This is a genomic window from Pseudomonas sp. B21-019 (assembly GCF_024749225.1).
In the GTDB taxonomy this organism is placed as follows: domain Bacteria; phylum Pseudomonadota; class Gammaproteobacteria; order Pseudomonadales; family Pseudomonadaceae; genus Aquipseudomonas.
The window spans coordinates 2,919,138-3,033,641 of the sequence record NZ_CP087193.1 but is presented as its reverse complement, the minus strand read 5'-3'; the positions used below and the strand labels follow the sequence as shown (position 1 = coordinate 3,033,641).

103 protein-coding genes, 2 tRNA genes and 4 pseudogenes (1 of these 109 cut by a window edge) are annotated in these 114,504 nt (G+C 59.3%); 61 read left to right on the top strand and 48 right to left on the bottom strand.

Going from position 1 to position 114,504, the window contains the following annotated elements; translation table 11 throughout:
• The first annotated feature begins 231 nt into the window (after positions 1–231).
• Both LOY36_RS13620 and LOY36_RS13615 read left to right on the top strand, forming a co-directional pair.
• Positions 232–1,338: an enoyl-CoA hydratase/isomerase family protein gene (locus LOY36_RS13620; RefSeq protein WP_258674021.1), complete on the top strand. Its 1,107-nt coding sequence runs from the start codon at positions 232–234 to the stop codon at positions 1,336–1,338.
• Positions 1,339–1,341: 3 nt separating this feature from the next.
• A complete protein-coding gene (locus tag LOY36_RS13615) occupies positions 1,342–2,493 on the top strand; it encodes an acyl-CoA dehydrogenase family protein (RefSeq protein WP_258674020.1) in 1,152 nt (383 codons plus the stop codon).
• A gap of 106 nt (positions 2,494–2,599) precedes the next feature.
• On the opposite strand, the gene LOY36_RS13610 is transcribed toward LOY36_RS13615, so the two are convergent.
• From LOY36_RS13610 to LOY36_RS13585, 6 genes are all read right to left on the bottom strand, one after another.
• Positions 2,600–3,373: an enoyl-CoA hydratase gene (locus tag LOY36_RS13610; protein ID WP_258674019.1), complete on the bottom strand. Its 774-nt coding sequence runs from the start codon at positions 3,371–3,373 to the stop codon at positions 2,600–2,602.
• Between the two features lie 14 nt (positions 3,374–3,387).
• The gene (locus LOY36_RS13605; protein ID WP_019649660.1) at positions 3,388–4,515 is read right to left on the bottom strand and encodes an acyl-CoA dehydrogenase; all 1,128 of its coding nucleotides are present in this window, start codon (positions 4,513–4,515) and stop codon (positions 3,388–3,390) included.
• A gap of 157 nt (positions 4,516–4,672) precedes the next feature.
• Positions 4,673–5,866, bottom strand: coding sequence for an acetyl-CoA C-acyltransferase (locus tag LOY36_RS13600; protein ID WP_258674018.1), 1,194 nt, complete (start codon positions 5,864–5,866; stop codon positions 4,673–4,675).
• A 12-nt stretch (positions 5,867–5,878) separates the two neighbouring features.
• On the bottom strand, positions 5,879–6,640 hold the full coding sequence (locus LOY36_RS13595) for an SDR family NAD(P)-dependent oxidoreductase (RefSeq protein WP_018929129.1): 762 nt from the start codon (positions 6,638–6,640) through the stop codon (positions 5,879–5,881).
• 16 nt (positions 6,641–6,656) lie between these two features.
• Positions 6,657–8,321 carry an AMP-binding protein gene (locus LOY36_RS13590; protein WP_258674017.1) on the bottom strand — a complete coding sequence of 555 codons (1,665 nt, stop codon included), beginning with the start codon at positions 8,319–8,321 and terminating at the stop codon, positions 6,657–6,659.
• A 176-nt stretch (positions 8,322–8,497) separates the two neighbouring features.
• Positions 8,498–9,514: an AraC family transcriptional regulator gene (locus tag LOY36_RS13585; protein WP_258674016.1), complete on the bottom strand. Its 1,017-nt coding sequence runs from the start codon at positions 9,512–9,514 to the stop codon at positions 8,498–8,500.
• 274 nt (positions 9,515–9,788) lie between these two features.
• On the opposite strand from LOY36_RS13585, the gene efeU reads away from it, so the two are divergent.
• Genes efeU through efeO (LOY36_RS13565) form a run of 4 tightly spaced genes read left to right on the top strand, consistent with a single transcriptional unit; the run spans position 9,789 to position 14,004 of the window.
• Positions 9,789–10,628: an iron uptake transporter permease EfeU gene (gene efeU, locus LOY36_RS13580; protein WP_258674015.1), complete on the top strand. Its 840-nt coding sequence runs from the start codon at positions 9,789–9,791 to the stop codon at positions 10,626–10,628.
• Between the two features lie 8 nt (positions 10,629–10,636).
• Positions 10,637–11,836 (top strand): iron uptake system protein EfeO, encoded by a 1,200-nt coding sequence (gene efeO, locus LOY36_RS13575; protein ID WP_258674014.1) that lies wholly within the window; start codon positions 10,637–10,639, stop codon positions 11,834–11,836.
• A gap of 18 nt (positions 11,837–11,854) precedes the next feature.
• The gene (efeB, locus tag LOY36_RS13570) at positions 11,855–13,153 is read left to right on the top strand and encodes an iron uptake transporter deferrochelatase/peroxidase subunit (RefSeq protein ID WP_258674011.1); all 1,299 of its coding nucleotides are present in this window, start codon (positions 11,855–11,857) and stop codon (positions 13,151–13,153) included.
• A gap of 26 nt (positions 13,154–13,179) precedes the next feature.
• Complete coding sequence (gene efeO / locus LOY36_RS13565) at positions 13,180–14,004, top strand: iron uptake system protein EfeO (protein WP_258674009.1); 825 nt, start codon at positions 13,180–13,182, stop codon at positions 14,002–14,004.
• Positions 14,005–14,147: 143 nt separating this feature from the next.
• On the opposite strand, the gene pssA is transcribed toward efeO (LOY36_RS13565), so the two are convergent.
• Entirely contained in the window at positions 14,148–15,491 is a 1,344-nt protein-coding gene (pssA, locus tag LOY36_RS13560) for a CDP-diacylglycerol--serine O-phosphatidyltransferase (protein ID WP_258674008.1), read from the bottom strand.
• Positions 15,492–15,719: 228 nt separating this feature from the next.
• On the opposite strand from pssA, the gene LOY36_RS13555 reads away from it, so the two are divergent.
• From LOY36_RS13555 to LOY36_RS13545, 3 genes are all read left to right on the top strand, one after another.
• Positions 15,720–16,283 carry a TetR/AcrR family transcriptional regulator gene (locus LOY36_RS13555; protein ID WP_258674007.1) on the top strand — a complete coding sequence of 188 codons (564 nt, stop codon included), beginning with the start codon at positions 15,720–15,722 and terminating at the stop codon, positions 16,281–16,283.
• A 56-nt stretch (positions 16,284–16,339) separates the two neighbouring features.
• A complete protein-coding gene (locus LOY36_RS13550) occupies positions 16,340–16,816 on the top strand; it encodes a nuclear transport factor 2 family protein (protein WP_105346099.1) in 477 nt (158 codons plus the stop codon).
• Positions 16,817–17,023: 207 nt separating this feature from the next.
• Complete coding sequence (locus LOY36_RS13545; protein ID WP_019649649.1) at positions 17,024–17,803, top strand: TSUP family transporter; 780 nt, start codon at positions 17,024–17,026, stop codon at positions 17,801–17,803.
• On the opposite strand, the gene nudC is transcribed toward LOY36_RS13545, so the two are convergent.
• Together nudC and LOY36_RS13535 are read right to left on the bottom strand one after the other, a co-directional pair.
• Complete coding sequence (gene nudC / locus LOY36_RS13540; RefSeq protein WP_019649648.1) at positions 17,771–18,601, bottom strand: NAD(+) diphosphatase; 831 nt, start codon at positions 18,599–18,601, stop codon at positions 17,771–17,773. The genes LOY36_RS13545 and nudC overlap by 33 nt on opposite strands.
• Before the next feature lie 6 nt (positions 18,602–18,607).
• Positions 18,608–19,420: a crotonase/enoyl-CoA hydratase family protein gene (locus LOY36_RS13535; RefSeq protein WP_018929117.1), complete on the bottom strand. Its 813-nt coding sequence runs from the start codon at positions 19,418–19,420 to the stop codon at positions 18,608–18,610.
• Between the two features lie 229 nt (positions 19,421–19,649).
• On the opposite strand from LOY36_RS13535, the gene pncA reads away from it, so the two are divergent.
• Positions 19,650–20,279, top strand: coding sequence for a bifunctional nicotinamidase/pyrazinamidase (gene pncA, locus LOY36_RS13530; protein ID WP_258674006.1), 630 nt, complete (start codon positions 19,650–19,652; stop codon positions 20,277–20,279).
• Positions 20,280–20,461: 182 nt separating this feature from the next.
• On the opposite strand, the gene LOY36_RS13525 is transcribed toward pncA, so the two are convergent.
• Positions 20,462–21,763, bottom strand: a complete 1,302-nt coding sequence (locus tag LOY36_RS13525; protein ID WP_258674004.1) for an ATP-binding protein — start codon at positions 21,761–21,763, stop codon at positions 20,462–20,464.
• A gap of 4 nt (positions 21,764–21,767) precedes the next feature.
• Entirely contained in the window at positions 21,768–22,469 is a 702-nt protein-coding gene (locus LOY36_RS13520; protein WP_007939075.1) for a response regulator transcription factor, read from the bottom strand.
• A 222-nt stretch (positions 22,470–22,691) separates the two neighbouring features.
• Here LOY36_RS13520 and LOY36_RS13515 point away from each other — a divergent pair, with 222 nt between their 5' ends.
• From LOY36_RS13515 to LOY36_RS13495, 5 genes are all read left to right on the top strand, one after another.
• Positions 22,692–23,849 carry an efflux RND transporter periplasmic adaptor subunit gene (locus tag LOY36_RS13515; protein WP_258674003.1) on the top strand — a complete coding sequence of 386 codons (1,158 nt, stop codon included), beginning with the start codon at positions 22,692–22,694 and terminating at the stop codon, positions 23,847–23,849.
• Positions 23,850–23,863: 14 nt separating this feature from the next.
• Positions 23,864–26,959: an efflux RND transporter permease subunit gene (locus LOY36_RS13510; RefSeq protein ID WP_258674002.1), complete on the top strand. Its 3,096-nt coding sequence runs from the start codon at positions 23,864–23,866 to the stop codon at positions 26,957–26,959.
• A 185-nt stretch (positions 26,960–27,144) separates the two neighbouring features.
• Complete coding sequence (locus tag LOY36_RS13505; RefSeq protein ID WP_258674000.1) at positions 27,145–28,023, top strand: hypothetical protein; 879 nt, start codon at positions 27,145–27,147, stop codon at positions 28,021–28,023.
• Positions 28,024–28,120: 97 nt separating this feature from the next.
• Positions 28,121–28,762 carry a DUF1345 domain-containing protein gene (locus LOY36_RS13500; protein WP_258673998.1) on the top strand — a complete coding sequence of 214 codons (642 nt, stop codon included), beginning with the start codon at positions 28,121–28,123 and terminating at the stop codon, positions 28,760–28,762.
• Positions 28,763–28,960: 198 nt separating this feature from the next.
• Positions 28,961–29,413: a hypothetical protein gene (locus tag LOY36_RS13495; RefSeq protein WP_258673996.1), complete on the top strand. Its 453-nt coding sequence runs from the start codon at positions 28,961–28,963 to the stop codon at positions 29,411–29,413.
• Positions 29,414–29,490: 77 nt separating this feature from the next.
• Here LOY36_RS13495 and LOY36_RS13490 read toward each other — a convergent pair whose 3' ends face one another.
• Both LOY36_RS13490 and LOY36_RS13485 read right to left on the bottom strand, forming a co-directional pair.
• Positions 29,491–31,851 (bottom strand): autotransporter outer membrane beta-barrel domain-containing protein, encoded by a 2,361-nt coding sequence (locus tag LOY36_RS13490; protein ID WP_258673995.1) that lies wholly within the window; start codon positions 31,849–31,851, stop codon positions 29,491–29,493.
• Between the two features lie 339 nt (positions 31,852–32,190).
• Entirely contained in the window at positions 32,191–35,277 is a 3,087-nt protein-coding gene (locus LOY36_RS13485; RefSeq protein WP_258673994.1) for a hypothetical protein, read from the bottom strand.
• Positions 35,278–35,516: 239 nt separating this feature from the next.
• Between LOY36_RS13485 and LOY36_RS13480 the strand changes: the two genes are divergently transcribed.
• From LOY36_RS13480 to LOY36_RS13460, 5 genes are all read left to right on the top strand, one after another.
• The gene (locus tag LOY36_RS13480) at positions 35,517–36,542 is read left to right on the top strand and encodes a LacI family DNA-binding transcriptional regulator (RefSeq protein ID WP_309475241.1); all 1,026 of its coding nucleotides are present in this window, start codon (positions 35,517–35,519) and stop codon (positions 36,540–36,542) included.
• A gap of 83 nt (positions 36,543–36,625) precedes the next feature.
• Complete coding sequence (locus LOY36_RS13475; protein ID WP_258673993.1) at positions 36,626–37,408, top strand: sugar phosphate isomerase/epimerase; 783 nt, start codon at positions 36,626–36,628, stop codon at positions 37,406–37,408.
• The gene (locus tag LOY36_RS13470; RefSeq protein WP_258673992.1) at positions 37,401–38,396 is read left to right on the top strand and encodes a sugar kinase; all 996 of its coding nucleotides are present in this window, start codon (positions 37,401–37,403) and stop codon (positions 38,394–38,396) included. The genes LOY36_RS13475 and LOY36_RS13470 overlap by 8 nt, the downstream gene beginning before the upstream one ends.
• Positions 38,397–38,441: 45 nt before the next feature.
• Positions 38,442–39,740 (top strand): MFS transporter, encoded by a 1,299-nt coding sequence (locus tag LOY36_RS13465; protein WP_019578820.1) that lies wholly within the window; start codon positions 38,442–38,444, stop codon positions 39,738–39,740.
• A 12-nt stretch (positions 39,741–39,752) separates the two neighbouring features.
• A complete protein-coding gene (locus LOY36_RS13460) occupies positions 39,753–40,730 on the top strand; it encodes a D-glycerate dehydrogenase (protein WP_019649634.1) in 978 nt (325 codons plus the stop codon).
• Positions 40,731–40,780: 50 nt separating this feature from the next.
• On the opposite strand, the gene LOY36_RS13455 is transcribed toward LOY36_RS13460, so the two are convergent.
• The 4 genes from LOY36_RS13455 to LOY36_RS13440 form a co-directional block, all read right to left on the bottom strand.
• A complete protein-coding gene (locus LOY36_RS13455) occupies positions 40,781–41,968 on the bottom strand; it encodes a pyridoxal phosphate-dependent aminotransferase (RefSeq protein ID WP_258673991.1) in 1,188 nt (395 codons plus the stop codon).
• Positions 41,969–42,008: 40 nt separating this feature from the next.
• Positions 42,009–43,634 carry a methyl-accepting chemotaxis protein gene (locus LOY36_RS13450; RefSeq protein WP_258673990.1) on the bottom strand — a complete coding sequence of 542 codons (1,626 nt, stop codon included), beginning with the start codon at positions 43,632–43,634 and terminating at the stop codon, positions 42,009–42,011.
• Positions 43,635–43,967: 333 nt separating this feature from the next.
• A complete protein-coding gene (locus LOY36_RS13445) occupies positions 43,968–45,116 on the bottom strand; it encodes a glycerate kinase (RefSeq protein WP_258673989.1) in 1,149 nt (382 codons plus the stop codon).
• Positions 45,117–45,382: 266 nt separating this feature from the next.
• The gene (locus LOY36_RS13440; RefSeq protein ID WP_258673988.1) at positions 45,383–46,513 is read right to left on the bottom strand and encodes a sugar diacid recognition domain-containing protein; all 1,131 of its coding nucleotides are present in this window, start codon (positions 46,511–46,513) and stop codon (positions 45,383–45,385) included.
• Between the two features lie 169 nt (positions 46,514–46,682).
• Here LOY36_RS13440 and LOY36_RS13435 point away from each other — a divergent pair, with 169 nt between their 5' ends.
• Complete coding sequence (locus LOY36_RS13435; protein ID WP_258673984.1) at positions 46,683–47,993, top strand: MFS transporter; 1,311 nt, start codon at positions 46,683–46,685, stop codon at positions 47,991–47,993.
• A 225-nt stretch (positions 47,994–48,218) separates the two neighbouring features.
• Here the strand turns inward: LOY36_RS13435 and LOY36_RS13430 are convergent, their stop codons facing one another.
• Together LOY36_RS13430 and LOY36_RS13425 are read right to left on the bottom strand one after the other, a co-directional pair.
• The gene (locus LOY36_RS13430) at positions 48,219–48,578 is read right to left on the bottom strand and encodes a DUF6124 family protein (protein ID WP_258673983.1); all 360 of its coding nucleotides are present in this window, start codon (positions 48,576–48,578) and stop codon (positions 48,219–48,221) included.
• A 343-nt stretch (positions 48,579–48,921) separates the two neighbouring features.
• Complete coding sequence (locus LOY36_RS13425) at positions 48,922–49,296, bottom strand: hypothetical protein (protein WP_258673982.1); 375 nt, start codon at positions 49,294–49,296, stop codon at positions 48,922–48,924.
• 113 nt (positions 49,297–49,409) lie between these two features.
• Here LOY36_RS13425 and LOY36_RS13420 point away from each other — a divergent pair, with 113 nt between their 5' ends.
• The 3 genes from LOY36_RS13420 (at position 49,410) to rarD (ending at position 52,495) form a co-directional block, all read left to right on the top strand.
• Entirely contained in the window at positions 49,410–50,309 is a 900-nt protein-coding gene (locus tag LOY36_RS13420; RefSeq protein WP_258673981.1) for a LysR family transcriptional regulator, read from the top strand.
• A 69-nt stretch (positions 50,310–50,378) separates the two neighbouring features.
• Complete coding sequence (locus LOY36_RS13415; protein WP_258673980.1) at positions 50,379–51,392, top strand: aldo/keto reductase; 1,014 nt, start codon at positions 50,379–50,381, stop codon at positions 51,390–51,392.
• A 221-nt stretch (positions 51,393–51,613) separates the two neighbouring features.
• On the top strand, positions 51,614–52,495 hold the full coding sequence (gene rarD / locus LOY36_RS13410) for an EamA family transporter RarD (protein WP_026345864.1): 882 nt from the start codon (positions 51,614–51,616) through the stop codon (positions 52,493–52,495).
• Between the two features lie 155 nt (positions 52,496–52,650).
• Here the strand turns inward: rarD and hppD are convergent, their stop codons facing one another.
• Together hppD and LOY36_RS13400 are read right to left on the bottom strand one after the other, a co-directional pair.
• Entirely contained in the window at positions 52,651–53,727 is a 1,077-nt protein-coding gene (gene hppD, locus LOY36_RS13405) for a 4-hydroxyphenylpyruvate dioxygenase (protein WP_007935668.1), read from the bottom strand.
• 246 nt (positions 53,728–53,973) lie between these two features.
• Positions 53,974–54,921 (bottom strand): DMT family transporter, encoded by a 948-nt coding sequence (locus tag LOY36_RS13400; protein ID WP_258673979.1) that lies wholly within the window; start codon positions 54,919–54,921, stop codon positions 53,974–53,976.
• Positions 54,922–54,999: 78 nt separating this feature from the next.
• Here LOY36_RS13400 and LOY36_RS13395 point away from each other — a divergent pair, with 78 nt between their 5' ends.
• The 3 genes from LOY36_RS13395 to LOY36_RS13385 all read left to right on the top strand — a co-directional run bounded on the left by LOY36_RS13395 (position 55,000) and on the right by LOY36_RS13385 (position 58,110).
• Positions 55,000–55,872 carry a LysR family transcriptional regulator gene (locus LOY36_RS13395; RefSeq protein WP_019649620.1) on the top strand — a complete coding sequence of 291 codons (873 nt, stop codon included), beginning with the start codon at positions 55,000–55,002 and terminating at the stop codon, positions 55,870–55,872.
• Positions 55,873–55,975: 103 nt separating this feature from the next.
• Complete coding sequence (locus tag LOY36_RS13390) at positions 55,976–57,511, top strand: EAL domain-containing protein (protein ID WP_258673978.1); 1,536 nt, start codon at positions 55,976–55,978, stop codon at positions 57,509–57,511.
• Between the two features lie 233 nt (positions 57,512–57,744).
• A complete protein-coding gene (locus tag LOY36_RS13385) occupies positions 57,745–58,110 on the top strand; it encodes a histone-like nucleoid-structuring protein, MvaT/MvaU family (RefSeq protein WP_007935661.1) in 366 nt (121 codons plus the stop codon).
• Between the two features lie 175 nt (positions 58,111–58,285).
• Here LOY36_RS13385 and LOY36_RS13380 read toward each other — a convergent pair whose 3' ends face one another.
• Complete coding sequence (locus LOY36_RS13380) at positions 58,286–58,810, bottom strand: DUF4946 domain-containing protein (RefSeq protein WP_258673977.1); 525 nt, start codon at positions 58,808–58,810, stop codon at positions 58,286–58,288.
• 134 nt (positions 58,811–58,944) lie between these two features.
• Between LOY36_RS13380 and gloA the strand changes: the two genes are divergently transcribed.
• Positions 58,945–59,466, top strand: a complete 522-nt coding sequence (gene gloA / locus LOY36_RS13375; protein WP_007935657.1) for a lactoylglutathione lyase — start codon at positions 58,945–58,947, stop codon at positions 59,464–59,466.
• Between the two features lie 155 nt (positions 59,467–59,621).
• Here gloA and ahpF read toward each other — a convergent pair whose 3' ends face one another.
• From ahpF to LOY36_RS13360, 3 genes are all read right to left on the bottom strand, one after another.
• Positions 59,622–61,184 carry an alkyl hydroperoxide reductase subunit F gene (gene ahpF, locus LOY36_RS13370; protein WP_258673974.1) on the bottom strand — a complete coding sequence of 521 codons (1,563 nt, stop codon included), beginning with the start codon at positions 61,182–61,184 and terminating at the stop codon, positions 59,622–59,624.
• 136 nt (positions 61,185–61,320) lie between these two features.
• Positions 61,321–61,884: an alkyl hydroperoxide reductase subunit C gene (gene ahpC / locus LOY36_RS13365; RefSeq protein ID WP_007935654.1), complete on the bottom strand. Its 564-nt coding sequence runs from the start codon at positions 61,882–61,884 to the stop codon at positions 61,321–61,323.
• Between the two features lie 138 nt (positions 61,885–62,022).
• Positions 62,023–62,961 carry a site-specific integrase gene (locus LOY36_RS13360; RefSeq protein ID WP_258673971.1) on the bottom strand — a complete coding sequence of 313 codons (939 nt, stop codon included), beginning with the start codon at positions 62,959–62,961 and terminating at the stop codon, positions 62,023–62,025.
• Positions 62,962–63,139: 178 nt separating this feature from the next.
• Between LOY36_RS13360 and LOY36_RS13355 the strand changes: the two genes are divergently transcribed.
• Positions 63,140–64,159 (top strand): DNA-binding protein, encoded by a 1,020-nt coding sequence (locus LOY36_RS13355; RefSeq protein ID WP_258673969.1) that lies wholly within the window; start codon positions 63,140–63,142, stop codon positions 64,157–64,159.
• Here the strand turns inward: LOY36_RS13355 and gorA are convergent.
• Together gorA and galU are read right to left on the bottom strand one after the other, a co-directional pair.
• Complete coding sequence (gene gorA, locus LOY36_RS13350; RefSeq protein WP_019651594.1) at positions 64,156–65,514, bottom strand: glutathione-disulfide reductase; 1,359 nt, start codon at positions 65,512–65,514, stop codon at positions 64,156–64,158. The two genes, LOY36_RS13355 and gorA, sit on opposite strands and share 4 nt — an antisense overlap.
• Positions 65,515–65,643: 129 nt before the next feature.
• Complete coding sequence (gene galU, locus LOY36_RS13345; RefSeq protein ID WP_003182953.1) at positions 65,644–66,483, bottom strand: UTP--glucose-1-phosphate uridylyltransferase GalU; 840 nt, start codon at positions 66,481–66,483, stop codon at positions 65,644–65,646.
• Between the two features lie 280 nt (positions 66,484–66,763).
• Here galU and LOY36_RS13340 point away from each other — a divergent pair, with 280 nt between their 5' ends.
• Both LOY36_RS13340 and LOY36_RS13335 read left to right on the top strand, forming a co-directional pair.
• A complete protein-coding gene (locus LOY36_RS13340) occupies positions 66,764–66,952 on the top strand; it encodes a hypothetical protein (RefSeq protein ID WP_007935646.1) in 189 nt (62 codons plus the stop codon).
• A 140-nt stretch (positions 66,953–67,092) separates the two neighbouring features.
• Positions 67,093–67,374 (top strand): hypothetical protein, encoded by a 282-nt coding sequence (locus LOY36_RS13335; protein WP_019578791.1) that lies wholly within the window; start codon positions 67,093–67,095, stop codon positions 67,372–67,374.
• Positions 67,375–67,387: 13 nt separating this feature from the next.
• Here LOY36_RS13335 and LOY36_RS13330 read toward each other — a convergent pair whose 3' ends face one another.
• Together LOY36_RS13330 and LOY36_RS13325 are read right to left on the bottom strand one after the other, a co-directional pair.
• Positions 67,388–67,618, bottom strand: coding sequence for a hypothetical protein (locus LOY36_RS13330; protein ID WP_007935641.1), 231 nt, complete (start codon positions 67,616–67,618; stop codon positions 67,388–67,390).
• A gap of 72 nt (positions 67,619–67,690) precedes the next feature.
• Positions 67,691–68,047, bottom strand: coding sequence for a hypothetical protein (locus tag LOY36_RS13325; protein ID WP_019651595.1), 357 nt, complete (start codon positions 68,045–68,047; stop codon positions 67,691–67,693).
• A gap of 212 nt (positions 68,048–68,259) precedes the next feature.
• Here LOY36_RS13325 and LOY36_RS13320 point away from each other — a divergent pair, with 212 nt between their 5' ends.
• The 5 genes from LOY36_RS13320 to ada all read left to right on the top strand — a co-directional run bounded on the left by LOY36_RS13320 (position 68,260) and on the right by ada (position 71,430).
• Entirely contained in the window at positions 68,260–68,562 is a 303-nt protein-coding gene (locus LOY36_RS13320) for a DUF1883 domain-containing protein (protein WP_007900033.1), read from the top strand.
• A 28-nt stretch (positions 68,563–68,590) separates the two neighbouring features.
• Positions 68,591–68,761: a hypothetical protein gene (locus LOY36_RS13315; RefSeq protein ID WP_086945763.1), complete on the top strand. Its 171-nt coding sequence runs from the start codon at positions 68,591–68,593 to the stop codon at positions 68,759–68,761.
• Positions 68,762–68,888: 127 nt separating this feature from the next.
• The gene (locus LOY36_RS13310; RefSeq protein WP_258673967.1) at positions 68,889–69,599 is read left to right on the top strand and encodes a 2OG-Fe(II) oxygenase; all 711 of its coding nucleotides are present in this window, start codon (positions 68,889–68,891) and stop codon (positions 69,597–69,599) included.
• Positions 69,589–70,269 carry a DNA oxidative demethylase AlkB gene (gene alkB, locus LOY36_RS13305; RefSeq protein WP_258673966.1) on the top strand — a complete coding sequence of 227 codons (681 nt, stop codon included), beginning with the start codon at positions 69,589–69,591 and terminating at the stop codon, positions 70,267–70,269. Before LOY36_RS13310 ends, alkB begins: the two co-directional genes overlap by 11 nt.
• Before the next feature lie 87 nt (positions 70,270–70,356).
• On the top strand, positions 70,357–71,430 hold the full coding sequence (gene ada, locus LOY36_RS13300; protein WP_026346071.1) for a bifunctional DNA-binding transcriptional regulator/O6-methylguanine-DNA methyltransferase Ada: 1,074 nt from the start codon (positions 70,357–70,359) through the stop codon (positions 71,428–71,430).
• On the opposite strand, the gene LOY36_RS13295 is transcribed toward ada, so the two are convergent.
• Positions 71,394–71,882 carry a GyrI-like domain-containing protein gene (locus LOY36_RS13295; RefSeq protein WP_258673965.1) on the bottom strand — a complete coding sequence of 163 codons (489 nt, stop codon included), beginning with the start codon at positions 71,880–71,882 and terminating at the stop codon, positions 71,394–71,396. The two genes, ada and LOY36_RS13295, sit on opposite strands and share 37 nt — an antisense overlap.
• A 54-nt stretch (positions 71,883–71,936) precedes the next feature.
• A complete protein-coding gene (locus LOY36_RS13290; protein WP_258673964.1) occupies positions 71,937–72,920 on the bottom strand; it encodes an MDR family oxidoreductase in 984 nt (327 codons plus the stop codon).
• 214 nt (positions 72,921–73,134) lie between these two features.
• Between LOY36_RS13290 and LOY36_RS13285 the strand changes: the two genes are divergently transcribed.
• The 7 genes from LOY36_RS13285 to LOY36_RS13255 all read left to right on the top strand — a co-directional run bounded on the left by LOY36_RS13285 (position 73,135) and on the right by LOY36_RS13255 (position 78,326).
• Positions 73,135–74,199, top strand: a complete 1,065-nt coding sequence (locus LOY36_RS13285; protein WP_258673962.1) for a nitronate monooxygenase family protein — start codon at positions 73,135–73,137, stop codon at positions 74,197–74,199.
• A gap of 304 nt (positions 74,200–74,503) precedes the next feature.
• Positions 74,504–75,256, top strand: a complete 753-nt coding sequence (modA, locus tag LOY36_RS13280) for a molybdate ABC transporter substrate-binding protein (RefSeq protein WP_408981124.1) — start codon at positions 74,504–74,506, stop codon at positions 75,254–75,256.
• Positions 75,257–75,937, top strand: coding sequence for a molybdate ABC transporter permease subunit (modB, locus tag LOY36_RS13275; RefSeq protein ID WP_258673960.1), 681 nt, complete (start codon positions 75,257–75,259; stop codon positions 75,935–75,937).
• A gap of 3 nt (positions 75,938–75,940) precedes the next feature.
• Positions 75,941–77,020 carry a molybdenum ABC transporter ATP-binding protein gene (gene modC, locus LOY36_RS13270; protein WP_019651603.1) on the top strand — a complete coding sequence of 360 codons (1,080 nt, stop codon included), beginning with the start codon at positions 75,941–75,943 and terminating at the stop codon, positions 77,018–77,020.
• Positions 77,021–77,101: 81 nt separating this feature from the next.
• On the top strand, positions 77,102–77,362 hold the full coding sequence (locus tag LOY36_RS13265; RefSeq protein WP_258673959.1) for a hypothetical protein: 261 nt from the start codon (positions 77,102–77,104) through the stop codon (positions 77,360–77,362).
• A 132-nt stretch (positions 77,363–77,494) separates the two neighbouring features.
• Positions 77,495–77,743 (top strand): hypothetical protein, encoded by a 249-nt coding sequence (locus LOY36_RS13260; RefSeq protein ID WP_018929055.1) that lies wholly within the window; start codon positions 77,495–77,497, stop codon positions 77,741–77,743.
• Positions 77,744–78,041: 298 nt separating this feature from the next.
• Positions 78,042–78,326, top strand: coding sequence for a hypothetical protein (locus LOY36_RS13255; protein ID WP_019578779.1), 285 nt, complete (start codon positions 78,042–78,044; stop codon positions 78,324–78,326).
• Here LOY36_RS13255 and LOY36_RS13250 read toward each other — a convergent pair.
• Both LOY36_RS13250 and LOY36_RS13245 read right to left on the bottom strand, forming a co-directional pair.
• Positions 78,304–79,233, bottom strand: a complete 930-nt coding sequence (locus LOY36_RS13250) for a LysR family transcriptional regulator (protein WP_018929053.1) — start codon at positions 79,231–79,233, stop codon at positions 78,304–78,306. The genes LOY36_RS13255 and LOY36_RS13250 overlap by 23 nt on opposite strands.
• 100 nt (positions 79,234–79,333) lie before the next feature.
• Entirely contained in the window at positions 79,334–80,533 is a 1,200-nt protein-coding gene (locus LOY36_RS13245) for an MFS transporter (RefSeq protein ID WP_019578778.1), read from the bottom strand.
• Between the two features lie 377 nt (positions 80,534–80,910).
• Here LOY36_RS13245 and LOY36_RS13240 point away from each other — a divergent pair, with 377 nt between their 5' ends.
• From LOY36_RS13240 to LOY36_RS13225, 4 genes are all read left to right on the top strand, one after another.
• Positions 80,911–82,110 carry a cytochrome c gene (locus LOY36_RS13240; RefSeq protein WP_258673958.1) on the top strand — a complete coding sequence of 400 codons (1,200 nt, stop codon included), beginning with the start codon at positions 80,911–80,913 and terminating at the stop codon, positions 82,108–82,110.
• Positions 82,107–82,580, top strand: a complete 474-nt coding sequence (locus tag LOY36_RS13235) for a (2Fe-2S)-binding protein (protein ID WP_258673957.1) — start codon at positions 82,107–82,109, stop codon at positions 82,578–82,580. The genes LOY36_RS13240 and LOY36_RS13235 overlap by 4 nt, the downstream gene beginning before the upstream one ends.
• Positions 82,577–84,814, top strand: coding sequence for a molybdopterin cofactor-binding domain-containing protein (locus LOY36_RS13230; protein ID WP_258673956.1), 2,238 nt, complete (start codon positions 82,577–82,579; stop codon positions 84,812–84,814). The genes LOY36_RS13235 and LOY36_RS13230 overlap by 4 nt, the downstream gene beginning before the upstream one ends.
• 150 nt (positions 84,815–84,964) lie before the next feature.
• The gene (locus tag LOY36_RS13225) at positions 84,965–86,077 is read left to right on the top strand and encodes an alkene reductase (RefSeq protein WP_258673955.1); all 1,113 of its coding nucleotides are present in this window, start codon (positions 84,965–84,967) and stop codon (positions 86,075–86,077) included.
• 114 nt (positions 86,078–86,191) lie between these two features.
• Here LOY36_RS13225 and LOY36_RS13220 read toward each other — a convergent pair whose 3' ends face one another.
• The gene (locus LOY36_RS13220) at positions 86,192–89,221 is read right to left on the bottom strand and encodes an FAD-binding and (Fe-S)-binding domain-containing protein (RefSeq protein ID WP_258673953.1); all 3,030 of its coding nucleotides are present in this window, start codon (positions 89,219–89,221) and stop codon (positions 86,192–86,194) included.
• Between the two features lie 160 nt (positions 89,222–89,381).
• Here LOY36_RS13220 and LOY36_RS13215 point away from each other — a divergent pair, with 160 nt between their 5' ends.
• Together LOY36_RS13215 and LOY36_RS13210 are read left to right on the top strand one after the other, a co-directional pair.
• Entirely contained in the window at positions 89,382–90,266 is an 885-nt protein-coding gene (locus LOY36_RS13215) for a LysR substrate-binding domain-containing protein (protein WP_096480274.1), read from the top strand.
• Positions 90,267–90,374: 108 nt separating this feature from the next.
• Entirely contained in the window at positions 90,375–91,061 is a 687-nt protein-coding gene (locus LOY36_RS13210; protein WP_258673951.1) for a phytanoyl-CoA dioxygenase family protein, read from the top strand.
• Between the two features lie 31 nt (positions 91,062–91,092).
• Here the strand turns inward: LOY36_RS13210 and LOY36_RS13205 are convergent, their stop codons facing one another.
• Together LOY36_RS13205 and LOY36_RS13200 are read right to left on the bottom strand one after the other, a co-directional pair.
• Positions 91,093–91,668, bottom strand: a complete 576-nt coding sequence (locus LOY36_RS13205; protein WP_258673949.1) for an AraC family transcriptional regulator — start codon at positions 91,666–91,668, stop codon at positions 91,093–91,095.
• Between the two features lie 99 nt (positions 91,669–91,767).
• Positions 91,768–92,604 (bottom strand): AraC family transcriptional regulator, encoded by an 837-nt coding sequence (locus tag LOY36_RS13200; protein WP_258673947.1) that lies wholly within the window; start codon positions 92,602–92,604, stop codon positions 91,768–91,770.
• A gap of 262 nt (positions 92,605–92,866) precedes the next feature.
• On the opposite strand from LOY36_RS13200, the gene LOY36_RS13195 reads away from it, so the two are divergent.
• Complete coding sequence (locus LOY36_RS13195; RefSeq protein WP_258673945.1) at positions 92,867–93,949, top strand: FAD-binding oxidoreductase; 1,083 nt, start codon at positions 92,867–92,869, stop codon at positions 93,947–93,949.
• A gap of 117 nt (positions 93,950–94,066) precedes the next feature.
• On the opposite strand, the pseudogene LOY36_RS13190 reads toward LOY36_RS13195, so the two are convergent.
• Positions 94,067–94,240 (bottom strand): annotated as a pseudogene (locus LOY36_RS13190) (glycoside hydrolase family 19 protein); the annotation flags it as partial.
• Between the two features lie 98 nt (positions 94,241–94,338).
• On the opposite strand from LOY36_RS13190, the gene LOY36_RS13185 reads away from it, so the two are divergent.
• Positions 94,339–96,285, top strand: coding sequence for an acyltransferase family protein (locus tag LOY36_RS13185; protein WP_258673942.1), 1,947 nt, complete (start codon positions 94,339–94,341; stop codon positions 96,283–96,285).
• 12 nt (positions 96,286–96,297) lie between these two features.
• Here the strand turns inward: LOY36_RS13185 and LOY36_RS13180 are convergent.
• Positions 96,298–96,649 (bottom strand): annotated as a pseudogene (locus tag LOY36_RS13180) (phage tail protein).
• A 154-nt stretch (positions 96,650–96,803) separates the two neighbouring features.
• Here LOY36_RS13180 and LOY36_RS13175 point away from each other — a divergent pair.
• Both LOY36_RS13175 and LOY36_RS13170 read left to right on the top strand, forming a co-directional pair.
• Positions 96,804–97,043 (top strand): annotated as a pseudogene (locus LOY36_RS13175) (siphovirus Gp157 family protein); the annotation flags it as partial.
• A gap of 110 nt (positions 97,044–97,153) precedes the next feature.
• Positions 97,154–97,339: a DUF4224 domain-containing protein gene (locus tag LOY36_RS13170; RefSeq protein WP_258673940.1), complete on the top strand. Its 186-nt coding sequence runs from the start codon at positions 97,154–97,156 to the stop codon at positions 97,337–97,339.
• Between the two features lie 289 nt (positions 97,340–97,628).
• Here LOY36_RS13170 and LOY36_RS13165 read toward each other — a convergent pair.
• Both LOY36_RS13165 and LOY36_RS13160 read right to left on the bottom strand, forming a co-directional pair.
• A tRNA-Leu gene (locus LOY36_RS13165) sits at positions 97,629–97,715 on the bottom strand.
• A gap of 687 nt (positions 97,716–98,402) precedes the next feature.
• Positions 98,403–98,702 carry a hypothetical protein gene (locus tag LOY36_RS13160; protein ID WP_258673939.1) on the bottom strand — a complete coding sequence of 100 codons (300 nt, stop codon included), beginning with the start codon at positions 98,700–98,702 and terminating at the stop codon, positions 98,403–98,405.
• A gap of 3 nt (positions 98,703–98,705) precedes the next feature.
• Here LOY36_RS13160 and LOY36_RS13155 point away from each other — a divergent pair, with 3 nt between their 5' ends.
• Complete coding sequence (locus LOY36_RS13155; RefSeq protein WP_258673938.1) at positions 98,706–99,716, top strand: acyltransferase; 1,011 nt, start codon at positions 98,706–98,708, stop codon at positions 99,714–99,716.
• 387 nt (positions 99,717–100,103) lie between these two features.
• Here the strand turns inward: LOY36_RS13155 and LOY36_RS13150 are convergent.
• A tRNA-Cys gene (locus tag LOY36_RS13150) sits at positions 100,104–100,177 on the bottom strand.
• 241 nt (positions 100,178–100,418) lie between these two features.
• Complete coding sequence (locus LOY36_RS13145; RefSeq protein WP_258673937.1) at positions 100,419–101,321, bottom strand: AraC family transcriptional regulator; 903 nt, start codon at positions 101,319–101,321, stop codon at positions 100,419–100,421.
• Positions 101,322–101,622: 301 nt separating this feature from the next.
• Here LOY36_RS13145 and LOY36_RS13140 point away from each other — a divergent pair, with 301 nt between their 5' ends.
• Together LOY36_RS13140 and LOY36_RS13135 are read left to right on the top strand one after the other, a co-directional pair.
• Positions 101,623–102,933, top strand: a complete 1,311-nt coding sequence (locus tag LOY36_RS13140; protein ID WP_258673936.1) for a sugar ABC transporter substrate-binding protein — start codon at positions 101,623–101,625, stop codon at positions 102,931–102,933.
• Positions 102,934–103,195: 262 nt separating this feature from the next.
• Complete coding sequence (locus tag LOY36_RS13135; protein WP_258673935.1) at positions 103,196–103,969, top strand: L-iditol 2-dehydrogenase; 774 nt, start codon at positions 103,196–103,198, stop codon at positions 103,967–103,969.
• Between the two features lie 30 nt (positions 103,970–103,999).
• On the opposite strand, the gene LOY36_RS29150 is transcribed toward LOY36_RS13135, so the two are convergent.
• The 5 genes and pseudogenes from LOY36_RS29150 to nirB all read right to left on the bottom strand — a co-directional run bounded on the left by LOY36_RS29150 (position 104,000) and on the right by nirB (position 109,163).
• Positions 104,000–104,725 carry a methyl-accepting chemotaxis protein gene (locus LOY36_RS29150; RefSeq protein WP_371924247.1) on the bottom strand — a complete coding sequence of 242 codons (726 nt, stop codon included), beginning with the start codon at positions 104,723–104,725 and terminating at the stop codon, positions 104,000–104,002.
• 132 nt (positions 104,726–104,857) lie between these two features.
• Positions 104,858–105,613, bottom strand: a pseudogene (locus tag LOY36_RS29145) (MCP four helix bundle domain-containing protein); the annotation flags it as partial.
• Between the two features lie 130 nt (positions 105,614–105,743).
• Positions 105,744–106,184, bottom strand: a complete 441-nt coding sequence (locus LOY36_RS13125; protein WP_007935595.1) for a CBS domain-containing protein — start codon at positions 106,182–106,184, stop codon at positions 105,744–105,746.
• Positions 106,185–106,215: 31 nt separating this feature from the next.
• Entirely contained in the window at positions 106,216–106,602 is a 387-nt protein-coding gene (nirD, locus tag LOY36_RS13120) for a nitrite reductase small subunit NirD (protein WP_258673933.1), read from the bottom strand.
• On the bottom strand, positions 106,602–109,163 hold the full coding sequence (gene nirB / locus LOY36_RS13115) for a nitrite reductase large subunit NirB (RefSeq protein ID WP_258673932.1): 2,562 nt from the start codon (positions 109,161–109,163) through the stop codon (positions 106,602–106,604). Before nirB ends, nirD begins: the two co-directional genes overlap by 1 nt.
• 875 nt (positions 109,164–110,038) lie before the next feature.
• Here nirB and LOY36_RS13110 point away from each other — a divergent pair.
• From LOY36_RS13110 to LOY36_RS13100, 3 genes are all read left to right on the top strand, one after another.
• Positions 110,039–110,644, top strand: a complete 606-nt coding sequence (locus LOY36_RS13110) for an SCO family protein (RefSeq protein ID WP_258673931.1) — start codon at positions 110,039–110,041, stop codon at positions 110,642–110,644.
• Positions 110,644–111,132: a copper chaperone PCu(A)C gene (locus LOY36_RS13105; RefSeq protein ID WP_258673930.1), complete on the top strand. Its 489-nt coding sequence runs from the start codon at positions 110,644–110,646 to the stop codon at positions 111,130–111,132. The genes LOY36_RS13110 and LOY36_RS13105 overlap by 1 nt, the downstream gene beginning before the upstream one ends.
• Positions 111,133–111,301: 169 nt before the next feature.
• Positions 111,302–112,228, top strand: a complete 927-nt coding sequence (locus tag LOY36_RS13100; protein ID WP_258673929.1) for a bifunctional 5,10-methylenetetrahydrofolate dehydrogenase/5,10-methenyltetrahydrofolate cyclohydrolase — start codon at positions 111,302–111,304, stop codon at positions 112,226–112,228.
• Positions 112,229–112,444: 216 nt separating this feature from the next.
• Here the strand turns inward: LOY36_RS13100 and LOY36_RS13095 are convergent, their stop codons facing one another.
• Positions 112,445–112,963 (bottom strand): SgcJ/EcaC family oxidoreductase, encoded by a 519-nt coding sequence (locus tag LOY36_RS13095; RefSeq protein WP_258673928.1) that lies wholly within the window; start codon positions 112,961–112,963, stop codon positions 112,445–112,447.
• Positions 112,964–113,133: 170 nt separating this feature from the next.
• On the opposite strand from LOY36_RS13095, the gene LOY36_RS13090 reads away from it, so the two are divergent.
• Both LOY36_RS13090 and LOY36_RS13085 read left to right on the top strand, forming a co-directional pair.
• On the top strand, positions 113,134–114,318 hold the full coding sequence (locus tag LOY36_RS13090; protein WP_258673927.1) for a sensor histidine kinase: 1,185 nt from the start codon (positions 113,134–113,136) through the stop codon (positions 114,316–114,318).
• A protein-coding gene (locus LOY36_RS13085; RefSeq protein ID WP_258673926.1) for a response regulator transcription factor crosses the window boundary here: on the top strand, positions 114,315–114,504 show its start. 461 nt of this gene lie beyond the right edge of the window; the window shows 190 of its 651 coding nt (coding positions 1–190); the start codon lies at positions 114,315–114,317; its stop codon lies beyond the right edge, outside the window. The genes LOY36_RS13090 and LOY36_RS13085 overlap by 4 nt, the downstream gene beginning before the upstream one ends.

Genomic DNA, 114,504 nt, shown 5'->3' with positions numbered 1-114,504 from the left:
CGCAGCCTTCGGCAGCTCCTACGTTGACCGCGTCCACCGCGATTTTTCGGTATGAACACCGATTGCGTAGGAGCTGCCGCAGGCTGCGATCTTTTGATCTTCCCCTAAGGTAAAAATGCAAACGAGACCTGCACGTATCTAGGTTGTACAGGGCAAATTTGCACTGTTACGATCCTGCATCGCTCGCGCGCGAGCTTCTCTATAAAGAACAATAAAAGCAGGGAGTTAGTGATGACTGCTCAGGTTTCATCCCCGGGGACACCGTCCATGGATGCCACGCAAAACGAAGTGTTGGCCGAGGTTCGCAATCACATCGGTCACCTGACCCTCAACCGCCCCGCCGGCCTCAACGCCATTACCCTGGACATGGTCCGCAGCCTGCAACAGCAACTCGATGCCTGGGCACAGGATCCGCAGGTGCATGCGGTGGTGTTGCGCGGCGCTGGCGAGAAAGCCTTCTGTGCCGGCGGCGATATCCGCTCGCTGTACGACAGCTTCAAAAGCGGCGACACGCTGCACGAAGATTTCTTCGTCGAGGAATACGCCCTCGACCTCACGATCCATCACTACCGCAAACCGGTCCTGGCCTTGATGGACGGCTTTGTCCTGGGCGGCGGCATGGGGCTGGTGCAAGGCGCCGATTTGCGGGTGGTCACCGAGCGTAGCCGTCTGGCGATGCCGGAAGTGGCCATCGGTTATTTCCCGGACGTCGGCGGCAGCTACTTCCTGCCGCGCATTCCCGGTGAGCTGGGCATCTATCTCGGCGTCAGCGGCGTGCAGATCCGCGCTGCCGATGCGCTCTATTGCGGCCTGGCCGATTGGTATCTGGAGAGCGCCAGCCTGGACGAGCTGGACGAACGACTCGACCATCTGGAATGGCACGACACGCCGCTCAAAGACCTGCAAGGCGCGCTGGCGAAACTCGCCGTGCAACAACTGCCGGTCGCCCCGCTCGCGGCACTGCGGCCGGCCATCGACCACTTCTTCGCCTTGCCCGATGTGCCGAGTATGGTGGAACAACTGCGTGCAGTGACCGTCGCCGACAGCCATGAGTGGGCCATGGCCACCGCCGACTTGCTGGAAAGCCGTTCACCGCTGGCCATGGGCGTGACCCTGGAAATGCTGCGGCGCGGTCGGCACCTGAGCCTGGAACAGTGCTTCGCCCTCGAACTGCACCTGGATCGCCAGTGGTTCGAACGTGGCGACCTGATCGAAGGCGTGCGCGCCTTGTTGATCGACAAAGACAAGAACCCGCGCTGGAACCCGCCGACCTTGCAGGCGCTGGACGCCGAGCACGTCGCGAGTTTTTTCACCGGGTTTGACCAGAGCGGGAGCTGAGCCATGCACGATATCGAATTGAGCGAAGAACAAGTGATGATCCGCGACATGGCCCGGGATTTTGCCCGCGGCGAAATCGCGCCCCACGCACAAGCCTGGGAAAAGGCCGGCTGGATCGATGACGGTCTGGTGGCGAAGATGGGGGAACTGGGTCTGCTGGGCATGGTGGTGCCCGAGGAATGGGGCGGCACCTATGTCGACTACGTGGCCTACGCGCTGGCGGTGGAAGAGATTTCCGCCGGTGACGGCGCCACCGGCGCGCTGATGAGCATCCACAACTCCGTGGGCTGCGGGCCGGTGCTGAACTACGGCACCGAAGAACAGAAACAGCAATGGTTGCCGGACCTCGCCAGCGGCCAGGCCATCGGTTGCTTCTGCCTGACCGAACCGCAAGCCGGTTCCGAAGCCCATAACCTGCGTACCCGCGCCGAACTGCGCGACGGCCAGTGGGTGATCAACGGCGCCAAGCAATTCGTCAGCAACGGCAAACGGGCGAAGCTGGCAATCGTTTTCGCCGTGACTGATCCGGAGTTGGGCAAGCGTGGCATCTCGGCATTCCTGGTGCCGACCGAAACAGCGGGGTTCATCGTCGACCGCAGTGAACACAAGATGGGCATCCGCGCTTCCGATACCTGCGCCGTCACCCTGAACAACTGCACCGTCCCTGAAGCCAATTTGCTGGGCGAACGCGGCAAAGGCCTGGCCATCGCCCTCTCCAACCTCGAAGGCGGCCGCATCGGCATCGCTGCGCAAGCCCTGGGCATCGCCCGTGCGGCGTTCGAAGCGGCGCTGGCTTACGCGCGCGATAGGGTGCAGTTCGACAAGCCGATCATCGAACACCAGAGCATCGCCAATATGCTGGCCGACATGCAGACCCGACTGAACGCCGCGCGCCTGTTGATCCTGCACGCCGCGCGCTTGCGCAGTGCCGGCAAGCCGTGCCTGTCGGAGGCTTCACAGGCCAAGCTGTTTGCTTCGGAGATCGCGGAAAAGGTCTGCTCGTCGGCGATCCAGATTCATGGCGGGTATGGGTATCTGGAGGATTACCCGGTGGAGCGTTACTACCGGGATGCGCGGATCACGCAAATTTATGAAGGGTCGAGCGAAATACAGCGAATGGTGATTGCCCGGGAACTGAAGAACTACCTGGTCTAAAAGCAAAAGATCGCAGCCTTCGGCAGCTCCTACAGGGTTTTGTGTACGCCTGTAGGAGCTGCCGAAGGCTCGGGCCGCGTTCGGACGATCTTTTTAGGTCAATGGATTACTTACCCTGGAATTCGGCCTCACGCTTGGCAATAAACGCCGCCATCCCTTCTTTCTGATCCTGCGTGGCAAACGCCGCATGGAATACCCGGCGTTCAAAACGCACGCCTTCCGACAGGCTGACTTCAAAGGCGCGGTTGACGCTTTCCTTGATCATCATCGCAATCGGCAGTGATTTCTTCGCAATCAGCGCCGCGACTTTCAGCGCTTCGTCCACCAGATCATCCGCCGGCACGATGCGCGCCACGATCCCGCAACGCTCGGCTTCCACCGCATCGATCAAGCGCCCGCTCAAGCACATTTCCATGGCCTTGGCCTTGCCCACGGCGCGGGTCAAGCGCTGGGTGCCGCCCATGCCCGGCAATACGCCGAGGTTGATTTCCGGTTGGCCGAATTTTGCATTGTCGCCGGCCAGGATGAAGTCGCACATCAGCGCCAGTTCACAGCCACCGCCCAAGGCGAAACCGTTGACCGCGGCAATGATCGGCTTGCGGCGGTTAGCCACGCGATCGCTGTCGCTGAACAGGTCGTCGAGGTAGATCTGCGGGTAGGTCAGCTCGGCCATTTCCTTGATGTCGGCACCGGCCGCGAAGGCTTTTTTCGAGCCGGTCAGCACGATGCAACCGATGTTCGAATCAGCTTCCAGGCCATCGAGGGCGTGGTTCACTTCGCTGACGAGTTGGGCATTCAACGCGTTCAAGGCTTGCGGACGGTTGAGGGTGATCAGGCCGACACGGCCGTGGGTTTCCAGCAAAATCGTTTCGTAGTTCATAGGGGGATTCCTTCTCAAAGATTGCGCGAAATGACCATGCGCTGAATGTCGCTGGTGCCTTCGTAGATCTGGCACACCCGCACGTCGCGGTAGATCCGCTCCAGCGGGAAATCGTTCAGGTAACCGTAACCGCCAAGGGTTTGCAACGCAGAGGAACAAACCTTTTCGGCCATTTCCGAGGCGAACAGCTTGGCCATCGACGCTTCGACCAGCGCCGGTTTGCCGCTGTCGCGCAACGCCGCCGCGTAATGCACCATCTGCCGGGCCACGGCGATCTGGGTCGCCATGTCGGCCAGGCGGAACGCTACCGCCTGGTGCTCGATGATCGGCTTGCCGAAGCTCTCGCGTTCACGGGCGTAGTCGCGGGCCGCTTCGAACGCAGCGCGGGCCATGCCCACCGATTGCGAGGCGATACCGACACGGCCGCCTTCGAGGTTGGCCAAGGCGATCTTGTAGCCTTCGCCCTCCTCACCCAGTCGATTGGCCACCGGCACTTTCACATCCTCGAAGAGGATCTGGCAGGTATCAGAGGCGTGCTGGCCGAGCTTGTCTTCGACCCGCGCGACTTTATAGCCCGGCGAATCGGTGGGCACGATCAGCGCGGTGATCCCGCGTTTGCCGGCACTCGGGTCAGTCACCGCAAACACAATCACCACCCCGGCGTTTTGCCCGGAAGTGATGAACTGCTTGCAGCCGTTGAGCACGTAGTGATCGCCTTCCAGCCGGGCACGGGTTTTCAGGCTGCTGGCATCGGAACCGGCTTGCGGTTCGGTCAGCGCAAACGCACCGAGCATCGCGCCGCCAGCCAGCGGTTTGAGGAAACGTTCTTTCTGATCGTCGTTGCCGAACTTGAGGATCGGCACGCAACCCACCGAGTTGTGCACGCTCATGATGGTCGAGCAGGCGCCATCGCCGGCAGCGATTTCTTCCAGGGCCATGGCGTAAGCCAGGTATCCGGTGTCACAACCGCCCCACTGCTCCGGCACCAGCATGCCGAAGAAGCCCAGGTCAGCCATCTCGCTGATGGCTTCCTTGGGGAAGCGATGTTCGCGGTCCCATTCGGCGGCGAACGGTTTCAGCCGTTCCTGGGCAAACTGCCGGGCCGCGTCGCTGATCTGCAGTTGTTCGTCGTTGGGGATCATGCCAATTCCTTAAAAATACAGTTGCCCTTGTAGGAGCTGTCGAGTGCAACGAGGCTGCGATCTTCTGATCTTGATCTTTAAAAAAGCAAAGTCAAAAGATCGCAGCCTCGTTTCACTCGACAGCTCCTACATTGCTCCTACAGAAACAATGCGGGCCTTAATAGAGGCATTCAACGGCCATGGCCGTCGCTTCGCCGCCGCCGATGCAGATCGCTGCAACGCCGCGTTTCAGGCCTTTCTGGCGCAGGGCCGAGAGCAAGGTGACGAGGATCCGCGCGCCAGACGCACCAATCGGGTGGCCCAAGGCACAGGCCCCGCCGTGGACGTTGACCTTCTCGTGGGAGATTTCCAGCTTGGTCATGGTCACCAGGCTCACCACGGCGAAAGCTTCGTTGACTTCGAACAACTCGACTTCATCCAGCGACCAGCCGGTTTTCTTCATCAGTTTCTTGATCGCGCCCACCGGTGCCACCGGGAACAACCCCGGGGTGTCGGCGAACGCCGCGTGGCCATGAATCACTGCCAGCGGTTTCAGGCCTTGTTTCTCGGCTTCGGAACGGCGCATCAAAACCAGCGCCGCCGCGCCGTCGGAAATCGAACTGGAGTTGGCCGCCGTCACGGTGCCGCCCTCGCGGAACGCCGGCTTCAGCGAAGCGATCTTGTCCAGTTTGGCTTTCGGCGGTTGTTCGTCGTGGCTGATCAGCACTTGCTGTTTGCCGACCGTCACGGTGAGCGGCACGATCTCGGCTTTAAAACTACCTTCCTCGATCGCCTGTTGGGCGCGGGTGGTCGACGCGATGGCAAACGCGTCCTGATCTTCACGGCTGAAGCCGTTGGTTTCGGCGCAATCCTCGGCGAAGGTGCCCATCAGGCGGCCCTTGTCGTAGGCGTCTTCGAGGCCGTCGAGGAACATGTGATCGAGCACTTGGCCATGGCCCATGCGGTAACCGCTGCGGGCGCGATCCAGCAGGTACGGCGCGTTGGACATGCTTTCCATGCCGCCAGCGACCACCACGTCGGCGCTGCCGGCGATCAGCATGTCGTGGGCCAGGATCGTCGCTTCCATGCCAGAGCCGCACATTTTGTTCAGTGTCGTGCAACGGGTCGATTTATCCAGCCCGGCGCCCAGTGCCGCTTGCCGCGCCGGGGCCTGGCCGAGGCCGGCGGAGAGCACGCAGCCGAACAGCACTTCTTCGACGGATTCAGGGGCGATACCGGCGCGTTCGACCGCGGCACGAATCGCAGCAGCGCCCAGCTGTGGCGCGGTCAGGCTTTTCAGTTCGCCCTGGAAACCGCCCATCGGGGTGCGGACGGCGCTGACAATAACAATCGGATCGTTGGACAATGTCATGACAAATACTCCTTATTTGGCGGCCATGCGCAAGGCACCGTCGAGACGGATCACCTCGCCGTTGAGCATGCTGTTTTCTATGATATGCCGGGCCAGCGCGGCGTACTCGCTCGGCTTGCCCAGGCGTGGCGGAAACGGCACCCCAGCGGCCAGTGAATCACGTACTTCCGGGGTCATGCCGGCCATCATCGGCGTTTCGAAAATGCCCGGTGCGATGGTCATCACGCGGATGCCGAAGCGCGCCAGCTCACGGGCGGCAGGCAAGGTCAGGCTGGCAATCGCGCCTTTGGATGCCGAATACGCGGCCTGGCCAATCTGACCATCGAAGGCCGCCACCGATGCGGTGTTGATGATCACCCCGCGCTCGCCGTCTGCATCGGCTTCGGTCTCGGCAATCGCCGCAGCAGCCAGGCGCAGCATATTGAAACTGCCGATCAGGTTGACGTTGATCACCTGGCTGAAACTGGCCAAGGCATGGGGGCCGGTCTTGCCGAGGATCTTCTCGCCACGCACGATGCCGGCGCAATTGACCAGGCCATTGAGGCCGCCAAACGCTTTGACCGTCGCCTGCACCGCTGCTTCTGCCGCCGCTTCATTGCTGATGTCGGCTACCACGCTTTGCGCGCCGAGACGTGCAGCCTGCGCCGCGACGGCTTCGGCGTTCATGTCCACCAGCATCACCTTGGCGCCGGCGGCCACCAGCATTTCAGCAGTGGCGGCACCGAGGCCGGAAGCACCGCCGGTGACGAGAAAAACCTTGTTTTCGATCTGCATCATTGTTTCCTTGGATTCAAGCTGAAACGTTCTTCGCGGCGGCCTCTTGAGCCTTGGCGATTTCCTGGTTGCGCAAGATAAAGCGCTGCAATTTGCCGCTTGGGGTTTTCGGCAATTCACTGACAAATTCGATTTCACGGGGGTACGAGTGCGCCGCCAGACGCTTGCGCACGTGTTGCCGCAGTTCTTCGGCCAACGCAGGTTCGGCACGATATTGCGGGCTGAGCACGACGAAGGCTTTCACCAGTTCGGTGCGCTCCGGGTCGGGTTTGCCGATCACCGCCGCCTCGACCACCGCCGGGTGTTCGATCAGCGCGCTTTCCACGTCGAACGGGCCGACGCGGTAGCCCGAGGTGGTAATCACGTCGTCGCTGCGGCCGACGAAGCTGATGCTGCCGTCCGGGTTCCACTCGACGGTGTCGCCGCTCAGGTAATAATTGCCGACGAACGCTTTGGTCGGTACGCCTTCGTAACCGCCGAACCAACACATCGGCGACTGGGTGCGGTCGATGGCCAAGATGCCTGGCTGGCCGACGCCGAGTTCTTTGTATTCCTCATCCAGCACCACGATACGGTGGCCCGGCGAGGCAAAACCGGCGGCGCCCATGTGGATCGGATGTTCCAGGCCGTGGTGATTGCACAGGACCATGCCCAGTTCGGTCTGGCCGTAATGGTCGTGAATCACCACGCCGAGGTTGTCGGCGAACCAGCGGATCACTTCCGGATTCAGCGGCTCGCCGGCGCTGCTGACGATGCGCAGCTTGCCCTTGATCGAACGGGCGAATTCATCGCCACCGGCAATCAGCAAGCGATAGGCGGTCGGTGAGCCAGTGAGGTTGGTAATCCCGTATTTGTTGATCACCCGGCAGGTGCTTTCGAGGGTGAACGGGCCATCGTAAAAGGTGATCGGATGCCCCATCGCCATCGGCCCGGTGACACCGAAATAAATGCCGTAGGCCCAACCCGGATCGGCGACGTTCCAGAAGGCGTCCTCGGGGCGCAGGTCCACCGCGTCGCGGGTATAACTCTGGAACGCAACGATGGCCTTGAGCGGCACCGATAGCGCTTTCGACGGGCCGGTGGTGCCCGAGGTGAACATCAGCAGGAACGGGTCTTCGCCGGTCAGCAATACCGGTTCGCAGATGCTGGAGTAGTTGGCCAGTTCCGCCCAGAAACTGAAATCACCCCGAACAATACCTTGGCCTTTCGGACCGCCGACGGTGACGATGGTCGGGCAGTCGGCCACTTCAGCCAGTTTCGGGCGATTGACCGCATCGGTGACCACCACTTTGGCGCCGGAACTGTTCAGACGGTGTTCGATGGCTTTGGGGCCGAAGGCGGTGAACAGCGGCTGATAAACCGCACCGATGCGCCAGGCGGCGAACACGGTGATCAGCAATTCGAAGTTGCGGGGCAGCAGGCCTGCGACCTTGTCGCCCTTCTTCACGCCCTGGGCCACCAGGAAATTGGCGAAACGCGCGGCCTTGTCCTGCAAGTCGCTGAAGGTGTAGGTCGCGCTGCTACCGTCGCGACCTTCCCAGAACAGCGCAATGCGCCCCGGCAAGGCATGCCGGTCGCAACACTCGACGCAGGCATTGAGCGCGGTCAACGACCCTGTGAGCGCAGCATCGACGGTGTGCTGATAATTGAACTGTGACGTAGCAGACAAGTAATCGCGCATTGCCAGAATCCCTCTGTATTTTTATTAGGTTGGGGGAACCGTAATCAACAGGGAAATACTCGCTCTGCGCGAGGAGCGGGACAATGGTCAAAGCTATCAAGTTGTGTGACTGGTTTGGCCAAGGACGCTACCTACCTCATTCCCACGCAGAGCGTGGGAACGATCGATCATCCGGATCAGTCAGCCTCGTTAAGAATCAAACTCCGATAATGCCCAGGATTGGACCCCGACCACTTGCGAAACGCCTTGTAGAACGAGCTGGCATCGGCAAACCCCAAACGGGTGGCGATTTCGGCGAAGCTGATGGTCGGCTCGGCCAGCCAGACGATGGCCAGCTCCTTGCGCACGCTGTCCTTGAGCCCCTGATACGTCTGCCCTTCTTCGGCCAGGCGTCGACGTAAAGTTGAAGCCGACATGCACAGTTGCTGCGCCAGCGCTTCGGTTTCCGGCCAGCGCTCGGCGGGCAGTTGCCGCAGATCGTGCTTGATCCGGCTGGCCAGGCTCTCGGGGTCGCGGTACTTGACCAGAATGTTCGCCGGCGCATGAGCCAGAAAGCGCTTGAGCTCTTCGGCGCTGCGCTTGATCGGCAAATCCAGGCAGTCGGCGGAGAAAATCATCCGTGTGCGCGGCCGGTCGAATCGCAGGTTCTCGGAAAACATCACCCGATAGTCATCGCAAAAATCCGGCTCCGGACAACGCAGTTCGATGGCCAGGATCGGAATCCGCCGGCCCGCCAGCCAGCAGGCAACGCCATGCACGATCATCCAGTAAGTGAAATAGGTGAAGGCGCGGCGCGGCTCCTCGTCGTCTTCCAGCAGGACGATCTCCGCCAGGCTTTGCTGGCGAACCAATTGTGCGGGCAGACGTTCAAGCATCAACGACAGAAAGCTCAGGCCCGAGGTCAGCCCGGCGGCCAGGCTTGGCTGAACCATGGAACAGCGACAAAGAAACTCCAGACTGCCGGACTTGAGCTTGCGTGGGTCCATGCCAAAAAACTCATCGTCCCCACGCCGGGCCAGCAAACGCCACAGGCGCGCATAGGCGGCGGCCGGGACACGCGCGTCGGTGCTGTCCAACAGCGCTGGATCGATGCCGACCTTGTTCAACACCTCTGCGGTGGCAGCGCCAGGGGCGCAACTTTGCAACAGTGCTTCACGCACCAGTTGAATGGCGATGGTGTCTTTTTCCGACATTGACCGGGGTGAGCCTTGTTCGTGTTTGAGTGGTGGGCATATTAGCGCACACCAAACCGATTCCGTAGGAGCGAGGCTTGCCCGCGAAGAACGATGACGCGGTTTCACCGACAGACCGAGTTGCCTGATTCGCGGGCAAGCCTCGCTCCTACGGGATGGTGGGATCTTCAGGGTTGTTCAGCTTAGGTTCAGGCAATTAGCAATAACTACCATATGAGAATGAGTTTCATCATGTTACAAATTAGCACCCTATCTAATTACTCCCCGGTGCTGAATGCTCGTTCCTTTTCTGATCATGCTGCGCGAAGGCATCGAAGCCGCGTTGATCGTTGGCATTATCGCCAGTTACCTCAAGCAGACCGGTCGTGGCCAATGGATGCCGGCAGTGTGGATCGGGGTATTCCTCGCCGCTGCATTGGCCCTGCTGGTCGGCGGTGGCCTGGAACTGGTCAGTGCCGAGTTCCCGCAAAAGCAGCAAGAGCTGTTTGAAGGCGTGGTCGGTTTGCTGGCCGTCGGCATCCTCAGTTCCATGGTGTTCTGGATGCGCAAGGTGGCGCGTTCGATCAAGCATTCGCTGCACGTTTCCCTCGATCAGGCGCTGACCGGTTCCAGGCATCAGGTGACCGCGCTGATCGCCATGGTGTTTTTCGCCGTCGCCCGGGAAGGCCTGGAAACGGTGTTCTTCCTGCTCGCCGTATTCCAGCAGAGCGAAGGCCCGGCGGCACCGATCGGCGCCCTGCTCGGCCTGATCCTGGCGATCATCGTCGGCTTCCTGATTTACACCGGCAGCATGCGCCTGAATCTCTCGGCGTTCTTGCGCTGGACCGGTCTGTTCATTCTGGTGGTGGCCGCCGGGATTCTCGCCAACTCGGTGCAAGCCCTGCATGAAGCCGGCGTGTGGAATCACCTGCAAACCGTGCTCTTCGACTTCAGCGCCACGCTGCCGATGGACGGCCCGTTGGGCTCGGTGCTGGCCGGAATGTTCGGCTACCAGGATGCGCCGACCGTCAGCACCCTCGGGGCGTATCTGCTTTATCTGTTGGTGGCGCTGGTGATGTTTTTTCTCCCGGCGGCCACGCTCGCGCAAACACCCTCTTCCGTTTCCAGCCAATAAGGGCCTTCATGTCAACGCCAGTTCCTCCAGTGGCTTCACCTCCGCGCGCCTTGCGCTGGGCGGTAGCCGGATCGGTGATCGTGATGATCGCCGCCGGCGGCCTGTTCTACTACGCCTCGAAAATGGCCGCCGCCAAGCGCCAGAGCAACCACGACCAAGTGCTGGTCACCATTCACCCGCACAGCTGCGAACCGAATGCGCTGACGGTTCCGGCCGGGCGTGCCAGTTTTCGCATCGTCAACGGCTCGAACCGTGCCGTCGAATGGGAAATTCTTGACGGCGTGCTGGTGGTCGAAGAACGCGAGAACATCGCCCCCGGCCTGAGCCAGGTGATCAACGCCAACCTGTTGCCCGGCGACTACGCCATCACTTGCGGCTTACTGAGCAACCCACGCGGCACCTTGCACGTCACCTCGACCGCCGCTTCCGATGCGGCAGCCAAGGCACGTCCGTCGATGGTGGCGTTCATTGGTCCGCTGTCGGAATTTCGCGTGTACCTGAGCAGCCAGAGCACCGCGCTGATCAAAGCCGTTGCCGCCCTTGAGCAAGCGATCGAAGCCGGCGACCTGAGCCAGGCGCAAGCCTTGTATGTGCCGGCGCGCGCGGCCTATCAACGATTGGCTCCAGCGGCCCAGCGCCTGGCGGAACTGGACAACGCGATCAACGCCCGCGCCGATTACTTCGATAAGCGCGAGCAGGATCCGGGCTTCGTCGGCTTCCACCGTCTCGAATACGCGCTGTTCCAACAACGCAACCTCGACGGTCTGACGCCCGTTGCCCAGCGCCTGAGCATCGATGTCGTCAATCTCAAACAGCAACTGCTGGCCCAGTCGCTGCCACCGGAGCAACTGGTGAGCATGCTGGTGCGCAACCTCAACAGCCTCGCCGAGGTACGCGCCAGCAGCGGCGAAGAAGAACGCTACAGCCACTCCGACCTGAACGGTTTCGCCGCCAACCTCGACGCGACCCGCAAAGTCGTCGAGCTATTGCGGCCATTGCTAAGCAAATCCGCCGCTGAACTGCTGGCGAAAATCGACAGCGCAGTCACGGCTTTCGACGCCGAGCTCAACGGTTTCAAGGTCAAGGATGGCTACGCCAGCTACGACACTGTCAGCGCCGAACAGCGCAAACGTATCGCCGACAAGGCCAAGGTTCTGGCCGATGCACTCGATGGAATCGATCCCGCCCTTGGCCTTTCCGGCCTGTAAGCAGAAGACCTCAGACAGATGAACGACTCAGAACAGTTTTCAGCACAACGCCGTCGTGTATTGATGGGTATGGGAGCCGCCGGTGTGACGATAGCCGGTTCGGCCCTGAGTTGCCCGGTCATGGCCGCGACCCCGGCGCAAGTCACCGAAGCACCGAGCAGCGACAAGACCGAAGACCGCCACGCCTTCCACGGCCAGCACCAGACCGGCATCGTCACCCCTCGCCCGACGTCGGGCATGCTGGTGTCGTTCGACGTATTGGCCAGCGACCGCGCAGACCTGGAGCGACTGTTTCGCACGCTCAACGAGCGCATCGGGTTCCTGATGCAGGGCGGTCCGGTGGCGCAGGTAGACCCCAAACTGCCGCCGCTGGACTCGGGGATTCTTGGCCCGGTGGTCACACCGGACAACCTGACCATCACCGTATCGGTGGGCGAGTCGCTGTTCGACGAGCGCTTCGGTCTGGCCGGCGCCAAGCCCAAGCGGCTGATCCGCATGGTCGGTTTCCCCAACGACGCACTGGAAGCCGACTGCTGCCACGGCGACCTGAGCTTGCAGTTCTGCTCCAACACCGCCGACACCAACATCCACGCCCTGCGCGACATCGTGAAAAACCTGCCGGACCTGTTACTGGTGCGCTGGAAACAGGAAGGCAGCGTGCCGCCGCAAGCACCGGCGAAACCCGGTGTGCCGGCGCAGAGCGCACGCAATTTCCTGGGTTTTCGCGACGGCTCGGCCAACCCCGACTCCAACGACGCCAAGGCCATGGACAGCATCGTCTGGGTCCAGCCCGGCAGCGACGAACCGGCCTGGGCGGTCAACGGCAGCTATCAGGCGGTGCGGATCATCCGCAACTTCGTCGAACGCTGGGACCGCACGCCGCTGCAAGAACAGCAAAGCATTATCGGCCGGGTCAAGAGTACCGGCGCCCCGATGGATGGCGAGCACGAAACCCAAGTCCCGGACTACGCCAAAGACCCGCAAGGCAAGCTGACCAAACTCGATGCTCACATCCGCCTGGCCAACCCGCGTACCGCCGAGACCCAGGCGAACCTGATCCTGCGCCGACCGTTCAACTACTCCAACGGCGTGAACAAGAACGGTCAGCTGGACATGGGTTTGCTGTTCATCTGTTACCAGGCGGATTTGCAAAAAGGCTTCATCACCGTGCAGACCCGACTCAATGGCGAGCCGTTGGAGGAATACCTGAAGCCGGTTGGCGGCGGGTACTTCTTCACCCTGCCGGGTGTGACCGGCGACAAGGACTTCATCGGCCGCGAGCTGCTCAACGCCACACAACCCAAAGCCTCAGTCTGACCCTTACCACCCCACGGAACCGTCCCATGAAAAAGTCGCCCCTCGCGTTACTGCTGACCCTTGGTTTGCTCAACACCCCGTTTTCGGCTTTCGCGGCGACGGCGCCGCTGGAGTTGGTGGGGCCGATCTCTGACTACAAGATCTACGTCACCGAACAACTGGATGAACTCGCCAGCCACACTCAGCAATTCACCGATGCCGTGAAAAAAGGCGACCTGGCCACCGCGAAAAAGCTCTACGCACCGACCCGTGTCTATTACGAGTCGATCGAACCGATTGCCGAGCTGTTCAGTGACCTCGATGCGTCCATCGACTCGCGGGTAGACGACCACGAAAAAGGCGTGAAGGCCGAAGACTTCACCGGTTTCCATCGCATCGAATATTCATTGTTCTCGCAGAACAGCACCCAGGGTCTGGGCAAGCTGGCTGACGGCTTGAACAAAGATGTGAAAGACCTGCAAACCCGCGTCGCCGGCCTGACCTTCCCACCGGAAAAAGTCGTTGGCGGTGCTGCGGCGCTGCTCGAAGAAGTGGCCGCCACCAAGATATCCGGCGAGGAAGATCGCTACAGCCACACCGATCTCTATGACTTCCAGGGCAACATCGACGGCGCGAAGAAAATCGTCGACCTGTTCCGTCCGCAGATCGAAAAGCAAGACGCGGCGTTCATGGCCAAAGTCGACAAGAACTTCGCCACGGTGAACAAGACGCTGGCCAAGTACAAAACCACGGAAGGTGGTTTTGAAACGTATGACAAGGTGAAGGACAGCGACCGCAAAGCGCTGGTCGGGCCGGTGAATACACTGGCTGAGGATTTGTCGATGTTGCGGGGGAAGTTGGGGTTGAACTGAGATTTATAGCGTTTGAGCGGGCCTCTTCGCGGGCAAGCCTCGCTCCTACGACGGAGTGGTGATCGACACTAAACCCTGTAGGAGCGAGGCTTGCCCGCGAAGGCGTCCTTACTGGCGCCACCCCCGCCCCGCTGTGTTACCCCTTACAAAATCCGATACAACAACCGCTCGATCCTGACGCGGCTCACCCGTTTGAGAAACTTGGCCACCCCCGCCGGGTAATCCGGCAGCGTTTGTAGATCCAGGTAACGCTCAATACGGCGGGTGTGCTGGAAAATCTCCGCCAGTTCCTTGCCACGCGATTCCAGCAATTCCCCTTTCGGATCATCGATCAGCAACGCGTTTTCCAGGTCGAGACGGAACGCCCGTGGATTGAGGTTGTTGCCGGTCAGCAAGGTGTAGCGCTGATCGATCCACATGCCCTTGAGGTGATAGGTGTTGTCACCATCCTTCCACAGATGCAGGTTCAGCTTGCCGCTGTCGATGTTGCGCTGATGACGCTTGGCGAAACGTCGCAGGCTGATTTCGTAGAGGTATGGCAACGCCGCGATCACCTTGAACGGCTCGCTTGGCGGGATGTAGAAGTCGTTGGCGGTCTTGTCGCCGACGATGATGTCGATCTTCACGCCGCGAGCCAGGGCCCGGTTGATTTCCCGGGTCACCGCCAGCGGCAGGTTGAAGTACGGCGTGCAGATGGTCAGCTGATGCTGCGCACTGGCGATCAGCTCGCAGATCACCCGACTCAACGGGTTGTTCTTGCCCACACCGAGCAACGGGCTGACCGATAAACCACCCTTTTCCGTGCTACCCGCCGTGGTGTCGTACGCCGCGTGCTTGAGACGGCTGCGCAGGTCACCGATGTCGTGGCGTAGGCTGCGGGTGGTCGGCAAGTTCGGCAGGTCGAGGCGATGCACCGCTTTGGAGGTGATCAGACCGTGCTGAATCAGGTGATGCATCGAATCGGCCAGCGCCTGGTTCTGCAGCAAGTGATAACGGTCGAAGCGGTACTTGTCGAATTTGTGCAGGTAAACGTTGTTCAGGCTCGCGCCGCTGTAGATCACGCAATCGTCGATCACGAAGCCCTTCAAATGCAGCACGCCGAACAGCTCGCGGGTTTGCACCGGCACGCCGTACACCGGCACTTCGCTTTCGTGGGTGCGGGTGGTTTCCTGATACCAGGCCGAGTTGCCCGGTTGCTTGCCGGCACCGATCAAGCCGCGCTGGGCGCGCAGCCAATCCACGATCACCACCACGTCCAGTTCCGGACGTGCCAGTTTGGCCGCGTGCAGGGCATCGAGGATTTCCTGGCCGGCCTCATCCTGTTGCAGGTACAGCGCAACGATGTAGATACGCCGGGTCGCCTGAGCGATTTTTTCCAGCAGGCAACGACGGAACTCGGCAGCGCCAGAGAGGATGGTGACGGCATCGGCGGTCAGCGGAAAACTGCGCAGTTTAGGCAGTAGAGAGCGTTTGAAAAGCAACGGCATAGGGCTCGCAAAGGGTCGAATCCGAAGAGCCTGAGAGCTTACACCATGGATGGGTTTGGGTCTTGTTACTGTCTGTAAAGGCCTCTTCGCGGGCAAGCCTCGCTCCTACAGGGTTTGTATTCCAAACGACGAAAAACCGTAGGAGCGAGGCTTGCCCGCGAAGGCAATTTCACAGGCGCCAAAAATAACCACTTGACCATGAAGAACGATCATTCTACTGTTAACCGCATGAACGAAATCACTAGCAACGACACACGCGACATCATTCTGGATGTCACCGAAAAGTTGATCTACAAAAGTGGCATCGCTGCCACCGGCATGGATCTTCTGGTGAAAACCGCCGGCGTCTCCAGAAAAAGTATTTACCGCTACTTCGCCAACAAGGAGGAGCTTGTCGTCGCGGCCCTGCAACGCCGCGATGTGCGCTGGATGCACTGGTATCGAAGCGAAGTCGGCAAGGCCCAAACCCCGGCCGAGCGGCTGCTCAACCTGTTTACCGTGCTCAAGGCCTGGTTCGCCTCCGAAGGCTTCCGTGGCTGTGCATTCATCAACACCAGCGGCGAAACCGGCGACCCGCAAGACCCGGTTCGCCTGGTCGCCAAAGACCACAAACAGAAGCTGCTCGACTACGTGCGCGAGCTCTGTACCGAATATGGCGCAACAGACCCGGAAACGCTGGCCAGACAGCTGCTGATCCTGATCGACGGTGCCATTACCGTAGCGCTTGTGATGGGTGATCACAGTGCCGCCGATAATGCGCAATGCATGGCGCGAAAGTTATTGGACCTGTAACACTTTAAATAAGCCCGACAACTTGTTTGAACGTTAATTTGATAGGGAGACTTTATATGTCTACTGCCGAAGTTCGTCCGCCATTGCCGCCGTTTACCCGTGAATCGGCCATCGAAAAAGTTCGCCTGGCCGAAGACGGCTGGAACTCCCGTGACCCGGAACGGGTGTCTCTTGCCTACACCCTGGACACCCAGTGGCGTAACCGCGCCGAGTTCGCCCACAACCGCGAAGAAGCCAAAGCTTTCCTGACCCGCAAATGGGCCAAGGAACTGGACTACCGGCTGATCAAGGAACTCTGGGCCCATGGCGACAACCGCATCGCCGTGCGTTACGCCTACGAATGGCACGACGATTCGGGCAACTGGTTCCGTTCCTACGGCAACGAGAACTGGGAGTTCGACGAGAACGGCCTGATGTTCAACCGTTACGCCTGCATCAACGACATGCCGATCAAGGAAAGCGAGCGCAAGTTCCATTGGCCGCTGGGTCGCCGGCCGGATGATCACCCCGGGTTGTCTGACCTGGGTCTGTAACATCACCTCACCGATCGTTCCCACGCTCTGCGTGGTAATGCCGCCACGGACGCTCTGCGTCCGCCGTGACGCAGAGCGTCACAAGATGCATTCCCACGCGGAAGCGTGGGAACGATCGGCTCAGGTCGCCGCAGAAGTTGGATATGGGTAAGATACCGGCCTTTTCCCGCAGCCCTCTTCTGCGCCCTGCCGAATAAGCCCCATTCCATGCCTTTCGAACTCAGCGTTGACCTCACTACCCTGGCCGTTCTGGCTCTCGTCGCTTTCATTGCCGGTTTCATTGACGCCATCGCTGGCGGCGGCGGTCTGTTGACCACCCCGGCACTGCTGACCGCCGGCCTGCCGCCGCATCTGGTACTGGGCACCAACAAACTCAGTTCCACCTTCGGCTCGGCCACCGCCAGTTTCACCTTCTACCGGCGCAAGCTGTTTCATCCACGGCAATGGATGCACGCCATCGTCGGCACGTTGGTTGGTGCGCTCAGCGGCGCCATCGTCGCTCATTATTTGCCGGCGGAATGGCTGAACAAGATGCTGCCGGTAATTGTGTTCGCCTGCGGCCTATACCTGTTGTTCGGCGGCACACCGAAAGCGCCGCTGGACAGCGATGCACCGATCAAGAAAAAGTGGCAATCGAGTCAAGGCTTCAGCCTCGGTTTCTATGACGGCGTGGCCGGCCCGGGAACGGGGGCGTTCTGGACCGTCAGCAGCCTGCTGCTCTACCCCATCGACCTGGTCAAGGCCAGCGGCGTGGCACGCAGCATGAACTTCGTCAGCAACATTGCGGCGCTGTCGGTGTTCATTTTTTCCGGGCAAGTGGACTGGGTCATCGGCCTGAGCATGGGCCTGTCGGTGATGGTCGGCGCCTTCTTCGGCGCACGCACCGCCATCAGCGGCGGTGCGAAATTCATTCGCCCGGTGTTCATCACGGTGGTGCTCGGCCTGACCGTGCGCCTAGCCTGGCAGCACTGGTTCAGCGTGGCCTAAGCGCCGCGCCACGTAGACGTCGATCAGGTAGCGGGCAATCGAGCGTGACGCCGGCAGCGGCGGCAGCTCGTGCACGTTGAACCACTGGGCGTCTTCGATCTCGTCTTCCTGACAGACAATCTCGCCACCGGCGTACTCGGCATGAAAACCGAGCATCATCGAATGCGGGAACGGCCAGCACTGACTGCCCATGTACTGGATGTTCTTGACCTCGATCTGAACCTCTTCGCGAACCTCGCGAATCAGGCAATCTTCGGCCGACTCACCAGGCTCGGCAAACCCCGCCAACGTGCTGTAGACCCCAGTGACAAAACGCGGTGAACGAGCCAGCAGAACCTCGTCGCCACGGGTCACCAGCACAATCATGCTCGGCGAAATACGCGGGTAGCTGCGTAAATCGCACGGTTCGCAATACATCGCCCGCTCACGCGGTATCTGGATCATCGCCTGTCCGCAGTTGCCGCAAAAGCGGTGCTCACGGGCCCAGGTACCGATTTGCGCGGCATAGCCCAGAACCTTGTAGACGGTGTGATCGCCCTCGAGCATGAACGCCCGCAGGCCTTTCCAGTTACAGCCCGGCACGTCGCTGTGACTGCGCAACTCCAGCAAGTAGACCGGTTCGCCATCCAGGTGACCGATGCCGTGCTCGGCGAGAATCGACAAGTCCTGACGCTTGAGCCATTCCCGTGGAAACAGCGCGCCATTGTCATCGAACAAAAAGCCTTCGGGGCTGCGCGCCACGGCCCAGCCGCCGGGTTGATCGGTGTCCAGTACTGCGGTGGTCCAGCGTGAAGTCATGGTTAATCAATCCAGAAATTCGGGTTTCTGTTTGCTCATATGGGCGGCCATGGCCACGCGCAGATCGGTGGACTGCAGCATGGCGGCGTTCCACGTGGCGACGTATTCGAGGCCGTCGTCGATGCGATGGTCGCGCATGTAGCTGATCATCTCTTTGGTGCCGGTGATGGCAATCGGCGACTTGCCGGCGATTTCGCGGGCAATCCCCATCACGCCTTCAAGCAGGCTGGCGGTGTCGCTGTAGACGCGATTGACCAGGCCAATGTTACGCGCTTCTTCGGCGCCAAAGGTGCGACCAGTGTAAGCCAGTTCACGCAGCATGCCGTCACCGATGATCCGCGGCAAGCGTTGCAAAGTGCCAACATCGGCCGCCATGCCGATATCGATTTCCTTGATGGAAAATTGCGCGTCCTCGGCCGCGTAACGCATGTCGCAGGCGGAAATCAGGTCGATGGCGCCGCCCAGGCAATAACCCTGCACCGCCGCCAGCACCGGTTTGCGGCAGTTGTCGACGGCGTTGAACGACGCTTGCAGCGCGAGGATCTTGCGGCGCAGCAGGCGCGCATTGCGGCCGACGTCCTTGCCCAATTCATTGGCCACACCGGCGAGCATCATCAGGTCGATGCCGGAAGAAAAATGCTTGCCGGCGCCACTGAGCACTACCACCCGGACTTCATCCGTATCGTCGATCCACTGGAAAATCTCGATGATCTCGCTCCAGAACGCGGCGTTCATCGAGTTGATCTTGTCCGGACGGTTGATCTGCACATGGGCGATGTTATCGGCCAGTTCGACGCTGAAGGCGGTGTATTGAGACATGGCAGTGATCCTTTACCGGACAGAAAATGAAGCCCGAACTATAACAAGGCATCTGTGTCGGCAGTAAGGCAGCGGTTCGGCCAAATGCGGGACTGGCTTCTGGATTTTCAGCGTCTGGACGGGCCTGCTCGCGATTGGCCGCACCACCGAAATTGTTAGAAACCGTCTTGGCGCGTGAACACAGTTGTCACTATGCTTACGCCTGACTTTCCAAGGAGGAACCCTACCCATGCCGATTTCTTCACGCGCGGCCTTACTGGTCATCGACGTACAAAACGACTTCATTCCCGGTGGTCAATTGCCGGTGCCCGAGGGTGACCTGATTGTGCCCCTGATTAATCGTCTGAGTCGCCAGTTCAAACAGGTCGTCATTGCCCAGGACTGGCACCCGCCCGGCCACGCCTCGTTCGCTTCCAGCCACCCTGGGCGCAAGCCTTACGACGTGATTCAGTTGCCTTACGGTGAACAGACGCTGTGGCCGGAGCATTGTGTACGCGCCACGCCCGGCGCCGAGTTCCACCCGGAGCTGGACCTGCCCCACGCCCAATTGATCATCCGCAAGGGCTGCAACCCGGACATCGACAGTTATTCGGCATTTCTGGAGGCGGATCGAACCACAACCACCGGTTTGGCCGGATACCTGAAAGAACGCGGCATCGACACGGTTTACATGGTCGGGCTGGCACTGGATTTCTGCGTGATGTTCTCCGCGTTGGATGCGCGGGCGGCAGGGTTCAATGCGTTTGTGGTGATGGACGCTTGCCGCGCGATTGATCTGGAAGGGTCGCTGGCGGCGGCGATTGAGCGGATGCAGGTGGCGGGGGTCGGGTTGATTGAGTCAGCCGAACTGCTCGACTGAACTGCAGATCGTTCCCTCACCTGGCTCGTAGCAGCTGCCGAGCCCGCGAGGCTGCGTCCGAGGACGCAGTCCTCGCAAGTCCTGCGAATGCGGTTTTCCTGGAAGAACCGGTTGCCTGGTTTTACGAGTGCTGCGCACTCGAACGCAGCCTCGCAGGCTCGGCAGCTGCTACAACGAATGCGTCAGGCCGAGGTGGGCAGCCACAAACGGAACCGTGCGCCGCCCAATGGTGATGCCTGCGCGGTCAGCGTGCCGCCCTGCGCTTCCAGTGCTCGGCGGCTGATTGCCAGCCCCAGGCCAAACCCGCCTGTGGCGCGATCCCGACTGCGATCCAGCCGATAGAACGGCTCAAAGATCCGCTCCCGCTCTTCCTCGGGAATGCCGATGCCATCGTCGTCGACCCAGATCTCACAGCCCTTGGGGCATACCTGCACACCGATCTGAATCCGCTTTTCGCAATAGCGCATGGCGTTGCGCAGCAGGTTCTGGATCGCCCGGGCGGTCAATCGCGGGTCCAGCGAGAAGCGTTCGAGCTGACCGTGCAGCAGCACATCGATAACGATTTCCGGTGACTCAAGCTCTTCATCGACGCTGCCCAAAATACTGTCGATGAATTCATCCAGCGACACCTCGACCTGTTCCGGCAGCCGAGCCGGGTTTTGCAATCGGCTGTAGGACAGCAGCTCCAGCACCAGCTCATCCAGTTCGCGAATGTGCGCGACCAGGCCTTGCAGGCGTTCCCGGCTGGTGACCGGCAAGTCGTCGGACAGCGCCAGGGCCAGGCCGAAATCCAGCCGCGTCAACGGCGTGCGCAATTCGTGGGACACGGCGTTGAGCAAGTCGCGCTGCTGGTTGAGCAGGTTTTCGATGTCGCCGGCCATGGTGTCGAACACGGTGGCCAGGCTGCCGATGTTGGAGCTGGGGGAAATCTGCGTGCGCTCGCTCAGGTGGCCCTTGCCGAAGCGTTCGGCGGTGCTTTTGAGACGTTCCAGGTCGCGCCAGTGCGGGCGCAGCCACAACAACAGGCAGGCCAGCATCGTCGCACCGATCAGCACGTTGATGCTCCAGTACAACCAACTGACATCCGTGGGGTCCGGTGGCACGACCATCTCCACCACCATCTGCTCGTTCAACGGTGTCACCGCCAGGGTACGCCAACCCCAGTCGCCGATGCGTACCACGTTCTCCCCACGCTGCAAGCGTTCGCGCTCATCCAGGGTAAATTCGGCATCGTCGTTGCGGGCCAAGATGATGTGCAGCGGCTGGAACTCCTTGTCCATCTCCGCCGCCAGCGCCGGCCACTGCTCGACAGGCACCGTACGAAACTGTTTGACGATCAGCGTTTGCAAACCTCGGGAGTAATCGAGGTTGTAGGTCACAAAACGCTCATGAAAAGCCTTGATCACCAGATCCGGCACCAGGTAGATCGCCGCGCTGAATGAAACGATGGTCACCAGATACAGGCGAAACAGGATTCTGAACATGGTTTCAGCATTCCCACTCGGAGCGGCTGAAGAGGTAGCCCTTGCCCCACACGGTCTTGATCTTGCGCGCCTCTCCGGCGTGGTCGTCGAACTTGCGCCGCAGTTTGGAGATGGCCACGTCCACCGAGCGGTCGGTGCCGTTGAATTCGATACCGCGCAGGCGTTGCAGAATCTGGTCGCGGCTCAGCACTTCGCCGGCATGCCGGGCCAGCACTACCAGCAGGTTGTATTCGCCGCTGGACAACTCGACCAGTTGCTCGCGCCAGGTCACGGTGCGCTCAGACAGGTCGATGCACAGGTTGCCCATGAGAATGCGGTCGTTGGCGGTCTGCGGTTCGCTGAGGCTGCTGCGACGCAACAGCGTGCGTACGCGGGCCAGCAACACACGGGGCTCGCAGGGTTTGGTGACGTAGTCGTCGGCGCCCATTTCCAGGCCCAGCACCTGATCGTGGCTGTCGTCACGGGCGGTGAGCATCAGGATCGGCAATGTCGCCGAATCGGCCCGCAGCAAGCGGCAGACCTGCAAGCCATCGAGCCCCGGCAACATCAGATCGAGAATCACCAGGTCCGGCGGACTGACCCGCGCGCGTTCGCGTACATGATCGCCGCGGCTGATCACACTGACGGAATAACCGTTGCGTTCCAGGTAGCTGGCAATCAGTTCCGAGAGCGCGGTGTCGTCTTCGACCAGGAGGATGTTGGGCATGGGTGTTTCCAGAAAGTGCTGTGGCGACTGGCGGGGCCTCATCGCGGGCTTGTCCGCGAAGGCGACCTAACCGTCGCAAAAAGTTTCAAGCTGCGAAGGATATACGCCCTCACGCATACGCGAGCAAAACCCTTACACAATTTCACACAGCACCAACAAAGCTTCACCGCTACCCTCGTCGACTCCCCGTAGGATGCGGGTAGTCATTATTGGGGTATTTCCATGTCAAAGAACCTGCTTGCCACGCTCAGCCTGATTGCCCTGGCGTTGACGCTGAGCGCTTGTGACCAGTCTTCGACCGCCGAAGAATCGGCGCCGCTGGCTACAGTGCGCATCGAAACCGTCGAAGCTCGTCCTCTGTCAATCAGCAGCGACTTGAGCGGGCGGATTGCCGCGCCACGGATTGCCGAAGTGCGTGCCCGGGTCGCCGGCGTGGTGTTGCAGCGGGTCTTCCGCGAAGGCAGCGACGTGAATAAAGGCGACGTTCTGTTCCGTATCGACCCGGCCCCCTTCAAGGCCGACCTGGACAGCGCCGAAGCCGCGCTGCGCAAGGCCGAAGCCAACGCGTTCCAGGCCAGATTGCAGGAGCAGCGTTACGCCCAGTTGATCGAAGGCAATGCCATCAGCGCTCAGGACTACGACAATGCCCGCGCCAACGCCCGGCAGACCGCCGCCGATGTCGCCGCCAACAAAGCCGCGGTGGAGCGGGCGAAACTGAACCTCGGTTATGCCACCGTCACCGCGCCGATTTCCGGGCGCATCGGCCGCGCGCTGGTGACTGAAGGCGCGTTGGTGGGGCAGAACGAAACCACGCCGCTGGCGCTGATCCAACAGTTGAACCCGATCCACGCCGACCTGACCCAATCGACCCGTGAACTCAACGACCTGCGCCGGGCCTTCCGTTCCGGCCAACTGAAGGAAGTGGGCCAAGGCCAGGCCAAAGCCACGCTGATCCAGGACGACGGCAGCCTTTATCCATTGCCCGGCAAGTTGTTGTTCACCGACATCACCGTCGACCCGGGCACCGGTCAGATCATTCTGCGCAGCGAGTTCCCCAACCCCGACCTCGACCTACTGCCGGGCAGCTTCGTGCGCGTGCGTCTGGAGCAAGCGTTCAATCAGCAAGGCATCAGCGTGCCGCAACGGGCCATTCAGCGTGACAGCGCCGGTGTCGCCCAAGTGCTATTGCTCGACGCCGAGCAGCGAGTCGGCCAGCAACCGGTAGAGCTGGGCGCGGTGCAGAACGATCGCTGGATCGTCACCCGCGGCCTCAAGCCCGGCGACCGCATCGTCACTGAAGGCCTGCAACACGCGCGCCCCGGCGAAAAAGTCCAGATCGACAACACCCCTCTTCCACTTGCCCAGGTCTCTGGTCAATAAGCAGGACGCTTTTTATGCCGCAGTTCTTTATCGACCGCCCGGTATTCGCCTGGGTAGTTGCCTTGTTCATCCTGCTGGCCGGTGCGTTGGCCATTGGGCAGTTACCGGTGGCGCAGTACCCGAACGTTGCGCCACCGAAAGTCGAAATCTACGCCACCTACCCCGGCGCTTCGGCGCAGACCGTGGACCAAAGCGTGGTCAGCCTGATCGAGGGAGAACTCAACGGCGCTGACCATCTGCTGTACTTCGAATCCCAGAGCAGCCTCGGCAGCGCCACCATCACCGCGACGTTCCAGCCGGGCACCAATCCGGAAATGGCCCAGGTCGATGTGCAAAACCGCCTCAAAGCGGTTGAGTCGCGCCTGCCTCAGGCAGTCACCCAGCAAGGTTTGCAGGTGGAGAAAGTCTCCGCCGGTTTCCTGTTGCTGATCACCCTCACCTCCAGCGACGGCAAGCTCGATGACGTGGCGCTCAGCGATTACCTGGCGCGCAACGTGATGAACGAGATCAAGCGTCTGGACGGCGTCGGCAAGGCCCAGTTGTACGGCGCCGAGCGGGCGATGCGGATCTGGATCGACCCGCAGAAGCTGATCGGCTTCAACCTGACTCCGGCTGACGTCAACGCCGCTATCGTCGCGCAGAACGCTCAGGTTTCCGCGGGCAGCATCGGCGACTTGCCGACCCGTACCACTCAGGAAATCACCGCGACCGTTCTGGTCAAAGGCCAGTTGTCGACACCTGAAGAATTCGCCGACATCGTGCTCAAGGCCAATCCTGACGGCTCCAACGTGCGCATCCGTGATGTAGCGCGGGTCGAGATCGGCAGCCAGGAATATCAGTTCTCCACACGCCTGAACGGCAAACCGTCCACCGCCGTCAGTGTGCAACTGTCACCGGGGGCCAATGCCCTGAGCACCGCAACGCTGGTACGGGCGAAGATGGATGAATTGGCGCGCTATTTCCCGGCTGGCGTCGAATACAAGATCCCTTACGACACTTCGCCCTTCGTCAAAGTCTCGATCACCAAAGTGGTCTATACCCTCGGCGAGGCAATGGTGCTGGTGTTTGCGGTGATGTTTCTGTTCCTGCAGAACATCCGCTACACGCTGATCCCGACGCTGGTGGTGCCGGTGGCGTTGATGGGCACGTTTGCGACCATGCTCGCGCTGGGCTTCTCGATCAACGTGCTGACCATGTTCGGCATGGTGCTGGCCATCGGCATTCTGGTAGACGACGCGATTGTGGTGGTGGAGAACGTCGAACGAATCATGGCCACCGAGGGCCTGTCGCCCAAGGAAGCGACGCGCAAGGCGATGAAGCAGATCACCGGCGCGATCATCGGCATCACCCTGGTGCTGGTGGCGGTGTTCATTCCGATGGCGTTCATGCAGGGCTCGGTCGGGGTGATTTACCAACAGTTCTCGCTGTCCATGGCCACGTCGATCCTGTTCTCGGCGTTCCTCGCCCTGACCTTGACCCCGGCCTTGTGTGCGACGCTGTTGAAGCCGATTGCCAAAGGCGAGCATCACGAAAAAGCGGGATTCTTTGGCTGGTTCAACCGGCGCTTCGAACAACTGACCGAGCGTTATCAGGGCTGGGTCGCCTATGCGTTGAAACGCACCGGTCGTTACCTGTTGATCTATGGCGTGCTGCTGGTCGGCCTGGGACTGTGTTTCAGTCGCCTGCCCTCCTCGTTCCTGCCGGTGGAAGACCAGGGTTACACCATCACCGACATTCAACTGCCACCGGGCGCAAGCAAGAATCGCACGATAAATGTGGTGGAGCAGATCGAAGCGCACAACGCCACCGAACCGGGCGTCGGCGACAGCACAGTGATTCTCGGCTTCAGTTTTTCCGGTAGCGGGCAGAACGCCGCGCTGGCGTTCACCACGCTCAAGGACTGGTCGGACCGGGGCAGCGACGACTCGGCGAGTTCCATCGCCGATCGCGCCAACATCGCGCTGAGCCAGATCAAGGATGCCATGGCTTTCTCGGTGCTGCCGCCGCCGGTCGACGGTCTCGGCACCTCCAGCGGTTTCGAGTTCCGCTTGCAGGACCGTGGCGGCCTCGGCCATGCCACGCTGATGAAAGCGCGCAGCGAATTGCTCGCCGCCGCCGAGAAAAGCCCGATCCTGATGAATGTGCGCGAAAGCGCGCTGGCCGAAGCGCCACAGGTGCAACTGGAAGTCGACCGCAAACAAGCCAACGCCCTGGGCATCTCCTTTGCCGACATCGGCAACGTACTGGCCACCGCCGTGGGTTCGGCCTACATCAACGACTTCCCCAACCAGGGGCGGATGCAACGGGTGGTGGTCCAGGCCGAAGGCGATCAACGCAGCCAGGTCGCCGATCTGCTGAAAATTCACGTACGCAACAACGCTGAAAAAATGGTGCCGCTGTCGGCCTTCGTTCGGGCCAACTGGACTCAGGGCCCGGCGCAATTGACCCGATACAACGGCTACCCGGCCATCAGCATTTCCGGCGAACCTTCGCCCGGTCACAGCACCGGCGAAGCCATGGCGGAAATCGAACGGCTGGTGGCGCAAGGCCCGGCCGGGTTGGGTCAGGAGTGGACCGGGTTGTCGCTGCAGGAGCGTTTGTCTGGCAGCCAGGCACCGATTCTGCTCGGTCTGTCGCTGCTGATTGTGTTCCTGTGCCTGGCGGCGCTGTATGAGAGTTGGTCGATTCCGACTTCGGTGCTGCTGGTGGTGCCGCTGGGTGTACTCGGTGCGGTACTGGCCGTGACGCTACGCGGGATGCCCAATGACGTGTTCTTCAAGGTCGGGCTGATCACCATCATTGGCCTGTCGGCGAAGAACGCGATCCTGATCATCGAGTTCGCCAAGAGCCTGTATGACGAAGGTCATGACCTGATCGATGCCACGCTGCAAGCGGCGCGCCTGCGGTTGCGGCCGATTGTGATGACGTCGCTGGCATTCATCCTTGGCGTGGTGCCGTTGGCGATTGCCACTGGGGCCAGTTCGGCGAGCCAGCAAGCCATTGGCACCGGAGTGATTGGCGGGATGATCACGGCGACATTGGCGGTGGTGTTTGTACCGGTGTTTTTTGTGGTGGTGATGAAGTCGGTGCAGCGCATGGCTAAAGAGTGAATCAAGCCCGACGGGCGACGGCAACTGCCGTCGCTTGCAAAGCAACCATGATGCGTACCAATGATTGTTATAAAGAAAAATTTCTTATACCTGCAATATTTGACAGTATCCGAAACAGCCCTCGATCCATATGCTGAATGCGCTAGCCGTTAATATTTTTCCTCTTAATGGATTCAGGAGCGCATATGAAAGGTGCAATCATTGGCCATGTCACAGCCACCGTAAAAGATGGTCCGGACTATAACAGCAACGAATTCCATCAATTCTACAAAGACCCTTCAGCAGATCAATGGGTTGCACATTCGGCTGATCGCAAAGACCAGGAAAATTCAACTCTCATATCTTTTTTCTTCCCCGACAGCGGCGAAACCTCTTACACGATCAGCGACCCCCCTAGCAATGCGGTTGCGAGTGCATCGTATGCAATCGCCTCTCCGGCGGGTTATAGACCTTTTATCGCAACATCAGGCGAGTTGACCAACATCGAACTCGATCTGGCGAACCAGACTGTAAGTTTTGACTTCCACTTCATCGCAGAGTCCGGAGAGAAAAAAGTTATGGTCAGCGAGGGAAAGTGCCAATATGAAAACATCAGCACCTCCCTTTCGACTGCTACCGGCACTTTCACGGCAGCACTTACAGGTGGCACTTACAATCAATACAATGCCAATCAATTTCTGTTCGAAGCGCGTCCAGCAAATCCGGTTATCGGCCCAAACTTCCCACATTGGCAAGCCTGGTCTCAGACCTATTCCTTTGATGTGCCTAACCGCCCACTGGATACCGTCAAGATCTTGATCGCCCGCGACCTCGGGCCTGGCACTTATGACCTGGCCGAGTTCAAAGAAAAAATCCGCGTAAGTTACGATGAGATTTATCCGGCTGCAGCAGGTTACCCGGCAGAAAGTGGCAAGCTGATTGTAGAGTCAGTCCCTGAAGAGAGCGCAACGCAAGGTGTGTTCAAGGGCCGCCTGGACTTTACCAGTGAGAAAGACTCCAACGGCGTCCGCATTCAGTTTGAAAACGGGGAGTTCACATTCGACAGCACAAACAAGGCGTCCTGACGCATGTGATCTATCTTTGTTTCTCCTGAACGGCAACGCTTGCTGCGTTACTCACACCAGGGCTATGGTGCTGCAAAGCCCCTGACCGTGAGTCTCCATGCCCTTCCTCGCCCGCACCCACCCTCGCCTGTCCGCCGCCACCACCCTTGGCGTCGCGGCAGGCATTCTGGCTCCGGCCGATTCGATCCTCGGCAAAATCCTCATCGGCTGGAACGCCGGGGTCTGGACCTATCTGGCACTGATCATCTGGCTGACCATGCGCTCCAAAGCCGACGACGTGAAACGCATTGCCGAAGTCGAGGACGAAAACGCCGGGCTGGTGCTGTTCACCGTGAGCATGGCGGCACTGGCCAGCCTCGCGGCCATCACCCTCCAACTGGCGGGCAGCAAAGATCTGGACACCTATCACCGGCTGTTGCACTACGGCTTCACCGGCATGACCGTGATCGGCTCGTGGCTGTTGATCGGGGTGATCTTCAGCGTGCATTACGCCCGGTTGTATTACACCTGGGAAGGCAAGGAACCTGCGCTGCGATTTGCCGAAGGGCTGACAACCCCCAATTACTGGGACTTCCTGTACTTCTCGTTCACCATCGGCGTAGCGGTGCAGACGGCGGATGTCGGCGTGGCCACGCGGGAATTGCGCAAGATCGTGCTGGCGCAATCGTTGATCGGGTTTGTGTTCAACACGGCGATATTGGGGTTTTCCATCAACATTGCCGCCGGTTTGTTCAGCTGACGACCGCACCCTGCTCTGCTCAGCCTGGATACCCGCGTTTTGTGCCTGCACGCTGAGGCCCCATTCACAGATTTTGATAGCTGTAACCTGTCAGGTTTGACAGTTTACAACCCGTCAGGAAAGCGCTTCCATGGTCCATCCAGAGTTAGGGTCGGACGGCCTTTGGATACTTCCTTTTAGTGAACGGAGATCCTATTCATGAACGCTGTAATCAAACGAATCAGCTTTGCCGATGGCAACTATGTTACTGCGAAGGCTTACGCCAACACTGGTCCATCCTTCGAGGATTTCAGTGCCACTTCCCGACTGATAGACCATGTAAAAGTCGGTACTGAAAAACTTGGCGCCTTAAAGATTACTGCCGTTGATCGACCCGCTTCGGATACTAAAGCCAAAAGCTATCCAGCACGTGAAATTATCTTCATCCTCCCCGAGGGCTGCCCGGTCGGCACATATGAGATCAAAAGCCGTCCCGATGTTGCACTCAGCTTTAAAGACGACACCGCGGTAAGTGAAGCCATTTCAGGCTATATCGAAATCGAACCGGCTGTCGACAACGCTAACGTCAAAGCCACGTTCAAGGTGGACGTAGAGAATGCCGACGGAACTAAATGTCAGCTCGATGGCAAGCTTCAAGTTTTGAAACAATAATCGCTGTGTAAACCTTATTCAGGACGGGACACACATTCAAAATAAAGGGAAGCCAGCGCTTCCCTTTTTCATTCGCGTCAGAACTTGTAATGCGCCCCCATGTTCACGCCAAAGTCCTTGGTAACGCCATCGCCCTTGCTGGTGTCCAGTTCCGCGTGTAGCTGCCAGCGGTCATTGAGGGTCCAGGATGCTCCGGCGGCAACCTCCAACCGGCTACCGGACAAGTCATTGTTGAATTTATTGTCATTGACGCGCACTTCATTGGTCTTCACGAACTCATGAACGCCAGCAACACGCACATGAGGTTGCAGGACGCTGCCGTCAGACAGCGTCATGCCACGTCCCAGCGTTACACCCGCCTTGCCGAGCATGGAACGAGTGGTGTCGGCGTCGGCCTTCAGGCCATTGTCCAGACTGAAGTCCTTGCCCTGCACGGAGGCTGCCTGCCATTGGGTGAACACCTCTGCGTAATAGCCGTCCTTGAAGGCGATGCGCTTGCCGAACTCGACCGACGCACTGGCTCCCAGATTGTTGTAGTTGCCTTTGGTTTTGGTGTTGTCGCTCAGTGCCACACTGGCTTCATTGCGGAAGTGATTGAGCTTGGCCACCGTATCCAGGTAATAGCCACTATCACCCAGCCAAGTGCCATAAACGCCGAGGGATGTACTGTCGATTTCACCGGAGCTGCCACGGCTCAGATCGAGATCGGATTTGCTGTAACCGGCAAACACACCCAGCAACACGCGCTCGCCCGCGATCTCCACCGGGGTATCGACCCCCATCGACAACCCGTACTGGCGCTGGCTGTAGCCGTTCCCGTAGGCATTGTTGCTGATGCTGTACCGACTGCCGAAAGACCGGACCCATCCGCCGGTTTGCTCGCCATCGTCACGTAGATCGCCCATCCGGTTGTTCAATAGAACCATTTCGCCGTAGATCACCGTAGGCGCCGTCCCGGCAATCGCCAATATCGAGCGGGTCGGTGTGCTGACGACTTCCTTGTCGGGCTGCAAGTACCAGTCATTCCCGTCCTTCACCAGCGTATAGGTGAACGCCCCGACATCGACCCGGTTGTTGACGAGGCTGAACTGCGCGTTTGAAGCAACGCTCTGCACCACCTTGATCGAAGAATCATTGACCGGATCAGGGCCCGAACTGCTAACCAGCAACTGATGATTGCCGGCAGCGCTTGCAGTGATATTCAGCAGATCACTGATGCGCTGGTTGAAATCGGTACCCATCCTGAATGTACCGTTGCCCGCCAGGTTGGCCACGTTCAGTTGAAAATATTCCTGATGGGTGCCTAAACGGACTCCGCCACCATTGCTGAGTGTGAGGTTGTTCACCGACTGGCTGCCGGTCATCTGCCAGAGCGCCTGATTATTGATGGCGAAATTGGCGACGTTGTTCACTTGCCCCGTCAGGCTCGCCCCGTTATCCAGTGTCAAGCCAGAAGCACTGCCCGTCGCAGCGTTGACGTTGCCGGTCATGATGCTCTGGTTGTTGATGGACACGCTGGCGACATTGTCCAGGTTACCGGTCAGTGTCGAACCATTATCAAGCGCGACACTTGAAGCACCCAGCACATTACCGGTCATGCGTGCCTTATTATTCAACACGGCGGTCGTGACGTTTTGCAGGTCCCCGGTCAACGATGCATTGTTCTGCAGCGTGACGTTGGCGGAACTGCCGGAAACCACCGTTACATTACCGGTCAATGCGCTGTTATCCACGAGGAAACCGGCCGAGGCGCCTTGCCTGACTTCCAGCAACGTATTGTTGCCTGAGACCAGGTTCGAGCCATTACGCACTTCGATGTTGGCCACGGTCGGAAAGTTCGGCGCGTTGATGCCGACCACCAACGCCGACCCGGTCTTGCCTTCGACACGGGTACCGTCCAGAACGATGGTGGTTGGAATGACCGTCGATACTTGCGTGTCGGTGCCCACCGTCACGCCATTGAGGCCGCCGGTGATCGTACTTCCGGTGGCCGACAGTGAACCCTCCAGCATCCGAATCCCGAAACTGGTGGCACCAGTCCCTTCAACAGTGGAGTTTTGCAGATTGAGGACACTGAACCGGTTGCCCGCCATACCTCCCTGCAAACCTCGAACGACAGACCCATTGCGCAATGTCACATTCGAACCACCGACGCTGGCGACGTTTCGTACCGCGGAGATGCCGATGCCGGTGTCACTGGTGACGCTCGAGTTGTCCAGGTTGGCGCTGGCGTTGGTCAGGAAAATACCTGAAGTCGTTGCGGCGCTGACGTTTGAGCCAGTCAAGTTGAACACACCACCGGCAGCACTGGTCATCTGCAGTGTTGTGGCATTGGTGGCGTTCAACGTAGCGTTGGTTTGAAGCTGCCAGGTTTCCAGGGGCGTCGTGGCGTCGATGGCTTGAGTGGTGCCCGCCGGAACAGTGGCAGCCTGAGTCATCGATGAATTCATCAGAAAAGGCATCAGGGTTGCTACCCAGAAGCTGATCGATGTTTTCAAATACGGGAATTGCGACTTTGGCAACATAGTTGAGTCCTACTCGATTGCATTCCTTCAGGAATGATTTTCCGACTCAAACGGTGCACGAGCCGGACTAAAGCGGCCGCCAGACTACGGATAACTTCCCCAGGGATATGTAGGATCAATCTCCGCCTTCGTACGATTTATCCCCTTGTCTTGTAAGCTCGTACGGATCTGACTTCGCCTCCTTGGATGAGGACGACAATTGCTGTCGCCCTTATCCTGGGAAGTTTCATTCGAAGCGCTGCTGATCCGCTATCAAGGACGGTTCTGCTCGCAATACACCAGGCTCGAATTCAAGAGCGCCACGGGGACGATGACCTCGGAAGTGATTCCGTTGACCGTATACGCGATGCGCGCAAAACGGGTAGCAGGTCGCTGACCCGGGCCGGGGCTTGGCAGCTGGATCGTCCTGATGGCGTTGTAGTCCCTCAGGTTGAATTCCAGCACTCCGGTCGCTGGCATAGTTTCCGTAGCCATGATCCGAGTGCCGGGAATTGCAGCCCCACCCACCGTGTTGGTGACCCGGCCCTCAAATTCCAGGTTCACTGTTGCGCCTGCAGGGATATTGGGATCGCGCAGGATCCTGATCCGCAGGCCGCGCACCGCGTAAGGCGGCATTGGCCCATTCGGCGCAGAGGGATGATCCAGGCTCGGACAGTTGATGGCGGTCACGGCACGTTCCGGTATCAGGGTCCCGGTGGGAGTTCTGAATGCGGAAACAATGATCTGTGGCGGTGGCAGATTGATCACGATGGCTGTCACGTTGACCGGGGTCACAGGTGTCTGCGTCATCGGGTTCGCGCTGCCAGGGTATTCAATGGTGATGTAGGCTTCTCGCGCCGTTGGACCACTGCCGTTGCCTTCGGCCTGGATCGTGGCCCACGGCAATGGCGTGTCGACCGTCGTCTGGCCAACCTGCACGCCCACCGGGTTACCCACTTGCCTGCCCTGGTAGAAGAACCTCACAATTTCACGCCCTGTCAACGGCCGATTCGGATCCGTCCACAAAGGCCAGGTCATGATGGCGTCGAGGCCTGCCTGTAACGGGCCGAGCGTGTTGGGGGCGGGTGCCGGAGTGCCTGCGCCCTGAATCACCACAGGCGGGATGTTGGGGTTGAGCAGATCTGGCAGGTTCGGTTGCTCAGGCCCGGCGTACGAGAAGTCGAGAACGCAAAATTGCTGCGGCGTCGAAACCGGATTGGTTGGAATCGTAGGGCGACTCAGTTCGTACCAGTACTCACACTGCACGTCACTCTGTCCGTTGGGGTCTCCAAAGACTTGCGCCCAGAAGTCGTATTCAATCACGAACCTCAATGGACCTGGTGTGCCGGCAGCTGGAATTTGCTGTTCAGGCAGATCGTAGACATTACCGTTCGAATCGGAGATGTGCGGAATGATCCGGTCACCCGGAAGCGAGTTGAGCGGGAAATCGATTTCCATCACGACTCTGGAAGGAGGAGGTGCCACCGTCGCAAAAGTGATGGGCGTTTGCCCGTTGGAGCCGGTGACCGGGATCCTTGGCACTTCCAGTATCGGGGCGGCGGCTCTTACCCGACTGAACAGCAACGTGATGGCCGAGTTGTTGCTGATATTTCCTGGCGCATCCTTGAGGTTATAGGAATAAAAATTCGGACCATCATTCAACCCTCGCAGCATGGCCAGAGAGATGTTGATGACCCCGCCAACCGGCAGCGGAAAATCGATGATAGAGACTCCCCTATCGTCGCCCTGCATTCCTGTGAATGTTGTTTGCGTAGAAATATAGAAACTGACGAGATCAAGTAACGCTTCGAATTTTGTATAGCCGGTAGGAATGGTCAAATTGATACCGCCGGCGTTGGCGGGATCCGTCAGCCAGGCGTCGTCAATCCTCAAAGGCAAGCCAGTTTGGCTGATCAACACAGGCCGTGCGCCGGTGCCGTTGCCGGTACCGGGTTGGCGCTGGTAAGGCGCTGTCAGATCGACCTCGAACTCAAGAGGTGGAGCAGATATATCGGAGTTGCCGTTGCCGTCATAAATAATGAATGTCGCGCCGTATTCTGCGTATTCGCCGTTCATATCAAACTTGTCGACCAGTTGGTCGAGTGCAGCTCCAATCACGTTAAAATCGATCGGAAACGTCCAGTCCGCTCCTGGCTGACTGGCTTTCAACAACTCCAAAACCATCCATGTCGGGTCGAATTCTATGGGCGTGACCCCTTTCGGGTGCACGTGAAGTTCGATTCTGTGAGCGCCCACATCCGATTTGTCATCGACATCGGCCAATTGAAATGTGACCCGTCTGTCGACTTTCAGTTGTTGATAGGGAATTCGGCCATCAGGCAACACACCGACAATTGTCGGAGGCAAGGCAAGGACACCACCAGATTTAACCTGCATATTCATGTTCGTATGCTCCATGGATGAGTTAATCGTTGAACCATCAACGTTGTGTCCCAATGAAAAATCTCGCGACTCCTGACTGCATGTTCCTGGGATTGACGTTTTGCCAGCGTTTGTGTGATCTACAACAGTTGAACTTGAGACTCCTTGAGTTATGGGGCCGCAAGGCGGGCTCCCCGATACGCCCCGGTCGATCTTTACCAGGCCCGAGGTCGATCTACCGAGAGCGACACCATTTCGAAAATGCGTGTAATCAGCGAGTGCCGATGCGTTGATGACCATCGGCTTGATATGCTTTTCGTATTTGTCGCTCTCGAGCCTGAAGTCGAAGCCCTGCACTGAGCCGGCTTCCTGCCCCGTCAATGTTTTGCGCAAGCTCAGCGCCGTGCCCGGGATGGCGTTACCGCTGCCGTTAAGGCTGCTGAAGCCTTTCCAGTTCAACTCCAACACATCGTTTGCAAGGAACCGCCCCGGTTGTGCCGGGACACGCACTATCACCGCCACCCACAATGCGGGCGACGATCTGCAATTGAGATAACCCCACAATGTCGCACTCGGAAAAGTCGGCGCCTTCAGGTTGACCGGGACCAGGCGTTTGAGGATGAACACCTGCGGCACCGAGTCATCCCTGTTGTCGTTATCTCCAGACGTCACCCTGTAGGTCAGTGTGATGTCACCTATCAGTTGCAGGAACTGCGAGGGCAAGTGGATTGAGGTCGGAAATACCACCGGGACGGGAAAAAGGTTGTTGTAAAAACGAGTGTCGGACGTTGCCCCAGGCTCTCGAATCCAGATCTCCAGCAAATCACTCTTGCCCGGCTCGAGCGAAGGTGCGGGCCAAGGGGGAATTCGCAGTGTCACGCCATTGAGGTGCGCGTCTGGCGGAAGCACCGTGTCGGCACCGACACCATCAATGCTTAATGGCGCGGCGAGTATTCCGATGGGTGTTGTCGTGCTCATCCGCCGTTCTCCAGAGGCCTTGAAAACCCTTTGCTTCGGGAGAAATTAAACGCAGTAATCGCGATCTCGCCTACTGTCAGATCTGACAGGTTTAACTACCGCTGGTCGGAATACTCCGGTCCTGTCGTCGGGTTCAGATCGTTTCAAGCTTGACGAGCCGATGGGTTATGCGGTTATCTGAAACCGGTTTCAGACCTGCGGTCGCACCTGAATAATTCCAATAAGAAGGCTGTCTATCCGTGAACGACTTCTCCGCCGCCCAACGCAGCCGCGTCACCATGCTCGACGTCGCCGAACACGCCGGCGTCTCCAAGGCCAGCGTCTCGCGCTTCATCGGCGACGACCGCGCCCTGCTCTCCGATGCCACGGCCCTGCGCATCGAGCAGGCGATTGCCGAACTCGGTTACCGCCCTAACCAGATGGCCCGCGGCCTGAAACGTGGGCGCACGCGTCTGATCGGCATGTTGGTGGCCGATATCCGAAACCCTTATTCGATTGCCGTGATGCATGGTGTGGAAACCGCCTGCCGTCGGCACGGCTACAGCCTGGTGGTGTGCAACACCGATCGCGATGACGAGCAGGAGCGTCAGCACCTGGCGTTGCTGCGCTCGTACAACATCGAAGGCTTGATCGTGAACACCCTCGGCCACCACGTGGATGAGTTGCGCGAATTGCAGCGAGAAATGCCCATGGTGCTGGTGGATCGCAAGGTCGAGCAGTTCGATAGCGATCTGGTGGGGCTGGACAATCCCGCCGCCGTCGAGATCGCCGTGGCCCACCTTGAAGAGCGCGGTTATCGCGATGTGCTGATGGTGACGGAGCCGTTTGACGGCACCAGTTCACGGATCGAGCGGGTCAGCAGTTTCAAGGCGCAGATACAGCAACGCCCTGCTTTAACGGGCGTGGTAGTTGAGACTGGCAGCGAACTGACCTCGCAGCTGAAAACCTTCCTGAACACTCCCGGCGCTGGGCCGAAAGCGCTGTTCTGTGCCAATGGTATCGCCGCGCTGGCCGGCACCCATGCGTTGCGTGAGTTGCAGTGCAACCTGTTCGAGGACGTCGGGCTGATCGCCCTGGATGATCTGGATTGGTATCCGTTGGTGGGCAGCGGGATTACCGCCCTCGCCCAGCCGACCGAGGACATTGGCGCGAGTGCGTTTGAGTGCTTGCTCAAGCGTTTGCGTGGGGATGACGGGCCGGTGCGGACCCTGGATTTTCCGGCGAGATTGATCGTGCGTGGGTCGACCCTTGGGCATTTTCGGTGACTGAAAGAACGGCACATCAACCACCGATATTTCTTTGAACATTTTTTTGAGCAGAAATGAAACCGGTTTCAGAGGTGATAACAATGAACAAACCACCCGTTTCCATCAGCCTGTCCAGCTACGGCGCCGAGCTTGTGCGCCAACGTGGCCAAGGCAGTTTTGTCGAAGTACTGGCCGCTGCCGGTGCCACGCACATCGAATGGCGCGAAGAGCTGCTGACCCTCGAAGACCCGGCGCAATTGGCCGATGCCACGCAATCCCGGGGCCTGGAAAGCGTGTATTCCTCGCCGCTGGAGTTGTGGCTGGCCGGGCAATCGGCGCCCAACCCGGAACTGCTCTCGACCCTGAAACGCGCCGAGGCATTCGGCGCTAAATGGCTGAAGGTCTCCCTGGGTTATTTCACCGACAACAACGACCTGCAAACACTGGCGCTTGTGTTGCAACAGAGCCCGGTTCAGTTGTTGGTGGAAAACGACCAGACCTTGCACGGCGGCCGCATCGAACCGTTCCAGCGTTTCTTCGCCGCCGTCGAACAGCACAACCTGCCGATCAAAATGACCTTCGATATCGGCAACTGGCAATGGCAGGACCAGTCCGCCGCCAGCGCCGCGCGGTTGCTCGGTCGGCACGTCGGCTACGTGCACTGCAAAGCAGTGGCGCGTCGGGTCGACGGCAAACTGGTGGCGCTACCACCGGCGGCCAGTGACTTGCATCTGTGGCAACAATTGCTGCGGCACATGCCCCAAAACGTGATGCGCGCGGTGGAATATCCGCTGCAAGGCGATGACCTGGTGCAACTGACCTCCGAGCACGTCGCCACCCTCGCCCGCCTCGGCCAATCCCGTCTGGAGCCCGCGCATGTCTGAGATCGAGATTCTGTCGTTCGGCGAAACCATGGCGATGTTCGTTGCCGAGCAGAACGGTGAACTGGCCGACGTCGGCCACTTCCACAAGCGCATTGCCGGGGCCGACAGCAACGTTGCCATTGGCCTGTCGCGATTGGGCTTTAACGTCGCCTGGCTGAGCCGGGTGGGCGCCGATTCTCTCGGCCGGTTTGTCATCGATACGCTGAAGAAAGAAGGCCTGGATTGCAGCCACGTCGACATCGACCCGGCGCACCCCACCGGGTTTCAACTCAAATCCCGCACCGATGACGGCAGCGATCCGCTGGTCGAGTATTTCCGTCGCGGTTCGGCGGCCAGTCATTTGTCGGTGCAGTCGATTGCGCCACAACTGCTCAAGGCCCGGCACTTGCACGCCACCGGCATTCCCCCGGCGCTATCCGCGTCGGCCCGGGAAATGTCTTTCGAACTGATGACCCGCATGCGCGATGCCGGACGCAGCGTGTCGTTCGACCCCAACCTGCGCCCGAGCCTGTGGGCCAACGAACAACAGATGATCAGCGAGATCAACCGCCTCGCCGCCCTCGCCCATTGGGTACTGCCGGGTTTGAGCGAAGGACGGTTGCTGACCCGTTTCGAAGACCCCGCCGACATCGCGGCGTTTTACCTCGACCAGGGCGCCGAAGCCGTGGCGATCAAACTTGGCCCGCACGGCGCGTATTACCGCACGCATCTGGATGAAGGTTTCGTTGCAGGCGTACCCGTGGCAACCGTGGTCGATACGGTCGGTGCCGGTGACGGGTTTGCCGTCGGCCTGATCAGCGCCCTGCTGGAGAACTACAGCGTTGCCCAAGCCGTGCAGCGTGCCAACTGGATCGGCAGCCGCGCGGTGCAGAGCCGTGGGGATATGGAGGGGTTGCCCACCCGAGCCGAAATGGATGCCGAATTTGAGGCCGCTGACACTGATCGTTCCGACGCAGAGCGTGGGAACGAGATATCACTGAAGATTTAAACCGTTACCTGCTGCGACAAAAACAACAAGCTCAGGAGCATCACTATGAAAACCGCAACACTGGCCACCCGCCGCTGGTGGTACATCATGCCCATCGTGTTCATTACCTACAGCCTGGCGTATCTGGACCGCGCCAACTACGGGTTTGCCGCCGCCTCCGGGATGGCCAAGGACCTGATGATCACCCCTGGGCTATCTTCACTGCTCGGCGCACTGTTCTTCCTCGGCTATTTCTTCTTCCAGATTCCAGGCGCGATCTACGCCCAGAAGCACAGCGTGAAAAAGCTGATTTTCGTCAGCCTGATTCTCTGGGGCGCCCTGGCGACATTGACCGGGATCGTCTCCAACGCCTACTGGCTGATCGTCATTCGTTTCATGCTCGGGGTGGTTGAAGCTGCGGTGATGCCGGCGATGCTGGTGTACCTGTGCCACTGGTTCACCCGTGCCGAACGCTCGCGCGCCAATACCTTCCTGATCCTCGGCAACCCGGTGACCATGCTCTGGATGTCGGTGGTCTCGGGCTACCTGATCCAGCATTTCAGCTGGCGCTGGATGTTCATCATCGAGGGTTTGCCGGCGGTGTTGTGGGCGTTTATCTGGTGGCGTCTGGCCGATGACCGTCCGGCTCAGGCCAAGTGGCTCAACGACCAGGAAAAGCAGGACCTGGAAAGCGCCCTGGCCGCCGAACAGGTCGGTATCAAAGCGGTGAAAAACTACGCTGAAGCCTTTCGCTCGCCGAAGGTGATCATCCTCGCCTTGCAGTTCTTCTGCTGGAGCATTGGCGTCTACGGTTTCGTGCTGTGGCTGCCATCGATCCTCAAGGCCGGCGCGCAAATGGACATGATCGAAGCCGGCTGGCTGTCGGCGTTGCCCTACTTGGCGGCAGTGATCGGCATGCTGCTGGTGTCCTGGGGCTCGGACAAACTGCAAAAGCGCAAACGCTTCGTCTGGCCACCGCTGCTGATCGCCTCGATCGCGTTCTACGGTTCCTACGCGCTGGGCGCGGAACATTTCTGGTGGTCCTACACCCTGCTGGTGATTGCCGGTGCCTGCATGTACGCCCCGTACGGGCCGTTCTTCGCCATCGTTCCGGAAATCCTCCCGGCCAACGTGGCCGGTGGTGCCATGGCGTTGATCAACAGCATGGGCGCGCTCGGTTCGTTTGGCGGCTCGTATCTGGTCGGTTACCTGAACAGCTCCACCGGATCGCCCGGTGCGTCTTATCTGCTGATGAGCGGCGCGTTGCTGGTGTCGGTGGTGCTGACGATTTTCCTCAAGCCCGGCGCCAGTGACCGGGTCGTGGCCAAAGCCGCCGCGCCCCGGCCGGTGGCGGCTCATTCCTGAATGGATGTTGATATGAAAAAGCAGGTTGTGCTGTACAAGAAACTCTCGCCGCTGCTGATGGCGCGCTTGCATGAGCAGACCGAGGTGACGCTGATCGACAGCCTCGACGCCGAAGGCCTGGCCAAGCTGCGCCAGGCCCTGCCCCGCGCCCAAGGGTTGCTTGGCGCCAGTCTGAAACTGGACGCCGGGTTGCTGGACCTTGCGCCAAACCTGGAAGCGATTGCCAGCGTGTCCGTCGGCGTCGACAACTACGACATCGACTACCTGACCGAGCGGCGGATCCTGCTCAGCAACACCCCCGATGTGTTGACCGAGACCACCGCCGACACCGGTTTCGCGCTGATCCTGGCCACCGCCCGACGCGTGGTGGAACTGGCGAACATGGTTCGCGCCGGCCAGTGGAACCGCAACATTGGCCCGGCGCATTTCGGCAGCGATGTGCATGGCAAGACGCTGGGCATCATCGGCATGGGGCGGATTGGCGAGGCGTTGGCGCAGCGTGGGCATTTCGGTTTTGGCATGCCGGTTGTGTATCACAGCCATTCGCCGAAACCGGCGGTGGAGCAGCGCTTCAATGCGCAATACCGCAGCCTGACCGAGTTGTTGCAGCAGGCCGATTTCATTTGCCTGACCTTGCCGCTGACCGCTGAAACCGAAAAGCTGATCGGCGCCAGGGAGTTCGCCTTGATGCGCCCGCAGAGCATCTTCATCAATATTTCGCGGGGTAAGGTGGTGGACGAAGCGGCGTTGATCGAGGCGTTGCAGCAGAACCGGATTCGCGCTGCCGGGCTGGATGTGTTCGAGCGCGAACCGCTGCGCCATGACTCGCCGCTGTTGCAGTTGAACAACGTGGTGGCGACGCCGCATATCGGCTCGGCGACCCATGAGACGCGGGAGGCTATGGCGACTTGTGCGGTCGAAAATTTGTTGGCGGCGTTGGCGGGAGATCGGCCGGTGAATCTGGTGAATACCGGAGCGTGGAAGGGTTAAGGGATTGATCGTTCCCATGCTCGCGTGGGAACGATCATGAAATGGCTCGATCAGGCCCGTCGCATCTGCAGCAAATCCGCCGCACAGGACGCAATTCGCCGACACGCTTCCGCCAGCTTCACCTGGTCCACCACCAGCCCGATGCGTATGTGCCCCGCCGCACTCGGCCCGAAGGCTTCGCCGGCCAGCACCGACACGCCATAACCTTCCAGCAGCCGCTCGGCAAAATCCTGGGCGCCGAGCCCGGTCTGGCGCACATCGAGCATCACAAACATCCCGCCATCGGGCTTGATCGGCCGGATACCGGGGCAACCGCTCAACCTCGCGCACACAAGATCGCGTCGCTGGCGATACTCCTCACGCATCAGCGCCACTTCCGGCAAGTCCCTATCAAGTGCTGCCTGCGCGGCTTTCTGGACGAAATCCGGAATGCCGAACAGCATGCACAACGACAGATGCATCACATGATCGGCCAGAGGTTTCGGGCCGATCATCCAGCCTACCCGCCAGCCAGTCATGGCATGGGATTTGGACAAGCTGTTAAGGGTCGCCGTGCGCTCGGCCATGCCCGGCAAACTGGCCGGGCTGATGTGCTCGCCCTCATACAACAGGTCGCTGTAGACCTCATCGCTGATCAGCCAGAGGTCATGTTGCACACACAGCGCCGCCAGTTCCTGCCAGCTTTTCAAGGAAAGGCTGGCGCCGGAGGGATTGTTCGGACTGTTGAGCAGAATGACCCGGGTTTTAGCGGTGATCAGCGCCGCGACGTCCGCCGGCTCGACCCGAAAGCCATTCTCCGGGCGCACCGCCACCGGCACCACACTTGCACCGCAAGCGCCGAACACACCTTCATAGGTCACATACATCGGTTCGGCGATGATCACTTCGTCACCCGGGTCGAGCAGGCACTGGGCAACCGAATACACCGCGCACTGCGCGCCGGGCAACACGATCACATGATCGGCATCCACCTCCTGGCCGCAGCGCTGCTGGTGACGGCTGGCGATGCTGCTGCGCAGCGTGCGGCTGCCGCGTACATCCGAATAATGGGTGTCGCCGGCCAGCAGGCTGTCGATCGCCGCGTGGACGATCGGCAACGGCGTATCGAAATCCGGGTCGCCGACCGACAGCAACAGCACGTCGACGCCCTGCTCGCGCAATTCCAGCGCTCGATCGTGAATCTTCCAGGCTGCCGCTCCATCACCGTCGATTCGTTGGGTCAAGGCTGAATAGCGCATGTACTTCTCCTAACGCGCGAGTTCCAGTTTCAACCCTATCTCAAATCACGAAACGCGCCACCATTGCGTTCAAATCTACCGCCAGTCGTGACAGTTCATGGGTGGCGGCGCTGGTCTGGTTGGCACCGGCCGCCGACTGGGTGGCCAGGTCGCGGATGTTCACCAGGTTGCGGTCGACTTCACGGGACACCTGGGCCTGTTCTTCCGAGGCGCTGGCGATCACCAGGTTGCGTTCATTGATCAGCTGAATCGATGAAGTGATCTGTTCCAGGGCGACACCCGCCGCACGGGCCATTTCCAGGGTGCTTTGGGTGCGCTGATTGCTTTGCTGCATCGAGGAGACCGCTTCACCGGTGCCGTTCTGAATGCCGGCGACCATTTTCTCGATTTCCTGGGTCGATTGCGCGGTGCGATGGGCCAACGCCCGGACCTCGTCCGCCACCACCGCAAAGCCACGTCCGGCCTCCCCGGCACGGGCGGCTTCGATGGCGGCGTTGAGGGCCAGCAGATTGGTCTGCTCGGCAATGGCGCGGATCACGTCCAGCACTTTGCCGATGTCGCGGCCCTGAGTGGCCAGCCCTTCGATCATCAGTGCAGTGTTTTGCACGTCATGGGTCATGGTCTGGATCGCGTCGACGGTTTCCACCACTCGGTCACGACCTTCACGGGCGGCCTGGGTCGACTGGTTCGAGGCTTCGGACGTCGACACTGCGTTGCGCGCCACTTCTTCCACGGCGGCGGTCATTTCGTTGACGGCGGTGGCGGCTTGTTCGATCTCGTTGTTTTGTTGTTGCAGGCCACGGGACGCTTCCTGGGTCACGGTGCTGAGCTCTTCGGCGGCTGCGCCCAGTTGCGTCGCGGAGCCGGCGATCTGTTCGATGGTCTTGCGCAGGTTCGTCTGCATGGTGGCCAAGGCGCCGAGTAAACGCGCCGGTTCGTCGTTGCCGTCGACTTCGATGACCTTGCTCAGGTTGCCGCTGGCAATGGTTTCGGCCGCAAGCACCGCACGGTTCAGCGGCGTGATGATACTGCGGGTCAACAGCCAGGCCAGCAGCACGGTCATCAGGGCAGCGACCGCCGAGACCACGATGATGCCATTGGTGGCAAAGGCAAACTGCTCTTTGGCCTCGGCATCGGCCGCAGTCGCGCCAGCCTTGTTGATGGCAATCAACTTGTTCAACTGCTCGCCCATCTGATCGGTACCGTCCTTGATCCGGGTGTTGATCAGGTTGAGCATTTCATCCAGTTTGTTCTGCCGCGAAAGCTCCATCATCTCGCGCACCGCTTGCAGGTATTTGTCCAGCGTGGCCGAGAATGTCTTGAATAACGCCGCTTCCTCATCGCCGGCCGGCAATGCCGCATAACCAGCCTGTGCCTGCTTGACCTTGTCCACCAGTACCCCGATCCGGGTTTCTGCTTCTTGCAGGCTCGCGGGCTCACGGTTCACCAGAACCCGGAACGAGAGAATCCGCAGACGCAGCACGTTTTCGGTCATGACACCCAAGAAGCCGACGCTGGGAAGCTGATTGCTTTCCATATCCACAGAGGCCTGTCGGATGATCGACATGCGATTCGCCGCAAACACACCCAACACAATGACCAGCAGGGCAATGAAGGCGAAACCGAGGAAAGCTCGAGGCGCGATTTTCAGATTACGCAGGGACATAGGATGATCTCGGTAATTGAGGCGGCGAGCATCCTTGCCGTAATCACTGGCGGGCGGGCGATGGCGCGCACCTTTCAGTTTGGCGCCACTGTTGTAATAGGTTTGTGTACGCCTATTGGCTGTATCGGCCGGGGTTTAGGATTTTTGCAGGGGGCTGGAGAAATATTTTTCAAACGTGTAGCAGCTGCCGAGCCTGCGAGGCTGCGTTCGGCGGCGAAGCCGTCGTAGATCCTGCAAGCAAGGTTTCCCTGAAACACCGCGTCGCATGATTTCACGACGGTTTCACCGCCGAACGCAGCCTCGCAGGCTCGGCAGCTGCTACTGGGAATGGTGTCAGTTCTGGATTTTGCGGGCGGCCACCCGCCAAACCCGCGCGATATCACTGGCGCGCTCACGCAACAATCGCGGCGCCTCGGCGCAGGCCTGTTCCAGGGTCATTGGCCCGCTCGCCAATGCAAACGCCGCATCGATGCCATGCTCGTACAGAGCCTGATACCCCTCGCCCAAGGTGCCGGCGATGACGATGACCGGCACGCCCTGCTGCCGTGCAATGCGCGCCACGCCAAACGGGGTTTTGCCGCGCAATGTCTGCGCATCGAAACGACCTTCGCCGGTGATTACCAGGTCGGCACCTTTAACCGCCTCGGCCAGCCCCACCAGTTCGGCGACCACTTCCACACCGGCCTGGAATTGCGCGCCGAGAAACGCCTTCGCGGCAAACCCCAGACCACCCGCCGCGCCGCTGCCCGGTTCATCGCGCACATCTTTGTCCAGAGCTTGCGCGCAGAGCTCGGCAAAGTGCCCGAGAGCGAGGTCCAGTTGCTGGACTTGCTCGGGCGACGCGCCTTTCTGCGGGCCGAAAATCGCTGACGCACCCTGCGGGCCGCACAACGGATTATTGACGTCGGCGGCGATGTCGAAGCGCACTGCGGCCAGACGCGGGTCAATGTCGCTCAGATCGAGACGGGCCAGTTGCGCCAGCGCCAGACCACCCGGCGCCACGGTTTGGCCCTGAGCATCCAGCAGCTTCACGCCCAAGGCCTGCATCGCCCCGGCACCGCCGTCGTTGGTGGCGCTGCCGCCAATCGCCAGAATCACCCGTTGCGCCCCGGCATCCAACGCAGCGCGGATCAATTCGCCGGTGCCGAAAGTGCTGCTGGTGCAGGCATCGCGCAGGTTCGGCGGGACCAGTTGCAGGCCACTGGCCTCGGCCATTTCGATGATCGCGGTATGACTCTGCGGCAACCAGCCCCAAGCAGCATCGACCGTGGCGCCCAACGGCCCGCGAACAGGGGTGCGGCGCAGTTCTCCGGCGCACGCGGCCAGAATCGACTCGACCGTGCCTTCGCCACCATCAGCCATCGGGCACTTGAGCAATTGTGCGTCTGGCCAGACCTGCGCCAACCCCAGCGCGATGGCGTCGGCCACACCCTGGGCACTCAGGCTGTCCTTGAACGAATCGGGGGCAATGACGATTTTCATGCGAATTCTCCAGTTCCAATGCGTCCATGCTGCCAGCAGGCCTGAACAATAACGCCGGTCCGCTGCACAAGCGGTCGTGAGGATTATTGTTCAATTTCACAAAATCCTTGCCCGCAGTGTTCGTCGTAGCAGCTGCCGAGCCTGCGAGGCTGCGTTCGGCGGCGCAGCCGTCGTGAAATCATGCGGCGCGGTGTGTCAGGTAAACCGTATTGATAGAATTTACGACGGCTTCGCCGCCGAACGCAGCCTCGCTAGCTCGGCAGCTGCTACGGGACGGTGGTCGGCAGTTCGGTTTGGGGCAGGAGCTGGACACCAAGGTACAGCGCGAGCATTCCGTCCAGTTTCAGCGGGTCGACGCCGCTGAGTTCGGCGATCCGCTCCATGCGATAACGCAAACTGTTGCGGTGGATGCCCAGGGCATCGGCGCAAGCCTGGCTCTGGCCGTCGTGTTCGCACCAACTGCGCAGGGTCGCCAGCAGTTGGCCGTTGCCATCCTTGGCGATGACTTTGTGCAATGGCCGCAGCAGTTCATCCAGCGCATCGTCGTCGCGGTGCCGCCAGAGCATCACCGGCAGCCGATAACGGTTCAGGATCAACAAGCGCGAATGCGGCAACACATCGCGCCCGTAGGCCAGCAAATCGCCGACCCGTCGATAGCAGCGACGCAACCCCGACAAGCCATCGGCCTGCCCGCCCACGGCGATGCGCAAAATGTTCCAGCCCAGGCCATCGAGCTTTTCCAGCAATCGTTCGTTCTCGACCGCAGGCGTCGCCGGGCGGCACCAGAGCAATGAAGATTTGGCCGAACTCACGCACCAACTGTCCGGATAGCGCGACATCAACCAGGCGCTGAGCGCTTCGACGGTCTGGCTCGGGCCGTGTTCGATGCCCAACTCGAACAGATACGGCACCCGCGTCAGCTGCGGCTTGAGCCCCAGTTGCTGCGCTTCGTCCAGCAACCGCGGCGAATCCCCCGCTTCGCTCAGCAGCAACGCCAGTAGATCGTCGCACCGCTGGCGCCGCCATTGCTGCTCGGCCTGCTGATTGCGCTGGCCCACCAGCATCTCGGCGGTCATGCGGACCAGTTCGGCGTAAGTGCGCAATTGCTCCGGCTCGCCGGTGATGCCCAGCACACCAATCAAACGCTGATCGAGCAACAGCGGCAGGTTAATGCCCGGTTGCACGCCCTTGAGATGGATCGCCGTTTGCGCGTCGATCTCCACCACGCGCCCGTTGGCCAGCACCAGTTGCGCGCCTTCGTGACGGGTGTTGATGCGCTCCGGCTCACCGCTGCCGAGAATCAGCCCCTGACTGTCCATGACATTGACGTTGTAGGGCAGGATGGCCATCGCCCGGTCGACGATGTCCTGGGCCAGGTCGTGATCGAGTTCGAACATAGCGGGGATCCTTGAAAACGTGATGGAACGGGTTGTTCAGCCGCACAGGCGTTGGTCGCAAACCCTGTGCTCAGGCACAAAGACAACCACCCAAGGGGTGGCCGAGACTCACCGGGCGATCAACGTTACCCTTGCGTCGCAAAAAATCATAATAAAGAGAGAGCCCGCCATGTCACAGAGCGCCACAGCTACCCTGGCCAACGCTGACGACAAGAACGCCGTCTACAAACGCATTACCCTGCGTTTGATCCCCTTCATCTTCATCTGCTACCTGTTCAACTACCTCGACCGGGTGAACGTCGGGTTTGCCAAACTGCAGATGCTCGACGCGCTGAAATTCAGCGAAACCGTGTACGGCCTCGGTGCCGGGATTTTCTTCATCGGCTACGTCCTGTGCGGCGTACCGAGCAACCTGGCCCTGACCAAGTTCGGCCCACGACGCTGGATCGCGTTGATGATGATGACTTGGGGCACGCTCTCGACGTGCCTGCTGTTCGTCTCCACCCCGACCGAGTTCTACACCCTGCGCCTGTTCACCGGCGCCGCCGAAGCCGGGTTCTTCCCGGGCGTGGTGCTTTACCTCTCGCAGTGGTTCCCGACGTTCCGCCGTGGCCGCATCATGGCGCTGTTCATGTCGGCAATCCCGGTATCGGGCCTGCTGGGCAGCCCGTTTTCCGGCTGGATCCTCAACCACTTCGGCGCAGCCCAGGCCGGTTTGGCCGGCTGGCAGTGGATGTTCCTGCTGCAAGGCATCCCGACCGTGATTCTCGGTGCCCTCGCCTATTTCCTGCTCAGCGACAGTTACGCCAACGCCAAGTGGCTGACCCCGTACGAACGTTCGGTGCTTGAGGCCGACCACGCAGAAGACCTGGCCAGCAAGCCGAAAACCACCACCGACTCCTTGCGGGCAGTGTTCAAGAACCCGGCGATCTGGGCCTTTGGATTGATCTACTTCTGCATCCAGAGCGGTGTTTACGCGATTAACTTCTGGCTGCCGTCGATCATCAAGAACCTGGGTTTCAGCGATAACCTGGTGATCGGCTGGCTCAGCGCGATTCCGTACTTGCTGGCGGCGGTGTTCATGTTGATGGTCGGTCGCTCGGCCGACCTGCGCAAAGAACGCCGCTGGCACCTGGTGGTGCCGATGCTGATGGGTGCAGTCGGCCTGTTGATCGCCGTGAACTTCGCGACCACCCCAGCCATTGCAATCCTCGGCCTGACCCTCGCCACCATGGGCGCCCTCACCGGTTTGCCGATGTTCTGGCCGGTGCCAACGGCGATGCTCAGCGCCGGTGCGGCTGCCGGTGGTTTGGCGTTGATCAACTCGATGGGGCAGATGGCGGGTTTCCTCAGCCCGTATCTGGTGGGTTGGGTCAAGGACAGCACCGGGTCCACCGATGCGGCGTTATACCTGCTGGCGGGCGTGATTGTGTGCGGCAGTTTGCTGGCGTTGCGCATGACCCGGACGTTGCGGGTTTAAGGTGCAGTGAAAACAAAAACGGCCCTCTCGGGCCGTTTCTCATTCCATGCATTCGCAATTGCTTTTGTGGCGAGGGAGCTTGCTCCCGCTGGGTTGCGTAGCGACCCCAAAACCATTCATCCCGGTTACATCAGATAAACCGCATTCGCTGGTATTACGACTGCTGCGCAGCCGAGCGGGAGCAAGCTCCCTCGCCACAATAAGTGCTCTCACCACAGACTTTCGTTAGCCTTGTGGATCGAGGTTATCCAGCACTCGGTTGACGGCCAATTCGCCAAGCATGACCACCGATTGAATCCCCAGCATTATGTTGCGATGTGGCATGTCCATCAGCCCGGCGAACTCGCTGAGCATCATGCTCGCCGATGCCAGGGATTCGCAGGCGTTGACCAGCAGGGTTTCGTTATCGACCTTCTCACCGACATGGTAAATGGTGCTGGGTTTGCGCTTGGTGGCTTTGGGGGTGGGCGGTTTGAGGTAATGATCGAGGGCGCGCTCGGCGGCTTCGTTGAGTTTTTTGGAATCGGGGGTTTCGTAGGGGGAAACGTCGTCCGCTTCTGGTGGATTCGGCGTTGGTTTGAACATAGATGAAACTCCTAAAGCACTTAAAAGGAGCCATCACTCTCGCTACCAAACGAGGGGTGGTGGCCAGACGCAGGTTGGTAGACCGGGCTCTAGGAAAACGGCGCGCCCGAAGGCGCCCTGCGCATGACCACCATAAAGACGAGACGAAAAATCTCAGCAAAAGGTAGTGCTGTGCAAATAGAGACCCGGGCTACCAAACCCGATCGCTGTTTTTCAGCGACAGAGAAACGATATAGCCCAGGCCAAAGATGCACTAGCCGGCGGATTCTGGCGCAGTCGTAGGCAGCGGCGCAAGAATATGTAGCCTGAGTGAGTATCTGGAAATGTCTTTTAAACATCGCCGTTAAACGCTCGCCAGATTTCCTGCCTTGGCATCCAGTTCAATCACCAACCCACCCGGCATCTGCACGAAAACCTGCCAGATCCCGTCTTCCGGCACCTGCGCCACCTGATACGGCAAACCGCTGGCCTGCACCCGTCGCAACACCGTGGCAGCGTCCTCATCGGTGCGAAAGGCAATGTGGCTCAACGCCGGCTCATCGAACGTCGGCTGCTCAATCACATGCACCAGCGCCTGCGCATCCTGATACAACCAGCGTCCGGGGAACGGGAATGGTGGGCGGCGTCCTGGCGCCAATCCCAGCACGGCTAGGAAGGTGTCTTGCAGCGTCTGGCCGTCGGCGGTGTTGAATGCCAGATGATCGAAGGTCCACGTCATGGTCGTCTCCTGCGGCTGTTCATTGATTAGAAGTTCATTGATTAGAGTATCCACGCTTGCCAATCACGAAAAAATCCCGGTATTAAAGAAGGATCTTTAAAGGATTTTTACCAATGAGCTCGATTCTCGACCTGGAGATCTTCGTTCGCACCGCCGACTCCGGCAGCATTTCCGCCGCTGCCCGCGCCCTGGAGCTGACCCCGGCGGCGGCCAGCATCGCCCTCAAACGCCTGGAAACCCGCCTCGGCATCCGCTTGCTGGCCCGTTCCACGCGAAGCATGCGCCTGACCGAAGAAGGCCGGCGTTATTTGGAAAGCGTGCGACTGGCGCTTGCCGCGCTGGCCGAAGGTGAGCAGGCGCTCAAGCAACAAACCCAAGGCTTGAGCGGCGTGCTGCAACTGGCCGCGCCATCGGACTTCGGGCGCAACGTGCTGTTGCCGTGGCTCGACGACTTCAAACGCGAGCATCCGCACATTCAATTTCAGCTACTGCTCAACGATCGCCATGCCGACCTGTTCCGCGAGACGGTCGATGTGGCTCTGCGCTTCGGTGTGCCGAGTGACTCGACGTTGGTGGCGCTGCCGATTCTGCCACGGCATCGCCGCGTGGCCTGCGCCAGCCCCGAATATCTGGCCCGGTGCGGCGTGCCGTTAACCCCGGCGGAACTGAGCGAACACAGCGCCCTGCTCTACCTACGCGATGGCCGGCCCTACAACCAATGGCGTTTCAGCCGTGGCGATGAAGTGATGGAGGTTCAGGTGCACGGCGACTACCTCAGCGACGACGGCGAAGTTGCCCGCCGCTGGGCCCTGGCCGGGCATGGCATCGCCTATAAGGCTTGGCTCGACGTCGCCGCCGATGTGCTGGCCGGGCGCCTGGTAACGCTGTTCGATGGCTGGCAAGGCGAAAGCGTGCCGTTCAATTTGCTGTGCCCGCATCGGGTGCAGGTGTCGGAACGGGTAAAAGTGCTGCAAGCGTTTTTGCAGGAGCGTTGTGAGGCATTGCGCCGATAATTCAGATTGCTCCGCGCTGCGGTTCTTGGTATTTGATTGAAGCTTTCTCACCGGTAAAAGGATTTCGTCATGAGCTATCGCACGCTGGGTCATTCGGGTTTACAGGTGTCGACCCTCACATTGGGCACCATGATGTTCGGCGAACAGACCAGCACCGAAGATTCCCTGCGGATCATCGGCAAGGCCTGGGACCAGGGCATCAACTTCATCGACACCGCGGACGTGTACACCAATGGACGTTCCGAAGAGATCGTCGGCGAAGCGATCGCCAGCCACCGCCACGAATGGGTGCTCGCCACCAAGGTCGGCTTCGGTCCAGTGGACGGTGTGCCGAACCGCAGCGGTTTGAGCCGCAAGCACTTGTTCAATGGCATCGACGCCAGCCTGACGCGGTTGGGCACCGATTATCTGGACATCTATTACCTGCACCGCGAAGACCACAATACGCCGCTGGAAGTTACGGTGTCGGCCATCGGCGATCTGATTCGTCAGGGCAAGATCCGCTACTGGGGCCTGTCGAACTACCGTGGTTGGCGTATCGCCGAAGTGATTCGTTTGGCCGACAAACTCGGCGTCGACAGGCCGGTGATCAGCCAGCCGCTGTACAACATCGTCAACCGCCAGGCGGAAACCGAGCAGATCACCGCCGCGCAAAACTATGGCCTCGGCGTGGTGCCTTACAGTCCGCTGGCGCGCGGTGTGCTCAGCGGCAAGTACGCGCCGGATGTGACACCGGACGCCAACAGCCGCGCCGGTCGCCAGGACAAACGCATCCTGGAAACCGAATGGCGGGTCGAGTCTTTGCGCATTGCCCAGCAGATCCAGCAATACACCCGGGACCGTGGCGTGGGCATCGTCGAGTTCGCCATCGCCTGGGTGTTGAACAACAGCGCCGTCACCTCGGCCATCGTCGGTCCGCGCACCGAAGAACAATGGGACGGATACACCAAGGCGCTGGCGGTGAAAATCACGGCGGAAGATGAAGCCTTTATCGATTCGCTGGTGACACCGGGGCATGCGTCGACACCGGGGTTCAATGATGTGAGCCATTTTATGCCGGGACGCAAACCGCGTACGGCTTGAGATTTATCGCGACCAGGCTCGATTTGTGTCCATTCCGGTCGTGTAGGAGCTGCCGCAGGCTGCGATCTTTTGATTTTTGAAGGGCAAGATCAAAAAATCGCAGCCTGCGGCAGCTCCTACAGGGGTCAGCGATGTTGAAAATATCGATCACTTGGCCAATATTCAGCACAAAAACCACGTATCCTGCGCGCCCCGTTTGACCTTCAACCCGCGAGGACAGTTTGTCTAAAGGTATCGCTCTATCGGTCACAGCCTCGATGCTGTTTGCCGTCATGTATTACTACACCTCACTGCTCTCCCCCTTGAGTGGCGTGGAGATTTTCGGTTGGCGGATGTTGCTGACCGCGCCCTGCATGACCGTGTTCATGGTGGTGTCCGGCGAATGGAAACGCGTGGTCGAGATTCTTCGGCGGCTGGCCGCCAAACCGAAGTTGCTCATCGCCCTGATCGGCTCGGCAGTGCTGCTGGGCCTGCAACTCTGGTTGTTCATGTGGGCGCCACTCAACGGCTATAGCCTTGACGTGTCGCTGGGGTATTTCCTGTTGCCGCTGTCCATGGTCCTCACCGGGCGAATCGTCTATGGCGAGCGCCTTTCCTACCTGCAGAAAATAGCCGTGTTCTTCGCCAGCCTCGGCGTGCTCAACGAGTTGTATCAGGTCGGCGGTTTTTCCTGGGCGACCCTGCTGGTGGTGATCGGCTATCCGATCTATTTCATCCTGCGCAAACGCCTGGCCACGGACAACCTTGGCGGGCTCTGGCTGGACATGGCGTTGATGCTGCCGGTGGCGTTCTGGTTCGTGCAGGGAGGTGAACAAGGTTTTGGCGTGTTCGATCAACATCCGTGGCTGTCGCTGTTGATTCCCCTGCTCGGGGTGATCAGCGCTTCGGCGCTGGTGGTCTACATCATTGCCAGCCGGCTGCTGCCGTTCAGCCTGTTCGGGTTGTTGAGTTACGTCGAGCCCGTGCTGTTGCTGGGCGTTGCGTTGCTGTTGGGGGAAAGCATCAAGGCCGGCGAATGGCTGACCTACATTCCGATCTGGCTGGCGGTGGTGGTGTTGGTGTTTGAGGGATTCAAGCATTTGATGCGTCATCGACGTTCATGACGCAAAAGATCGCAGCCTGCGGCAGCTCCTACAGGTGAGTGTTCATCCACAAATATCGCGGCGAACACAGTCAATGTAGGAGCTGCCGAAGGCTGCGATCTTTTGATCTAAAAAAGCCCGGTCAAACGACCGGGCTTTTCTACAACTGGAACGGCTTAATCGGTGGAGAGCACACCGCGACGAACCTGGTCGCGCTCGATGGATTCGAACAGAGCCTTGAAGTTGCCTTCGCCGAAACCATCGTCGCCTTTACGCTGGATGAACTCGAAGAACACCGGCCCCATCAGGGTTTCCGAGAAAATCTGCAGCAGCAGACGCTTGTCGCCCGGCTCGGACGAACCGTCCAGCAAGATGCCCCGTGCTTGCAGTTGATCAACCGGCTCGCCGTGGTTCGGCAAACGGCCTTCGAGCATTTCATAGTAGGTGTCCGGCGGCGGCGTCATGAAGCGCATGCCGATTTTCTTCAGGCGGTCCCAGGTATCGATCAGGTTATCGGTGAGGAACGCCACGTGCTGGATGCCCTCGCCGTTGAACTGCATCAGGAACTCTTCGATCTGCCCGGCGCCCTTGGACGACTCTTCGTTCAGCGGGATGCGGATCATGCCGTCCGGCGCGGTCATCGCTTTGGATGTCAGGCCGGTGTATTCGCCTTTGATGTCGAAGTAACGGATTTCGCGGAAGTTGAACAGCTTCTCGTAGAAGTTGGCCCAGTAGGCCATGCGACCGCGATACACGTTGTGGGTCAGGTGGTCGATGATCTTCAGACCGGCGCCGACCGGGTTGCGGTCCACACCTTCGATGAACACGAAGTCGATGTCGTAGATCGAGCTGCCTTCACCGAAACGGTCGATCAGGTACAGCGGCGCGCCGCCGATGCCTTTGATCGCCGGCAGGTGCAATTCCATCGGACCGGTTTCGATGTGGATCGGCTGGGCGCCGAGTTCCAGGGCACGCTTGTAGGCCTTTTGCGAATCCTTGACCCGGAACGCCATGCCGCACACCGACGGGCCGTGCTCGGCCGCGAAGTACGAGGCCACGCTGTGGGGTTCGTTGTTGAGGATCAGGTTGATCGAGCCCTGGCGATACAGGTGCACGTCTTTGGAACGGTGGGTCGCGACCTTGGTGAAGCCCATGATCTCGAAGATCGGCTCCAGGGTGTTCGGGGTCGGCGATGCGAATTCGATGAACTCAAAGCCCATCAGGCCCATTGGGTTTTCGTATAAATCTGCCATTTTGGCGCCTCATCATGCTTTTAGAATTAACGGATCGTTAGTTGCTAGCAATGCTGAGACCGGCGGGTGGCGCGCAGGAGATGCCCCTCACGCTGCGGGCGAGGAAGTCACCGTAGATCAATTGGAACCCAAATATCTTCATTGTCGACCCAAGGCTCTTGCGGGCGAGGCTTCTGCTGCCAGAAGACGATTATTCTTATATGCGTAACCGGATTCTACACAGCGTAAATCAGTTTGTCCGCCTTCTTATACAATCCCCTTTTTCGCGGCCTGCGCAAGCGGTTTGTTGCACAGGAAAATCCCCGCCAGGATCAGCCCGCCGCCCAGGCACATCGCCAGTGTCAGCTGTTCGCCCAACAACAACGCGCCGAGAAGAACAGCAGTCAAAGGGTTCAAGGCGATGAACACGCCCGAGCGTGTCGCGCCGATTTTGCGGATGCCGTCGTAATAACCAATGTAGGCCAACGCCGAACCCAGCACGCCCAGGTACATCAGGCTCAACCATTGTTGCGCGCCGAGCCCGGTGAGCGCCGCGACACTCAACTCGCCCCGCACGGCGCTGGTCACCCAGAGCATCAGCGTGCCGAGCAAAATCGAGTACGTCACCGTCTGCACCGGCCCCAGTGTTTGATTCAGGCCTTTTGAGAACAGCGAATAGATGCCCCAGCCGAGCACGCAGCCGAAGATCAACAAGTCGCCAATCCAGGCATCGGCATCGCCGGCCAGTAACTGCGGATTGCGGCTGACGATCACCAGGCTGGCGCCAGCAATGCAGATCGCAATACCGACCACTTTCGCCCGACTCAGCCGCTCCTTGAACAGCAGCCACGACGCCAGGCCGATCACCGCTGGATTCAACGCTACGATCAATGATGCCCGAGACGCGTTGATGTAATGCAACCCGTAAAAGAAGCACAGGTTGTAGAAGAAAATCCCGAAGAATCCCAACAGCGCCAATTGCAACCATTGCCTGGGGCTGGGCCGCATCAAGGGCACCCGCGCCAGCAGCAGGAACAACAGCAACGCCACGCTCGCCAGCAGGAACCGCAGACTCGCAGCGAATAACGGACTGAGGCTGTCGGCCAGAAACCGCCCGGCGACGAACGTCCCGCCCCAGATCATGGTGACCGCCGCCAGTTTCAGATAAACCGGCACATCCGAAGAGTTCACAAGGGTCTGTTCACACGCAGTCATAAGTCTCCACCGCCAGAAATCGGGCATGTGGCGTATCATTCGACTAATGATCGATCATCGTAAAATGAGTAAAAACTCATGACCCTCACTCAACTCGAGATTTTCTCGCTGGTGGCCGAACTGCGCGGCTTCACGGCGGCCGCCCATCGTTTGGAGATTTCCCAGTCTGCGGTCTCCCACGCACTCAAGTCGCTGGAACAGGAATTGGGCGTCGAACTGCTGCGTCGGCATCAGTCCCAGGTCGAGCTCAGTGATATCGGCCAGCAGCTATTACTGCGCGCTCGGGCGATGCTCGGGTTGGCCAACACTTTGCGTCAGGAGGCGGCCGATTCACGCGGGATGAAAACCGGCACTCTGCGTATAGGCTCGTTCGGCCCGACCTCATCGATCAAGCTGCTGCCGAGGATCTTGCAGCACTACCGCGCTGCACACCCGGGCATCGAGGTTCACATCGACGAAGGCCCGGACCGCCAGGTGCTCCAATGGCTGGAAGAGCGGCGTATCGATATTGGTTTCGTGGTGTTACCCCAGGAACGTTTTGACACGATTGCACTGATCGAAGATCAGATGGTCGCGCTGCTGCCTGCCGATCATGCACTGGCCGGTCGCGACAGCGTGAGTTTGATCGACTTGTGCCACGACCCTTTTGTGCTGACCGAGGCCGGGTCTTCGGAGCTGGTGTCGCGCCTGTTCAATGCGGCGCGATTGACGCCGAACATTCGGTATCGCTGCTCGCAGTTGCTCAGCACGCTGGACACGGTAGCTCGTGGCGACGCCCTGACCGTGGTCGCCGAAGGCTCACTGCCCGATGGCGACCACAGCCGCTACGTGAAAAAGCCACTGTCACCCCCCATCAGCCGCCAGGTTGGTCTGGCGGTGCTCGATCAGCGTCAGTCATCCCCCGCGACGCTGGCCTTTATTAAACTGGCCTCAAGATTGATTAAAGGTTGAGCGGCATAAGGGCCGATAGCCAACTATCATGGCTGAACTCTTTTGGGAGGCATGTCGACCTGCCAACCTTTGAGAGCCCTCTTTTATCGCGATGGATTTGCGAATGCCACTGAACGTCAAAAGTCGCCGCAAGCGTGGCACCCGGATCACTGTGACTGTTTTGAGCGGATTGCTCCCGGTGTTGCTGGGAGTCGCCATTCTCTATCTGCAGGCTGAACGTACCCTCAAGCAGAGTACTGAACTGACTGGCGAAGAATCCATTCGCCAGTTCGAACTGATGCTCGACAACACCGCCCAAGCGGCGCAGGAGCTCCTGCCGCTGGCTGGCAAAAACTGCAATGACGTCAAACTGGCCTTGCGCGAACAAGTTACGCGCCGGCCCTTCGTGCGCTCGACCAACCTGGTGTGGGACGACAACCTCTATTGCAGTTCGTTGTTCGGTGAATATCAGGAAAAGGTCAATCCCGGCGACTACACCCAAGGCCAGTTATGGCTCATGAACGGCAACCCCGTCACGCCCAATACCGCGCTGTTGGTGTATCGGCTCAGCGAAGGAAATAAAGGGGCATTGACCACGCTGAACGGTTATCACCTGAGCAACGAATTGCGCCTGATCGGCCGCAAGACATTACTGTTGCTACAAGTCGGTCCCAACTGGTTGTCTGCCGACGGCAAAGTTCACGAGGACGCCCCGCCCGCCTTGCCGGTAGCACAAAGTACGCTGACGTCCTCGCGTTATGCCTTTACGGTGGCCGCAGGTTTCCCCGAAGGAGAAACCTGGCGTTACATGCGTAGTGAATACCCGCCACTGTTCAGTCTGTTGATGTTCTTCGGCCTGGTGTCAGGTTCGATCGGGCATGTGCTGCAGAAGCGCTCGATGTCGCCCAGCCGTGAAATGCAGCGGGCGCTGGAGGCAGCAGAATTCATTCCTTACTTTCAGCCCGTGGTGCATGGCGACAATAAACTGTGGTCCGGCACCGAAGTATTGATGCACTGGAAACATCCCAGGGAAGGCCTGGTGCGTCCGGATCTGTTCATCCCGTTTGCCGAACATTCCGGTCTGATCGTGCCGATGACCCGCTCGCTGATGCAACAGACCGCCACATTGCTGGCGCCCTTGTCGGCATCGTTCGAGGGGCCATTCCACATTGGCATCAACATCACCGCCAGTCATTGCCGGGATCTTGCGCTTGTCGAAGACTGCCGTGAATTCCTCAGTGCCTTTGCACCGGGCAGTGTCCATTTAGTGCTGGAGTTGACCGAGCGCGAACTGGTCGAACCGACAGCCATTACCCTGCAGTTGTTCGAACAGCTTCGCGCGCTGGGCGTGATGATCGCCATCGACGACTTTGGCACCGGCCATTCAAGCCTCGGTTACTTGCGTCAGTTCAATGTGGACTTCCTGAAAATCGACCAGAGCTTTGTCGCCATGATCGGTGTCGATGCCCTCTCCCGGCACATTCTGGACAGCATCATCGAACTCTCGGCCAAACTCGATCTGGGTATCGTCGCTGAAGGTGTGGAAACCGAGGAGCAAAGTGACTATTTGACCGCCCATGGCGTGAACTTTCTGCAAGGTTATCTGTTCGGTCGACCGATGCCCGGAGCAGAATTCATTAGTGCATTAAGTGATCATTAACTAGCCACGTTAAGCGCCGAGATCATGATGATGCGCACCAAATTGAATCAAAAGACTACTCTTGTTACATGAAGAAAAAGTCAGGATTTACTCTTGGCCATTTAACTACTACAATTTTTCATACCTGTGCAAAATCGGCAGGCGTACCATTATCACCGAGTCGCTTCAAGGCTCTTGGCTTATAGCTTTGTTTGCGGTTGGTTTCAGCCAAACACACTATTGGAGTAAAGATATTGTCCAGACTCGCTGAATTCCGTGCAGCTGAAAAGGCCCTTCAAGAACAGCTCAAGCAGTTGGAATCGCTGAAGAACGATGCCGGGCTCAAGAAAGAAATCGAATTCGAAGAAAAGCTCCAGGGGCTGATGAAAACCTACGGTAAGAGCCTGCGCGACATCATCGCCATCCTCGACCCGCACCCGGCGAAATCCGGCCTGCAGCAGGCAACAGCCCCTAAAACCCGCCGCGCTCGCGTAGTCAAGGTTTATCAGAACCCGCACACCGGTGAACTGATTGAAACCAAGGGCGGCAACCACCGCGGCCTGAAAGCCTGGAAGGAACAATACGGTGCAGCCACCGTTGACTCCTGGCTGCGTGCCTAAGCGCTCACGGTAATAAAAAAAGCCCTGCCAATGCAGGGCTTTTTCATGGATGCCGTCTAAAATGCGACGATAGTCGCCGATCAACTCGCTATAGACTTACTAACTTTGTGCTTAATCCGTTTGGCTATCTAAAAATCCGGGCCATGCTCAAAAGCGTGGGCGCAGAAACCTTAAACTAAAGTTTCAAGCTGTTTCGAGCTGCCTCTATGTCGCCCTGACTTGCCTTATAAACCTCAGCCTGCCCCGCGCAGGAAAGAACATAGGCTTTATCGCCGTCCACTGCGGCGACCAATGTTTGAGACAACACATGTCGACCGTTCTGGGTAATGGTGCAGGTAGTTTCCAGCGCCGATAACCGGCTCAAGGCAGTAGGATGAATTTTGTTGCAGACGCTCTGATAGCCGCCCTGAAAAAAGTCCTTCTGCACGGACTTGCGCATTTCCAGTAACACACCTTCCAGATTCACCTGATGACCGCTTTCCACTTGAGTCATGGTCAACTCCATCACCATTACCGGTGTCCCGTCCTGGTCGTTTTTTACCGCGCGCTGCCGGGAAACCTGAGGCTTGGCCTCGTCTTGCGGAACGGTCTCGACAGTCCATCCATTGGGCCAGGTCACGACCGGAGCTTCTGCATCAGCACGGGTAACACCTGAAAGCAGACACATCAGGATGAACATCAATTGACAGGGTCGGATCATTGTAATGAACACTCACGGATTGAGCCGCGAAGTCTGAGCTTCACTCGCCCGGCAGGCAAGCCTGCGGTTTTGGTTTGGTGATGCCTGGGCCCTTGCGTATCATTGTGAACATTCTTGGAATTTCCGGAGGGCCCATGAGCCTGCACGAACTCAATACATTTCCTGGTGTGACCGCCCAACCTGACACCGCCACCCAGAAGTTCGTCTTCAACCACACCATGCTGCGGGTCAAGGACATCACCCGGTCGCTGGATTTCTACACCCGCGTCCTGGGTTTCTCGCTGGTGGAAAAGCGTGATTTCCCGGAAGCCGAGTTCAGCCTGTACTTCCTGGCGCTGGTCGATAAAAACCAGATCCCGGCCGATGCCGCTGCCCGCACCGAGTGGATGAAATCGATCCCCGGCATTCTCGAACTGACCCACAACCACGGCACCGAGAACGACGCGGATTTCGCCTACCACAACGGCAACACCGACCCGCGCGGCTTCGGCCATATCTGCATCTCGGTGCCAGACATCCGCGCCGCGTGCGAACGTTTTGAAGCCCTGGGCTGCGATTTCCAGAAACGCCTGAATGACGGTCGCATGAAGAGCCTGGCGTTCATCAAGGACCCGGATGGCTACTGGGTCGAAATCATTCAGCCGGCACCGTTGTAAGAAGATCGCAGCCTTCGGCAGCTCCTACAAAAGCCAAGCCAGGCTCGATTCTGTAGGAGCTGCCGCAGGCTCGGGCCGCGTTCGGACGATCTTTTGATCCACCCACAAAAAACCCCATGATCACTCATGGGGTTTTGTGTTTTCAGGGGCGGCGTTTATGCCGGCGCCGAAGTTCGGATCAAGTGATCGAATGCGCTCAGGGAAGCCTTGGCGCCCTCGCCTACTGCAATCACGATCTGCTTGTACGGCACGGTGGTCACGTCGCCGGCCGCGAACACGCCGGGGATCGACGTCTCACCACGGGCATCGACGATGATCTCGCCGCGCGGCGACAGCTCGATGGTGCCTTTGAGCCAATCGGTATTAGGCAACAGACCGATCTGCACAAAGATCCCTTCCAGCTCGACAGTGCGCAACTCATCCGACTGACGATCCTTGTAGCGCAGGCCGTTGACCTTCTGGCCATCACCGGTCACTTCAGTGGTTTGCGCACTGGTGATCACGGTGACGTTCGGCAGGCTGTGCAACTTGCGCTGCAACACCGCATCGGCACGCAGTTGCACGTCGAACTCCAGCAGGGTTACGTGGGACACGATCCCGGCCAGGTCGATGGCCGCTTCGACGCCGGAGTTGCCGCCACCGATCACCGCCACACGCTTGCCTTTGAACAGCGGACCGTCACAGTGCGGGCAGTACGCCACGCCCTTGTTGCGGTATTGCTGCTCACCCGGAACGTTCATTTCACGCCAGCGCGCGCCGGTGGCGAGGATCACGGTCTTGGCTTTCAAGGACGCGCCGCTGGCGAAGTGGATTTCGTGCAGCTCGCCATTTTTGCCCGGCACCAGTTTGTCGGCGCGCTGCAGGTTCATGATGTCCACGTCGTACTGCTTGACGTGTTCTTCCAGGGCCACGGCCAGTTTCGGCCCTTCGGTTTCCTGTACGGAGATGAAGTTCTCGATGGCCATGGTGTCGAGCACCTGGCCACCAAAACGTTCAGCCGCCACGCCGGTGCGAATGCCTTTACGAGCGGCGTAAATTGCCGCTGAAGCACCGGCCGGGCCACCGCCGACGACCAGCACGTCAAAGGCTTGTTTGGCGCTGATCTTCTCGGCCTGACGCTCGATGCCGCTGGTGTCGATCTTGGCGAGGATTTCTTCCAGACCCATGCGACCTTGGCCAAAGTTCACACCGTTCAGGTAAACGCTTGGCACGGCCATGATCTGGCGCTCGTCAACTTCGGTCTGAAACAGCGCGCCGTCGATGGCAACGTGGCGGATGTTCGGGTTCAGCACGGCCATCAGGTTCAGCGCCTGAACCACATCCGGGCAGTTCTGGCAGGACAGCGAGAAGTAAGTCTCGAAGTTGAACTCGCCTTTGAGCGAGCGGATCTGCTCGATAACGTCGGCACTGGCTTTCGATGGGTGGCCGCCGACTTGCAGCAAGGCCAGCACCAGCGATGTGAATTCGTGGCCCATCGGGATGCCGGCGAAACGCAGGCTGATATCGGCTCCCGGGCGATTGATCGAGAACGATGGTTTACGCGCATCGTTACCGTTGTCGAGCAAAGTAATCTGGGTGGAAAGACTGGCAACGTCTTTGAGTAACGCGAGCATTTCCTGGGATTTCGCACCGTCGTCGAGGGATGCAACGATCTCGATCGGCTGGGTGACCCGTTCCAGGTACGATTTCAACTGGGCTTTAAGATTGGCGTCCAACATACGGGCGATTTCCATGTATTTGTTAAAAAGAAGTCGAAAAAAAACGCCCGAGCGAATCTCGCCCGGGCGTTTTTATAGGGCGGTGCAGCTTACTTAGGAGGTGCGGAGTTCCGCCCTGATGAAGCGCGTCACAGACTTAGATCTTGCCGACCAGGTCCAGGGACGGAGCCAAAGTGGCTTCGCCTTCTTTCCACTTGGCTGGGCACACTTCGCCCGGGTGAGCAGCGACGTATTGAGCGGCCTTGATTTTGCGCAGCAGTTCGGAAGCGTCACGACCTACACCGCCATCGTTGAGTTCAACGATTTTGATCTGGCCTTCAGGGTTGATCACGAAGGTGCCACGGTCAGCCAGGCCAGCTTCTTCGATCAGCACGTCGAAGTTGCGGGAGATGACATGAGTCGGGTCGCCGATCATGGTGTACTGGATTTTGCCGATGGCTGGCGAAGTGTTGTGCCAGGCAGCGTGGGCAAAGTGGGTATCGGTGGAAACGCTGTAAATCTCGACGCCCAGTTTTTGGAACTCGGCGTAGTTGTCAGCCAGGTCTTCCAGTTCGGTCGGGCAAACAAAGGTGAAGTCAGCTGGGTAGAAGAAAACGACCGACCACTTGCCTTTCAGGTCAGCGTCCGACACGTGTACGAAGTCGCCGTTTTTGAAGGCGTTAGCTTTGAACGGTTTAACTTGGCTGTTGATGATAGGCATCGGTGACTCTCCGTCAGGGGTTAAGAAGTTGATGTGGTGAATCCTACCCACCCGATCGCCGGTTGGCTCATTGGCAAACCTGATGCTGCTGATTTGTTTTCGCTATTAGCCGAGCGTATTAATAGAAGAAAACGTGATCTACAGCGCCAACGGCTTTTCAGCGATTCGGGTCATCCCGAGAAACGGGCTGGCTTCAACATAGCGCATGGCTGACTTCATATCCTTCCAGCCCACGTAATTCATCAACGACTTCAAATCCCAACCGCTCTGATGGGCCCAGGTGGCGAAGCCACGACGCAGGGAGTGACTGGTGTAGTGCTCGGCCGCAATGCCGGCGCGCTCCAGTGCCTGGCGCAGCAACGGGATCACGCTATTGGCGTGCAAGCCCTCCTCGCTCAAATGGCCCCAGCGATCGATGCCACGAAACACGGGGCCACGGACCAACACGGCTTCGGTCATCCATTCGATATAGGCCTGCACCGGACACAGGCGCTGCAAGGCGGGTGCCTGGTAAGTCTGCCCGAGGTTCTCGCGATCGCTCTTGCTGCGTGGCAGGTAGAGGGTGATGCCTGAGCCGGCGCTGGCTTGTACATGCTCAATCTGCAGGCGGCACAGCTCATCGCTACGAAAACCACGCCAGAAGCCCAGCAGGATCAACGCGGTGTCGCGCTTGGCTCTCAGCAATCCCGCTCGATCGCCCTGCGCCCTTGCGGATTGCGCTTCCTGCTCCAGCCAGGCGATCACTTGCTCCAGATGCTGCAACTGCAACGGCTCAGCCTGTTTTTCCTGGGCCGGGTGCAACGCGCGAATGCCTTTGAACACTTTGCGCACCACGGGCGCCTTGGTCGGATCGGCGAAACCCTGGCTGTTGTGCCACTGGGCTAGCGCGGACAAGCGCAACTTCAAGGTATTGATCGACAGCACGCCCGCATGTGCAACCAGGTATCGCGCAACGCTATCGCTGGTCGCCGGCAGGAACCCGCCCCAACTGACTTCGAAATGCTCGATGGCCGCACGATAGCTGCGACGGGTGTTGTCGCGGGTAGCGGCTTGCAGGTAGCGATCCAGATCGGTCATGGGCTCAGTGCTCGAAAACGTACCGCGTTGGCGATTGAAAACCCGGTCTACAGCTGATCACACGGGGTAATACCAGTATATCCCGTATGAGTTATCACAAGTTTTTAACTTTATTCACGGCATGGTACATTGCTCATATTAGTGGTACGTACCACAGTATCAAATCGTAGGAGAACACATGGCACGTGGCGGCGTAAACAAGGCACTGGTGCAAGCGGCACGCTCGGCAATCCTCGCCCGGGGCGAACACCCGAGCATCGACGCAGTGCGGATCGAAATGGGCAATACCGGCTCGAAAACCACGATTTATCGCTATCTGAAAGAGCTCGATGACGGTGCCGAACCCGCGCCAGCACCTTCCGAACCGATCGATGATGAGCTGACAGCGCTGGTGGCGCGGCTGGCGCAACGCCTGAAAGAACAGGCGCAAGAACCCATCGACCAGGCACGCGCGCAGTTCGAGCAACAACGAAAAGAACTGGAAACCCAGCTGCACGAGGCCCGCGAGGCCAATACCGAATTGCAGCAGCAATACGAAATTCAAAGCCTGGCGCTGACCCAGGAATCGGCGGAACTGCACGACACCCGCTCGATGCTGCAAACCGAGCAAACCCGCAACGCCGGATTGAACCAGGCATTGGCGGATTTCGAATTGCGCTTGCAGGACAAGGACGAGCAGATCCGCTCGCTGGAAGAAAAACACCTGCACGCCCGTGAAGCGCTGGAGCACTATCGCAACGCCGTCAAAGATCAGCGCGAGCAGGAACAGCGACGCCATGAAGGCCAGGTACAACAGATTCAGATGGAGTTGCGTCAGGCCCAGCAAAGCGCTCTGGTACGCCAGGATGAAATCACCCAACTGCATCGCGACAACGAGCGTTTACTGACCGAAAACCGGGGCACGCTGCGGGAGTTGAGCCTGTTGCAGGAGCAACTCAAGCACACCAACAGCCGACAGGATCAGTTACTGGAACAGGTCACCCGCATCGACAGCGAACGCACCCTCCTCCAGGAACGCTTGCGCATTGCCTTGCTGGAAAGCCAGTCGCTCAAGCAGAACATTGACGAGCAGTCGCACATCAACAAAGCGCTGGAAGTTGAAATGATCAAGTTGCAGGCAAGCCTGGATGAAAGCGTGCGCCTGGCCGCTGTCGTTGCGACAGCGCCAGACACATCAGCGCCACAGAAGAACGATTAACCCGCGACCGGCGTGCGCATGGTGACGAACTCTTCGGCGGCGGTCGGATGCACGCCGATGGTTTCGTCGAAGTCGCGCTTGGTCGCGCCCGCTTTCAGGGCGATCGCCAACCCTTGCACGATCTCACCAGCGTCCGGGCCGACCATGTGGCAACCCAGGACCTTGTCGGTCTTGGCGTCCACCACCAGTTTCATCAAGGTGCGTTCCTGGCATTCGGTCAGGGTCAGCTTCATCGGCCGGAAACGGCTTTCGAAGATCACCACATCGTGCCCGGCCTCGCGCGCTTCTTCTTCAGTCAGCCCGACAGTGCCGATGTTCGGCAAGCTGAACACGGCAGTCGGGATCATCTTGTAATCCACCGGGCGATATTGCTCAGGCTTGAACAAGCGCCGCGCCACGGCCATGCCTTCGGCCAGAGCAACCGGCGTGAGTTGTACCCGACCAATCACATCACCGAGGGCCAGGATCGACGGTTCTGCGGTTTGATACTGTTCATCGACCTCGACAAAACCTTTCTTGTCGAGTTTGACTCCAGTGTTTTCCAACCCCAGGTTGTCGAGCATCGGACGCCGACCGGTGGCGTAGAACACGCAATCCGCCTCCAGCTCACGACCATCCTTGAGCGTCGCCTTCAGACTGCCATCGGCCTGTTTATCGATACGCTCGATGTCGGCATTGAATTGCAGGTCCATGCCGCGCTTGGTCAACTCTTCCTGCAAATGTTTGCGCACTGCGCCGTCGAAGCCACGCAGGAACAGATCACCGCGATACAGCAGCGTGGTCTCGGCGCCCAGCCCGTGGAAAATCCCGGCAAACTCCACCGCAATGTAACCACCACCGACCACCAGAACGCGCTTGGGCAGCTCTTTAAGGAAGAACGCCTGGTTGGAGCTGATGGCATGCTCGTGCCCCGGAATCTCCGGGATCTGCGGCCAGCCACCGGTGGCAATCAAGATGTTTTTGGCGGTGTAACGCTCGCCATTGATCTCGACCTGATGCGGATCGACGATTTTCGCGTGACCTTCATGCAAGGCCACACCACTGTTGACCAGCAAATTGCGATAAATACCGTTCAGGCGATTGATCTCGCGATCCTTGTTGGCGATCAGCGTCGCCCAGTCGAACGTTGCTTCACCCGGAGTCCAGCCAAAACCTTGCGATTGCTCGAAGTCTTCGGCGAAGTGCGCGCCGTACACCAGCAGTTTTTTCGGCACACAGCCAACGTTCACACACGTACCGCCCAGATAGCGGCTCTCGGCCACGGCGACTTTCGCACCAAAACCGGCCGCAAACCGCGCAGCCCGCACACCGCCAGAACCGGCACCAATCACATATAGGTCAAAATCGTAGGCCATTTCTATCTCCTCGGCAGGACACCAGCATACCTGCGAGCGCCCTTTGGGCAAGCGTTGCAAACTATTTGGGGCCGAAAAATGAAAAAGCCACCCGAAGGTGGCTTTTCAGTACAAGCAGGTCAGGCGCTATCAGTAAGCCTTGCCAGTCTTGTAGAAGTTCTCGAAGCAGAAGTTGGTCGCGTCGATGTAGCCTTCGGCGCCACCGCAGTCGAAACGCTTGCCTTTGAACTTGTAGGCCATGACGCAGCCGTTTTGCGCTTGCTTCATCAGGGCGTCGGTGATCTGGATTTCGCCGCCCTTGCCTGGCTCGGTCTGTTCGATCAGGTCGAAGATGTCCGGGGTCAGGATGTAACGGCCGATGATCGCCAGGTTCGACGGTGCATCTTCAGGTTTTGGCTTCTCGACCATGCTGTGAACGCGATAGATGTCGTCGCGAATCATCTCGCCGGCAATCACGCCATACTTGTTGGTTTCTTGAGGATCGACTTCCTGGATGGCCACGATCGAGCAGCGGAACTGCTTGTACAGCTTGACCATCTGGGTCAGTACGCCGTCGCCTTCGAGGTTGACGCACAAGTCGTCCGCCAGTACTACGGCGAAAGGTTCGTCGCCAATCAGTGGACGACCGGTCAGGATCGCGTGGCCCAGGCCTTTCATTTCGGTCTGGCGAGTGTAGGAGAACGAGCACTCGTCGAGCAGTTTACGGATGCCGACCAGGTATTTCTCCTTGTCAGTGCCCTTGATCTGGTTTTCCAGCTCGTAGCTGATGTCGAAGTGGTCTTCCAGGGCGCGTTTGCCGCGGCCGGTAACGATGGAGATTTCGGTCAACCCGGCATCCAGTGCTTCTTCGACGCCGTACTGGATCAGTGGCTTGTTTACCACCGGCAGCATTTCTTTGGGCATGGCTTTAGTCGCTGGCAGGAAGCGAGTACCGTAACCGGCTGCTGGGAACAAGCATTTCTTGATCATATAAGTCCTTGAAAGGGCTGTGTGTACGAGTTTCGGCGCAGTCTAATCAGGCGGCGTGCACCTTACAATGCCCCGCACTGGCTAACCGACGCCATCATAGAGAAATATTCTGATGGATAGTTCCGCAGATAAGCTGCACAACCTCTTATAGATAGCAGAGATCGACGATCTGCGCGGCCATCAGTCTAGCGACAATCTGCCCCACCCTACACCCATCGGCACCCGTTGAGGGCATTTGACGCTATCATTGCGCACCTGAACCAGCCAACGAGGCAGATAGATGTCGGCAGCAAAAAGCGTCAACGGGTACCTGATCAATCAGGCGAAAGACGGCCAGTGGTGGATAGACAGCGTCGGCGGCGAGAATATTGCCGGGCCGTTCCCTACAGAAGCGTTGGCGATTGAAGTGGCATCGGTGTTGCAGGATCAACCCGCAGCACCCAAGCGGCGCGGCAAGGACAAGCCTTGAGCTGAACCTGGCGCGACCGCAGCCCTGTCTTTGCACAGGGCTTTTTTGTGAATGCCTGCAACGAAGTGGCCAATCGCTATAACCTTTCGTTGCAGCCGCTGTCATAGCGTTTAGCCCCCATCACTGACGACGACCACGACATGAAAAAATTCTTGCCACTGATTGCGGTACTGGCCCTGAGTGGCTGCGCCACGTCCGAAACGACTTACCTGAAAAATGGCGAGCAAGGCCTGACCATCGACTGCTCCGGAGAAGCCAACGCCTGGGCCAGTTGCTACGAAAAAGCCGATGCCTCTTGCGCCGGCACCGGCTATCGGATTGTCGGTACCGACGGTACACCTTCGACCAAGGAAAGCGACAAAACCCTGGGCGTCGACGTCGGCAATTACAAGAACCGCAGTGTGGTGGTGGTCTGCAAGTAGGGCACCCAATGCCCTACATATGGATTTCGGCGAACTTGATCCCGAGCCCGCGTACGGTCTCGATCAAATCGTCGAGGCGGCTGAAGGACTCGACTTCATCGTTGTCATCCACCAGGAAAAAACTGCGCCCGGCGCTTTTCTTGAAAAATACGATCCACTCCCCCGGATTCGCCGGGTTCTGAATCACATGGGTGGCAGAGATATGACCCTCTGCGTGGCGCTCCCGCACCTGCTCTCGTTTCATGCTCGACTCCAGAAATGACAATGCCGTCAAAGTGCGACTTTGACGGCATCGATGCTGACCGGGGGTAGTCTATCAGCCGGAAATGCACGCGGTGGCGGCATTGCGTACATCCCATGGGCGCAACGGCACATTGGAGATGCGCTCATGCAGCTTGATGCTGCTGCCACCGGAGCGGTCTTCAATATCAAACACCGCTGCCGGCCCCGAGGAGAACTTCTGCGGCACAATAACCCGCATGCCATCCTTTTGCGGCTCGACTTGCAAGGCCCCACGGCTACTGGCCAACTTCTCGGTCAGGCACTGGGCGTACTCATGGGGTTTCTTGCCTGAAATCACGTTCATGGTAGGCAACGACGCAGTGATGTCCGAGACCGTCGCACATCCACCCACTGCCAATGCAAACGGTACGACCAGAACACCCCATTTCATATGAAACCTCCGATAAAGACCCTCCGACAGCACAAATGCTGTTTTTCTCCAAGGCTCCCTGCTTTTATCGCTCATAGAATTCCAAATAACTGTTTTTAATTGTCAAAGCGGACCCCGACAGCCAGATAATAACCTGTTCGGGCTGATAAACTGCGCCAATCGCCCATGCTATCGTTTTGATTTTGTAGAAAAAGCCCTTCTGGAGGCGCCTCATGAAATTTATCCACCAGCGCGAGCACCTCAACGAAGACGACATCGTCGTCATTCAGTGCTCCCAAATGTGCAACATCCGCTTGATGAACGACGCCAACTTCCGCAGCTTCAAGAACGGCGGCCGTCACACGTATCACGGTGGCGCATTCGACACCTTCCCGGCCCGGATCACCGCGCCGAGCACCGGTTTCTGGAACATCACCATCGACACGGTCAACCGCCGGCCGATCAGCGTGACCCGCAAGCCGACCCTGACGCACTCGATCAAGATCATCCGCCGCTCCAGCTCGAAGCTGAGCTGAACCCACACCAGAACAGGCAGGTATGACCGTGGCCCAGACGACCAAATACGTCATCAAATACAAACTCAACGGCGAACGTCGCTTCGAATTCGCCCAGCTTGAAAACGGCACCGCGGAAGAAGCCAAGGCTGCGCTGGACAAGCTGCATGGCCAGAGCGAAGACGTCATCAGCGAGATCAGCGTCAGCAAAGCGCTGTAACGCGATCTGGAGCGACAACATGGACGTCTGCTCCCCTCGCGAATTCGACCGCAAGCGCCGGAGTGCCCGCGCTCGCAACGCTCTCTAAACTGGCCGCCTCGACCTTTTGGTCAAGGAGTCAGAACCCTTGTTTACCGATCCGATTCACCACGATGCCCTCGACTGGGGCGCGCTTACGCAGCAACTCGACCAGGATGGCTGCGCGATCATCAAATCGCTTTTAAGCCATAAGACCTGCGATGAAATAAGCGCCCTGTACGACTGCCCCGAACCCTTTCGCTCGAAAGTGGTGATGGCGCGCCACGGTTTTGGCCGTGGCGAGTACAAATACTTCAGATACCCGCTGCCGGATCCGGTGGCCCGGTTGCGCAGCGCGCTCTACCCTCGACTGGTTCCCATCGCCAATCGCTGGTACGAATGCATGGATTTGCCGACCCGCTTCCCCGAATCCCACGAAGCGTTTCTACAACGCTGCCATGCCGCCGGTCAGGAGCGCCCGACACCTTTATTGCTGCAATACGGCCCGCAGGACTACAACTGCCTGCATCAGGATCTGTACGGCGAACACGTGTTCCCCCTGCAAGTGGCGATTCTGCTGTCAGAACCGGGAGAGGACTTTACCGGTGGCGAATTTGTGCTGACCGAACAACGCCCACGGATGCAATCGCGCCCGCAAGTCATCGGACTGAAGAAAGGTGACGCGTTGATTTTTGCCGTGAATCAGCGCCCGGTTAAAGGCGTTCGCGGCTATTACCGCGTGACCCTGCGTCATGGGGTGAGTCGCCTGCACAGTGGAAAACGGCATACCCTTGGAATCATCTTTCACGATGCGTTATGAGCCCATGAGCCCGATCACCTTCGATCTGTTTACCGACGCCGAACCTGAGCAGCAGCCCAGGCGCGAGCAGATCGGCGAACAATCCTACGTCCTCAGGGGCTTTGCCCTGCCCTGGCTTGACCGGTTACTACCGGCGCTGGAGGCTGTTCTGACAGCGGCGCCGTTTCGGCAGATGGTCACGCCCGGTGGCTTTACCATGTCGGTGGCCTTGAGCAGTTGCGGCACCTGGGGCTGGACCACCGACCGCAACGGCTACCAATACACCCGCAACGATCCGCAGACCGGCGCGCCCTGGCCTGAAATGCCCGAGGTGTTTTTCGAACTGGCCCAGGCGGCGGCGCGAGAGGCAGGGTTTATGGCGTTCGTACCTGATTCCTGCCTGATCAACCGCTATGTTCCCGGGGCCAGGATGTCGTTGCATCAGGACAAAAACGAAAACGCCTACACTGCCCCCATCGTGTCGGTGTCTTTGGGATTGCCGGCGACGTTCCTGTTTGGCGGCTTCGAACGCAGCGCCAAAAGCCAGCGGGTGCCGCTGTTTCACGGTGATATCGTGGTTTGGGGCGGTGTGGACCGTTTGCGTTACCACGGCGTATTGCCGATCAAGGAAGGCCAGCATCCGCGGCTGGGCGAACAGCGGATCAATTTCACTTTTCGTACCGCGGGATGAAGCATTCGAATTCGACCGCAAGACCCGGAGTGTGGCGTCTCTACCGGCTGGTTAATCTGCATGAAACGGGTCAACGGACATGAAGCCATGACAACTCAATCGCCAACAATCGCCACCGAAAACGATCCTCGCTGGGCCGCCGTGGTCGCGCGCGATCCACGTGCCGACGGGCAGTTTGTGTATGCGGTGAAAACCACCGGTATCTACTGCCGCCCCAGCAGCCTGGCACGCCTGCCGAAACCGCAGAACGTCGAATTCTTCGACACGGCCGAGCAAGCTCAGGCGGCGGGTTATCGCCCCAGCAAACGGGCCGCGAAAGATCACAGCGACGTCGCCGCGCAACACGCCGCGACCGTGGCCGCCGCGTGCCGTCAAATCGAATCCGCCGAAACGTTACCGGCGTTGAATGAACTGGCGGATGCAGCCGGTTTGAGCAGTTTCCACTTCCACCGCGTGTTCAAGGCCATCACCGGCCTGACGCCCAAGGGCTACGCCACCGCCCATCGTTCACGCAAGGTTCGCGAGCGCCTGACCGATGGCGGCACGGTTACCGATGCGCTGTATGACGCCGGATTCAATTCCAACAGCCGTTTCTATGAGGCGGCGGATCAATTGCTCGGCATGACACCCGGGGACTATCGCGCGGCCGGGCAGAACAACGACATTCGCTTTGCCGTCGGCCAGTGCTCTCTGGGAGCGATTCTGGTGGCACAAAGTGAGCGCGGAGTCTGCGCGATTCTGCTGGGCGACGACCCGCATCAACTGGTCTGCGACCTGCAGGACAAGTTTCGCCGCGCCAACCTGATTGGCGCCGATCATGAGTTCGAGCAGTTGATCGCCAAGGTCGTCGGCTTTATCGAAGCCCCGGCCCTCGGCCTGGATTTGCCGCTGGATGTACGCGGCACAGCGTTTCAAGAGCGGGTATGGCAAGCCCTGCGGGAGATTCCCGTCGGCAGCACCGCCAGTTACGCCGATATCGCTCAGCGCATCGGCGCACCGAAAGCCATGCGCGCCGTGGCCCAGGCCTGTGGCGCGAATAGTTTGGCGGTGGCGATCCCTTGCCATCGCGTGGTGCGCAGCGACGGCAACCTGTCGGGCTATCGCTGGGGCGTGGAGCGCAAGCGTCAGTTGCTGGAGCGCGAAAACGCGTCCGGGTCCTGAATGCCGATATAGACCGCTACGGACTCCGGGCCGGTGTAGACCTCGAAGTCCGTGGCGAACTTGCGGCGAACCTGCGGGTTGTCCTCGAAGTAGGCCCAGATAAAGCCCCAGGCCTGAATGACGCTATCGGGCATCGCTCCTTTTGCGCTGAACACCAGGTAATCGCCGCCCTCAACCTGAATCTGCGCAAAGCCCTCGGAGGGTGCGGTGACCGCCACTCCCGCGGTCACATCGAAGTGGCCCGACGCGTCGGACTCGTAGTTGGAATACACGCCGTACATAAAGGAATCCGGTTGTTTGTGGGCGATCTTGTCGAAAATATCCTCGACGAAAAACCGTTCCCACATAGGGCCGATACGTGCGGTATCCGGCTGCTGCTCTGCGGCATTGCGGGTTCGCACCTGCAAACCCGAGACGCTGAAGGGCTGCACTTCGCGCAGTTTTACATCCATTGCACGATATTTCCTTGTCGCTTCAGTTTGTCTGTTTGATGGGTACCGAGACGCTCAACGATTGACGTCGACCACCACCCGGCCGCGCAACTGCCCGGCAAGCAAGCGCGGCGCGGCGTCGATGGCTTCGCTCAAGCCGATTTCGTGGCTGATCAGCGGTAGCAAGGCGAAATCCAGGTCCTTGGCCAGGCGATTCCAGGCCAGTATCCGCCGGGCTTTGGGTTGAGTCACGCTGTTGATCCCGGCCAGGGTCACGCCGCGCAATATGAACGGTGCGACGGAAGCCGGAAAGTCCATGCCCTGGGCCAGACCGCAGGCGGCGACGGTGCCGTTGGCCTTGGTGCTGGCGCAAGCGTTGGCCAGTGTGTGGCTGCCGACCGAGTCGATCACCGCCGCCCAACGCTCCTTGGCCAACGGTTTGCCCGGCTCCGACAACGTGGCGCGATCGATGATTTCACTGGCGCCCAAGTGCTTGAGGTAGTCGTGTTCGGAGGTGCGGCCAGTGGATGCCACCACGCGGTAGCCGAGTTTGCTCAGCAGCGCGATGGCGAAACTGCCTACACCGCCGTTGGCGCCCGTCACCAACACCTCGCCCTGCTCGGGAGTCACGCCATTGTGTTCCAGTGCCAGGATGCTCAGCATCGCCGTGTAGCCGGCCGTGCCAATGGCCATCGCTTGCGCGGCGGTGAATGCCTTGGGCAGCGGGATCAGCCAGTCGCCATTCAGACGAGCTTTCTGCGCCAGCCCGCCCCAGTGTCCTTCACCCACACCCCAGCCATTGAGCAGGACTTGATCACCGATCTTGTAGTCCGGATGACTGCTGACTTCGACAGTGCCCGCCAGATCGATCCCCGGCACCATCGGGAATTTGCGCACCACCGGGCTGCTGCCGGTGATCGCCAGGCCATCCTTGAAATTCAATGTGCTGTAAGCCACACGCACCGTCACATCGCCCTCGGGCAATTGATCGTCAGCGATCTCTTGCAGCGTGGCCCGGTAACCGCTGTCGTCTTTGTCGATCAAAATGCCTTTGAACATCATTGCCTCCTGATGGAATCGCTCAGTTGTCGTGCTGTTGAAATAACACAGGGAACCCCATTACCGTACCCGACTTTAAGCCAATCCCCATCGGCTGGCGCCTTGCGGATCATCCTGTACGCATTAAAAACTCGACTGGCCTTGCGCCAGGCATTACTGATACATACTTGCTTCTACCGTCCCTGCCCTGTATCGACGTCGGAGAACACTGCACATGAACCAATGGCCAGACACCCGCATTCTTGACCTGCTCGGGATCGAGCTGCCGATCATCCAGGGCCCTTTGGCCGGCGCGACGACTTCGGCCATGGTGATTGCTGCGTGCAACGCTGGTGGCCTGGGTTCGATGCCTGCCGCGATGCTGAGCATCGAGCAGTTGCGCGAAGAACTGAAGACGATTCGCCAACACACCCAGCGCCCGTTCAACGTCAATTTCTTCTGCCACCAACCTCCGCCGCCGGATGAGCAGCGCGCCCGGGACTGGAAGAATCTGCTGGAACCGTACTACCGGGAATTGGGCGTCGACTTCGACGCACCGACGCCGGTGTCCAATCGCGCGCCGTTCGATAACGCGGCCTGCGAAGTGATCGAAGAGTTTCGCCCCGCAGTGGTGAGTTTTCACTTCGGCCTGCCGGAAAAGTCGCTGCTGGATCGGGTAAAAGCCACCGGGGCGAAAGTTCTCTCCTCGGCGACTACGGTCGAAGAAGCCATCTGGCTGGAGCAGCATGGCTGCGATGCGATCATTGCGATGGGTTACGAGGCTGGCGGTCACCGGGGCATGTTCCTCAGTGATGACTTGAGCAGCCAGGTGGGTACTTTCGCGCTGGTGCCGCAGGTCGTTGATGCGGTGAAAGTGCCGGTCATTGCGGCGGGCGGGATTGGCGATGCGCGGGGCGTCGCGGCAGCTTTCATGTTGGGTGCATCGGCGGTTCAGGTAGGTACGGCTTATCTGTTCACGCCAGAGGCCAAGGTCAGCGCGTCCCACCACAAGGCGTTGCGCACGGCCAAGGAAAGCGAGACAGCGGTCACCAACATTTTCACCGGGCGCCCGGCGCGCGGGATTCTCAATCGGGTGATGCGTGAACTCGGGCCGATGAGCGCCAAGGCACCGGCCTTCCCCTTGGCGGGCGGTGCGCTGATGCCATTGCGGGCCAAAGGGGAAGCGGATTTCAGCAACCTTTGGGCCGGGCAGGCGTTCACCCTGGGCGTTGAACTGAGCACGGCAGAGCTGACCCGGCGTTTGGCTGAGGAAGGATTGGCCAAATTGCTTCGCCGCTAATCAAGCTGCAACTAACAACAACCTGTGGCAAGGGAGCTTACCTGTGGCGAGGGAGCTTGCTCCCGTTCGGCTGCGAAGCAGTCGCGAGCTTTTGGGGCCGCTTCGCGACCCAACGGGAGCAAGCTCCCTCGCCACAGGTAAGCTTCCTTGCCATAAGTAAGCTCCCTTGCCACAAGTAAGCTCCCTCGCCACAGTTCGGTGCCAACCTTGCACTTTGCATCCGGCAAGTTCCGTTTACAGGCATTTCGCTATATATTCTGATATATAGCGTTTCACTCGCCTACCTCGGAGCCGTTTCATGACCATGCGTGCCTCACGTTTTGCCCCTGTGTGCCTGTTCAGCGTGTTCGCTTTCGGGTCCGCCCACGCGGATGAAGTCCAGGTCGCCGTTGCCGCCAACTTCACCGCGCCGATCCAGGCCATCGCTGCCGATTTCGAGAAAGACACCGGGCACAAACTGGTCACCTCCTTTGGTGCAACCGGCCAGTTCTATACCCAGATCAAGAACGGCGCGCCGTTCGAAGTGTTGCTCTCGGCGGATGACACCACTCCACAGAAACTCGAGACCGAAGGCGACACCGTCAAGGGTTCGCGCTTCACCTACGCCATCGGCACGCTGGCGCTGTGGTCGGCCAAGGAAGGTTATGTCGACGCCAAGGGCAAGGTTCTGAGCGACAACCAGTATCAGCATCTTTCCATCGCCAACCCGAAAGCCGCCCCATATGGCCTGGCTGCCACTCAGGTGCTGGCCAGGCAAGGCCTGACCGACAAGGTCAAAGACAAGATCGTTGAAGGCCAGAACATCACCCAGGCTTACCAATTCGTGTCCACCGGCAACGCCGAACTCGGTTTTGTGGCCTTGTCGCAGATCTACAAAGACGGCAAAGTGACCAGCGGTTCGGCCTGGATCGTTCCGGCCAACCTGCATGATCCGATCAAACAAGACGCGGTGATCCTCAACAAGGGCAAGGACAACCCGGCCGCCCAGGCATTGGTTGACTACCTCAAGGGGCCGAAAGCCGCCGCCGTCATCAAGTCCTATGGTTACCAACTCTAAATGACGCTATCGAGTGCCGATTACTCCGCGATCTGGCTGGCCCTGAAACTGGCGTCCCTGACCACGGTCATCCTGCTGATCATTGGCACTCCGATTGCGTTATGGCTGTCGCGCACCCAATCCTGGTTACGCGGCCCGGTCGGGGCGATCGTCGCCCTGCCCCTGGTGCTGCCACCCACGGTGATTGGCTTTTATTTACTGTTGGCTCTCGGCCCGAACGGGTGGATCGGCCACTTCACCCAATCGTTGGGGCTCGGCACCCTGACTTTCAGTTTTGCGGGGCTCTTGATCGGCTCGGTGCTGTACTCGATGCCGTTCGTGGTCCAGCCGCTGCAAAACGCATTTTCCGCCATCGGCACTCGCCCTCTGGAAGTGGCCGCCACCTTGCGCGCCAACCCCTGGGACACGTTCTTCAGCGTGATTGTGCCGCTGGCCCGTCCCGGTTTCATCACCGCGGCCATTCTCGGTTTCGCCCACACCGTCGGCGAGTTCGGCGTGGTGCTGATGATCGGCGGCAATATTCCCGACAAGACCCGCGTGGTCTCGGTGCAGATCTACGATCACGTCGAAGCCATGGAATATGCCCAGGCCCATTGGCTGGCCGGGGCAATGCTGGTGTTCTCCTTTGCAGTGTTGCTGGCGCTCTACTCCAGCCGTAAAACCAAAGCGGCCTGGAGCTGACCCATGATTCAAACGCGCTTGAAACTGAGCTATTCGGGATTTGCCCTGGATGTCGATCTTCAATTGCCCGGCCGCGGGGTGACTGCGCTTTATGGTCATTCCGGTTCGGGCAAAACCACCTGCCTGCGCTGTATCGCCGGCCTGGAGCAGGCTGAGCAGGGTTTTATCCAGGTCAACGATGAAGTCTGGCAGGACAGCGACAAGCGGATTTTCGTCCCGCCGCATAAACGCGCCCTGGGTTATGTTTTCCAGGAAGCCAGCCTGTTTCCCCATCTGTCGGTGCGGGCCAATCTTGAATTCGGCCTCAAGCGCATCCCTCGCCAACAGCGGCGGGTCGACATGGCGCATGCCACCGAACTGCTAGGGATTGGCCATTTACTCGAGCGCAATCCGCAGAATCTTTCCGGTGGCGAGCGCCAGCGTATCGGCATCGCCCGTGCCCTGCTCACCAGCCCCAAACTGTTGTTGATGGACGAGCCACTGGCGGCGCTCGATACCCAGCGTAAAAACGAAATCCTGCCGTACCTGCAACGGCTGCACGATGAGCTCGACATCCCAGTACTGTACGTCAGCCATTCCCAGGATGAAGTCGCGCGGCTCGCCGACCATCTCGTCCTGCTCAGCGACGGCAAGGCTTTGGCCAGCGGCGCCATCGGCGAAACCCTGGCCCGGCTCGATCTGCCGCTGGCGCTGGGCGATGACGCCGGCGTGGTGATCGAAGGGCACGTCAGCGCCTATGACGCCGACTACCAGCTGTTGACCTTGCAACTGCCCGACACCGACCTGAGCATTCGGGTCACCCACGCGCCGATGACCAAGGGCCAGGCATTACGCTGCAAGGTTCAGGCGCGGGATGTCAGCCTGAGCCTGCAAGGCGTCGAACAGAGCAGCATCCTCAATCGCCTGCCGGTCACGGTGATCAGTGAGATCGGCGCCGACAATGCCGCTCACGTACTGATCCGCCTGAATGCCGCCGGCACACCGCTGCTGGCGCGAATCACCCGCTACTCCCGGGATCAACTGGGCGTGCACCCCGGCCAGCAACTCTGGGCGCAGATCAAAGCGGTGGCGGTGCTGGCCTGAATCCGTCGCCGAGGCGTACTCAAAGGGGCACCGAACCGACGAACGACCCACCAGTTTTTTGCATGATTGCAACGGGCTTCTATGCTTGATCTGAACACGAATAGCTTCGGTGACGCCATGGAAGACATTTTCGTTGTGAAACGCTGCAACAAGATCATCGTTCATGGCCGCCGGGCCGGAGAAGTCGGTCATCCCCCGCCCGACGCCGCCGTCTGGTATCGCATCGTCGATACCCGCACTCGCGGCTTCATCGGTGACGGTTACGATCTTGAAGAGGACGCCAGGCGCGAATGTCGCAGGCTTAACGAGGCCAGTTCGCCGGTGTCGCACGGGTTGGCTTGACGCCGGCCACTTTCATTTTCCGGGTCTATACTTGAAGGAGCTGAAGGACCAGCGACCCATCGGCAGAAAGCTCGCTCCCCCGCGGGCTTTTTGTTGCCCTTTAGCCGATTTCCTTGAACGGAGGTGATTGTCATGTCCGAGAAAGAGTCTATCGCTACCCTGCTCACCCTGCTTGACTCCCGTCAGGCCCGCCTTGCTGCTGCGTGCAAGGAAATCGCCGACTGGGTCGATCATCAAGGGGGGCATCCGACAGCGCTCAGGATTCGTGACCGCTTGAACGACATCGAGAAGGACACGCCGCAGATTCGCAGCGCGTTGTCTGCACTCAAACATGTCGAGCCGCCACTGCCTCGGTTCAAATCAGGCGACCGCGTTATTTGAGCCAGGGACAGAGTCCAATTCAACACACCTGAGCGGTGACCTCTTCGTCACCGTGGTTATGCCTGCCTGCCAGACTCGCGCTACATCCCAACCCGGCCCAGTTTGCCGGGCTTTTTTTATTCGTGCCTTCGGCCATTTCACACCGTCTTCACAACCGAACTCCTACAGTTCACTTGCTCCTTTGAATAAATCCCCTGGCCCGCCCGCATGCGGGCCATTTTTTTGCCTGCCGTAACGCGAACGAACGCCCTCACCTGCCAGGTGTCGAACGCTTACACATCACGAAGGAGAATGTCCCATGGTCACTCACTTCAAAGTCGGCGGGCACCTGGCCTGCGGGCACAAAGGCAGCAACCTGACTTCCAGCAGCATATTGAACCGGGTGAAATGCAGAAGCTGCCGCAACACCGATGCGTACAAGGAAGCGCGCAAAGCCGAACGCAACGCCGCACGTCGGGCCGCACGCAAAGCCAAAGCCACCCATGCTGCCAATGACTGGCGCGCATCCTGGGTACAACGGCTGATCGAGATGCCCGGACTGCAACGGCTACCGCGTGGCTTTACTGGCCAGCCATTTGTATAGCTGACACGCCAGGCGTGAGGATTTCCTCTAGAAAATCGATAAACACATTGATCCGGCTGGATCCCCGGTGGTTGGGCAAGTACAGCGCGTTGATGCAGCTGCTCGCACTGCCGGGATTGACTTCGTAGTGTTCCAGCAATCGCGTCAGCCGGCCTGCGGCGACATCGTCGCGCACCAGCCAGTCGGCCAACAGGGTCACCCCGCCGCCGGCGATTGCCGCTTCGCGCAGGATGTCGGCGTTGTTGCTTTGCAGGCGGCCGTGCACATTGAGCTGGATGGTTTCCTTATCGCCCTGGAACGTCCAGCACTGGTGCGAACCAGCGTAATCAAAGCGCAGGCATTGGTGCTCGAGCAAGTCGCGAGGATGACACGGCGCCGTGTGGCGGCTCAGGTAATCCGGGCTGGCCACCACCCAGCGCTGGAAGGCCCCTACCCGTTTACTGACGATGTCTTCACTGACCACCGACGATCCCAGACGCACCGACACATCGATCTGTTCGCTCAGCAGGTCGCTGACCTGATCGCTCAACGACACGCTTATTTCCAGTCCCGGATGGCGCTCGAGCAATCGGCCCAGATGCGGCGCGATGATCCGCCGACCAAACTCGACGGGGACGCTGATCCGCAGGCGTCCTTGCGCCTCGCTGCCACGGTCGGCAACCACGGCATCGGCTTCGTCGATGGCGTCAAGAATCGCCACAGCCTTTTCGAAATAGGTTTGCCCGGCGACGGTCACGCTGGTGTTGCGTGTCGTGCGGTTAAGCAGACTGGCGCCCAGCTCGTTTTCCAGCCCCGCCACCTGGCGAGTGACCGAAGACGTCGAGATGCCGAGTTTGCGCGCCGCGGAGGAATAACCGCCGCAACGCACGGTTTCAACAAACATCTTCAATGCCAGCAACTTGTCCATAAGCGGAATCCGGTCAAAAGGGAACGGTGGTGATTGTGCATCACCGTTCGCCAACCGTCTTGTATGACGGTGCTTCACCGGATTCCCCGGCGCCTGGCGCTCAGGCATTGGCCTTGCGACCGAGGAACATCACCAAAGCCAGGGTCGGGAGCAATGCCACCGATGCGGCAGACAGGTTCCAGCCGAAGTGTTCGTAGAGCGGGCTCGCCACCAGCGATCCCAAGGCACCGCCAACGAAGATGCTGGTCATGTACACGGCGTTGAGTCGTGCCCGGCTGTGCGGGTCGATGGCGTACACCTCGCGTTGGCCCAGCACCATGTTCAGTTGCACGGCGAAATCCAGCAGCACCGCACACACCACCAGCCACAAGTAGCTGCTGCCGGGCAGCGCAGCGATCAACAATGAAGCCGGTGCCAGCAGCAGTGCGACCAGTGTTCCGCGGTGGCCGTGGCCGGCATCGGCCAAGCGTCCGGCAATCGGCGCAGCGACTGCACCTACCGCTCCGACCAGGGCAAAAATCGCCACCTGCGCCTGGCTGAAACCGTGGTGACGCATCAGCTCAATCGGCGCAAGCGTCCAGAACAGGCTAAAGCTTGCGAACAACAACCCTTGGTACAACGAACGTTGACGCAGCACCGGATGGCGACGAGCCAGGGTAAACACCGAGCCGATCAGCGCGGCATAAGTCGCCTGATGCGTCGGCACACGGCGCGGCAGCGCAGCCGCGGTGATCAGGGCGATGACGGCCATCAGTGCCGCCGCGCTGTAAAACACCCCGCGCCAGCCGAACACTTCCACCAGCAGGCTGGACAGCGGACGCGACAACAGAATGCCCAGCAGCAGCCCGCTCATGATATTTCCCACCACACGACCGCGCGTGGCTTCGGGTGCCAGATGCGCCGCCAATGGCACCAGAATCTGCACCGCAACCGAAGTAAGGCCGATCAGCAAGGAAAATACGAGGAACATCGACGGCGAGTGCGTCAGCCCGGCACACAACAGCGTAACGCTCGCCGCGAGGGTGAAACCCACGACCAGGCGCCGGTTTTCCATCAGGTCGGCCAGCGGCACCAGCAACAGCAGACCCAGCGCATAACCAAACTGTGTGAGTGAAACGATCAGGCTGGCATTGGCGCTGGACAGGCCGATCTGCGGCGCGATCAATTCGACAATCGGCTGGGCGTAATAGAGGTTGGCCACGACCGCGCCGCAGCAAAATGCCAGGAACGCGACCATCAGGCCGGAGAGTGAAGCAGGCTGTTCGGCCTTGGCCGCTGCTGCGGGGTTACCCGTGAGCATGATGACACCTCGTTGAGTTCGGGAAAGTGATGCCAAGGCTAAGGGCACGGGTCGATGCAGAGAATCCATGCCACCGGCAATGGAGTGATGCGCCATCCGCAACGACCCCGGCGTTGCTGTTGGCGCAAAGCGCTATTGCGCGACGTGGCAATACTCCGGCGCTTGCGCCTTCTCTACCCTTGGGCACTTGGCGCAGGGCACTCCATCAGCGCCCTTCCCCGGTTGCTCAAGGAGCTGTTCATGACCCCGAATCCATCCTCGATGCGCACTGCGCGTCTCTCGCGTTGCAAATCCTCATGAAGGGCAACTTCCTGAGATCCAGTCCCCTCTGGATCAGCGCAGCCGTCCTCGCTTCGATAGGCGCAATCGGCGCAGCGATGCTGATGTGGCGCCCGGCGATAGCACCGATTGAGCGCCCGCGAACGTTCGATGCCGCGCAATTGCAGCGTGGTGCGCGGGTGGTCGAAGCAGGCGATTGTGCGGTGTGCCATACGCGTCCGGGCGGTCAATACATGGCAGGCGGGCTGCCGCTGGTGACGCCGTTCGGTACGCTCTACAGCACCAACATCACACCCGACCCGCAGACCGGTATCGGCCAATGGTCACTGCCGGCGTTCGAGCGGGCGATGCGTGAAGGGATCGCCCGCGATGGCCACTTCCTGTACCCCGCCTTCCCGTACGTGCACTACCGGCGCATGAGCGAAGGCGACATTGCCGACGCGTATGCGTACTTGATGAGCGGCCCTGCCGTGAACTCACCGGCCATGCAAAACCGCATGAATTTCCCGATGAACCTCCGGCCGCTGGTGTCGTTCTGGAATCTGCTGTTTCTGCATGCAAAGCCGCTGACACCTGTAGTGCAGCAATCTGAAGCGTGGAATCGCGGACGTTATCTGGTTGAAGGCCCCGGCCACTGCGCGGGCTGCCATTCACCGTTGAACCTGATCGGTGCCGAGCAGTCCGGCGAAAGCTTCGCGGGCGGTGAGGTGGATGGCTGGGAGGCGCCTTCGCTGCTCGGCATGGCCCGTCGCGCAAACCCGTGGAGCACTGAACAGTTGGTCCGCTATCTGCGGGCAGAAGTGGTGGATGGGCACGGCACAGCCGCAGGCCCGATGCGCCCGGTCAGCCTCAGTCTGGCTTGCTTGCCGGTCAGTGACGCGGAGGCGATTGCCGAGTATTTGCTGAGCCTGCAAACCAAGGCTGCGATCACCGAAATCCAACCCGGCGCCGGGAGCGTTGAGACCTTGGACCAGACCAGCGGCGCCCTGCTGTTCGCCAGTGCCTGCGCCGGTTGTCATGCCCCTGCGGCGCCGATGCGCGAGATCGACGGGCGTCCGGCGCTGGATCGCACCTCGGCACTGCAAGCCCCAAGCGCACGCAATTTCCTGAAAACCGTGCTCGAAGGTGTGCCGGCAACTCCGGGCGTGCCCGGACCGGTCATGCCGCCGTTTGCCGCCAGCCTGGACAACGTTCAACTCATAGCCCTGGCGTCATACCTGCGCCAGCAAGCCAGGCCTGACCAACCCTGGACAGAGCTTTCTTCCACTATTGAAGCGATCCGTCAGGAGACGAAATGACCCAAGTCACGCTCAACGTCAACGGCTCGGCCCAAGCCTTGGAGCTGGAACCTGACATGCCGCTGCTCTATGCGCTGCGCAATCATCTGGGGCTGAACGGCGCCAAGTACGGGTGTGGTTTGGGCCAGTGCGGCGCCTGTACGGTCATCGTCGATGACAAGCCGGTCTTTTCTTGCGTGACGCCCTGCGCGGGCCTTGAAGGCAAGAAGGTTCGAACGGTTGAAAGCCTCGGTACCGCCGAACGTCCCGGTCCTTTGCAAAAAGCCTTTATCGATAAACAGGCGGCCCAATGCGGCTACTGCATCGCCGGCATGCTGATGCGCGCGCAGTCATTGCTGGAGAGCAATCCGCACCCGGACGAACAGACCATTCGCGAGCACATGGCAGGCAACCTGTGTCGTTGCGGCACCCACCTGCGGATTATCGAGGCAATCAGCCTGGTGGCCGGGCAAAACGGGAGCGCGAGATGACGATGGAGAACAAAGTTGACCACAGTCGCCGGGCTTTCTTGCGTGGGGGTGCCTTGCTGGTGGCGTTTACCCTGGTGCCGGCGGCGCGTCGTGCATGGGCCGATACCGAAGTGGATACGCTCGGCACGGTGGTGCTGGCACCTGATCTGCCCGGCAGCCTGCGCACCAATCCCTACCTCGATGCGTGGATCCGCGTGGGCCCTGAAGGCATCACTGTCTACACCGGCAAGGTCGAATTGGGCACTGGCGTCAAAACAGCCTTGCTGCAAATTGCCTCCGAACGTCTGGAGGTTTCGCCGACGGCGATCAACCTGCTGACGGCCGACACTGCACTGACGCCCAACGAAGGCTACACCGCCGGCAGCCACAGCATTTTCGACAGCGGCACCGCGTTGTTCAACGCGGCGGCGCAGGTGCGTGAGTTATTGCTGCAGTCGGCCGGGCGCAGCTGGGAGGTGGCACCGCCACTGTTGACGACGCAGGAGGGCGTCATTCACGGCCCTGCCGGACAACGAATGTCCTACGCTGACGCCGTCAAAAACGTCGATCTGCACCTCTATGCCAAGTCCGAATCGCCGGCAATGCCAGCGACGGGCTTCAAGCTGATCGGTCATTCGCTGCAACGACTGGATATTCCGGCAAAAGTCAGCGGAGGCCCTGCATTTGTTCAGGACATTCGTCTGCCGGGCATGCTGCACGCTCGGGTCATTCGCCCTCCTCGTCCCGGTTGCACGCTGGAAGCCTTCGACGCGGAGTCGATCAAAACGTTGTCCGGGGTTGTGCAGGTGATTCGCGACGGCAATTACCTTGCCGTGGTGGCGCGTGATGAATGGCAAGCGATCAAGGCCATGCGCCACGGATATGAATCGGCGCACTGGAGCGGTGGACAAGCGATACCCGAGTCACGGGACGTCCACACATTGCTCGAGCGCCTGCCTTCACGCCGCTACCCGATCAGCCATGAGGGCACGCCACAGGAAGCGACCGACAATCGCTATCGAGCGCGCGTGACCAAGCAATACCTGATGCACGGATCCATCGGCCCGTCCTGCGCCGTGGCCTGGTTCAAGGACGGCACCCTCACCGTCTGGACCCACACCCAAGGCGTGTATCCGCTGCGCGCCGGGATCGCCGAAATGCTGCGGCTACCGCCCGAGCGCGTTCGCTGTATCCACACCGAAGGGTCCGGTTGTTACGGCCACAACGGCGCAGACGATGCAGCGGCCGACGCGGCGTTGATTGCCATGCGAATACCGGGCACGCCGGTGCGGGTGCAGTGGATGCGCGAGCAGGAAAATCTCTGGGAACCCTACAGCTCGGCGATGGTGACTGAAGTGCAGGCCAATCTTGATGCTCAAGGTCGACTGCAGGACTGGAATTATGAACTGTGGACCACGCCGCATAACGAACGCATCGTCAACGCGGGCCGGCTGCTGCCGGCGCGACTGCTGGCCCGACCGTTCACCTCCGCGCCTTCGGTGCCCATCGCTCAACCTGAAGGCGACGGCGATCGCAATGCCGTGCCGCTGTACACGCTGGCATCCACGCGCATCAACATGAACTTCGTCACTGAGATGCCGTTTCGCACCTCTGCCATGCGCTCGCTGGGCGCGCACATCAACATCTTCGCGATCGAGGCGTGCATCGATGAGCTTGCCGCCAGGGCCGGGAGCGATCCGGTGGCCTTGCGCCTTGCCCATCTGGCGGATCCCCGGGCGCGGGCCGTGGTGGAGCGCGTGCGCGACGCCATCGGCTGGTCGCAAAAAAGCAGCGAACCCGGCGCGGGCATCGGCTTTGCGTTTGCCCGCTATAAAAACATCATGGGCTATTGCGCGATCGCGGTGCGCTTGCGCGTACATCCGCAGACCGGCGAGGTGCAGGTCGATCACGTCGTCACGGCGGTAGACGTCGGGCAAATCGTCAATCCCGATGGCCTGCGCAACCAGGTGGAAGGCGGGATCGTGCAGTCCACCAGCTGGACGCTGTATGAAAAAGTCGCCTATGACGCCGGGGGCATACGCAGCTACGACTGGAGTGGCTACCCGATCCTGCGCTTTTCGCAGGTGCCGAAAAAGGTCGACGTGCACCTGCTCGACCAACCGGGACAGCCGTTTCTCGGCGCCGCCGAAATCGTCCAGGGACCGATGGCCGCCGCCCTCGGCAATGCCGTGGCGAACGCTACCGGCCGACGCTGGCTGAACCTTCCTTTGACCCGCTCGGAGCAACCGTCCTGACCCTGCGCAGCGTTGCGTTTCACGCAATGCAGCGTAGAGGCTGATGCGGATTATCAAGCGGCATGCAGCGGATTAACTTACGGCCATACGGTGCCTGGCCAAACGTCCATCGCCGCCCTGCTCCCTCTTTTCGACACCCGGAGAAATTCTATGACGCAGCAACTGTTCCAACCCATCGCATTGGGGCCATACACACTCCCGCACCGAGTGGCGATGGCGCCGTTGACACGCTCTCGTGCCGGGCAACCGGGCGATGTCCCGACGGCCATGAACGCCGAATATTACCGTCAGCGTGCGAGCGCCGCATTGATCATCACCGAGGCGACGCAAATCTCCCGACAGGGCCAAGGCTATGCCTGGACCCCGGGAATCTACAGCGATGAGCAGGTACAGGCCTGGCGCGAAGTCAGCAGCCAGGTGCACGAGGCCGGCGGTTTGATCTTCATGCAACTCTGGCACGTGGGCCGCGTGTCGCACCCAAGTTTCCAGCCTGACAATGCCCTTCCAGTGGCCCCGAGCGCATTACCCGTGCCGGGCAAGACGTTCATCGTCGACGCGGATGGCAACGGTGTCTGGGGCGATGTGCCGGTTCCGCGGGCACTGGAAACCTCGGAGATCGCTGACATCATCAACGACTACCGCAGGGCCGCGCGCAATGCGCTGAGTGCCGGAATGGATGGCGTGGAAATTCACGCCGGCAACGGCTATCTGTTGGATCAGTTCATCAACAGCAACAGTAACCAGCGCGAGGATAGCTACGGAGGTAGCCTGGAAAACCGTGCGCGCCTGTTATTGGAAGTGGTTGCTGCCGTCGTCGACGAAGTCGGTGCGCAGCGCGTGGGGGTACGCCTCACGCCGATGGGACGCTTCATGGGCATGGGCGATGAGACGCCGCAAGCTACGTTCGGCCACATCGTACGTTCGTTGAACCAGTGGAATCTGGCCTACCTGCACCTCGTCGAGCCTGCCGTCGTCGGCACCGTCAAGGACGAGAACTTCGATCCGCGCTGGGATGCAATCATCGGCCAACTGCGTGCAGCGTGGGACGGCGTGCTGATGATCGCCGGTGGCTACGACCCCGAGACAGCGGAACAGGCCTTGATCGACGGCCGCGCGGACATCATCGCGTTCGGCAGACCGTTTCTGGCCAACCCTGATCAGCCACGACGAATTCGCGACGGGTTGTCGCTCAATGCGCCGGATCCGAGCACCTTCTTCGGTGGCGATCAGCGTGGATACGTGGATTACCCGGCTCACTCCTGACAGGTGAATCCAGACCATCAATGCACCTTGGCGCGCCCGTGGACGCCTCGTCCGACGGGCAGGAGCGCCGCGCCAAGGAACTGATGCTGCGTGCAATCAGCCGCAGCGTTTGCATCAGCGAACTGGCTGAACAATGCGCTCCAGCACAACCTCCAGTGGATGGCGCAATTGCGTGTTGGCAAAGCGCTTCACCTGACTGCGGCAGGAGTATCCCGTCGCCAGCGCCTCACCTTTTTTGTCCAGCTTGCCGGCCCATGACTGCTCGAAAATGGTCCGCGAGGTGTCCTGGTTTCGGGCTTCATGACCGTAGGTTCCGGACATGCCGCAGCAGCCGGTCGCCTCAGTCGTCAGCTTGAGCCCGAGTCGGGCAAAAACGGTTTCCCATTGCGAAGTGCTGGCCGGGACATTGGTTTTCTCGGTGCAGTGCGCCAACAAACGGAATGTATCAGTCGCCGGATGCGGATTTTCCGGCAACGCATCGCAGAGCCATTCCTGGGGTAGCAGGACCTTTGGGCAATCGTTGAGCCCCGGTACTTTCTGATATTCCTGGCGGTAGACCAGGGTCATTGCCGGGTCCAGCCCCACCAGCGGCACTCCACAGTCGGCGAGCGCCTTGAGCTGATGGGCGTTGCGGATCGCCGCCTTGGCGAATGCACCGAGGAAACCCTGCACATGCAAAGGCTTGCCGTTGGCGCTGTAGGGCGCCAGAAACACCCGATAACCCAGCTGATGCGCCAACTGAATGAAGCTCGCCAGCAACGGGGTTTCGAAGTACCGGGTGAAGGCGTCCTGCACCAGCACCACGCTGCGCTCACGTTGCGCGACAGTGAGCTCGCGCAAGGCTGGCACACTGGCGACAGCGACCTTGCAGCGGGTCAGCGTGGCCTGCAGGTTATGGCGATTGATCAACGGACTGTCGAGCATACCGACCTGTCGCTCAAGCAGACGGCTCACCCATTTCGAGCTCATCACCGCGTTGTACAAACCTGGCGCGTAGGCCATGTAAGGCAGGGTGAACTCCAGCGAGCCGATCAAATAGTCGCGCAGCGGGCGTTGATAACGACCGTGGTACAGCTCCAGAAATCGCGAACGGAATTCCGGCACGTTGACCTTGACCGGGCATTGTCCCGCACAGGATTTACAGGCCAGACACCCCGCCATCGCGTCGTAGACCTCATGGGAGAAATCCGCCTCGCCACGCGAGCGCGCCAGGTTATTACGCAACCGCGTTGGCAACCCGCTCAGCCACGACAACTTGCCTCGGGCCGCTTGCAGCACATCGATATTCGCCGCGCCTTGCAGACGCAACCACTCGCGAATCAATGAGGCCCTGCCCTTTGGTGAATGCTGGCGTTCACGGGTGGCTTTCCACGACGGGCACATCGCATCGTTGGGATCGTAGTTGTAGCAGGCGCCGTTACCGTTGCAGTGCACGGCGGTGCCGAAGCTTTGCCAGACGCGCTCGTCGATTTGCCGGTCCAGGTCACCACGCAGCGTGACTTCGTTGACCTTGAGCAAGCCTTGGGCGGCGTCCGGCGGAGTGCAGATCTTGCCGGGATTGAGCTGATTGTGCGGGTCGAACGCCCCCTTGAGCGATTGCAGCGCCGGGTACAGCTCGCCAAAAAACTCGGGGACATATTCCGAACGCAAACCTTTGCCGTGCTCACCCCACAGCAGCCCCCCATAACGCCGGGTCAGCTCGGCCACGGCATCGGAAATCGGCTTGACCAGAGCGGCCTGGGCCGGATCTTTCATATCCAGCGCCGGACGTACATGCAACACACCGGCATCGACGTGACCGAACATGCCATAGGCCAGGCCATGGCTATCCAGCAAGGCGCGGAACTCAGCGATGTAGTCAGCCAGTTTCTCCGGCGGCACGGCGGTGTCTTCGACGAAAGGCTGCGGGCGAACCTCACCGTCGACGTTACCCAGCAGCCCGACCGAGCGTTTGCGCATGGTGTATACGCGGGTCACGGCTTCGGCCCCTTCGGCCAGGGTGTGGCCCAGTCGCTCAATCGTCGTGTCGGCCTGCAGATGCTCCACGAACGACGCCACGCGAGCATTCACGTCTGTCAGGTCTTCCCCGCTGAACTCCACCAGATTGATACCCAGCGTCGCGCGCTCTGCGTCCGTCGGGAAGTACTCGGCGACGCTGTGCCAAACGATGTCTTTCATCGCCAGCATCAACACTTTGGAGTCCACGGTTTCGATGGACAACGGTTTGTGCGCCAATAACGCATTGGCGTCGCGCAACGCATCCATGAAGCTGCTGTAGCGCACGTTCACCAACACCGAATACTTGGGAATCGGCAGCACGTTGAGCTTGGCTTCGACGATGTAGCCCAACGAACCTTCCGCACCGCACAGCACACTGTTGAGGTTGAAACGCCCGTGCTCGTCGCGCAGGTGCGCCAGGTCGTAACCGGTCAGGCAGCGGTTGAGTTTGGGGAATACCGACTCGATCAGGTCGGCCTGGCTTTCCTGAATGTGCCGCGCCGTCCGGTACACCTCGCCGATGCGGCCGGGTTGCGTGCAGGCCACTTCCAGCTCCGCGTCGGACAGAGGCCGGCTGTGCAGGCGCTCGCCACCGAGCAGCACACTGTGCAGTTCCAGCACGTGATCGCGGGTCTTGCCGTAGGTGCAACTCCCCTGGCCGCTGGCATCGGTGTTGATCATGCCGCCGACGGTGGCGCGGTTGGACGTCGACAGCTCCGGGGCGAAGAACAGCCCATGGGGTTTGAGCGCGGCATTCAGCTGGTCCTTGACCACGCCCGCCTGCACCCGCACCCAACGCTCGGCGACGTTGATTTCGAGGATGGTGTTCATGTGCCGCGACAAGTCGACCACGATGCCATCGGTCAATGACTGGCCGTTGGTGCCCGTGCCGCCACCTCGCGGGGTCAGCTTGATCTGGCGAAAGCGTGGTTCGGCCATCAAGGTCGCGATGCGTGCGATGTCGTCCGCGTCCATGGGGAACACCGCCGCTTGCGGCAGGCGCTGGTAAATCGAGTTGTCGGTCGCCAGCACGGTACGGGTGGCGTAATCGGCGCTGAGCTGGCCACGAAAGCCGCTGGCGCGCAGGGCCTGAAGAAATTCCGGATAGTCTGCCGCGAGTGCAACGGTGGGCAACTGAGCGATCATCGCAGGCTGTTCTCTTGTCGGTCTAATCATGGGAAAAAATCAAAACACTTGTCGCCTGAGCATTAATGGGTCAGCCTCAGGTCGTCGGCTACGCCAATGATCCTGTAGGCTCTGGCGCCGGACAAACGGATAATCCTGCCGCTATCGATGACTTTTACGAATGAATTACCGTCACCTCACGCCCTCGATGTCGTTGCTGCTGGCCTTTGAGGCCGCCGCCCGCCATGAAAGCTACACCCGCGCCGCGATGGAACTGTCTCTGACCCAAAGCGCCGTGAGCCGGCAAGTCCAGGCGCTGGAACAGCAACTGGGCCTGACGCTGTTTCGCCGTGAAGGCCGGCAAGTGCAGTTGACCGATGTCGGTCGTCTCTACCAACGGGAAATGAGCGAAGCGCTCGGACGCATCCGCAGCGCCACGCTGCAAGCCATGGCTTACCAATCCGGCAGCGGCACCTTGCGCCTGGCCACCTTGCCGACCTTCGGCTCGAAGTGGTTATTGCCGCGCCTTCATGACTTCTACAAAACCCATCCCGGCATGCTGGTGCACATCAATTCCCGGATCGACGCCATCGACTTCGAAACCAGCGGTATCGATGCCGCGATCGTCGTCGGCAATGCCGATTTGCCGGGCCTGATCAGCCATCGCCTGCACACCGAAGAACTGATGGTGATCATTTCTCCAGAAGTGGCCGAGCTCCATGACGCCTGGACGCCGGAGCGCATTGGCGCACAGACACTGCTCAACGTCGCAAACAACGCCAACGTCTGGGGCGAGTGGTTCAGCCACCACGGCCTGCCCCATCGAATGATGCGGCTGGGGCCGAGTTTCGAACTCACCTCGCACTTGATCCAGGCCGTCAGGGCCGGCATCGGCATCGGTTTGGTGCCACGTATTCTAGTGGCCGACGAGTTGGCCAACGCAGAGCTGATCAGCCTCGACCAGCCGTTCGCCAGCCAGCGCAGCTACTACCTGACCTACCCGCCGCGCAACGAAATGCTGCCATCGCTTATCGCGTTCCGTACCTGGTTGCTGGAACAGATCTGAACGAGCGCAAAGAACAGGCTGTCCACTTTGTTCTTCTATGATGTCCATCAGTTGCGCGCGCAACTGCAGGATTTTTGATGCGTTGGTGGCAAGGGAATTGAGGAATCCATGACTGACCGCGAACAACTCCATCGAGATGGCTTTGCGCTGCTCCGTCGAGCGATCCCGACCGAGTGGCTGGGTGACCTTCGTGCCGTGTTCGATGCGGGCGTGAAGCCGGCGGACCAATGGCCAGTGCCGCGCGGCATGGATTGGCGTCATTCGCTGTTGGATTCTGATTCGAAGATTCAGGCGGTGTGTCGTTTGCCGGAGCTGCTGACGGTGGTTGGTGAGCTGATCGGAGAACGGTTTTTCCTCTCGCAGGTGGAGGGTCGCGAGCCCCTTGCTGGTGGCGGTCATCAGCTGCTGCACCGCGACTTGTCGGCCCAACGGCCAGGCGACATTGTGAACGCCATTGCTTACTTCGACGATTATGGCCCTGAGAACGGCGCAACACGTATCGTCCCCGGCAGCCATCGCCCTGACCAGGAAGCGCCGCCGTTCGACTTCAATGACGAGTCCCGGTCTGTGCAGCTTTCAGGCTCTGCTGGAGACATCCTGGTGTTTGATGCCGATTTAGTGCATGCGGGCAGTCTGAACTCGATCGGCGCACGCCGTCGCTCCATCCTGATCAGCTATTTTTCGGAGCCTTTATACGCGTCACACCTGGAAACGGTGAGCCTGCGCAGTATCCGGATGGACACGACCGATCGGTTCGACCCTTCGGATTTTGCCTGCTCAAGCCATCAAGAATAGCGGACCGAAAACCAACAAGGAGTGCCTGCCATCAATGGCAGCCCCCACCACACCCGTCCAACTGACAATCGGACGGGTGTGGTGGCCTTGATGGATTCTCCAGGGGGGATCCACCCCTACAGCTGGGACTTTTTTTGTGTCCGCCACTTTCCTGGGGCATATTGAATTTACTGGAGAACATTCGGGTGAAATGGGCTTGATCAGCAAACCCGCACTCCAACCCCACTTGAGAAATAGAAAAATCAGTTTGCTCAAGGAATTCTTTCGCTCGGGTTAATCTTGCAAGCTGAAGCCAATCACGTGGGGAGTGGCCCGTAGCATTCTTGAAAGCTCGGGAGAAGTGACTTCGTGACAAGGAACACTCCTTGGCTACGGCCGAAACCTGAATGCCGCAATCAAGGTTTTCCATCATGACTTCTTTTGCTTTTCGCTCCTGCCAATAACTCAGTCTGCCCGGCCCGTTATTGGTCGCTATGAGTCGCAGATTGGCGCATGCCATCGTCATGATCGGCTCAGCGCCAAGCCCGGCGGCACCGATTGCGATGGATACCCGTTTGTCGCCTCCCTGGCTGGACTTGAAGACTTCTACAACGTCCACGTCGTTCATTGTGACCTCTCAATGTTGGAGACGAGGTCTATTGTGGCCAGCATCATTTTAGCGAAAGCGCTTGATCGGGCCGTCCATGCGCCCGTTTGGGCCAGATCGTTAGCGGGGTTTGCGTAGCCCGCTTGGGGTTAGACCCAGGTGGCGCTTGAACAGTCGAGCAAGGTATGAGGGGGAGTCCAGGCCTACCGCGAGGCTGACTTCGAGGATCGATAGTGAAGTGCATGAAACAAGCCGGGCGGCCGTTTCCACTCGGGTGCGGTTGGTGAAATCCAGCAGGGTTTCGCCCGTAATGTCTTTGAAGATACGAGTAAGGTGACGCCGTGACAGGTGGAACTCATGCCCAATCGACTCAATATCCAAATCTGTTTCCAGATTCTCCTGAATGTAGCGCTGTATGTCGCGAACCAGCGTCGCCTGCTGTTGATGTTCACTCGGCTGCGGCAGTGTCTGCTGACAAGCGATAACCCGCGCGCACTCCTCGAAGAGCAGATGATTGAGATGGGGTAATTGGCGCTTAAAGGCCTGCGCAGATGCACTGCCTTGCAGTTGGTCGTACAGGCGCAAGATACTTTCCAGCGCCTCGGTTCCTTGCCAGATCCCCGATCGATTTACCTGTTTGGCGAAACCGCGGTAACCGTTCATCTGTCCTTGATGTTTGATGTAAGAGGGATCGACATACAAGGTCATATGTTTCTCCCGCCCCGGAGCCGCTTGGGTTGCGTGTGCAAAGTCTGCCGGCACAAAGGAAAACAACCGGGGCGAAACGTGAGAAGTCTGGCTGCTTTCGGTCGACAGGAACAGCCCACCCTGGCGTGGTAAGAGCAGCATATGACAGTCGTGGGCGTGCCAATCCACGGCGTAGCCACTGGTGTCGCTAGTCTCCAAGTGAAACATTTCGGGCGACTGACCACTGAGCTTGGACGACATATAGGCCATAAAGCAGCCCCCTTAATAACAGTGGACCGCTGCAATAGCCTCGTCGGGGCAGTTCTGAGCGGCGGATGGCGAATATCGGTAACAATGGGTGCATCATTATCATATATACCTTCCCAACACGGCACGACCAGACCAAAGCGCTCCTCCCCCTTGATATTCACTGCTGTCTTGGCCATATCCAATTGGTATTGCGCTGGCTTTACCTCGCGGTCACTGGGTGAGCATGGCGTATCGTCCTTGGGTCAACAGAACGGAGGCTGATATGAGAGATGGCACGGACAAAAGAGTTGTTGTCATTGGCGCGGGCATCGTGGGTGCGTCCCTCGCGTATCACCTGACCAGCAAGGGCGCGAATGTCATTCTGGTCGAGGCTGGAGGCATAGCGTGCGGCGTGACTGGAAGCTCATTCGCATGGATCAACACTTCACACAACGGGCCCGATCCCATTGCACAGTTGCGTGATGCAGCAATCGAAGAGTATCGCCGACTCGAAACGGAGCTGCCTGGCCTGAAGATACGCTGGACAGGTTCCCTGTCTTATGGCGCGAACTCAGATGGCGTGCAGCCAGCCTCAGGCTGCCAGCCTTCGGCAATACCGGTATCGCGCTCGCGGATTTCCACCCTTGAACCCAACCTCAAGAATCCCCCTCAGCATGCCTTGTATGCAGCACAAGAAGGTGCGCTGGATGCTGTAGAGGCCACCCATGCCTTGATCGCGGCTGCCCAGGCTCATGGGGCAAAGGTTCTCACGCAGACTCGGGTGCTCGGCTTTACCACTCGGAATGCGAAGGTGACGGGAGTCGAAACCGCAACGGGCATCATCGAAGCCGACATTGTCGTACTGGCCGCAGGGGCTGGCATCACCAAACTGACACAGATGCTAAACGCGCCCCTTCCAATAGAAGCCTCTCCTGCCATATTCATCCGCTACAAGACACAACCTCATCTCGTGAACACCATCATCTCCAGCCCTGAAATGGAGGTGAGGCAAAGCACGGAGGGTACGTTGCTGGCAGCGGAAGATTATTTGGGAGACGCTTTGGAAAACCAGCCAGCAGCAATAGCGCTAAGAACCGCCAAAGCCATCCAGAACGAACTTCATGGCGTAGTTTCCATTGAGCCGGAATTGGCTCGCGTCGGACTGAGGCCGATGGCTGTCGACGGCATCCCCATCATCGGGTATCTACCCACTCTCGGCGGGGTGTACGTCTGCACCATGCATCCCGGAGTTGCCCTGGCTGCGATAGTGGGCCGCCTTGCCAGCGAGGAGATCATCGACGACAAGGCCTTTGCTGCCCTTGGCCCATGTCGTCCCGAGCGATTCTTTGCGGAAAAGATTTTTTGATTGCGGAAAAAACTAAGGGCCTGCATGAGAAACCTCATGCAAGCCCTTGATATTCATGGTGCCCGGCTGTTCTGGGATGACCGGTACTTGCTCAGTTACTGGTCGCCGCCAAGTTCACACACAGCGGAACTGGCCGCTCTCATGCCCCACCTGGGCAATTAAGGCCGCCATCCGCAGCCGGGTATTGATCTGGTATCGGTCCATCGCCAAATTCAACACAGACGCAAAAACGCCGGCTTATTTGCCGGCGTTCGGGAGGATCTGCAGCAGTTGCTGCGCGGTGATGGGCATACGCTTTCTCCGAAATAAATAAACGTAGTGCGGCAAGGTGTCGCCGGTAATTCTTCGATCGGGTAGGATGTGCGCGCCCAGGAGACAGACCTGAACACATGGAATTTCCAACGATGACATCTATTGCCAGCTCAAAACTAAGCTCGCTAAAACAAACGCCTCATCACTTAAAGTACCGATCAGACATTGACGGTCTGCGCGCCATTGCAGTTTTGAGCGTTGTGATTTTTCATCTTGGGCTTGGCTTATTCCCCGGCGGTTTCGTCGGCGTGGATGTGTTTTTTGTGATATCTGGCTTCTTAATCAGCAAGATCATCTACACGGAAACATTCGCAGGGTCTTTTTCGATAACTAATTTCTATGTACGGCGCGCTCGTCGAATTTTGCCGGGACTGTTATCGGTACTTGTGGCTTGCTCAATTTGCGCAGGATATCTTCTTTACCCGAGTGAGCTTGTGAGCTATGCGAAGTCTGTAATTTCAACCGCATTGTTTTCGGCAAATATATATTTCTATGCGACATTGAATTATTTCGGCCCTTCGGCCACAGAGATCCCACTGCTGCATCTTTGGTCGCTCGGCGTGGAAGAGCAGTTTTATATCCTGTTTCCTTTGCTCGCCATCGCCATGGCCGCATCGTCGCGAAACCTTCGAGTCGTTATTTTCTCGCTCCTGCTTGCATCCATGGCGTCGTCAGCATGGCTTCTGACGACAGACCCGTCCGCAGCGTTCTACCTTCTGCCATTCAGGGCTTTTGAGATGCTGATTGGTAGCGCACTTGCACTGCCAGGACGCCGTAGTACGCCGAGCAAGACCATCTCAGTTTTGGCTTGTGCTTTCGGCTTGATCTGCATTTGCGTTGCAGTTTTTGGCTATGACAAGGCAACCCTATTCCCAGGCCTTGCCGCGCTCCTCCCATGCATCGGGGCAGCGCTGATAATCTATGCCGGCGAGCAGAAAAACACCCTGTCCCAAAGGGTCCTGGGGAATGAAGTTCTTGCGTCCATAGGCAGAATTTCCTATTCGCTTTATTTGGTCCATTGGCCTGTTATCGTTTTCGGCAAAAGGGCATTCCCGTATGCTGATCAGTACACATTCGCGGCGGCAGCATTTGCTGTCTCGGTGCTCCTTGCTTACCTAAATTTCCGATACATCGAGCGGCCGTTTAGAGGTCGTAGCTCGATACAGCGCCCGAAAAAAGTCCTTGGCGTATCTTTTGTGGCGCTTGCTTCTGTAGTGTTTATCTCAGGGCTGACCGTTTACAAGGGAGGGTTTGCTGGAGGGGCTGACCACCGCGTCAAAAAGGCACTCTCATATCTCAATTACAACACAAAGATCCTATATAAGTCCGGCACTTGCTTTCAAACCGCAGATCAAGCTCCAGGAATTGTTGATATAAGCTCTTGCCTACCTAGCGGCAACACTAAAAAGGTAATGCTATGGGGCGATAGTCACGCAGCACAGTATATTTCTGGACTATCAAAAACTTTAAAACAGCAAGGTTATTCTCTTGGCTTTCTTACGGCCCAATCATGCCCGCCAATCATGGGCGTCACGGTTCTATCAAACCCAAGATGCGGTGCTTTTAATGAAATGGCTTTGCCGGTTATCCTCAAGGAGAAACCGGAAATAATCATTATGGCTGCAAACTGGGTAGCCAATGACGTGACCATGGATCTATTGGAGCTAACCATTCGCAGGCTGTCAGACACCGGCATAAAGCTGGTAATCCTTGGCGAGGCTCCGCTTTACAAGCTCAACGTGCCAGCAATGGTTGCAGAAAGAATCAAGGCAGGCCGTGAGGACTTTCTTTCGAGCGAAGAACTCGAGCACGCCTTTCTCGACAACTCCAATAACGTGATGCGTCCACGCTTCTCAAATCGACAGGACGTCAAATTTATATCGGTCATGGACATCATGTGCCCGGGGTACAAGTGCCCGCTGACAACACCTGACGGCACTCCGGCAGCCTTCGACATAGCCCACCTTACCGAAGAAGGCTCCGCGATGTTTGCCGAGAAGCTGACGCCAGCCATCCTGAATTAACGGCGCAAGCCACTACAAGGATTCGGCTGATCGAGACTCAGGGCCCGCAACAATCACCGGTACGGCTGGAACAATCGGCCAAACCGGCGAGGCATTCCAGCCTGGCTTCGTGGTTACCTTGCCCACGGCGAACTTATAGGCCTTCCAGGCTTTAAGGTTCACCAGTAGCCTCGTCCTCTTCGGTCACCTCGCCGGCGTCGATGCCGTAACCAGGCGTGTCGATGCGATCTTGAATTCGCGTGATCTGCGTTACCGCGACAGCGTTCTTTGCAGCCAATTCGGCCTTGGCTTCCACCAGGTGCAGCGCGGCGGCAGCAGCCTTCATCTCGACGGCAATCAGTTGGGACCAGTCGATATTACTCATGGCCAGCTCCTTGTTAGGCCGGATCGGGATCTGTCAATGCCTGATTGAGGAGCGCTTCGACGAGGGTGTACCGCTCCAGGCCCCCACAAAAGAATGGCCCGGCGCGCTGCTCATTAACGCCAAGCTGCACACGGTGAAGATTGAGCGTTGGTATATGGGCAAAGAGGGCAAGCTCACCGACCGGATGGCCGAACTTCAAGCCATGGCCGACACCGACGACGAGGGCCTGAAAGAGGCCTTGCAAGACACCGTAGATGCAATCCTGGGTGAGTTCGAGATGAAGGCCGACAACATCGTCATGCTGCGCCGCAATATCGAAAGCGATATCGATGCCATCAACAAAGAGGTCGAGCGGCTCAACGAGCTGAAACGCGTGAAGAAGAACAGCATAAGCCAGGCATGCAGGAGGACCTGCCGCCCCACCTGGTGCGCGAGAACAGTCTTCCTCTTGGCTGGCCAGCATGACAACCGCCTTCTGCCGCCACGCGCGGTACGGAGCAGCTCATGAACATCCAGTTTCTATCCCACGAGGAGGTTTGCGAGCTTACCGGCGCGCGGACGAAGGCAGGTCAGATCCTCAACTTGAAGAAGAATGACGTCCAACACACGACCAAAGTGAACGGCTGGCCAAGTGTTACCGCGATGGCAGTGACCGCAGTCGGTACGCTTGAAGCGGAAAAAACCGTATGAAACACGTAAGGCCAGCTGACATGGGACGACGACCAAGTAAATCCGGCTCAAGCCCGGCTGCGAGAGCGTAAGAAAGCCAGCGGGCGGGTCTTCTATTATTACGACACTGACGAAAGGACCGAAAAGAAATCCCTCTGGCAGCGATTACGGTGATCATGGAGTACGCTAAGCTCGAGCGTGATCGCACCACAACTGAATTGGTCGTCAAGGCCATCACTTTTAGTGAATTGCGGACCAGAAACAAACAAGGGTTTGCATTAGCTTTCGCCCGCAAACCCTTGATTTTAGATGGTGCCCGAAGCCGGAATCGAACCGGCACGCCCTTACGAGCGGGGGATTTTAAGTCCCATGCGTCTACCAGTTTCGCCATTCGGGCGGTAGCGCTTGTGCAACAGAGGGGGAAATATATACATCCCGCCCCGGTGAAGCAAGTTCACAACCCCCTTTTCAAGACTAAATCTTGCAGGACTGCGAAAATAAAAAAGCTCCGTAGATCATGGACCTACGGAGCTCGTTTAAAGTGGAGGTCGAAGTCGGAATCGAACCGATGTAGGTGGATCTTCAATCGATCAACAAAACAAGCTATTTCAATAGGTTAGCATCATTATCGTTCTGCAAGCTACTGATTTTCAAGGTTCTGTAAGCCGCGCGGCACACGGGACTGCTCCATGGCTGCGGAGCTGCCCGGCGCCTGATTTTGTGACTCATCACGCCAACCTCGTCCGAAAATAGACCTGATGCCGAGTTACCAATTGATACCAAAAACGACAAGCAAAGACGCTTTAATCGACTAGCCTTGCCGTACTAAACGCCAACGGAAGGGCAACCTGGATGATCAAGTTTGGAGCCGAGCGACCGGCAGAAACGCTGTACCCCAGTCTTTACGATGAGTTCGAGATCAGCAAAAAACCCTATTGGTCATCTCCCAGGGTGCAGGAAAAGGCCATGATCACGGCTCGCGCCAGCGCCATATTTAAACTGCTCAGGTTGGGTACTCGGTCCAACCCTCAGTGAGCATTTCGGCGCGATATGTGTCCTCATCGATTGCTTGCGGAAATGCTCGTTAGCGGTCGATCTGGAACCGCCTCATCGCCACGTTAAGGGCAGGTGCAAAAACGCCGACGCTGGTGCCGGCGTCGGAGAGGATCTTCAATAATTGTTGCACAGCAACAATAATGGCATTTTGCCAAGATGCGTCCAGTGATTTGGTGTAGAATCCGCATCGATCGGCGCGACCCACCAATTTAGCGCTCAAAAAAACAAATAACATTCTCGGTTTTATATGCCTAAACAAATCATGGATAGAATTGTATTTTTGGATTGCATGCGAATATTTGCCTTTATTGGCGTGCTCGTCGGCCACCGAATGTTCCCAGACGTCTACTATGCATCTATCGATGAATCACTACATATCTCTTTACGGTATGTTTTATCGGCAATCTCTCCATTAGTTTGGTCTGGTGCTGCAGGGGTAATCGTTTTTTTCATTACATCTGGCTACGTCATAACGCATGTACTCCAGTCCGAGAACACAACAGAGTTTCTCATAAAACGTTTTTTCAGAATTTATCCATTATTTATTTTCGCCGTCATCTGCGAGGCGCTGGTAAATAAATTCGTTAATGGAATCCCGCTCCCTCCAGCCTGGCAATGGATTCCACACCTCCTTCTTTTAGGTGACCTGTTTGCAATTCCAACCTCACTATCTGGTGTTGAGTGGACGTTGCGGATTGAGGTTGCTTTTTATGTGTTGATGGCGCTATTCAAGGCGTCCGGCCTGATGCGCAAGCAGCAGTACCTTCCAATGGTATTTGGCGCTATTGCTGCAACCTTGTATTTCTCTTCGCCATTCCCTAACTCACCAGGGCTCACCCTCGGATACACCACGCTTTATGCTCCGTTCCTCTTTTTAGGATCGTGTATTTATCTGCTGGAAACCGGCAAAGCCAATAAGAATGCCTGCATCGCATTAATGATATGCATCGTCTTGGCATTCTGGACTATGACGACCAAAATCCAGCCATCATTCAATAACAATAATCACTCGATGTATGCACTGGCTATTTTCTTCTCTGCATGGCTGATTCGAGACAGAATACAAGATGGCCCACTTATCAGGCTCACCTCAAACCTGACGTACTCAGTCTATTTATTCCATAACTGGGCATGGCCTTATTTGGCAGAAGTCGTGAGCAACTTGGGAATCACCTATATCCCGCAAAAAATACAAATAGTCATGATCCTTGTAGTCATTTGCTATGTACTACATAAAACAGTAGAAACGTACGGCCTTCGCGCCGGGAGAATTGTAGTAGCCCGCTACCGCACTGCAAAGACCATCAACAGAATCAAACAAGTAGAAACTGCCAGCTCTTAACCCCCCCCTATAACGATTACTCCAATACACTCAACTATCACGCGGGGATTGGAACCCCTGCCCTTGCCATAGCTGGCAAAGTGGTGAAGTAGCTTCTGTACCTATCTTCAGATGCCACGAAGGCTGCCGCGGATGGTGACCTTGAGCTTTCAGCGACGATTAGCAAATTTCAGTTCCGTGAAACCGACCGAAGACGGCTAGTGAAATTGACGATATCACTGACGCAAGTGCCCCGCTCGGTCACTCAGTTCGAGGGATAAAAAAGGTTTATCACCGCGTGTGGGCCCATCGTAAAGCCAACAACGCAATCCATTCATGCGGAACACTTCACTTTCCTGAAGGCATAAAAAAACCCCGTAGATCATTGATCTACGGGGTTTTTAATAGTGGAGGCCGAAGTCGGAATCGAACCGGCGTAGGTGGATTTGCAATCCACTGCATAACCATTTTGCTATTCGGCCTCAAACATCTGACGTTCAGTAGCACAACATCAAACGTGTAAACTCGTATCTGGAAACAAGATTCTAATCTAGCTCCCAACCCTTTGAAATCTAAGGGGTTTTCGTGTTCCTGAATCAGGAATGGACGCAATTCTGGACTGGTTCGAAAGGCATGTCAAGAACTGGAAGAAAATAATTCCAGATGCGCTAACGCCACTACCCGGTTGCTTTCGAGACTAACACTTTAGCGCCACAGAAAGCGCTACCCACCGCAAGATGCGCGCTGCAACCGCTGTCGATACTCGCTGGGTGTCTCGTGCATTTCATGGCGAAAGTGCCGATTGAAATTCGACAAGTTGGCGTACCCCACTTCAAAGCAGATATCGGCAACGCTGAAACTGCTTTGCGCCAGCAAACGGCAGGCGCGCTGGACTCGTAGTTTGCGCGTCAGGTCGACGAAGGTATGGCCGGTGGCGCGCTTGAAGAATTTGGAGAAGGCCGGCTCGTTCATGTCCAGGCGCTGGGCGATGACCGACATCCGCAGCTCGTCAGCGAGGTCGTTCAGGATGTAGTCGAAGACAATGCTCATGCGCTGAGCCGTCAATGCGTCGAGCATGGGCGCGTACTGCAGGCTGGCAAGCGTCTGTCTCTCGCTGTTGGGGGCCGATGCCAGCAGTTGCAGCAACGACAGGAACAGGCACAGTCGCTGCAAGCCATGGCACTGGCCGATTTCTTCCAACAGTCGGGCCGCCTTCTTGCGGGTGTTGCCTTGAAATTCGATGCCCTGCGCCGCCTGGCGAAACAGGCTTTGTAACTCGCTGAGTTCCGGGACCTTGTCACGCAGTTGCATCAGCATCTGGCCATCGAACTGCAACACCACGTCACGGCCGGTAATCACCTCACCTTTACCCAGATCGCTGATCCAGTCGTGAGGCAGGCCCGGGCCGATGAGGGCGACATGCCCGGCTTCGAATACGCCGATGTAGTCACCAGCCAGAAGCCGACCGCTGCCTTCGCGGATCAGGTGGATCTCGAACTCCGGATGATGGTTCCAGCGCGCCAGGTCGAAGGGATAGTCGTGTTCGTACCAACGAAAGCTGTGCTGGGGCTCGTTGAGGATGACTTCAAGCGCTGGCGGCTTGTCTGCGGTTACGTGATGGTTCATCACCCTGGCGATTCCGTTTTTGTTGGTTTTATCAAGGTACCGCGAAGCCTGGGACGAGTCGAAGTCTCGGGACGCTGACATGAGACTCGCACTAACGACGCCCGGCGCCTAGCACGTTACATGGCGCCCACTGATACTTTTTTTCCACGGTCAAAAAAGTATCAGCGGCGCGTATGCCATTCATTTGTTCGCTGCCTGGGTAGCTGCAATTCTGTAGTCAACCCGGTGCGGCTATGCCCCGCCTCGTGGATTACAACAACAATAAAGCTTCTGCCGCCCAAGGCGCAGAGCGGAGATCACGATGAAGATCATTCCAAGCGCGCTTTTTCTGTCCGCCGGCCTGTGCTCTGCCCTGCTCTGCCAGGCTGCTGAAACGGTGACCATCGCGACCGTGAACAACAGCGACATGATCCGCATGCAGCGGTTGTCCAAAACATTCGAACAGCTGCACCCCGACGTAAAGCTGAACTGGGTGGTGCTCGAAGAGAACGTGTTGCGTCAGCGCCTGACCACCGACATTGCCACTCAGGGCGGCCAGTTCGACGTGCTCACCATCGGCACTTACGAAACACCCTTGTGGGGCGCCAAGCATTGGCTGGAGCCGATAAAGGAGCTGCCCGCCAGCTATGACCTCGAAGATATTTTCCCTGCGGTTCGCCAGGGACTATCGGTCAACGACACGCTCTATGCCCTGCCGTTCTATGGCGAAAGCACCGTCACCTATTACCGAACCGACCTGTTCAAGAACGCCGGCCTGAGCATGCCCGAGCACCCGACCTGGACGCAGCTCGGCGAGTTCGCCGGCAAGCTGCACCGGCCGGATAAAGAACAGTATGGAATGTGCCTGCGCGGCAAGGCCGGTTGGGGTGAGAACATGGCGCTGCTGACGACCATGTCCAACGCCTTTGGCGCGCGCTGGTTCAATGAGCAGTGGCAGCCGCAACTCACCGGGCCGCAATGGACTGCCGCCGCCAACTTCTACGTCAACACCCTCAAGCAGTACGGCCCACCGGGTGTGTCGAGCAATGGCTTCAACGAGACGCTCGCCCTGTTCAACAGTGGCAAATGCGCAATCTGGGTCGATGCCAGCGTCGCCGGCTCCTTCATCACCGACACAACGCAAAGCAAGGTGGCCAATGATGTTGGTTTCGTCGCCGCGCCAACAGAAGTCACCGACAAGGGTTCGTCCTGGCTCTATGCCTGGTCACTGGCCATCCCGGCGACATCCAGACACAAGGAAGCCGCCAAAGCCTTTGTGACCTGGGCCACCTCCAGGGAATACATCCAACTGGTTGCGAAGACGGATGGCATCAGCAACGTACCGCCGGGCACCCGCATGTCGACCTACAGCGACGCCTATTTGCAGGCGGCACCCTTCGCCGGTGTCACGCTGAAAATGATGCAGAACGCCGACCCGGCACACCCGTCAGCCCAGCCCGTGCCCTACGTCGGCATTCAATACGTGACCATTCCCGAATTCCAGGCAATTGGCACGTCGGTCGGCAAGCTGGTATCCGCGGCGCTCACCGGGCAGATGCCGGTGGAACAGGCCCTGGCTTCCGCGCAGCAAAGCACCGAACGCGAGATGAAGCGCGCCGGTTATCCCAAGTAGCAACGGCGTGACGCAATCACTGTGGGTGCGAGCTTATGTGGCGAGGGGGCTTGCCCCCGTTGGGTCGCAAAGCGTCCCTAAAACCAGTCACCGCGATCTTTAGTCAGCAACGCGGTGTCCGGTTTACGACTGCTGCGCAGCCGAACGGGGGCAAGCCCCCTCACCACATAGCCCGCTCCTACAGGGATTTTTCGCAGACTAACGACTGGTTTTGACGCCCTCGATTGGGCAACTCTTTAGCTCTTACGATTGGATGGGAACAATGAAACGTCTAGAAGGAAAAAGCGCCCTGATTACCGGTTCCGCCAGAGGAATAGGCAGGACCTTCGCGCAAGCCTATATCCGCGAAGGCGCCAGGGTCGCGATCGCCGACATCAACCTGGAGCGTGCCCAAGCCACGGCAACCGAGTTGGGGCCCAATGCCTATGCGGTCGAGATGGACGTGACCGATCAGCAATCCATCGACGCAGCCATCGCCACGGTAATCGCCACCACAGGCAAGCTCGACATCCTGATCAACAACGCGGCGCTGTTTGATCTCGCGCCGATCACGGAGATTTCTCGCGACAGCTACGAACGGCTGTTCTCGATCAACGTTTCCGGCACCCTGTTCACGTTGCAGGCCGCGGCCAAGCAGATGATCCGCCAGGGCCACGGCGGCAAGATCATCAATATGGCCAGCCAGGCCGGGCGGCGCGGTGAAGCGTTGGTCGCGGTGTATTGCGCGACCAAAGCGGCGGTGATCAGCCTCACGCAATCGGCCGGTCTCAATCTCATTCCCCATCACATCAACGTGAATGCCATCGCGCCGGGGGTGGTGGACGGTGAGCATTGGGACGGCGTCGATGCGCTGTTTGCCCGCTATGAAAACCGCCCGCTAGGGGAAAAGAAACGGCTGGCAGGTGAGGAAGTCCCGTACGGGCGCATGGGCACGGCGGATGACCTTGTCGGCATGGCGATTTTCCTCGCATCGGCCGAAAGCGATTACATCGTGGCTCAGACCTATAACGTCGATGGCGGCAACTGGATGAGCTGACTGGCCCTGATGACAGGGCCAGCCGATGCCTCAAAGGCGAAACCGATCCACCGACTGCGAGAGCTGTCCGGCCAGGCTGGACAGTTCATCGGTGGTCGAGGCGGTCTGGTTGATCACCTTGCTGTTGCCTTCGGACATGCCGGCAATCATTTCCACCTGGTGCGCGATTTCGTTGCTGGCCAGGCTCTGCTCGCCGATCGTGCGGCTGATGTCATTGACCAGCTCCGTGGTGTTGAGCGTGGCCTGGAGGATTTCGCGGATGGCGCGCTCGACGTCGGCGGTCACCGCCATGCCCTTGTCGACCTGTGCGACGCCCGCCTCCATGCTGCTGACCGCCTCGCGGGTGCTTTGCTGGATACGCGCGACCATGGTGGCGATTTCCTGGGTGGAGGCGCTGGTGCGGCCCGCCAGGCTACGCACTTCATCGGCGACGACAGCAAAACCACGGCCCTGCTCACCGGCACGGGCGGCCTCGATGGCGGCGTTAAGCGCCAACAGGTTGGTTTGATCGGCAATGCCCTTGATCACCTGAATGATGCTGAAAATCCCCTCGGACTCCTTGTCCAGGGTGCGGATCACCTGGGCCGACTGCTGCGCCGAACGGGCAATCCCGTCCATATCGCTGACTACTTGATGAATCACCCGACCGCCGTCCTTGGCCAGCTCCTCGGCTTGGTTGGCCATGTTCAGTGCACGCTCGGCATGCCGGGTGATTTCTTCGATGCTCGCAGTCATTTCGCTGGCCGCCGCGGCCATGGTGCTGGCGGCGACGCTTTGCTGCTGGCTGCTGCCCGCGACCTGATGGCAACCGCTGCTCAACCGCTGGCTCATGCCACTTACGCCATGGGCATTGCTACGAACCACTTCGATCATGCCGCGCAGGTCGCGCTGCATGGTTGCCAGGCTGCGAATCAAGGTGCTGGCTTCATCCTTGCGGGTGGGTTCGACGATAGGCTCGCTCAGGTTGCCATGGGCGATGCTGTCGGCAATCCGGCTGGCGATCTGCAACGGCCCCATGATGCTCAGGATGACCGAACGTCCCAGGGCGAGCAGCAGCAACAAGCTGGCAATGAGTACGACACCGAGGGTGAAGTTGGCACTGCTGATGGTTTGCCGAGTGCCCGCGCTGGTCTGTTGAGTGTTGGTTTCGATCAGCTCACTGAGGGTGGCCATCTGGCTTTCCAGTTGGCTGAACGCGTTATTGAACGTGCCCAGTTGCTGTTGTGCGGAATCCGGATTATCCAGCGCCAGCCCGACAATGCGCTCGGCGGCACTGATGTACGTATCGAGGCTTGGCTTGATCTTGTCCAGCGCGGCCTTGAGGGTGTCGTTGACCGGCAGCTTGAGGTTGTCACCGAGCATCTCGCGAAAGTGCGCGGCATGCTCATTGAGTGAGCTGCGCACCTCGGCCTTGCTGCTGGGGCTCTTGCCCAACCCTACCAGCATCGCCGACAGCACATCGGCGCGCAGTGCATCGTGCATCATGTCGGCTTCGAGGTGATTGCGCAGCGCGGTCATGCTGACCTCGTTGTCACTCACCGCTTCAGCCATCCGAGTGTTACCGACATAGCTGACCAGACTCACGATCAGGGCGGTGAGCAAGCCAGTGCCGATCAACAAGATCAAACGTAATTTTATGGACACTCGATGGTTCCCCTGTCGGCAGGTACGTGGTCGGCTAATTGCCTACTGTTGGGGTTATCGACTGTTCCAACCGGTTACTTAGACTTATTTCCACGCAAGCCGATTTTTGCGACCTACGGTATGCGCGGGCTCAATGCCCGCGAATGTAGTGCTCGAGTTGCCGTATCAAATCGGCCTGCTCGACGATGGCTTCCTTGACCAGATCGCCGATCGACAGCAGCCCGATCAGTTCCCCGCCCTCCAGCACCGGCAGATGACGCAAATGACTGTCGGTCATGACCTCCATGCAGCGCTCGATACTCTGCAAACTGTCGGCGGTCACCACCGGCGCGCTCATGATCTCGCGCACCGGCGTGCCGACCGAAGAACGCCCCTGTAAAACCACCTTGCGCGCATAGTCGCGCTCGCTGATGACGCCGACCACCTGCCCTTCTTCGATCACGGGCAGCGCGCCGACGTTCTTCTCGGCCATCATTTTCAGGGCGTCGAGGACCATTTGATCCGGTGCGATGCTGTGCACCTGCTGGTTTTGCACGACCTTCAGTTTCAGCAACTGTGCGGCTGTTTTCATCAACGTTCTCCGATACGGTTCAGCGCGACGGTCAAGCCGCCGCAACTTCCACGACGCCGGCGTTCAAACGCACCGGCCACACCCGAAGGCGCTGTTCGGGGTATTCCAGGCAGCTGCCGTCCTCGAGACGGAAATGCTGCTTGTAGATCGGCGACGCCACCACCAGATCGCCCTTGAGGCTGCCGATCAATCCGCGGCCAATCACGTTCGCGCCGGATTGCGGATCATGGTTATCGATGGCGTAGAGGGTGCGGCCTACGGCCTGCGGCAGGTAGAACAGCGCCACCTGGGCGCCATCGAGCCAGACGACAACGCCGGAGTTGCTGACCAGATCCTGCTGGCTGCACACCGCCTGCCAGGCCTGGGCATTGGCTGCGGTGGCAAGGGCATCGACACGCTGGGTAGTGGACTGGCTCATCAGGCATTTTCCTCGGTGACAGGGATAAGGTTGAGTTCGGCGGCCATGATCGGCCGGCGTTGACCGCGCTCCTGGACAAAATGAATGTCCGGGTCCGGGCGCTGATCGTTGACGAAGGTGCGGAAGCGCTTGAGTTTTTCCGGGTCTTTGAGGGCATTGGCCCATTCGCATTCGTAGCGGTTGACCACCAGTTGCATCTGCGACTCAAGTTCTGCGCCAAGCCCCAGGCTGTCGTTGATGATCACGTCCTTGAGGTAATCCAGGCCGCCCTCCAGGCTTTCGCGCCAGACCGAGGTGCGCTGCAATTTATCGGCGGTGCGGATGTAGAACATCAAGAAACGGTCGATGTAACGGATCAGGGTTGCATCGTCCAGGTCGGTGGCGAACAACTCGGCGTGACGCGGACGCATGCCGCCGTTGCCGGCCACATAGAGGTTCCAGCCGTTCTCGGTAGCGATCACGCCGACATCCTTGCTCTGCGCCTCGGCACATTCACGGGTGCAGCCAGAAACGGCGAACTTGAGCTTGTGCGGCGAGCGCAGGCCTTTGTAGCGATCTTCGAGGGTCAGGGCCATTTTCACGCTGTCCTGCACGCCGTAACGGCACCAGGTGCTGCCCACGCAAGACTTCACGGTACGGGTCGATTTGCCGTAGGCGTGCCCGGTTTCGAAACCGGCCTCGATCAGCTCGGACCAGATGTCCGGCAACTGGTGCAACTGCGCGCCGAACAGGTCGATCCGCTGGCCGCCGGTGATCTTGGTGTAGAGGTCGTATTTCTTCGCCACCACGCCGATCGCGATCAGCTTGTCGGCGGTGATCTCACCGCCAGCGATGCGTGGCACTACCGAATAGGTGCCGTTTTTCTGCATGTTGGCCATGAAGGTGTCGTTGGTGTCCTGCAACGGCACCAGCGAGGCATCCATGATCGGCTGGTTCCAGCACGAGGCGAGGATCGAGCCCACTGCCGGTTTGCACACGTCGCAACCGGTGTGTCCACGGCCGTGCTTGGCCAGCAGTTCTTCGAAAGTGATCACCCCTTCTACCCGCACCAGCGCATAAAGCTCCTGGCGGGTGTAGGCGAAGTGTTCGCACAGGCTCTTGTCGACGCTGACGCCACGGGCAATCAGTTCATGCTCGAACACTTGCTTGAGCAGCCCCGCGCAACCGCCGCAACCGGTGCACGCCTTGGTCTGCGACTTGAGCAGGCCCAGGTCGGTGCAGCCGCCATCGATGGCCGAGCAGATCGAGCCCTTGGTGACGTTATGGCACGAGCACACCGTTGCCGACTCGGGCAACGCGCCCGGGCCCAAGGTTGGCGCACCGGCGGACGAAGGTAGAATCAGGCTGGCCGGCTCCGACGGCAAGGCAATGCCGTTCTGCATGTATTGCAGCAAGGTGTCGTAATAGCTGTTGTCGCCGACCAACACTGCACCGAGCACACGCTTGCTGTCGGCATCCACCACCAGCCGGCGGTAGCTGGCCGTCGCTTCATCGATGAACTGATAACTGCGCGCGCCCGGTGTCTGCGCATGGGCATCGCCGATGGAGCCGACGTCAACACCGAGCAGTTTGAGCTTGGTCGACATGTCGGCGCCCTGGAACGGCTCGGCGGCTTGATTGCACAGCAGCGACGCGACGCCACGGGCCATCTGATAACCGGGGGCGACCAGGCCGAAGAGGCTGCCATTCCAGGCGGCACACTCGCCGATAGCGTAGATATTCGGATCGCTGGTCAGGCACTGGTCGTCGATCACCACGCCGCCGCGAGGACCAATGTCCAGCGCGCATTGGCGGGCCAATGCATCTTGCGCACGGATGCCGGCGGAGAACACGATCAGGTCGGCTTCAAGAAATTCGTCGTTGGCAAAATTCATCCGATAACGGTACTGCTCGCCAGCACTGATCGACTGCGTGCCACGGGACAGGTGCACACCCACACCGAGCCGCTCGATTTGCGCCTTCAGCGCCAGGCCGCCCTGCTCGTCGAGTTGCACCGGCATCAGGCGCGGGGCGAATTCCACCACATGCGCTTCCAGGCCCAGGCTTTTCAGGGCATTGGCCGCTTCCAGGCCGAGCAGGCCACCGCCGACCACCACGCCACGCCGGGCATTGGCCGCAGCAGCACGAATCGCGTCGAGGTCTTCAAGGGTGCGATACACCAGGCGCGAGTCGCCTTCTGCGCCTTCAATAGGCGGCACGAAGGGATAAGACCCGGTGGCCAGAACCAGTTTGTCGTAAGCGACGCAACCTTGCGCGGTAATCACTTGGCGCCGAGCGCGGTCGATTTCCAGCACCGGCACACCCAGATGCAGGGTGACGCCCGGCGTCTGATAGAGAGAGGCTTCGCCCAGGGCCAGCGATTCGGCATCACGACCGCCGAAATACTCGGACAGATGCACGCGGTCGTAGGCACGCATCGGTTCTTCACTGAAGACATGCAGCCGGTAGTGTTCGAGGGCGCCGCGCTCGATGAGCTGCTCGACACAATGATGTCCGACCATGCCATTGCCGATCACGATCAGCGTTTGCAGTTTGTTCAATGCGGCAACATTGGAATTCATAGTAAGCACCCAGCCAAAGCCAATCACGGATAAAAAAGCAAAAAAAAACGCCTGAAACCTCTCGGTTTCAGGCGTCTTTGCCTGTTCTTCGCGGTGTTCGACCTGGCGCCTTCGCCTGATCCACCGATGTTGCCCACGACCTGCCCGGCCGGTCGATCTTCGTTGATCGAGTGGGCTGCCCCTCTTTTTCAGATGAGGCTGAAGGGGGAGAATGCAGCCTTTGTGCCAGTCTGCAGCGCACGACTTCCTCAGTTCTGGAAAACCGACTGCTGAAGGATGGGGGAATGTGATGAAGACCGCGAACCAGGCGGGGTTCATCAGGCGCGAGTCAACGTTGCAGGCCCCCGCGAGTGGGTGGGCGGACGTTGGAGCTGAAGAAAGGAATAGCTCGGGGATCCGCTTCGCACTGGTGCACGTTGTCAGGCATGGCTCTTTAAAAGTGCATGCGGCTACGCCCTGCTTGGCATTTCCCGGTGCCATTCGGGCAAGCGTCAATGCCGATTTGTAGCAGCTGTCGAGCCTGCGAGGCTGCGTTCGGCTGCGCAGCAGTCGTGAGTCCGGCTGACGCGGTCTGCCTGACACACCGCAATTACTGGTTTGACGACTGCTGCGCAGCCGAACGCAGCCTCGCAGGCTCGACAGCTTCTACAGCGAGCTCGTCGCTGCTCAACTTACCGGCCCGGGCAAGCGTTGCCTTCAGCAGCATCGCGTATTTGTATTTTCAGATATATCGAGGCCGCGACGTTTTGGCGCATGCCGGCAGGCCATCGATTAAGCGCCGCAGGGCAACAGTTTGTTAACATCCGTGCGCTTTTTTTCGTCTGATTGATCAGCCACTGTAGATTCCCCCGTCGCTACACAGGATGCTTTTGTTCATGAGTACGTTGTATACCCGTCGCACGGTCCTACAAGGCATGAGCCTGCTGAGCCTCGGCCTGCTCGCTGGCTGCGATGACAGCAGCAAGCTGTCGTTCAAGTACGGCAAGGACCTCAGTGACAAGATCATGGGGCGTACCTTCAAACTCAAGGACGCCCAGGGCGAGTACCGGATGCTGGGCAGCTATCGGGGCCTGATGCCGATGATCTTCTTCGGCTTCACCCAATGTCCGGCGGTCTGCCCGACGACGCTGGCCCGTGCGGCACAGGCGAAAAAACTGATGGGCCGCGATGGCGAACGCCTGCAAGTGATCTTCATCACCCTGGACCCCGAGCGCGATACGCCGCAAATGCTCGACACCTACGTCAAGGCCTTCGATCCGAGTTTCGAGGCGCTGTACGGTACGCTGGAAGAAACCGCCGCCACCGCCAAGGAGTTCGGTGTGTTCTATGAAAAGATCCCGAGCGGTTCGACCTATACCCTCTCCCACACCGCGACCAGCTTCGTTTTCGACTCCCGGGGCAATTTGCGCCTGGGGCTGTCCGCGTCCCTTACCGCTAAAGAGTGTGCAGAAGACCTGCTCACCGTCATGGAGGTCTGCTGATGACTTCGATTTGCGCACCACGTATTAAACAGCTGGGTATCAAACAACTGGTCCTGGGTCTTTCCCTGATTGGCATGGCCTGGCAGGTGTCCGCTCAAACCCTGGTGAACGACGCCTGGGTTCGCGCGACGGTGGCCGGTCAGCATTCGACCGGCGCCTTCATGACCGTGCAGGCCGACAGCGATAGCAAACTGCTCAGCGTGCAGTCGCCGGTAGCGAACACCGTGCAAATTCACCAATCCAGCATGAAAGACGATGTGATGAGCATGAGCCAGGTCGAGTCCGTCGCGCTGCCGGCCGGCCAACCGGTAAGCTTCGATCCCCATGGCTATCACATCATGTTGATGGATTTGACGGCCCAGGTTAAGGAAGGCGACAAAGTGCCCCTGACCCTGACCGTGGAAAACGCCAAGGGCGAAAAAGAGACGATCACCGTTGACGCCGAGACTCAGGCGCTCGGCATGCATGATCACAGCAAGATGCATTGAGAGCTCGATACCAGCCTGTCTGATCGCTGGCTGGTGTTCCGGTGGCGTATGCCTGCCCTCACCTGATAGCCTGAGCCCCCTTGCCTGCATGTCTCTGATGGATCATCGGCGCGCGAAGACGCCGCGATGATCACTTCACCCCCATTCAATCAAGACAACGGTGACTCTCTTGATCAGCAGCACCCCCACATTTGCCCGTGATATCGACGGCAAAGCCATTTCTGCCAAGGTCCTCGACGAGGTCCGTGAAGAAGTTCAGGCCCTCGCTGGCCAACAGATCTACCCCGCCCTGGCGGTCGTGTTGGTCGGCGACGACCCGGCCAGCCATGTGTATGTGCACAATAAACTGCTGCGCGCCAAGGAAGTCGGGATCCGCTCCCTTGAACACCGCCTGCCGGAAACCGCCAGCCAGGCCCAGGTGCTGGAACTGATTGCACAACTCAATGCCGATCCCACAGTGAACGGCATCCTGGTGCAACTGCCCTTGCCCGCCTCTATCGATGAGCAAGCAGTGATTCATGCCATCGACCCGATCAAGGACGTGGATGGCTTTCATAGGGAAAACGTCGGCGGGCTGGTGCAAGGCATCGAGGTCCTGACCCCGTGCACGCCCAGCGGCTGCATGCGCCTGTTGCACGAAACCTGCGGTGATGACTTGAGCGGCTTGCACGCGGTGGTCATCGGCCGGTCGAACATTGTCGGCAAACCGATGGCGACCTTGCTGTTGCAGGCTAACTGCTCGGTCAGCGTGGTGCACTCGCGCAGCGTCGACGCCCCGGCGTTGTGCCGGTTGGCGGATATCGTGGTCGCGGCGGTGGGCCGGCCAGCGTTGATCGACGCCAGTTGGCTCAAGCCCGGCGCGGTGGTGATCGATGTCGGCATCAACCGCATCACCAGCGAGTTCGGCAACCGTCTGGTGGGCGATGTCGACTACGCCAGCGCCCGTACCGTCGCCAGCGCGATCACCCCGGTTCCCGGTGGCGTCGGACCGATGACCATTGCATATCTGCTGAAGAACACCTTGATCGCCAGCCGGTTGCAACGCGCGGCACAGGCTCGCGGGCAGCAGCCCGAAGACGACCTGGCGTTGAACTGAGCACGACGCACACGGCCCACTTGAAAGTGGGCCGTGTCGGTAATGCGAAACCTGTGGGAGCGGGCCTCTGTGGCGAGGGGGCTTGCCCCCGTTGGGTCGCGAAGCGGCCCCAAAAGCTTTGCGACTGCTTCGCAGCCGAACGGGGGCAAGCCCCCTCGCCACAGAATCCCGCTCCTACATGGATTGTGAGCATTTTGACCGTGTCGATCAGGTCCGTTATTTCCCCGCGTGCAACACCTGCGTTTGCGGCATCGCCGAAGAGTGGTGGTTGAGAATCTTCCACTGACCACCCACCTGTTCATAAACAAAGGTGTAGCGCGCCTGCACCTGACGGGTCTTGCCATCGGCTTCGGTCAACGTAAAGGTGTAGACGCCACTGTCCATGGCCACGTTGGCGCCCAATGGGCGGATCTCACGGAAGTTGATCTGGCCTACTGGCTTGAGCGCCATGAAGTGATCGAAGTAGTCCTTGATCTGTGCCGGCGTGGTGCGCACCTGATTGGAAACCGTCGGTTGCAGCACCGCGTTCGGCGCATACAGGTCGACCACGCTCTGAACATTGCCACTCTTCAACGCGCTGTTCCAATGGTCAAACAGGGCGGCGATTTCACGATCCTTCACGTTGGACGGTTGCTGCGCCACGCTGCTGTAAACGTAAGGCACCGCTTCCAACGCCTGAGCCAACGGGGCGGTCAGGGCGAACAACAGGGCGATGGTTGAGGTCTTGAATTTCATTGCGCTATTCCAATGATGGTCGATGGGCACACTGTGCCGCCCGGAACGCGGCCCGCCATCGGCCAACCGGAGCCATTTGCCTATGCCATTCGGCAGATAGCGCCCTGCCCCGTTAACAAGGTTTAATGACGCCCCTGCCCGAACGGGCGTGCCCGTGCCGGAACCTGCCCATGCAAAACCCTGATCATGACCCCGGTAGCGCCCTGGCCATTCGTACCCAGTATCGGCAATCGCAAAGTCGCGCCGCGCGGCTGCGGCTGCTGGTGGATACCGGCCAGGAACTGACACAACTGGCCCCCGAGGCCATGCGTCAACGGGTGCTGCAACGGGCCTGCGCCTTCCTGGCGATGGACCATGCGCTACTGCTGGAATGGGACGTGGATGCGCAGGTCAGGACCACCGCCAGTCAAGGCAGCCGTGATCGTTTGCACAGCCTCGAACACCTCGCCGACACCGCGATGTGCGCACCGCAATGGCAGGAACAGCCGAGCGCGGATCTGCCCAATGTGTTGCGGATACCTTTACGCGGTGGCGATGGTGCCGCCTTCGGTGCGTTGGTGCTGGCCAACAGCGTCAGCATCAGCGCACCGGACACCGAAGACCTCGAATCCCTGCAACTGCTCGCCACCCTGCTCGCCGCGCACCTGGAAAACCAGCGCTTGCTCGACGCATTGGTGACCCGCGAGCGCACCATGTCCGATCTGGTCCACCGACTGTTCCGGGCACAGGAAGACGAACGCAAACGCATGGCCTACGACCTGCACGACGGCCTGGCACAAACCCTCGCCGGGTTGCATCAGCGCCTGCAAGGTTTTGCCGGTCGCTGCCCGCCATTGCCCGACGAACTCGGTGCAGACCTACAGACGATTCTTGCACTGGCCCAGCATTGCGTCGGTGAAGGCCGGCAATTGATTCGTGGCCTGCGCCCGACGGCGCTCGACGACTTTGGCTTGCTGAAGGCGGTCGACAAAGAGGCAGATCGCCTGCGCGAAGCGGGGATCAAAGTGAACTGGAATGTGCGTTGCGAAGCACGTTTGCCCAGCCAGGTGGAAATCGCCCTGTTCAGGATTGCCCAGGAAGGCATCAACAATATTCTCAAACATGCGCAGGCCAGCCACGTCGTGCTGGCGCTGCAACTGCATGAAGGACAAGCCTCGCTGCGGGTGGACGACAACGGCCAGGGCTTTGCCATGGAACAACCCCTCGACACCTGCGGCGCCCGGCACCTGGGGCTTGCCGCGATGCAGGAACGCGCGAGCCTGCTGGGCGGCGAATTCACCTGCATCAGCCACGCGCACGGCGGAACGCAACTGCGCGCCACCGTCCCCTCTGGCCTGAATGGAACCCATCAATGACTGACGCTATACGACTGGTGGTCGCGGACGATCATGAAGTCACGCGCACCGGCTTCGTCTCGTTGCTCGCCGGCCTGACGCAATTCGAAGTGGTCGGCCAAGCGTGCAATGGCCAGGAAGCACTGGATTTATGTGAACGTCTTTTACCCGACATCGTCATCCTCGACATCCGCATGCCGGTGCTCA

Bases quoted from the DNA above. Each gene is read 5' to 3' on its own strand.
- LOY36_RS13620 (WP_258674021.1), top strand. From the start codon at position 232: ATGACTGCTCAGGTTTCATCCCCGGGGACACCGTCCATGGATGCCACG.
- LOY36_RS13615 (WP_258674020.1), top strand. From the start codon at position 1,342: ATGCACGATATCGAATTGAGCGAAGAACAAGTGATGATCCGCGACATG.
- LOY36_RS13610 (WP_258674019.1), bottom strand. From the start codon at position 3,373: ATGAACTACGAAACGATTTTGCTGGAAACCCACGGCCGTGTCGGCCTG.
- LOY36_RS13605 (WP_019649660.1), bottom strand. From the start codon at position 4,515: ATGATCCCCAACGACGAACAACTGCAGATCAGCGACGCGGCCCGGCAG.
- LOY36_RS13600 (WP_258674018.1), bottom strand. From the start codon at position 5,866: ATGACATTGTCCAACGATCCGATTGTTATTGTCAGCGCCGTCCGCACC.
- LOY36_RS13595 (WP_018929129.1), bottom strand. From the start codon at position 6,640: ATGCAGATCGAAAACAAGGTTTTTCTCGTCACCGGCGGTGCTTCCGGC.
- LOY36_RS13590 (WP_258674017.1), bottom strand. From the start codon at position 8,321: ATGCGCGATTACTTGTCTGCTACGTCACAGTTCAATTATCAGCACACC.
- LOY36_RS13585 (WP_258674016.1), bottom strand. From the start codon at position 9,514: ATGTCGGAAAAAGACACCATCGCCATTCAACTGGTGCGTGAAGCACTG.
- efeU (WP_258674015.1), top strand. From the start codon at position 9,789: ATGCTCGTTCCTTTTCTGATCATGCTGCGCGAAGGCATCGAAGCCGCG.
- efeO (WP_258674014.1), top strand. From the start codon at position 10,637: ATGTCAACGCCAGTTCCTCCAGTGGCTTCACCTCCGCGCGCCTTGCGC.
- efeB (WP_258674011.1), top strand. From the start codon at position 11,855: ATGAACGACTCAGAACAGTTTTCAGCACAACGCCGTCGTGTATTGATG.
- efeO (WP_258674009.1), top strand. From the start codon at position 13,180: ATGAAAAAGTCGCCCCTCGCGTTACTGCTGACCCTTGGTTTGCTCAAC.
- pssA (WP_258674008.1), bottom strand. From the start codon at position 15,491: ATGCCGTTGCTTTTCAAACGCTCTCTACTGCCTAAACTGCGCAGTTTT.
- LOY36_RS13555 (WP_258674007.1), top strand. From the start codon at position 15,720: ATGAACGAAATCACTAGCAACGACACACGCGACATCATTCTGGATGTC.
- LOY36_RS13550 (WP_105346099.1), top strand. From the start codon at position 16,340: ATGTCTACTGCCGAAGTTCGTCCGCCATTGCCGCCGTTTACCCGTGAA.
- LOY36_RS13545 (WP_019649649.1), top strand. From the start codon at position 17,024: ATGCCTTTCGAACTCAGCGTTGACCTCACTACCCTGGCCGTTCTGGCT.
- nudC (WP_019649648.1), bottom strand. From the start codon at position 18,601: ATGACTTCACGCTGGACCACCGCAGTACTGGACACCGATCAACCCGGC.
- LOY36_RS13535 (WP_018929117.1), bottom strand. From the start codon at position 19,420: ATGTCTCAATACACCGCCTTCAGCGTCGAACTGGCCGATAACATCGCC.
- pncA (WP_258674006.1), top strand. From the start codon at position 19,650: ATGCCGATTTCTTCACGCGCGGCCTTACTGGTCATCGACGTACAAAAC.
- LOY36_RS13525 (WP_258674004.1), bottom strand. From the start codon at position 21,763: ATGTTCAGAATCCTGTTTCGCCTGTATCTGGTGACCATCGTTTCATTC.
- LOY36_RS13520 (WP_007939075.1), bottom strand. From the start codon at position 22,469: ATGCCCAACATCCTCCTGGTCGAAGACGACACCGCGCTCTCGGAACTG.
- LOY36_RS13515 (WP_258674003.1), top strand. From the start codon at position 22,692: ATGTCAAAGAACCTGCTTGCCACGCTCAGCCTGATTGCCCTGGCGTTG.
- LOY36_RS13510 (WP_258674002.1), top strand. From the start codon at position 23,864: ATGCCGCAGTTCTTTATCGACCGCCCGGTATTCGCCTGGGTAGTTGCC.
- LOY36_RS13505 (WP_258674000.1), top strand. From the start codon at position 27,145: ATGAAAGGTGCAATCATTGGCCATGTCACAGCCACCGTAAAAGATGGT.
- LOY36_RS13500 (WP_258673998.1), top strand. From the start codon at position 28,121: ATGCCCTTCCTCGCCCGCACCCACCCTCGCCTGTCCGCCGCCACCACC.
- LOY36_RS13495 (WP_258673996.1), top strand. From the start codon at position 28,961: ATGAACGCTGTAATCAAACGAATCAGCTTTGCCGATGGCAACTATGTT.
- LOY36_RS13490 (WP_258673995.1), bottom strand. From the start codon at position 31,851: ATGACTCAGGCTGCCACTGTTCCGGCGGGCACCACTCAAGCCATCGAC.
- LOY36_RS13485 (WP_258673994.1), bottom strand. From the start codon at position 35,277: ATGAGCACGACAACACCCATCGGAATACTCGCCGCGCCATTAAGCATT.
- LOY36_RS13475 (WP_258673993.1), top strand. From the start codon at position 36,626: ATGAACAAACCACCCGTTTCCATCAGCCTGTCCAGCTACGGCGCCGAG.
- LOY36_RS13470 (WP_258673992.1), top strand. From the start codon at position 37,401: ATGTCTGAGATCGAGATTCTGTCGTTCGGCGAAACCATGGCGATGTTC.
- LOY36_RS13465 (WP_019578820.1), top strand. From the start codon at position 38,442: ATGAAAACCGCAACACTGGCCACCCGCCGCTGGTGGTACATCATGCCC.
- LOY36_RS13460 (WP_019649634.1), top strand. From the start codon at position 39,753: ATGAAAAAGCAGGTTGTGCTGTACAAGAAACTCTCGCCGCTGCTGATG.
- LOY36_RS13455 (WP_258673991.1), bottom strand. From the start codon at position 41,968: ATGCGCTATTCAGCCTTGACCCAACGAATCGACGGTGATGGAGCGGCA.
- LOY36_RS13450 (WP_258673990.1), bottom strand. From the start codon at position 43,634: ATGTCCCTGCGTAATCTGAAAATCGCGCCTCGAGCTTTCCTCGGTTTC.
- LOY36_RS13445 (WP_258673989.1), bottom strand. From the start codon at position 45,116: ATGAAAATCGTCATTGCCCCCGATTCGTTCAAGGACAGCCTGAGTGCC.
- LOY36_RS13440 (WP_258673988.1), bottom strand. From the start codon at position 46,513: ATGTTCGAACTCGATCACGACCTGGCCCAGGACATCGTCGACCGGGCG.
- LOY36_RS13435 (WP_258673984.1), top strand. From the start codon at position 46,683: ATGTCACAGAGCGCCACAGCTACCCTGGCCAACGCTGACGACAAGAAC.
- LOY36_RS13430 (WP_258673983.1), bottom strand. From the start codon at position 48,578: ATGTTCAAACCAACGCCGAATCCACCAGAAGCGGACGACGTTTCCCCC.
- LOY36_RS13425 (WP_258673982.1), bottom strand. From the start codon at position 49,296: ATGACGTGGACCTTCGATCATCTGGCATTCAACACCGCCGACGGCCAG.
- LOY36_RS13420 (WP_258673981.1), top strand. From the start codon at position 49,410: ATGAGCTCGATTCTCGACCTGGAGATCTTCGTTCGCACCGCCGACTCC.
- LOY36_RS13415 (WP_258673980.1), top strand. From the start codon at position 50,379: ATGAGCTATCGCACGCTGGGTCATTCGGGTTTACAGGTGTCGACCCTC.
- hppD (WP_007935668.1), bottom strand. From the start codon at position 53,727: ATGGCAGATTTATACGAAAACCCAATGGGCCTGATGGGCTTTGAGTTC.
- LOY36_RS13400 (WP_258673979.1), bottom strand. From the start codon at position 54,921: ATGACTGCGTGTGAACAGACCCTTGTGAACTCTTCGGATGTGCCGGTT.
- LOY36_RS13395 (WP_019649620.1), top strand. From the start codon at position 55,000: ATGACCCTCACTCAACTCGAGATTTTCTCGCTGGTGGCCGAACTGCGC.
- LOY36_RS13390 (WP_258673978.1), top strand. From the start codon at position 55,976: ATGCCACTGAACGTCAAAAGTCGCCGCAAGCGTGGCACCCGGATCACT.
- LOY36_RS13380 (WP_258673977.1), bottom strand. From the start codon at position 58,810: ATGATCCGACCCTGTCAATTGATGTTCATCCTGATGTGTCTGCTTTCA.
- gloA (WP_007935657.1), top strand. From the start codon at position 58,945: ATGAGCCTGCACGAACTCAATACATTTCCTGGTGTGACCGCCCAACCT.
- ahpF (WP_258673974.1), bottom strand. From the start codon at position 61,184: ATGTTGGACGCCAATCTTAAAGCCCAGTTGAAATCGTACCTGGAACGG.
- ahpC (WP_007935654.1), bottom strand. From the start codon at position 61,884: ATGCCTATCATCAACAGCCAAGTTAAACCGTTCAAAGCTAACGCCTTC.
- LOY36_RS13360 (WP_258673971.1), bottom strand. From the start codon at position 62,961: ATGACCGATCTGGATCGCTACCTGCAAGCCGCTACCCGCGACAACACC.
- LOY36_RS13355 (WP_258673969.1), top strand. From the start codon at position 63,140: ATGGCACGTGGCGGCGTAAACAAGGCACTGGTGCAAGCGGCACGCTCG.
- gorA (WP_019651594.1), bottom strand. From the start codon at position 65,514: ATGGCCTACGATTTTGACCTATATGTGATTGGTGCCGGTTCTGGCGGT.
- galU (WP_003182953.1), bottom strand. From the start codon at position 66,483: ATGATCAAGAAATGCTTGTTCCCAGCAGCCGGTTACGGTACTCGCTTC.
- LOY36_RS13340 (WP_007935646.1), top strand. From the start codon at position 66,764: ATGTCGGCAGCAAAAAGCGTCAACGGGTACCTGATCAATCAGGCGAAA.
- LOY36_RS13335 (WP_019578791.1), top strand. From the start codon at position 67,093: ATGAAAAAATTCTTGCCACTGATTGCGGTACTGGCCCTGAGTGGCTGC.
- LOY36_RS13330 (WP_007935641.1), bottom strand. From the start codon at position 67,618: ATGAAACGAGAGCAGGTGCGGGAGCGCCACGCAGAGGGTCATATCTCT.
- LOY36_RS13325 (WP_019651595.1), bottom strand. From the start codon at position 68,047: ATGAAATGGGGTGTTCTGGTCGTACCGTTTGCATTGGCAGTGGGTGGA.
- LOY36_RS13320 (WP_007900033.1), top strand. From the start codon at position 68,260: ATGAAATTTATCCACCAGCGCGAGCACCTCAACGAAGACGACATCGTC.
- alkB (WP_258673966.1), top strand. From the start codon at position 69,589: ATGCGTTATGAGCCCATGAGCCCGATCACCTTCGATCTGTTTACCGAC.
- ada (WP_026346071.1), top strand. From the start codon at position 70,357: ATGACAACTCAATCGCCAACAATCGCCACCGAAAACGATCCTCGCTGG.
- LOY36_RS13295 (WP_258673965.1), bottom strand. From the start codon at position 71,882: ATGGATGTAAAACTGCGCGAAGTGCAGCCCTTCAGCGTCTCGGGTTTG.
- LOY36_RS13290 (WP_258673964.1), bottom strand. From the start codon at position 72,920: ATGTTCAAAGGCATTTTGATCGACAAAGACGACAGCGGTTACCGGGCC.
- LOY36_RS13285 (WP_258673962.1), top strand. From the start codon at position 73,135: ATGAACCAATGGCCAGACACCCGCATTCTTGACCTGCTCGGGATCGAG.
- modA (WP_408981124.1), top strand. From the start codon at position 74,504: ATGCGTGCCTCACGTTTTGCCCCTGTGTGCCTGTTCAGCGTGTTCGCT.
- modB (WP_258673960.1), top strand. From the start codon at position 75,257: ATGACGCTATCGAGTGCCGATTACTCCGCGATCTGGCTGGCCCTGAAA.
- modC (WP_019651603.1), top strand. From the start codon at position 75,941: ATGATTCAAACGCGCTTGAAACTGAGCTATTCGGGATTTGCCCTGGAT.
- LOY36_RS13265 (WP_258673959.1), top strand. From the start codon at position 77,102: ATGCTTGATCTGAACACGAATAGCTTCGGTGACGCCATGGAAGACATT.
- LOY36_RS13260 (WP_018929055.1), top strand. From the start codon at position 77,495: ATGTCCGAGAAAGAGTCTATCGCTACCCTGCTCACCCTGCTTGACTCC.
- LOY36_RS13255 (WP_019578779.1), top strand. From the start codon at position 78,042: ATGGTCACTCACTTCAAAGTCGGCGGGCACCTGGCCTGCGGGCACAAA.
- LOY36_RS13250 (WP_018929053.1), bottom strand. From the start codon at position 79,233: ATGGACAAGTTGCTGGCATTGAAGATGTTTGTTGAAACCGTGCGTTGC.
- LOY36_RS13245 (WP_019578778.1), bottom strand. From the start codon at position 80,533: ATGCTCACGGGTAACCCCGCAGCAGCGGCCAAGGCCGAACAGCCTGCT.
- LOY36_RS13240 (WP_258673958.1), top strand. From the start codon at position 80,911: ATGCTGATGTGGCGCCCGGCGATAGCACCGATTGAGCGCCCGCGAACG.
- LOY36_RS13235 (WP_258673957.1), top strand. From the start codon at position 82,107: ATGACCCAAGTCACGCTCAACGTCAACGGCTCGGCCCAAGCCTTGGAG.
- LOY36_RS13230 (WP_258673956.1), top strand. From the start codon at position 82,577: ATGACGATGGAGAACAAAGTTGACCACAGTCGCCGGGCTTTCTTGCGT.
- LOY36_RS13225 (WP_258673955.1), top strand. From the start codon at position 84,965: ATGACGCAGCAACTGTTCCAACCCATCGCATTGGGGCCATACACACTC.
- LOY36_RS13220 (WP_258673953.1), bottom strand. From the start codon at position 89,221: ATGATCGCTCAGTTGCCCACCGTTGCACTCGCGGCAGACTATCCGGAA.
- LOY36_RS13215 (WP_096480274.1), top strand. From the start codon at position 89,382: ATGAATTACCGTCACCTCACGCCCTCGATGTCGTTGCTGCTGGCCTTT.
- LOY36_RS13210 (WP_258673951.1), top strand. From the start codon at position 90,375: ATGACTGACCGCGAACAACTCCATCGAGATGGCTTTGCGCTGCTCCGT.
- LOY36_RS13205 (WP_258673949.1), bottom strand. From the start codon at position 91,668: ATGAACGACGTGGACGTTGTAGAAGTCTTCAAGTCCAGCCAGGGAGGC.
- LOY36_RS13200 (WP_258673947.1), bottom strand. From the start codon at position 92,604: ATGGCCTATATGTCGTCCAAGCTCAGTGGTCAGTCGCCCGAAATGTTT.
- LOY36_RS13195 (WP_258673945.1), top strand. From the start codon at position 92,867: ATGAGAGATGGCACGGACAAAAGAGTTGTTGTCATTGGCGCGGGCATC.
- LOY36_RS13185 (WP_258673942.1), top strand. From the start codon at position 94,339: ATGGAATTTCCAACGATGACATCTATTGCCAGCTCAAAACTAAGCTCG.
- LOY36_RS13170 (WP_258673940.1), top strand. From the start codon at position 97,154: ATGAACATCCAGTTTCTATCCCACGAGGAGGTTTGCGAGCTTACCGGC.
- LOY36_RS13155 (WP_258673938.1), top strand. From the start codon at position 98,706: ATGTTCCCAGACGTCTACTATGCATCTATCGATGAATCACTACATATC.
- LOY36_RS13145 (WP_258673937.1), bottom strand. From the start codon at position 101,321: ATGAACCATCACGTAACCGCAGACAAGCCGCCAGCGCTTGAAGTCATC.
- LOY36_RS13140 (WP_258673936.1), top strand. From the start codon at position 101,623: ATGAAGATCATTCCAAGCGCGCTTTTTCTGTCCGCCGGCCTGTGCTCT.
- LOY36_RS13135 (WP_258673935.1), top strand. From the start codon at position 103,196: ATGAAACGTCTAGAAGGAAAAAGCGCCCTGATTACCGGTTCCGCCAGA.
- LOY36_RS29150 (WP_371924247.1), bottom strand. From the start codon at position 104,725: ATGGCCGCGGCGGCCAGCGAAATGACTGCGAGCATCGAAGAAATCACC.
- LOY36_RS13125 (WP_007935595.1), bottom strand. From the start codon at position 106,184: ATGAAAACAGCCGCACAGTTGCTGAAACTGAAGGTCGTGCAAAACCAG.
- nirD (WP_258673933.1), bottom strand. From the start codon at position 106,602: ATGAGCCAGTCCACTACCCAGCGTGTCGATGCCCTTGCCACCGCAGCC.
- nirB (WP_258673932.1), bottom strand. From the start codon at position 109,163: ATGAATTCCAATGTTGCCGCATTGAACAAACTGCAAACGCTGATCGTG.
- LOY36_RS13110 (WP_258673931.1), top strand. From the start codon at position 110,039: ATGAGTACGTTGTATACCCGTCGCACGGTCCTACAAGGCATGAGCCTG.
- LOY36_RS13105 (WP_258673930.1), top strand. From the start codon at position 110,644: ATGACTTCGATTTGCGCACCACGTATTAAACAGCTGGGTATCAAACAA.
- LOY36_RS13095 (WP_258673928.1), bottom strand. From the start codon at position 112,963: ATGAAATTCAAGACCTCAACCATCGCCCTGTTGTTCGCCCTGACCGCC.
- LOY36_RS13090 (WP_258673927.1), top strand. From the start codon at position 113,134: ATGCAAAACCCTGATCATGACCCCGGTAGCGCCCTGGCCATTCGTACC.